104 protein-coding genes are annotated in these 92,405 nt (G+C 29.7%); 59 read left to right on the top strand and 45 right to left on the bottom strand.

The annotated features are described in order from the left end of the window. The coding region (locus tag EDC58_RS09935; protein ID WP_148045802.1) for a hypothetical protein at window positions 1-1,052 on the bottom strand (1,052 nt) is incomplete at its 3' end. A 784-nt stretch (window positions 1,053-1,836) separates the two neighbouring features. On the opposite strand from EDC58_RS09935, the gene EDC58_RS09930 reads away from it, so the two are divergent. Next, window positions 1,837-2,643, top strand: coding sequence for a nucleotide-binding protein (locus EDC58_RS09930; protein WP_170151148.1), 807 nt, complete (start codon window positions 1,837-1,839; stop codon window positions 2,641-2,643). A gap of 1 nt (window position 2,644) precedes the next feature. Next, the gene (locus tag EDC58_RS09925; protein WP_123353370.1) at window positions 2,645-2,932 is read left to right on the top strand and encodes a hypothetical protein; all 288 of its coding nucleotides are present in this window, start codon (window positions 2,645-2,647) and stop codon (window positions 2,930-2,932) included. Between the two features lie 283 nt (window positions 2,933-3,215). Here EDC58_RS09925 and EDC58_RS09920 read toward each other — a convergent pair whose 3' ends face one another. The 3 genes from EDC58_RS09920 to EDC58_RS09910 all read right to left on the bottom strand — a co-directional run bounded on the left by EDC58_RS09920 (window position 3,216) and on the right by EDC58_RS09910 (window position 5,618). Further along, entirely contained in the window at window positions 3,216-3,428 is a 213-nt protein-coding gene (locus EDC58_RS09920; RefSeq protein WP_123353369.1) for a hypothetical protein, read from the bottom strand. A gap of 150 nt (window positions 3,429-3,578) precedes the next feature. Beyond that, entirely contained in the window at window positions 3,579-5,225 is a 1,647-nt protein-coding gene (locus EDC58_RS09915) for a replication initiation protein (RefSeq protein ID WP_123353368.1), read from the bottom strand. Window positions 5,226-5,303: 78 nt separating this feature from the next. Continuing rightward, entirely contained in the window at window positions 5,304-5,618 is a 315-nt protein-coding gene (locus tag EDC58_RS09910) for a hypothetical protein (protein WP_123353367.1), read from the bottom strand. 1,091 nt (window positions 5,619-6,709) lie between these two features. Here EDC58_RS09910 and EDC58_RS09900 point away from each other — a divergent pair. The 31 genes from EDC58_RS09900 to EDC58_RS09750 all read left to right on the top strand — a co-directional run bounded on the left by EDC58_RS09900 (window position 6,710) and on the right by EDC58_RS09750 (window position 34,191). Beyond that, window positions 6,710-8,314 (top strand): DHH family phosphoesterase, encoded by a 1,605-nt coding sequence (locus EDC58_RS09900; RefSeq protein ID WP_123353365.1) that lies wholly within the window; start codon window positions 6,710-6,712, stop codon window positions 8,312-8,314. 10 nt (window positions 8,315-8,324) lie between these two features. Continuing rightward, on the top strand, window positions 8,325-9,530 hold the full coding sequence (locus EDC58_RS09895; protein ID WP_123353364.1) for an AAA family ATPase: 1,206 nt from the start codon (window positions 8,325-8,327) through the stop codon (window positions 9,528-9,530). A gap of 12 nt (window positions 9,531-9,542) precedes the next feature. Further along, window positions 9,543-12,161, top strand: coding sequence for a hypothetical protein (locus EDC58_RS09890; RefSeq protein WP_123353363.1), 2,619 nt, complete (start codon window positions 9,543-9,545; stop codon window positions 12,159-12,161). Window positions 12,162-12,175: 14 nt separating this feature from the next. After that, the gene (locus EDC58_RS09885; protein ID WP_123353362.1) at window positions 12,176-13,402 is read left to right on the top strand and encodes a hypothetical protein; all 1,227 of its coding nucleotides are present in this window, start codon (window positions 12,176-12,178) and stop codon (window positions 13,400-13,402) included. A 9-nt stretch (window positions 13,403-13,411) separates the two neighbouring features. Continuing rightward, window positions 13,412-13,837 carry a hypothetical protein gene (locus tag EDC58_RS09880; RefSeq protein ID WP_123353361.1) on the top strand — a complete coding sequence of 142 codons (426 nt, stop codon included), beginning with the start codon at window positions 13,412-13,414 and terminating at the stop codon, window positions 13,835-13,837. Between the two features lie 11 nt (window positions 13,838-13,848). Continuing rightward, window positions 13,849-14,454 carry a type II secretion system protein gene (locus tag EDC58_RS09875; RefSeq protein ID WP_123353360.1) on the top strand — a complete coding sequence of 202 codons (606 nt, stop codon included), beginning with the start codon at window positions 13,849-13,851 and terminating at the stop codon, window positions 14,452-14,454. An 8-nt stretch (window positions 14,455-14,462) separates the two neighbouring features. After that, window positions 14,463-15,029, top strand: coding sequence for a transglycosylase SLT domain-containing protein (locus EDC58_RS09870; RefSeq protein WP_170151146.1), 567 nt, complete (start codon window positions 14,463-14,465; stop codon window positions 15,027-15,029). A 107-nt stretch (window positions 15,030-15,136) separates the two neighbouring features. Further along, entirely contained in the window at window positions 15,137-15,598 is a 462-nt protein-coding gene (locus EDC58_RS09865) for a hypothetical protein (protein WP_123353358.1), read from the top strand. Between the two features lie 9 nt (window positions 15,599-15,607). After that, window positions 15,608-16,360: a hypothetical protein gene (locus tag EDC58_RS09860; RefSeq protein WP_123353357.1), complete on the top strand. Its 753-nt coding sequence runs from the start codon at window positions 15,608-15,610 to the stop codon at window positions 16,358-16,360. Continuing rightward, entirely contained in the window at window positions 16,350-18,692 is a 2,343-nt protein-coding gene (locus EDC58_RS09855) for an ATP-binding protein (RefSeq protein WP_123353356.1), read from the top strand. The genes EDC58_RS09860 and EDC58_RS09855 overlap by 11 nt, the downstream gene beginning before the upstream one ends. Then, the gene (locus EDC58_RS09850) at window positions 18,668-19,006 is read left to right on the top strand and encodes a hypothetical protein (RefSeq protein WP_123353355.1); all 339 of its coding nucleotides are present in this window, start codon (window positions 18,668-18,670) and stop codon (window positions 19,004-19,006) included. The genes EDC58_RS09855 and EDC58_RS09850 overlap by 25 nt, the downstream gene beginning before the upstream one ends. Next, a complete protein-coding gene (locus EDC58_RS09845; protein ID WP_123353354.1) occupies window positions 19,003-19,236 on the top strand; it encodes a hypothetical protein in 234 nt (77 codons plus the stop codon). The genes EDC58_RS09850 and EDC58_RS09845 overlap by 4 nt, the downstream gene beginning before the upstream one ends. Continuing rightward, window positions 19,205-19,543, top strand: a complete 339-nt coding sequence (locus EDC58_RS09840) for a hypothetical protein (protein WP_123353353.1) — start codon at window positions 19,205-19,207, stop codon at window positions 19,541-19,543. The genes EDC58_RS09845 and EDC58_RS09840 overlap by 32 nt, the downstream gene beginning before the upstream one ends. Before the next feature lies 1 nt (window position 19,544). Further along, window positions 19,545-20,567 carry a hypothetical protein gene (locus tag EDC58_RS09835; protein ID WP_123353352.1) on the top strand — a complete coding sequence of 341 codons (1,023 nt, stop codon included), beginning with the start codon at window positions 19,545-19,547 and terminating at the stop codon, window positions 20,565-20,567. Further along, window positions 20,564-20,995: a hypothetical protein gene (locus EDC58_RS09830; protein WP_123353351.1), complete on the top strand. Its 432-nt coding sequence runs from the start codon at window positions 20,564-20,566 to the stop codon at window positions 20,993-20,995. The genes EDC58_RS09835 and EDC58_RS09830 overlap by 4 nt, the downstream gene beginning before the upstream one ends. Further along, window positions 20,982-21,908, top strand: a complete 927-nt coding sequence (locus tag EDC58_RS09825) for a hypothetical protein (RefSeq protein ID WP_123353350.1) — start codon at window positions 20,982-20,984, stop codon at window positions 21,906-21,908. Before EDC58_RS09830 ends, EDC58_RS09825 begins: the two co-directional genes overlap by 14 nt. After that, window positions 21,909-22,742 carry a hypothetical protein gene (locus EDC58_RS09820; protein WP_123353349.1) on the top strand — a complete coding sequence of 278 codons (834 nt, stop codon included), beginning with the start codon at window positions 21,909-21,911 and terminating at the stop codon, window positions 22,740-22,742. An 85-nt stretch (window positions 22,743-22,827) separates the two neighbouring features. Next, window positions 22,828-23,991: a hypothetical protein gene (locus EDC58_RS09815; RefSeq protein WP_123353348.1), complete on the top strand. Its 1,164-nt coding sequence runs from the start codon at window positions 22,828-22,830 to the stop codon at window positions 23,989-23,991. After that, on the top strand, window positions 23,988-24,539 hold the full coding sequence (locus EDC58_RS09810) for a hypothetical protein (RefSeq protein WP_123353347.1): 552 nt from the start codon (window positions 23,988-23,990) through the stop codon (window positions 24,537-24,539). Before EDC58_RS09815 ends, EDC58_RS09810 begins: the two co-directional genes overlap by 4 nt. Before the next feature lies 1 nt (window position 24,540). Further along, the gene (locus EDC58_RS09805) at window positions 24,541-26,148 is read left to right on the top strand and encodes a hypothetical protein (RefSeq protein ID WP_123353346.1); all 1,608 of its coding nucleotides are present in this window, start codon (window positions 24,541-24,543) and stop codon (window positions 26,146-26,148) included. 23 nt (window positions 26,149-26,171) lie between these two features. Continuing rightward, the gene (locus EDC58_RS09800; RefSeq protein WP_123353345.1) at window positions 26,172-26,807 is read left to right on the top strand and encodes a hypothetical protein; all 636 of its coding nucleotides are present in this window, start codon (window positions 26,172-26,174) and stop codon (window positions 26,805-26,807) included. Window positions 26,808-26,880: 73 nt separating this feature from the next. Further along, window positions 26,881-27,711, top strand: a complete 831-nt coding sequence (locus tag EDC58_RS09795) for a hypothetical protein (protein WP_123353344.1) — start codon at window positions 26,881-26,883, stop codon at window positions 27,709-27,711. Window positions 27,712-27,720: 9 nt separating this feature from the next. After that, window positions 27,721-28,752 carry a hypothetical protein gene (locus EDC58_RS09790; RefSeq protein WP_123353343.1) on the top strand — a complete coding sequence of 344 codons (1,032 nt, stop codon included), beginning with the start codon at window positions 27,721-27,723 and terminating at the stop codon, window positions 28,750-28,752. A gap of 15 nt (window positions 28,753-28,767) precedes the next feature. Next, window positions 28,768-29,508 (top strand): hypothetical protein, encoded by a 741-nt coding sequence (locus tag EDC58_RS09785; protein ID WP_123353342.1) that lies wholly within the window; start codon window positions 28,768-28,770, stop codon window positions 29,506-29,508. Further along, on the top strand, window positions 29,505-30,038 hold the full coding sequence (locus EDC58_RS09780; protein WP_123353341.1) for a hypothetical protein: 534 nt from the start codon (window positions 29,505-29,507) through the stop codon (window positions 30,036-30,038). Before EDC58_RS09785 ends, EDC58_RS09780 begins: the two co-directional genes overlap by 4 nt. Beyond that, the gene (locus EDC58_RS09775; protein WP_123353340.1) at window positions 30,035-31,672 is read left to right on the top strand and encodes an ATPase, T2SS/T4P/T4SS family; all 1,638 of its coding nucleotides are present in this window, start codon (window positions 30,035-30,037) and stop codon (window positions 31,670-31,672) included. The genes EDC58_RS09780 and EDC58_RS09775 overlap by 4 nt, the downstream gene beginning before the upstream one ends. A 9-nt stretch (window positions 31,673-31,681) precedes the next feature. After that, a complete protein-coding gene (locus tag EDC58_RS09770) occupies window positions 31,682-32,110 on the top strand; it encodes a hypothetical protein (protein ID WP_123353339.1) in 429 nt (142 codons plus the stop codon). Then, window positions 32,107-32,823, top strand: coding sequence for a hypothetical protein (locus EDC58_RS09765; protein WP_123353338.1), 717 nt, complete (start codon window positions 32,107-32,109; stop codon window positions 32,821-32,823). The genes EDC58_RS09770 and EDC58_RS09765 overlap by 4 nt, the downstream gene beginning before the upstream one ends. 264 nt (window positions 32,824-33,087) lie before the next feature. Continuing rightward, entirely contained in the window at window positions 33,088-33,369 is a 282-nt protein-coding gene (locus tag EDC58_RS09760; RefSeq protein WP_123353337.1) for a hypothetical protein, read from the top strand. A 120-nt stretch (window positions 33,370-33,489) separates the two neighbouring features. Beyond that, window positions 33,490-33,744 (top strand): hypothetical protein, encoded by a 255-nt coding sequence (locus tag EDC58_RS09755; RefSeq protein ID WP_123353336.1) that lies wholly within the window; start codon window positions 33,490-33,492, stop codon window positions 33,742-33,744. A gap of 150 nt (window positions 33,745-33,894) precedes the next feature. Further along, complete coding sequence (locus tag EDC58_RS09750; protein WP_123353335.1) at window positions 33,895-34,191, top strand: hypothetical protein; 297 nt, start codon at window positions 33,895-33,897, stop codon at window positions 34,189-34,191. 173 nt (window positions 34,192-34,364) lie between these two features. Here EDC58_RS09750 and EDC58_RS09745 read toward each other — a convergent pair whose 3' ends face one another. Further along, the gene (locus EDC58_RS09745) at window positions 34,365-35,174 is read right to left on the bottom strand and encodes a zeta toxin family protein (RefSeq protein ID WP_123353334.1); all 810 of its coding nucleotides are present in this window, start codon (window positions 35,172-35,174) and stop codon (window positions 34,365-34,367) included. Between the two features lie 279 nt (window positions 35,175-35,453). Here EDC58_RS09745 and EDC58_RS09740 point away from each other — a divergent pair, with 279 nt between their 5' ends. The 16 genes from EDC58_RS09740 (at window position 35,454) to EDC58_RS09665 (ending at window position 52,249) form a co-directional block, all read left to right on the top strand. Continuing rightward, window positions 35,454-35,990 (top strand): hypothetical protein, encoded by a 537-nt coding sequence (locus EDC58_RS09740; RefSeq protein WP_123353333.1) that lies wholly within the window; start codon window positions 35,454-35,456, stop codon window positions 35,988-35,990. A gap of 130 nt (window positions 35,991-36,120) precedes the next feature. After that, window positions 36,121-39,465, top strand: coding sequence for a V-type ATP synthase subunit I domain-containing protein (locus EDC58_RS09735; protein WP_123353332.1), 3,345 nt, complete (start codon window positions 36,121-36,123; stop codon window positions 39,463-39,465). A 9-nt stretch (window positions 39,466-39,474) separates the two neighbouring features. After that, complete coding sequence (locus EDC58_RS09730; protein WP_123353331.1) at window positions 39,475-40,830, top strand: hypothetical protein; 1,356 nt, start codon at window positions 39,475-39,477, stop codon at window positions 40,828-40,830. Beyond that, complete coding sequence (locus EDC58_RS09725) at window positions 40,827-41,528, top strand: hypothetical protein (protein ID WP_123353330.1); 702 nt, start codon at window positions 40,827-40,829, stop codon at window positions 41,526-41,528. The genes EDC58_RS09730 and EDC58_RS09725 overlap by 4 nt, the downstream gene beginning before the upstream one ends. 9 nt (window positions 41,529-41,537) lie before the next feature. Further along, complete coding sequence (locus EDC58_RS09720; RefSeq protein ID WP_123353329.1) at window positions 41,538-43,766, top strand: type IV secretory system conjugative DNA transfer family protein; 2,229 nt, start codon at window positions 41,538-41,540, stop codon at window positions 43,764-43,766. Window positions 43,767-43,978: 212 nt separating this feature from the next. Then, window positions 43,979-44,962 (top strand): hypothetical protein, encoded by a 984-nt coding sequence (locus EDC58_RS09715; RefSeq protein WP_123353328.1) that lies wholly within the window; start codon window positions 43,979-43,981, stop codon window positions 44,960-44,962. Continuing rightward, window positions 44,913-45,170: a hypothetical protein gene (locus tag EDC58_RS09710; RefSeq protein WP_123353327.1), complete on the top strand. Its 258-nt coding sequence runs from the start codon at window positions 44,913-44,915 to the stop codon at window positions 45,168-45,170. The genes EDC58_RS09715 and EDC58_RS09710 overlap by 50 nt, the downstream gene beginning before the upstream one ends. An 11-nt stretch (window positions 45,171-45,181) precedes the next feature. Next, the gene (locus tag EDC58_RS09705; RefSeq protein ID WP_123353326.1) at window positions 45,182-45,583 is read left to right on the top strand and encodes a helix-turn-helix domain-containing protein; all 402 of its coding nucleotides are present in this window, start codon (window positions 45,182-45,184) and stop codon (window positions 45,581-45,583) included. An 8-nt stretch (window positions 45,584-45,591) separates the two neighbouring features. Then, complete coding sequence (locus EDC58_RS09700) at window positions 45,592-45,942, top strand: hypothetical protein (RefSeq protein ID WP_123353325.1); 351 nt, start codon at window positions 45,592-45,594, stop codon at window positions 45,940-45,942. Between the two features lie 12 nt (window positions 45,943-45,954). Continuing rightward, a complete protein-coding gene (locus EDC58_RS09695) occupies window positions 45,955-46,884 on the top strand; it encodes a hypothetical protein (RefSeq protein ID WP_123353324.1) in 930 nt (309 codons plus the stop codon). Window positions 46,885-46,898: 14 nt separating this feature from the next. Beyond that, window positions 46,899-47,612, top strand: coding sequence for a hypothetical protein (locus EDC58_RS09690; RefSeq protein WP_123353323.1), 714 nt, complete (start codon window positions 46,899-46,901; stop codon window positions 47,610-47,612). 9 nt (window positions 47,613-47,621) lie between these two features. Next, complete coding sequence (locus EDC58_RS09685) at window positions 47,622-48,296, top strand: hypothetical protein (protein ID WP_123353322.1); 675 nt, start codon at window positions 47,622-47,624, stop codon at window positions 48,294-48,296. Window positions 48,297-48,304: 8 nt separating this feature from the next. Further along, window positions 48,305-50,422, top strand: coding sequence for a DNA topoisomerase (locus EDC58_RS09680; RefSeq protein ID WP_123353321.1), 2,118 nt, complete (start codon window positions 48,305-48,307; stop codon window positions 50,420-50,422). A 14-nt stretch (window positions 50,423-50,436) separates the two neighbouring features. Then, complete coding sequence (locus EDC58_RS09675; RefSeq protein WP_123353320.1) at window positions 50,437-51,159, top strand: hypothetical protein; 723 nt, start codon at window positions 50,437-50,439, stop codon at window positions 51,157-51,159. A gap of 3 nt (window positions 51,160-51,162) precedes the next feature. Continuing rightward, on the top strand, window positions 51,163-51,435 hold the full coding sequence (locus tag EDC58_RS09670; protein WP_123353319.1) for a hypothetical protein: 273 nt from the start codon (window positions 51,163-51,165) through the stop codon (window positions 51,433-51,435). Continuing rightward, complete coding sequence (locus tag EDC58_RS09665; RefSeq protein ID WP_123353318.1) at window positions 51,425-52,249, top strand: hypothetical protein; 825 nt, start codon at window positions 51,425-51,427, stop codon at window positions 52,247-52,249. Before EDC58_RS09670 ends, EDC58_RS09665 begins: the two co-directional genes overlap by 11 nt. Here the strand turns inward: EDC58_RS09665 and EDC58_RS09660 are convergent. The 4 genes from EDC58_RS09660 to EDC58_RS09645 form a co-directional block, all read right to left on the bottom strand. Further along, window positions 52,233-53,153: a tyrosine-type recombinase/integrase gene (locus EDC58_RS09660; protein ID WP_123353317.1), complete on the bottom strand. Its 921-nt coding sequence runs from the start codon at window positions 53,151-53,153 to the stop codon at window positions 52,233-52,235. The two genes, EDC58_RS09665 and EDC58_RS09660, sit on opposite strands and share 17 nt — an antisense overlap. 13 nt (window positions 53,154-53,166) lie before the next feature. Beyond that, complete coding sequence (locus EDC58_RS09655) at window positions 53,167-53,400, bottom strand: hypothetical protein (protein ID WP_123353316.1); 234 nt, start codon at window positions 53,398-53,400, stop codon at window positions 53,167-53,169. Between the two features lie 122 nt (window positions 53,401-53,522). Continuing rightward, the gene (locus EDC58_RS09650) at window positions 53,523-54,143 is read right to left on the bottom strand and encodes a hypothetical protein (protein WP_123353315.1); all 621 of its coding nucleotides are present in this window, start codon (window positions 54,141-54,143) and stop codon (window positions 53,523-53,525) included. Between the two features lie 44 nt (window positions 54,144-54,187). After that, a complete protein-coding gene (locus tag EDC58_RS09645; RefSeq protein ID WP_123353314.1) occupies window positions 54,188-54,385 on the bottom strand; it encodes a hypothetical protein in 198 nt (65 codons plus the stop codon). 272 nt (window positions 54,386-54,657) lie between these two features. Between EDC58_RS09645 and EDC58_RS09640 the strand changes: the two genes are divergently transcribed. Genes EDC58_RS09640 through ssb form a run of 4 tightly spaced genes read left to right on the top strand, consistent with a single transcriptional unit; the run spans window position 54,658 to window position 56,248 of the window. Next, on the top strand, window positions 54,658-55,242 hold the full coding sequence (locus tag EDC58_RS09640; RefSeq protein ID WP_123353313.1) for a hypothetical protein: 585 nt from the start codon (window positions 54,658-54,660) through the stop codon (window positions 55,240-55,242). Between the two features lie 15 nt (window positions 55,243-55,257). Continuing rightward, window positions 55,258-55,644 carry a hypothetical protein gene (locus EDC58_RS09635; protein ID WP_123353312.1) on the top strand — a complete coding sequence of 129 codons (387 nt, stop codon included), beginning with the start codon at window positions 55,258-55,260 and terminating at the stop codon, window positions 55,642-55,644. After that, window positions 55,641-55,766: a hypothetical protein gene (locus tag EDC58_RS10330; protein WP_268877992.1), complete on the top strand. Its 126-nt coding sequence runs from the start codon at window positions 55,641-55,643 to the stop codon at window positions 55,764-55,766. Before EDC58_RS09635 ends, EDC58_RS10330 begins: the two co-directional genes overlap by 4 nt. Continuing rightward, window positions 55,766-56,248 (top strand): single-stranded DNA-binding protein, encoded by a 483-nt coding sequence (gene ssb / locus EDC58_RS09630; RefSeq protein WP_123353311.1) that lies wholly within the window; start codon window positions 55,766-55,768, stop codon window positions 56,246-56,248. Before EDC58_RS10330 ends, ssb begins: the two co-directional genes overlap by 1 nt. Window positions 56,249-56,328: 80 nt before the next feature. Here the strand turns inward: ssb and EDC58_RS10115 are convergent, their stop codons facing one another. Continuing rightward, window positions 56,329-56,481, bottom strand: a complete 153-nt coding sequence (locus tag EDC58_RS10115; RefSeq protein ID WP_170151145.1) for a hypothetical protein — start codon at window positions 56,479-56,481, stop codon at window positions 56,329-56,331. 167 nt (window positions 56,482-56,648) lie between these two features. Here EDC58_RS10115 and EDC58_RS09620 point away from each other — a divergent pair, with 167 nt between their 5' ends. Both EDC58_RS09620 and EDC58_RS09615 read left to right on the top strand, forming a co-directional pair. Beyond that, entirely contained in the window at window positions 56,649-57,266 is a 618-nt protein-coding gene (locus tag EDC58_RS09620; RefSeq protein ID WP_123353309.1) for a hypothetical protein, read from the top strand. Then, window positions 57,267-57,503, top strand: a complete 237-nt coding sequence (locus EDC58_RS09615) for a hypothetical protein (RefSeq protein ID WP_123353308.1) — start codon at window positions 57,267-57,269, stop codon at window positions 57,501-57,503. Here the strand turns inward: EDC58_RS09615 and EDC58_RS09610 are convergent. The 7 genes from EDC58_RS09610 to EDC58_RS09585 all read right to left on the bottom strand — a co-directional run bounded on the left by EDC58_RS09610 (window position 57,495) and on the right by EDC58_RS09585 (window position 64,212). Continuing rightward, complete coding sequence (locus EDC58_RS09610) at window positions 57,495-58,229, bottom strand: EAL domain-containing protein (protein ID WP_123353307.1); 735 nt, start codon at window positions 58,227-58,229, stop codon at window positions 57,495-57,497. The genes EDC58_RS09615 and EDC58_RS09610 overlap by 9 nt on opposite strands. Before the next feature lie 191 nt (window positions 58,230-58,420). Further along, the gene (locus tag EDC58_RS09605; RefSeq protein ID WP_123353306.1) at window positions 58,421-59,113 is read right to left on the bottom strand and encodes a hypothetical protein; all 693 of its coding nucleotides are present in this window, start codon (window positions 59,111-59,113) and stop codon (window positions 58,421-58,423) included. A gap of 108 nt (window positions 59,114-59,221) precedes the next feature. Then, window positions 59,222-62,584 carry a hypothetical protein gene (locus tag EDC58_RS09600; RefSeq protein WP_123353305.1) on the bottom strand — a complete coding sequence of 1,121 codons (3,363 nt, stop codon included), beginning with the start codon at window positions 62,582-62,584 and terminating at the stop codon, window positions 59,222-59,224. A 68-nt stretch (window positions 62,585-62,652) separates the two neighbouring features. Next, complete coding sequence (locus tag EDC58_RS10160) at window positions 62,653-62,808, bottom strand: hypothetical protein (protein WP_211325252.1); 156 nt, start codon at window positions 62,806-62,808, stop codon at window positions 62,653-62,655. Between the two features lie 193 nt (window positions 62,809-63,001). Further along, window positions 63,002-63,409 (bottom strand): hypothetical protein, encoded by a 408-nt coding sequence (locus EDC58_RS09595; protein WP_123353304.1) that lies wholly within the window; start codon window positions 63,407-63,409, stop codon window positions 63,002-63,004. A 48-nt stretch (window positions 63,410-63,457) separates the two neighbouring features. After that, window positions 63,458-63,811: a hypothetical protein gene (locus EDC58_RS09590; protein ID WP_123353303.1), complete on the bottom strand. Its 354-nt coding sequence runs from the start codon at window positions 63,809-63,811 to the stop codon at window positions 63,458-63,460. A 92-nt stretch (window positions 63,812-63,903) separates the two neighbouring features. After that, on the bottom strand, window positions 63,904-64,212 hold the full coding sequence (locus tag EDC58_RS09585) for a hypothetical protein (protein WP_123353302.1): 309 nt from the start codon (window positions 64,210-64,212) through the stop codon (window positions 63,904-63,906). Between the two features lie 123 nt (window positions 64,213-64,335). Here EDC58_RS09585 and EDC58_RS09580 point away from each other — a divergent pair, with 123 nt between their 5' ends. Further along, window positions 64,336-64,584, top strand: a complete 249-nt coding sequence (locus tag EDC58_RS09580; RefSeq protein ID WP_123353301.1) for a hypothetical protein — start codon at window positions 64,336-64,338, stop codon at window positions 64,582-64,584. Between the two features lie 11 nt (window positions 64,585-64,595). Continuing rightward, the gene (locus EDC58_RS09575) at window positions 64,596-65,174 is read left to right on the top strand and encodes a hypothetical protein (RefSeq protein WP_123353300.1); all 579 of its coding nucleotides are present in this window, start codon (window positions 64,596-64,598) and stop codon (window positions 65,172-65,174) included. A gap of 7 nt (window positions 65,175-65,181) precedes the next feature. Here the strand turns inward: EDC58_RS09575 and EDC58_RS09570 are convergent, their stop codons facing one another. Continuing rightward, window positions 65,182-65,652: a hypothetical protein gene (locus tag EDC58_RS09570; RefSeq protein ID WP_123353299.1), complete on the bottom strand. Its 471-nt coding sequence runs from the start codon at window positions 65,650-65,652 to the stop codon at window positions 65,182-65,184. Between the two features lie 146 nt (window positions 65,653-65,798). Here EDC58_RS09570 and EDC58_RS09565 point away from each other — a divergent pair, with 146 nt between their 5' ends. Continuing rightward, window positions 65,799-66,116 carry a hypothetical protein gene (locus tag EDC58_RS09565; RefSeq protein ID WP_123353298.1) on the top strand — a complete coding sequence of 106 codons (318 nt, stop codon included), beginning with the start codon at window positions 65,799-65,801 and terminating at the stop codon, window positions 66,114-66,116. A 1-nt stretch (window position 66,117) separates the two neighbouring features. Next, window positions 66,118-66,522 carry a hypothetical protein gene (locus tag EDC58_RS09560; RefSeq protein ID WP_123353297.1) on the top strand — a complete coding sequence of 135 codons (405 nt, stop codon included), beginning with the start codon at window positions 66,118-66,120 and terminating at the stop codon, window positions 66,520-66,522. A 5-nt stretch (window positions 66,523-66,527) separates the two neighbouring features. Here the strand turns inward: EDC58_RS09560 and EDC58_RS09555 are convergent, their stop codons facing one another. The 27 genes from EDC58_RS09555 to EDC58_RS09425 all read right to left on the bottom strand — a co-directional run bounded on the left by EDC58_RS09555 (window position 66,528) and on the right by EDC58_RS09425 (window position 92,273). Continuing rightward, window positions 66,528-67,652 carry a tyrosine-type recombinase/integrase gene (locus EDC58_RS09555; RefSeq protein ID WP_123353296.1) on the bottom strand — a complete coding sequence of 375 codons (1,125 nt, stop codon included), beginning with the start codon at window positions 67,650-67,652 and terminating at the stop codon, window positions 66,528-66,530. Between the two features lie 19 nt (window positions 67,653-67,671). Further along, entirely contained in the window at window positions 67,672-68,007 is a 336-nt protein-coding gene (locus EDC58_RS09550; RefSeq protein ID WP_123353295.1) for a hypothetical protein, read from the bottom strand. 2 nt (window positions 68,008-68,009) lie between these two features. Next, window positions 68,010-68,237: a hypothetical protein gene (locus EDC58_RS09545; protein WP_123353294.1), complete on the bottom strand. Its 228-nt coding sequence runs from the start codon at window positions 68,235-68,237 to the stop codon at window positions 68,010-68,012. Then, window positions 68,237-68,653, bottom strand: coding sequence for a hypothetical protein (locus tag EDC58_RS09540; protein ID WP_123353293.1), 417 nt, complete (start codon window positions 68,651-68,653; stop codon window positions 68,237-68,239). Before EDC58_RS09540 ends, EDC58_RS09545 begins: the two co-directional genes overlap by 1 nt. 3 nt (window positions 68,654-68,656) lie before the next feature. Further along, window positions 68,657-69,028, bottom strand: coding sequence for a hypothetical protein (locus EDC58_RS09535; RefSeq protein WP_123353292.1), 372 nt, complete (start codon window positions 69,026-69,028; stop codon window positions 68,657-68,659). A gap of 81 nt (window positions 69,029-69,109) precedes the next feature. Continuing rightward, window positions 69,110-69,514 carry a hypothetical protein gene (locus EDC58_RS09530; protein WP_123353291.1) on the bottom strand — a complete coding sequence of 135 codons (405 nt, stop codon included), beginning with the start codon at window positions 69,512-69,514 and terminating at the stop codon, window positions 69,110-69,112. A gap of 297 nt (window positions 69,515-69,811) precedes the next feature. Next, window positions 69,812-70,417 (bottom strand): hypothetical protein, encoded by a 606-nt coding sequence (locus EDC58_RS09525; protein ID WP_123353290.1) that lies wholly within the window; start codon window positions 70,415-70,417, stop codon window positions 69,812-69,814. Window position 70,418: 1 nt separating this feature from the next. Then, window positions 70,419-70,742, bottom strand: coding sequence for a hypothetical protein (locus EDC58_RS09520; protein ID WP_123353289.1), 324 nt, complete (start codon window positions 70,740-70,742; stop codon window positions 70,419-70,421). 10 nt (window positions 70,743-70,752) lie between these two features. Continuing rightward, complete coding sequence (locus EDC58_RS09515; protein WP_123353288.1) at window positions 70,753-71,289, bottom strand: metal-dependent hydrolase; 537 nt, start codon at window positions 71,287-71,289, stop codon at window positions 70,753-70,755. Between the two features lie 18 nt (window positions 71,290-71,307). After that, the gene (locus tag EDC58_RS09510; protein ID WP_123353287.1) at window positions 71,308-71,778 is read right to left on the bottom strand and encodes a hypothetical protein; all 471 of its coding nucleotides are present in this window, start codon (window positions 71,776-71,778) and stop codon (window positions 71,308-71,310) included. Between the two features lie 118 nt (window positions 71,779-71,896). Continuing rightward, on the bottom strand, window positions 71,897-74,662 hold the full coding sequence (locus EDC58_RS09505; RefSeq protein ID WP_123353286.1) for a hypothetical protein: 2,766 nt from the start codon (window positions 74,660-74,662) through the stop codon (window positions 71,897-71,899). Window positions 74,663-74,747: 85 nt separating this feature from the next. Continuing rightward, window positions 74,748-75,632, bottom strand: a complete 885-nt coding sequence (locus EDC58_RS09500) for a hypothetical protein (protein WP_123353285.1) — start codon at window positions 75,630-75,632, stop codon at window positions 74,748-74,750. A 21-nt stretch (window positions 75,633-75,653) separates the two neighbouring features. After that, entirely contained in the window at window positions 75,654-76,046 is a 393-nt protein-coding gene (locus EDC58_RS09495; protein WP_123353284.1) for a HEAT repeat domain-containing protein, read from the bottom strand. A gap of 73 nt (window positions 76,047-76,119) precedes the next feature. Then, the gene (locus EDC58_RS09490; protein ID WP_123353283.1) at window positions 76,120-77,073 is read right to left on the bottom strand and encodes an LPD29 domain-containing protein; all 954 of its coding nucleotides are present in this window, start codon (window positions 77,071-77,073) and stop codon (window positions 76,120-76,122) included. 52 nt (window positions 77,074-77,125) lie between these two features. Beyond that, entirely contained in the window at window positions 77,126-78,919 is a 1,794-nt protein-coding gene (locus tag EDC58_RS09485; protein ID WP_170151144.1) for a phosphoadenosine phosphosulfate reductase domain-containing protein, read from the bottom strand. A gap of 198 nt (window positions 78,920-79,117) precedes the next feature. After that, a complete protein-coding gene (locus tag EDC58_RS09480) occupies window positions 79,118-79,360 on the bottom strand; it encodes a hypothetical protein (protein ID WP_123353281.1) in 243 nt (80 codons plus the stop codon). 53 nt (window positions 79,361-79,413) lie between these two features. Next, window positions 79,414-79,893: a hypothetical protein gene (locus EDC58_RS09475; protein ID WP_123353280.1), complete on the bottom strand. Its 480-nt coding sequence runs from the start codon at window positions 79,891-79,893 to the stop codon at window positions 79,414-79,416. After that, the gene (locus EDC58_RS09470) at window positions 79,890-81,212 is read right to left on the bottom strand and encodes a KH domain-containing protein (protein WP_123353279.1); all 1,323 of its coding nucleotides are present in this window, start codon (window positions 81,210-81,212) and stop codon (window positions 79,890-79,892) included. The genes EDC58_RS09475 and EDC58_RS09470 overlap by 4 nt, the downstream gene beginning before the upstream one ends. 384 nt (window positions 81,213-81,596) lie before the next feature. After that, window positions 81,597-82,205, bottom strand: coding sequence for a hypothetical protein (locus EDC58_RS09465; protein ID WP_123353278.1), 609 nt, complete (start codon window positions 82,203-82,205; stop codon window positions 81,597-81,599). Next, complete coding sequence (locus tag EDC58_RS09460) at window positions 82,198-82,848, bottom strand: hypothetical protein (protein WP_123353277.1); 651 nt, start codon at window positions 82,846-82,848, stop codon at window positions 82,198-82,200. Before EDC58_RS09460 ends, EDC58_RS09465 begins: the two co-directional genes overlap by 8 nt. Beyond that, window positions 82,841-83,554 (bottom strand): hypothetical protein, encoded by a 714-nt coding sequence (locus tag EDC58_RS09455; RefSeq protein ID WP_123353276.1) that lies wholly within the window; start codon window positions 83,552-83,554, stop codon window positions 82,841-82,843. The genes EDC58_RS09460 and EDC58_RS09455 overlap by 8 nt, the downstream gene beginning before the upstream one ends. Window positions 83,555-83,650: 96 nt before the next feature. Next, window positions 83,651-85,009, bottom strand: a complete 1,359-nt coding sequence (locus EDC58_RS09450) for a hypothetical protein (protein ID WP_123353275.1) — start codon at window positions 85,007-85,009, stop codon at window positions 83,651-83,653. A 4-nt stretch (window positions 85,010-85,013) separates the two neighbouring features. Beyond that, window positions 85,014-88,226 (bottom strand): ligand-binding sensor domain-containing protein, encoded by a 3,213-nt coding sequence (locus EDC58_RS09445; protein WP_123353274.1) that lies wholly within the window; start codon window positions 88,224-88,226, stop codon window positions 85,014-85,016. 280 nt (window positions 88,227-88,506) lie between these two features. Then, a complete protein-coding gene (locus tag EDC58_RS09440; RefSeq protein ID WP_123353273.1) occupies window positions 88,507-89,328 on the bottom strand; it encodes a hypothetical protein in 822 nt (273 codons plus the stop codon). Continuing rightward, complete coding sequence (locus EDC58_RS09435; RefSeq protein ID WP_123353272.1) at window positions 89,328-90,188, bottom strand: thioredoxin domain-containing protein; 861 nt, start codon at window positions 90,186-90,188, stop codon at window positions 89,328-89,330. Before EDC58_RS09435 ends, EDC58_RS09440 begins: the two co-directional genes overlap by 1 nt. Beyond that, a complete protein-coding gene (locus tag EDC58_RS09430) occupies window positions 90,185-90,463 on the bottom strand; it encodes an HU family DNA-binding protein (RefSeq protein ID WP_139932284.1) in 279 nt (92 codons plus the stop codon). The genes EDC58_RS09435 and EDC58_RS09430 overlap by 4 nt, the downstream gene beginning before the upstream one ends. Window positions 90,464-90,605: 142 nt before the next feature. Then, a complete protein-coding gene (locus EDC58_RS09425) occupies window positions 90,606-92,273 on the bottom strand; it encodes a hypothetical protein (RefSeq protein WP_123353271.1) in 1,668 nt (555 codons plus the stop codon). Between the last annotated feature and the right edge of the window lie 132 nt (window positions 92,274-92,405).

The following is a 92,405-nucleotide window of genomic DNA, read 5'->3' as shown; positions in this document are numbered from 1 at the left end:
GTATTTACACCCCCGCTATCTTCTACGGAAGTGTTTGGTGTTGTTGGAAACTTATTATCAATACTGATTGACTCAATCGGTGCTTTTTCGATAGGTTGGATTGTATTTACACCCCCGCTATCTTCTACGGAAGTGTTTGGTGTTGTTGGAAACTTATTATCAATACTGATTGACTCAATCGGTGCTTTTTCGATAGGCAAAGGTACATATTCACCCTCTTTCGTATCAGGTAAAGGTTTTGAATCAATAATCGGACTTGAAACCGAATTTAATGCAGCTGTGTTTGCAAGCAATTCGTTTGCTTTTTCATTTATAATGGGTTTTAAGTTCTCCCAATTACCTGAAACCACTAAGTTTTTAATATCATCAATAGCTTTTTTAGCCGTTTCGGGAGCGTCTTTACCCGCTTTAACGATACGATTAAGTTGAGCTTCAAGTTCTTCAGGTGTAAGCTCACTCATATGCCTTTTAATATCCGCGGTGGCTTTTGCGATTTGTTTTGCGGCATATGCTTTCTGAGCCACTTCAACGTCAGCTGTTTTTACTGATTTTGTCTTTTTATCCACTTCCGCTACGTTTGTGGTGTGCGAAATAACATTAACAATCTTATCGGCTGTTTCAGGGTCTTTTGTTTCAACTACAAACGCCCCGTCTTCGATTTTTACAAAGTCAAGATTCTTTGATGTAATTTCTTTACACTCGTTTAGTGTAATTTTTCCGGTTCTTGCAAGTAACGCACAGCTTGGATGTTCGTTGTTGTATTTATCAACTGCGATAGCCATTGCCGCTTGTAATTTATTTAGTAACAATCTGTCGTGAGCCGTTGCGTTAATTGCAAGTTTTGACACTTCCAAATTCTCAGGGTGCGTTAATGGCAGCTTATAAAAATTGCTTTGAGCCACCATTCTATTTTGCAGTTCGTTGATATTTTGAGCAGTACTAACTACCGCTTTTAACTCTTCCGTCTTTTTTTGATTTGCCACTACACTTTCAATAGCCGTGACTGATAATAGTGTAGTGGCTAATAATGCCCCTACTATATAACCATTCATCTCTCTCCTCCTTTTGCTGAAAAGCTACCGCTAACGAAATTTTATTTTATTATCGTTACAAATTCAATATGACTTAACATAAATTTAACAAAAATTAAACTGAAATTACTAAAACAACCTTAGCGTAAAAGGGTAATGTGTATAGCATAATACACATTAGCCCCTTTTTTTCTTTAAAAAAATTTTTTGGAAAAATTAAAAATTTTGCTTTAAAAAAAGTTTTTTTTGTCTTTTAAACTTTAATAATTAAACCTTTTTAGGGAATTTTTAGGAGATTGAGAGCTTTGATAAGCTTTGATAAATGAAAAATATAATTTTTGTAATAAAAAGTATAATTTTTTTATAAATAAATATAATTCGTTTATAAAAAAGTATTAAATTATTAACATTTTTTTATATAAAAACAATAAAAAAATATAATTTTTTTATAAAAGAATGTTATTTTTTATTAAAAAATTTATAATTTAATATTTAAAAAATATAATTTGTTTATGTAAAAATATAATTTATTTATGTAAAAATATAATGTTTTATCAAATAAATATAATATTTTTATAAAAAAATATAATAGAAACATTAAAAAATTATATTTATTAATGCAAAAATATAATTCCTTTATAAAAAAATATAATTTTTTATTAAAAAATTTATAATTCAATATTAAAAAACTATAAATAAATTATAAAAAAATTATAAATAAATTATAAAAAAATATAATTTTTTTATTGACATTAAAGCAATTAAGATGTTATTATTTAACAAAAAAAAAGAAAAAGGAGCTAAAATGAATTTAGTTGTACTAAACACAAAAGGCGGAGTTGGAAAAACAACGATAGCAGTTCATATGCTTCCTTATCTATTTAGAGATAAGGGAGAAATGACTTTGTATCATATAGATAATAATAATAAGATAGACTACAAAACAAAGAATTTTAAAATAAAGCAGTTCAGAATTAATCAAACAAACGACGCAATCGACGAGGTTGAGTTGAATAGCCTCGTCGATGAAAACAAAATCAATATCATCGACGCAGGTGGGGGTGATGACACAAAAAGAGTTTTGAAAGCTCTTTCAGAAGCAATGGTGCCCGTAAAGTTCATCATCCCTATTGACCAAAATCTTCAAAGCAGAACAAACCTCTCTCAAACAATAGAGGAAATTTCTACAAGATTTCCAAATCCGGAAATCTATGTCGTTTTATCAAGAATTTTTAATAAAAATGAAATAAAAAAAGAATTTATTTCCATATATGGAAATGAGACTTTTGGTGTATCCGCTATTGATGCGGATACTTTGCAAAAAATAAAAGATTTCGGTTTTATGCCGTTTTGGAGTGTTCTTCAAATCTTTGACGCTCAAAAAACGGCATTGCTTGATAAATTCCTTTCAATAGAGGAACTTATCAAAGATAAAGATAAACTTATAAAAGAGTTTGTTGAAAAGCTCAAACAAGATAATAATGAAGAAATGACAGAAAAGTATAAAAAATTTAAACAAACTTTAAGAGAAGCGGAAGAAATATACAAATACTCAAAAAACCTCGATAAAATCAATAAGAATTTTGTTACTAAAATAAACGAAAGGGATTAATATGAAAAACGAAACTATGTGTTTTACTCTTTCAAAAGCGGAAAAAAGAATAATTATAAAAAAGATAAAGAAATCAAAACGCTCTCTTTTTGTTAGGGAGGCGATTCAAGAGTATTATAGAAAAATAAAACTCAATCCCGAGCTTTCAAATATTTTTCTTGAAGAAGAATCAGAAATTTTAGAAGAACCAAAAGAAACTACACAAACTACACAAGATACACAAGCTCCGGAAATAAATCCACTTGACCCATTAAAGAAAATTCAAGAACAACTTAGAGATGAAGACTAAGTTGTTCTTTTTCTCCTTTTTGCAAAAAAAATATAATTTTTTTATAATTCACTAATAAATAAATTATATTTTTAACTTACTTATTTATAAACAAATTATATTTTCTTATAGAAAAATTATACTTTTTATTACAAACATTATATTTTTACATAAACAAATTATATTTTTTAAATATTAAATTATAAATTTTTTAATAAAAAATAACATTCTTTTATAAAAAAATTATATTTTTTTATTGTTTTAAATTGTAAAAGAAGAATAAGGAGAGCTTAGAAGAAGTTATTTATTTATTTTTGTTTTTAATAAGCTCGTTTATACTTTCGTCAAGTTTATCAACAAAATAATCAATAAGCTCAGCAGATTTTAAATCTAAATCCTCCAAGCTCAATTCGTTTTTTTCAAGCATTTTTTTACAATTATCAATTTCAAGTGCTTGCAGTTCGGTTGCTATTTTTATTTGTTCTATATATTCTACAATTTTTTCTAATTCTTTCATATTTACCCCTTTCAATATACTTACTTTTTGCTTATTATATACTTAATGGGGATATTTGTCAAGGGTTTTAGATAGAGAAGTCAGGGAGAAAAAGGGGCTCCACCATTAACATAATAAAATTTCTCTACGTTGTATTTATAATTTTTTTATTTATAGTTCTCCTGAAATGACATACTTCTCAAACAATTCAAGATTTTTTGCATTCAAACGAAATACCTCATTATTATAATAAGCATTTGAAAAAGAAACTAAAACACTATCGTTATGAGTTAATTCTTTAGCTAATTCCTCATATTCTTTAGAGCTCTCATCATATTGCAGCATTTTATTCGCTATTTCAGCGGATTTTTTTTCTAACTCTTTTATAAAACTTTCAACTTTGTTTATATGCTTTTGATAAAAATCCCTTAATTTTTCCTCTTTAATAATTTCGTTTTCTTTTTTTACTTCCTCTATGTCTATTTCGTTTTTAAGAGAAGAGATAAATTTATCGAGTTCGTTTTTGTTTATTTTCATATAGAAATCTTTTTTGCCGGTAATTAACTCGGTTCCGATAAATGTTATTTGTTTCTCTTCCTTCTTAACATTTTCAATCTTTACGCAATAGTTAAATTTTTTCTTTTTAAAATGATAAATTTTTCCTATCGTTTTTTCTTTTATTTTTTCTACCTCAACGTCAATTTTCTCAATTGCTCCTATCTTCTTAGGATTTTCATATAAATATTTTCTGATGTTATTTACATCTTTATTGTCAAGTTCTATAACTTCATTATTTTCAGGATTATATAATTCTAAGAATGATAAGTTATTAACCCTTAAAACTAAATAAGGTTTGTAAAAAGGTAATTTATTACAAATTTGAATATTTCTAAGCTTTCTAAGAGAAGAGACAAATTCGGCAAATGTTATTTCTTCATTTTGCACTTTTTCTCTTATTATTTCAAGCGGGTTTGAAGTTTTTTGTAAAAGATTTTTACTTTGTTTATTTGCTTTTAATATAAATCTTACTTTTGTAATTCTTCTGTTCTCTTTGTGTTCTTCAAAAGAAACTATTTTAAATTCAAGTTCTTTTTTATTTATATTTTCAATTGCTTTTTTAATGTAAAATTTTTTAAAATCTTTATAAGGTGTTTTATTTCTAACGTTTAATATTTTATATAAAGAAGAAACATCAAACCATTTCGTCAAAATTTCTTCTTCTTTTTTAAATCTTTGCTGCGATAAAAATTTATCTAATAGAACTTCGTAAATTCTTTGAGCTTTTGGGGAGGAAAAGGTATTATAATTCTCCAAATTTATATTCGTATAGCTTGACATACTATCTATCTCCCTTACAATAAGAGGGGAGAGTGCATACTTGACATTATCTTTTGTAATTACAACTTCCGGGACTACTTGTCCAAGCCTAATTTCTTCAAATCCCGTAGTTTTATCTAAGATATCTTCTATTTTATAAATTCCTATTTCTCCGTCTTTTTCGATTGTATTTAATTCGATTGTCTTCATTTCGTAAAGGAGTTTTATAAGTTCTTTTTCGGGTCTTTTTCCAAGTTTTACTAACCTTTTCAACTCTTTAAGCGAAAAAGTAAAAAACAAAATATTGTTATTTAGATATTGTTCCCAAAAAGAAGGAAAATCGGCTGATTCTTTTATGATATCTTTTTTAATTTTTTTTATTTCTTTTAGTTGATGTTTTGCATTTTGAATGAAAATAAGGAAGCAACGTCGTTGTAAAGGCGTCATTTCCTTATTATATAAGTCATATATGACTTTGTTTGGTATATTTACAATATTCATCGTAACTCCTCTCCCAATTTTTTTAAAATTATATTTCTAACTTTTCTCCTCTATCGGTGAAATGTGAAAAAAAATAAATTATTCTTTTTTGAATTTTGTTATTAATTTTTCTAATTCTTTCTTAAATTCAGGGTTTTTCACCCTGATGACAAAAAACTCCTCAGTTTCATAAGGGTGTTTTTTTTCTTTTTCTTTTTTTATTCTGCTTAATGTCGTTTTGAAGTTTTTAAAGGTTGTATCCAACCCCTTTTCTGTTTTTAAAAAATCGTATATATTTTTTAACTCATAATACTTCTTTGCTTCCTCTATAAACGGAAACAATTCTCTTAAAATTCCCGTAACTTTTTTATTTTCATCTATTTGAAAATTTTTAAAAATTTCATTTAGTGTCATATAAACTCCTTTTTTTGATTTTACCAGCCGCTAATAAAAAAAGCGTATATTCCGAATAAGGTAAAAAATGTGATAGGGGTTTCTTTTTTTATAAAAAGATAAATATATGAAACAAAAACCCCGTATATAGCTCCATAAACAGCAGCCTTAAAAGGGTTTAGCCCCTTAGTGTAAAGAAAAATAGCTATTACATATACAATTATCCCGTGAAAAATTTCTTTTGAAAGTTTTATTTTTTCATTATTTAACAACATTTTACCCCTTTCTTTTTTTTGCCTATAAAATATTAACATAATTTTCTCAAATTGTGCTTATCATATGCTTATTTTTTACAAATTTATAGAAATTTACACATAAACTCCCAGATAAAGGAAACTATTGTTATAATTGCAAAAAAGGGATATGGTGTTTGCTAAATTGTTTTTTATCATTCTTTTTATTATCACTCCCTCTATTATATTCTTTACAAAAGGAGAGTATTATATCTCCGGAGTCTTTATAGGAATACTATCACTTATTTTTATAATCGAAAAAAACAAAGAAGCAAAAGACATTATTAACAAAATATTTTAATTCTTACCTCCATTTTCTATTTTTTAGCCGTTTAACTAACTTATTGTTCTATTTATAATAAAAAATATTGTTTTTTTAGTTCGGTATTTTTTATACCACCTTTGGTATTTTTTATACCACCTTTGGTATTTTTTATACCACCTTTGGTATTTTTTATACCACCTTTGGTATTTTTTAGGTATTTTTTATACCACCTTTGGTATTTTTTATACCACCTTTGGTATTTTTTATACCACCTTTGGTATTTTTTATACCACCTTTGGTATTTTTTATACCACCTTTGGTATTTTTTATACCACCTTTGGCTGATAGCCTACCTTTCAATTATTCTCGAGATTTAGGGAATATTTTGGATTTTAGCACAATAAAAAAAGCTCCTACAATATAAATACAATATTATTACAATATATTAATTACAATATTTACATCTCTCTACAATATATACAATATAGCGCCTCTCCTTTAAAAGAGAAAAGTTCAAAATATAATTTGAAAAAAACGTTCATAGGAGATGATAGATGAAAGATAAATTAAGAGAGATATTAAATTTTTTAAAATCTAAAAAAGGAGAAAATTTAACATATAAAAAATCTTCTCTTATAGAAGGAGCTAAAAAGATATTAAATGCGGCTAATACAGATAAAAAAATTGTAGTAGTTGGCGATTATGACGTGGACGGAATTTTCTCATCTTTTATTGCTTGGCATTTCTTATATGCTCTTTATCATAAAATGGGTAATTCTTCTAATGTGGAGTTGATTTTTTCAAATAGAGATTCGGGATTTGGTATTACGTATGAAGAGTATCAAAAATTATCTAATGAGTACGACCTTATTATCACTACCGATATGGGAAGTGACTTGCCGTTTTTATCTCAAGATATTGAAAATCTTGTAGTAATAGACCACCACCCTACAAAAAATAATTATGATTATATTATTAATCCAAATATCCAAAGAAGTAATATTTCCACTTCAGGGGGTAGGGTAGTATATGACATTATTGAAAAGTTATTACTTCCTAATGCCAAAAAGATATTTAATCTGCCTGAATTTTCACCGCCGCTTAACGCCTATGCGCAACTTGCTGCGGTGACTCTGATTTCGGATATGGCAAACTTAACACAAAATAATAGAGAATTTATTATTAATGCTCTAAACGATATGAAAGAAAGAGTTATAGTACCTATGTTTTCCTTACTCGAGGAGTTTAACTCACTTGAAATAAGCTATAAGATTGTAAGTCCTATAAATGCATATTCAAGAATGGAAAAAAATTTAGACGATATTAAACAATTTATTAACCCTGCTTCTTTTAAAGAGTTTAAAGAAGCACATAAAAAACTTCAAGACAATAATAAAGAGAAAATTAAACTTGTAAATTATTACTATCTTGATATTATCGGCAATAACAACAATAAGAACAAAATCGAAAATGAATATTTCTTGTTTTACTTTAACCCTGAAATGCCTACGGGACTTAACGGACTTATTGCAAATAAAATTAACTCATCTTTCCATAAGGTTTCAATTATTGCAAGTCAAAGAAATGATGAAATTGTAGGCTCGGCAAGAGGTTTTAATGTTAAGAATCTCTTTTATCTTTTTGGTATTCCTACGCTTGAATTTGGAGGACATAACGACGCTTGCGGTTTTAAATTAAAAAAAGACTTTTTAAACGATTTTATAAAAAAAATTGAGGAGCTTGCAAATACTTACCATTTTGAAAAACAAAAGTTTAAAGCAATTATTGATAAACCGCTTAGTATGAAAGAAGTTTTGGAATTGAATAAATTATACGCTCAAGAGTCTCAAGGGGTTGATTTTCAAGAGAAAATAACTTATCCGTTTAGTGCGGAGCTTGAAATTGTAGGCAAATTTAAAAATGATTATTTGCTTGTAAAAGTGGGGGATAAGGAGCACAACGACAATACTTTAATGTCTCTTGCCGAATATGAATACTTAAAAAATAAAAAAATTCTCTTAGGGACTCTTCGAACTGACGGAAAAATTCATATAATAACAGGAGTTAATAACGAAATTGAGCTTAAAAATAGTATTTCTCTCTTTGAAACTGAGAAAATAAAAATTGAAAAAGAGAATTCAAATTTATTAAATATGTAGGAGAATTAAATTGATATGGATAGTGACTCATAATAATTCTTTATATAAAGATTTAACACATCTATCAAAGAAGTTCTATGAAAAAACCGGAAAAAAGATAGCGGGTAAAAAACCGATATATATGCCCGAAAAAAAAGACGTTATTGCTAATGTTTTAAACGATGTTGTTTTTATTGCTCCTTATTATCCCGAAAAAATAGGATTTGACAATTACGGCTTTTTCTCGGTTGTTGATTTTGATGATTTTATTACGGATGAAAATATTGAATATCTTGGAGAAGAGCAGGTTTTAAAAGAAAGGTTGGGTTTAAGAATTTACAAACCTAAAGTTGCTTTTAAGAATATGGCAGGGGCTAAAAAACTTATTAACGATGCTCAAATGTTTAGAAAAATGGAGCAAATGGGACAGACAATAGGCGGCATCTTTTTATTTGGTGTTCCGGGAACAGGGAAGAGTTTTTTTGCCGAATGTTTTGCAGGTGAAACGGGAAGAAAGGTTGTAGATTTAGACTTGTCATATATTTCTTATACGGATAACCCTTCAAAAACCCTGCTTAAAGTTTTTGAAATTCTTTTGGAATCGGGGGATAAGTTTGTATTACTACTCGACGAAATTGAGAAAGTATTTGATACAAATAATTATCGCTCAATGCAAGTTCTTGGAAGACTCTTAACGCTTTTGAACGATATTGTTAAAGAGAATATTCAAGAGCTTGTATTTATAGCTACTGCTAACAATATTACAAAAATAAGGGACAATAATCCCGAATTTTTAAGAAAAGGGAGATTTAGAAAATTATATTTCTTAAACTTTCCGTCTATGCAAAGTGCAAAAGAGATGTTTTCTTTATATTTTTCTATGAATATAAGAAAATTTGAAAAGTATATGAGTATTTTACAGGTAAGCTTTATTAAGAACATAAAAATCGAAAATCTTATAAGAAAAATTGATGTTTTATTGCAGGAATATAAAGTTATAAACGATAACGATAAGTTTATATACACACCTGCTGAAATTAACGTTTTTACTGAGGAGTTATTTATTAATTATCTTATAAACAAAATAACAGACTTAGACGATTTAATTTCAATAAGCGCTAAGGAAATAACCCCTATACAATTTAGCGCAAGAGATTCTATTCAAAAAATGCTTTCTCAAAATAATATTTATTCGGATTCAGCTTTTGATATTAAAGCCTTTACTGAAATATCTTAAAGGAGATAAAAAATGAAAAAAATTGTATTGCTTTTTTTCTCTTTATTGTTTTTGAATGCCGCAACCACTGCTGCGACGAAGACTGATAATTTCTGCGGTAAAACAATTATAGAAAATAAGGAAAATGTTTTCTATTGTCCTCAAAAACCCGGATACAAAGCGATTTTGTCTTTGTTTTCTTACAATTCTCCAAGCTATGTCTGTTCGTATATGCAAGACGGAAAAGTTGTTAGGACTTGTACCTATACGTTAAAAAATTCATATTTAGTATTAAATGCGGCAGATAAGATATTTAATCCGGCAATTCAAAATTATCAATTAACTTTCGCTGTGAAACAATTTGTTAAAAATATGAAATATATGGATTTTTTCACAAAAGATGAGCTTGATAAAATGGATTTTGATACTTTTCTTGATAACTTAAAAAAAGTGCAAAAAAATCAATTCTCTTCAAATGCAGGTGTAGCTCAAGAAGATTTCGAAATGATAAAAAAATACTTAATAGAATCACATTTTAAACCCGGAGCGGAAAAAAGTGACAAATATACCTTTTCGCATTTTCTAATATCATTAATTACACTTGACCCCGAAGTAATTAAGGGGTATAACCCTGCTACGGGACAAATTGAAATTAATCCCGAATGGTATAAAAATACTACAAACTTTTATCTTTCTCAATCGTTCGGACAAAAATTTTCTCAGGTAATAGGAGCAATAGGGCAGGTTTTGCATACACTTAACCCGTTTGCAAATCATACAAAAGTTACGACTGACAACATCCAACTTGTCAATGGAAATTTGAGTCTTCATCTATCGAGTTGGAATAAGATTTTTGACTTAAAACTTTGGGGATTTTATTATGATTTTATGTCAAAAATGGATAAAGCTGTCAGATATGCAGTATTGCTCATTTTTGCTCTTTTAGGCGGATATGTGTTTGGGAAAATGCTTTTTATCAAGGGGGTAGATACATATCTTAATCGTGATGAGGTAAGCTATAAAAATCCTGATTTTATTTTGGGAGCCGGTGCGGTAATTATGTCAGTATCTATTTTCTTTTTATCACCTATTACGAAAAACAACAATGGTGAAGAAGTTTTTTATAAAAATGATACGGTCGCTAAGACTTTTATCAGAAAAGCTTTAGCAACGGGTGATAAAATAGCCACTATTACAAACGACTTTGCGACTGCTGCGTATTTAACTTATGCACTCCATAAAGAAAATATGGGTAACCCTATTGACGTATATTCTCAGTCATTGCAAGACTTGAGGAATTTGTATATTTTATGGAGAACTGAGCCGATGATGAAAGCTTGTCTTGCATATTACAATTATGCAGGCTCAATTGAAAAATTTTTGACTTTATCGGCTCAGTCTTTACAAATGAGCGACCCTAATATATATAAAAATTCACCTTATTATAAACTTACCGGAGCTGATGAAATAGATTACAAATCTTGTTTAAACCTTGCAAAAAATTTCGTGATAGAAAAAAATCTCATTATGACGGATATGTTAGCCCTTAATACAACGTTACAAAATTATGAAAAAAATATTCCGATTGTTATGAAATATTATACTTTATCACAAATTATGGTAAATAAAAGATATGGTTGGATTGCAATGGTTTCGTCTCCTATGAATTATTTCATTGCAAGCAATGCAGAGCTCTTCATTGATAACGGGATTACTCAAGAAATGGTGAATAAAATTGCCGAAAATGATGTGAAATCCCTCAATTTCAAATCTCCTTATGAAACGGGCGGGGTGCTTTCCGATACTAAACTTGCTACCGCAACGGGTATAGGTAAAGGACTTGGTTATATGGTAAATATAGGGACAAAATTTATATTACCTTTTTATGCGGAGTATTATAAAGCCACTTATAAAATTTTATCGGGAATGTTTCAAAATAGCGATAACAATAATAAAGAAAAAGAGACTATAATAAAAAAACTTGTAATTAAAGTTGGGGAACTCCTTAAAAAAGTGTTTCTTGTTACTAAAATTCTTGCATTTTTGGGTGGTAAGACTAAATATCTCCTCATTGCGGTAGCGGCTTATTTCATTTCATTTTGGTTGTGGAAACTTAGCTTTCAAATTATCTTGATTGTCGGTTTTACTTTAATGGTGTTGTTAGAAATTGTTTTTTATTTTAAAGACGTATTACTCTATTTTGTATTGTCAGTTTTTGTACCTATTTGGAGCGTGCAAAAAAATTCAAGACAAAGAATAGAAAAATATCTTGCAGAGGGTGTTATGCTTATGTTTAAACCTTTTATTCTTGTATTTGTAGTTTATTTAGCAATTTTGATAATGGGACTATTTATGGCACTTTATTATTTCATTTTAGGACTCACTTTCAATATAAATGAAACTCTTGTGCAATATCTTATTGTTGCAAGCAATAACGGACTAAAAGGACTCGGAGCAGGTATAAACGGCATATTATATGTCGATTCAATCAAGTCGGTAGGTGAAATACTCGGTATTCTTTTTCAATATGTAGTCGGTTTCCTTGTGATTATTAAAGGGACTGATTACATTCTTAAAAAATTCGGTTATGAAGAGCAAACATTGTTTAGTCAAGCCGTAACAAAAACCGAAAAATATGTTAATCCTATTTAAAAAAAGGGGTAAATATGAAACTAAGAAAAATTTTAATTTTTTTGCTTATTATAAGTATCGCTAATGCAGGAATGAGTTTGAGTTTCGGTTCGATAAGAGACCAAGTTAAAGAACAAATAAGCAAACAGATAAATAAGAATGCAACTTCAAAGCTTGCCGACCTCATCGGTGTAAAAAAAGATATCATCTCAAATATCATTAACGGAACAAAGCTCGGTAATTTACCGGGACTTACCGGGCTTGATAGTTTTATTAATTCCATAACAATGGGGTATGTAAATTTCAAATGTGTTAAACCTACTTTTAAAAAACCGAAATTTAACTTATGTGATATGGATTTTGATAAATTTAAGATAAAACTCGGACCCTGCGAAGCCAAAGCGACCAACCCTTTAAAAGACTTATACGATAAAATGTGTAATAAAAAGAAGAAAAAAAAGGCAACTTCTTCTACGATAAGTTTTTTAGATAGTATGAATGCAAAAATCTCAGATGTGAATCTAAGTAATATAATAACACCAAGCGGTATATCTCTTGCTAAAATTTACGGAGATGATAAAAATCCTTCGTTTTATGCTGTTTTAGCGAAAAAAAATCCTTCGAACCCTGCTGTTTCAAGCTGGTTAAATAACGATAGAAAAACCCTAATACTTCAAGATAAAACGGTAAAATTTACGGGAACTACCGATATAAGCAGAATTGAGTTACCTAAAAATAGAGGACTTTGGCTTAAGTCCGTATATGATAGCGCAAAAAAATTTTCCGAGATTGTGCCTGATTATCTCGGAATTTATGAGGAAGTTACCTCTCAATTGACGGAAAAATTTGTTAATATTTCAGGAAATACCTTATCTGAAATAAGGGCTATTGAGTCAAAAGAGTGGCAAAATGTTGTTAATAGCCCTGAAATTAAGAATATCTTCAATGTTGTTAATCAGGCGTATGATATGTATTATGCTAATAAGCTCTTAATTCTTAACGCTAAAAGCAAATTTTATCAATACGCCCCAACGCAAGATAGACTAAATTTACTACCCGTTAGCAAGAGAACGGATGTGAAATATAAGTCGATTGTTTATTCGGCACAAGTAACGGATTTAATGGCAAAAAAAGAGATTGAAAAGAAAAAAACTAATCAAAATATCAGTCTCGTTTTAAAAGCGGCTTATATTTCAAGTCTCGATTTTAGAGACGATATCGCCCAAAAAGAGATTGATACGCTTATAAATTCGGTGCAGTAAAGGGGAATTATGCAGTGTGTAGATTTTAGATTATTACTTATTTTTTTGTTTGCTTTTGTTGTTACCTTAATAATTTTTGGTTTAGAAGTCGGGAGAAAGAAAAATAATAAAATTATTTTAGAAGATGCGGCTCTTGTTTATTTTTTTAGAAAAATTCTTACTATGTTAAAGAATAAGCAGGAGCCTTATTCATTACTTGTAAATGTTAATCTCAGAAATGATTTGGGATTTCCTAATAAAGAGAATTGTAAGTTTGTTATTACAAATAAACTCTCTCAACCGATTTTGTTTTTTTTCGATGAAAGAGAAATTTCTCAAAAATCTATTGATGAGTTGAAAAAGAAATATCCTTATTACAAATTTTACAAGTTTGATTTTTCTCAAAAAGAAAAAACTAATTTTCTAATTTCAAACGTTTTAAAAGAACTTGAATAGAGGAGTAAAAAATGAGAAAAGCGTTTTCAATGATTGAAATAATTATAGCTCTAATAGTTGCTTCATTTGTTGCTTATATCGGCTTACAAAAATTTCTCGATAGCCAAAAGGAAAAATACGACAATGAATTCTTAAGCAAAATGAACGTATTTGTCAGTAGTGCTCTTTTAGACGCTACAACGGGTTACCCGAACGGAACGGGAGGGTATTGTAGTAATGATAATAGCTATACGGGACTCACCGCTCAAAGAGCTGTAAAATGTATCGGTTGGGAAAAAGCATATTCGGTTGGGGGAACGGACCCTAAAAGTTATATTTATAAGCTTGACGTACTTAATAGCATAAGTGCGGACGGGTGTTATATTTATCTAAGGGAGCCTTTATCAACCGATACGAACAATATTTTTTATATGTATGTTGATTGTAGCAATTATAAAGGCAATAAACAAATGATTGAAGATTTAATTTCGACAGATATTAAAAGAAATTTTTATCAATATCTACAAAATGTTGATAGAAAAGCCTCATCGGTTGATTATTCGGCTGATGCGACAAATGCGTTTGTAGATAGTGGAACGGATAGCGACGGAAAAGTTGGTTTTCAATTTAAGAACTAAGGAGTATGATGAAAAAGAGTATTCTTATATTTTTATCAATTTCGTTTTTGTTTGCTGAGAGTATAGGCGGAGGACTTGCTGAAAAGATAGAAAGAATTGCAAATTATTATAATATTGACCCAAAAGTTATCTATACGATTATTAAAATCGAAAGTAATTTTAACCCTTTTAGTATAAATGCGAATTTCAAATCAAAAGAGAAGAAAAAAGCCTTTATTAAGCTTTTAAAACAATACGGAGTTAAGTATTCCGTATGGGGTAAAGCCGTTTCCGTTTCTCCTAAAACAAAAAAAACCGCTAAGATGCTTATAGAAAATCTTAAATTAATGAAAGTTTCTTCTTATGACATAGGATTGATGCAGATAAATTCAAAGAATTTAACCGAAACTGAGGAAAAACTTGCGCTTAATCCCGAATATTCAATTATAAAAGGGACAAAAATTTTAAGAAAGTGCTTTGATTATAACAATTACAATATATATAAGACTCTTATTTGTTATAACGGCAGCACTGTTTATGCAAAAAAATTCTATCTTGCATATATTAAACTTTTCGGAACTCTTGCTAAAAAGTAAAAAACTTCTAAAATTTTCAAAAATTTTTCAAAATTTTCTTTTACCACCTCGTTGAACTCGGGGAAAAATTCGTATAATTTTCTTAAAATCAAGAAAAAGGAGTAAAAATGGTTTCATTTTTAAAAGAGAAATTTTCACAATCGTACAATAAAGCGATAATGTTGCTTATTATCTTTGGATTACCTGCTGTCGCGCAGGCGGAAGATTACACGGCAAATGCAACGGATAAGGGATTTGTCGCAAATATAATCGGAATACTTATGTTTCTTTTAAAAGGTATTTTAGCATTATTCATTCTCGGGTTGGCGTTGGCTTGGCTTATTCTTCCTATCGGTTTGATGTACGGAGTTAAGAAACATTACGAAAAAAAAGAAGATACGGACACAAGAGATATAAGTAAAGAAAAGATGATAGCTTATGTTGTAGCTGCTATTGGTGGAGTTATCGGAGGATTATTCTTCGCAGGACTTATCGGACAGATGATTTTCGATAAAAATTCAATTAAAGCAGGACTTGCGGCGTTGCTTGGTAAAGTATATGCTAACGCGGTATCTATTGCCGCACAATAAAGGCAACTTATGAAACTTAGAAAACTTCAAGCCTTAGGGGTTTTGGATACTCCTGAGGCTTCCAAAAAACAGAAAAATAAAGCGGATAAAAAAACGGAAAAGAAAAAAGAAAAAATTAAAGAGGAAGTTATTAAGAAAAAATCTCCTCTAAAAAAAATATTGATTATTATAGGTTTAATAATTGCGGCATTTGTTGGGTTTGTAGCCCTTGTTAAGTTTATAGGTGTTAATGAAATTCTTGCGGAGGCAAATAAACAAACTAAGATAAATAAACCTCTTAAAAAAGAAAAAGAGGTAAAGGTAGTTCAAGCACCTCAAACACCTCCCCCACCTAAAAATGATGAAAAAAACAAAAAATATGCCGCTGCCGGTGCAATTGAAAAGGTTGAAGTAAGTGATATTAATACAACTGATAACAATAAGAGTGCGGTAATTGACTTAAATAAATTACAAAATAATACTCAGAATGTGCAAACAAAGCCTCAAATTAAGTACGTTACAAAAACTAAATGTATTTTAAAACAGGATTTAGACAACCTTGTTTATTTTTATAAAATCGGTTCTATTTTAGAACCTATCTGGAAAAATCCTGAATGGAACGGGAAAGGTATCACTCTTCCGAAAGGTTTTTTTATTTTTCCTAAAAAAGAGGATATTCAAGGTAAATATATAAAAATAGATGAAAAACACAACATTTTTATTCCAAAAAAATATTTTATTTGTTCTGAGGTAAAAGTAAAGGAGAACGATAATGGGAATTAAGTCGTTTTTAAAAGATAGTGCTTTTCTTATTAAGGAGATAACACGAGATTGTATCTTAAAGAAAATCGGAGATAGCTATCTTAATTTCTCCGACTCTTTTACAATTGTCGATGCGGGTAAAAATTATGTTAAAACTCCGCAAAAAAAACTCTACGCAGTTGAAATTAAAGGTTTTGGAAATATCCAAAGAACATTGTCTATATTGCCGCAAATAGTAAAAGAATTTGCGTTTAAGCAGGGAAATATATATATTTTTTTAACTAAAAACAAGGTAAATTTTGAGGGAAGTTACGATTTTGTTTCAAAAAGCTCCGTTTATTTATTTTCCGAAAATAAAGCTCTTTTAGAAAGAATCGCAGGGTTTTTTGAAGCAAAATTATTATCTTCAAAAGCTATTATCAAAGCTCTCTTGGATATTTTTCAAGTTAATGTATATAAAAGCGATTTTGAAAGTTTTGGATTAAAAACCGAAAATATAATTTATGATAAAACTCCTGCGTATATAGACCCTATCGGTTGCGGTTTTAAAAAAATTTTTTTAGAAGGGGCATATAAGCAAGTTAAAGACTATAAACTTTATCAAATAGTCGGTAATACTACATCGTTAAATAATATTAACTTGCTTGATTTGTTTAAACTTGATTGGAAAGGTTATATCGCTATTACACTTATTATCAATAGAGACATTATTCAACGAAAAACAAAGTTCTTAGTAGGCGATGTTAAAAAATTTGAAAAAAATAAAGAAATAAAACAAGAGTTTATCAATTTTGAGGAAAGTCTAAGAAATAAAGAAGATAACTATTCAATTATTATGGCAAATATTGTCGCAGTAATTGACAATCCAAAAATTATAGCTGATATCTCGGGCTTTTTTAACTCTTCTATATATATAGAAAAAGAGATTTTTAAAAAAAGTCTTATTTATAAAACGCCTATTCTTAGCAGAGATATAGATTTTGATTTTTATATTGCGGTTGAGGACGCAGTGCCTCTAATTTCACAAGTGTTTAAAAATAAAGAGCTTAAAGTTAAGAATCCGAAAGTATTAAGGGGAAGAGATATCTCTCATAATTATGTTTCATTCTCTTTTGCCGAGAGTGCTACGCCGCACTTTTTTATCTTAGGTAAAACGAGGGCAGGGAAGTCATTTTTCTTACAAAAAATGACTTCCGGTATTATCCGCTATGATGTAAAAATAAACAGAGTGAATAACAAAGAATTCTATATGAGATATTTTGACAAAGGTAACTCGGCAATTAAGTTTGTCTCAAAACTTAAAGAGTCAAATGTCTCAAAAGAGGTAGTTTCTATTCAAAATCTTAAAGAGTTTAGGTTTTCATTTTTAGATATCTCTGCTAAAAACGGAGTGCCCGATTTTGAAGAGGTTGATTTTTCAATTATGATTATGAATATGTACCTTGAAGGGCACGATATAGCTCCTTTTAACGCTATTGAGATAGGGGAGCTTAAAGAAGCTATAAATAATGTTTTTTTTAATGGTTATCAAGGAGTTAATTTATATAAATTAATGGAAGATGAGGCGTATAGAAAAGTTATTAATAATTTATTTGAAGCTCATCCTGAGCTTAACAATGAATTTACTAAAAATACCGATATCCCTCTTGATAGTGATTTTGCTTTCCTTAATAAGCCGAGAATAATTGATTTAATCAATTATTTGTCAATTAAAAAACAATCTCAAACTATTGATGATATGCAAAGAAACTCCATTGAAAATACTTTATTGAAGTTAAAGGCTTTGAATTCTAATAAGTTATTTAACGGATATAGCTCATTTACTCTTGATGCGGCTAAAAAATTTTTCTATTTCGATATCGACGATTTAAAATCTCTTGGTGAAAAGGAATTTGTCCCGGCGTTTTGGTTTATTTTTCAAAAGCTATATAAGCAAGATAAACAAAGAGGTAAAGAGTTTAAGGCAAAAGGAAAATTACCTACTCCCGTTTATTACTATCTCGAGGAGGCTCATAGTTATCTTAAATACAAAAGTTTTGTATCGAATTTTTCGGAATTTGCAAGAGAAGCGGCAAAATATAATATTCACTTAGGATTTATTTCTCAATTTGCAGGTGACTTACCCGAAGATGTTTTTAGAAGCTTGGGAACTAAAATAGTATTACCGCCTGAGAATATAAAAGATGCCTTAAAAGATTTAAAAAATATGTGGGCGGAAAATCCTGAATATATCAAATTTTATGATGAATACGCTAAAAGGTTTTACGCTTTTGTTGAATATGAAAGAGGGCTTTTTACTCTTAATCAGAAAATTTCGGAGGAAGAGCAATGGCTATTCGATTCGGAAAAATAGTTTTTTTAGCTCTGTTATTTACGAATTCGTATGCGGCTATATGCTGCTGTAGCTCTAAAATCTTTGAGGTAGAGAGGGAAACACAAAAGAAAATCAATGATGTACTTAGTAAAACTATTCAAAATTCGTCTAATATTAATAAAAGTTATAAAAATATTTTAATCGCGAAAAAAGAAGAGATAAAACAACTTAGAAAAATAAATTCTCTTCTAAGCAAAAACGGGAGAGGGTTGTTATTGAAACTTAGCGAAATAAATTTTAACGTAAAAAAAAATCAAAAAATTGAATTTTTAAGATTGGAGGAAAACAAATGAACTTAGAAAAGATATTTCAAAAGTTAAAAGAGAAAAACGTTTATCTTAAATTTTTATCTTTGTCGGAGCAGATAAAAGAGTTATCAAGTAAAGAGATTATTTTGAATCCAAAAGTTATTGCAAAGGCAATAATGGAACTTAGAGCCGGAAAACCTGCTGAAAACGTAAGGAGAGTAAAAGAAATTAAAGGAGCGGATATTGAAATTCCAAAAGAAATGGTTATATCTTAGTATAGTATTTATTGCAGTTAAAACTCAAGCTTGCTGTTATTTTTCTTGTGACCCGCAAGTTTCAAAAGCTTTTAGCAAGATTGATAGCTATTTAAACACTACATATACAAATTTGGAAAAAGAATTAAAAACATATGAAAACAATGTAAATGATGACTTGAAACTCACATCTGATGAGGTTAATGAGTTAAATAAATTGCTTACAAGAGCAAAAATCTATCTTCTTAAAAACAAACAGATAACTTTTAATCTATCTAAGTATCAAAAAAGTATTGCGTTAAATATTTTAAAACAAAAGGATAACTAAAATGAGAAAGATAGTAATGTTATTTATTGCGGTTTTACCACTTTTAGCAACTAATCCTTATGAATATATTATGAAACAAAGACAAGAATCTAATGCGGCGGATTTTGCCGTAAAAAAAGAGGCTATAAAGCCAGAAAAGAGTAAAGAAGACACGTTTCTTGACAGCGTAATAGCTACCGATATTCAAGATTCTTTAAAAGCTCCGCAATATGTTTCATATGCTAAAAACGCAAAAATTCTCGCAGACAATAAAAAGACTTTAACTTTAAAACAAAAATCTCAACCTCAACCTAAAATTCAATCTAAACCGGTTTATTATTTTGTCGGTGGATATTGTAGAGTCGAACAAGATATAAAAATATTCGGCTCAGACGGATTTGGAGAGCTTAGATGTGATTTGAATTTTGGAAAAGAGGGATACAAAAAAGTTTCGGTATTTACAAAGTTTGTACCTGATTATAAAAGAGAAGTGCTCTTAGCGTTTCCTTTATATGTAAAAATAGGCAACGTAAGAGCTACCGCTCAGGGTTATTTTATGAATTCTAACAAGACTTCTTTAAATGTAGCCGATTATATTGATAGTGCAAGAATTAAAACACTTCTTAGTAAAAGTTTGCTTATTGCAAACGACATAGCCTACAAGCAAGCTACCGCTTATATGAAAGCGTTACAAAACGCACAACAAACTCAACAGGTAACATACTATAACACCGATAATAATACCGTACCTATTGTAACTACAAATTATCAAAAACCTAACCCGAGAGATTATTGGGGGGTAGGTTTGGTTGAGCTTACAAGTGCGTTAATAAGATTATTCGGAGAAGACTATTTAAACAATCTAAAGCCGTTATTTAAGGTGAATAAAAACACTCTTCTTTATACCGAAATGGTTATAAAAGAGGATAACGCTTCCGTTTATGCAAAATTTGGAGAGATAGAAAAAGATAGGATTAAAGCGGTAGAACAAGATAATAAATTATATCAACAACAATTATTTAACGGCGTGGGAGGTAACAAATGATTTTAGTACTTACCCTTAACTCTAATAACAAAAACGTTTTAAACGGCTCTTTTTTAAGAATAGGGATTGATTTTCTTGTTACAAATAAGAGTAAATTATCAAAAGACTTAAACAAATATATAAAAGATAAAAAAGACGAATTCTTAATTCTTAACAAATATATATCTGAGGGATTATATGCAAAAGACGAAATTAAGTTACAAGTGTCATATTATCTTAAAAACCCCTTAAACGGAGAACTGACATATATTAATTTTCTTTATCCGGTTAAGGATATCTTTAATAAAAAGAAGTTAAATGAGTTTATAAACAACGTAAAAGAGCTTGATAGTAGAGTAAAAGATGAAAATATCAAACTTCCAAAACTTGATGAAGTTAAAGAGCTTTTTAAAGAGGAATTAAAGGTTTTTAAAGATGTTAAACGTTAAAAACGAACCCTTATATCTTATATTCGGAATATTTGACGACCTTATTTTAAAAGAAGAGCTTATTAACAATAAGGAACTTATTGAATTTAAAAAATATTTCGATAATGATTACGATTTTGTCAAATATTTAATTACTCTTGATTTTATAGAAAAAGAACTTGATAAAAAAGGGTTTAATAACATATATTCAATACCTATGATATTTGATTTTATGATACAGGTATCAAATAAGTTAGTTAATTCAGAAGAGATAACGGAATATAAAAGTTTCGAGATGATAGCATATATAGATGATTATCTTAATATCCTCAGGAAAGTTAAGAAAAATATTATTGAGGGAAATTTAATAAATTCCCTTTACTTTTACAATCAAGCAATGAGTTTTTTAAGAAAAGGTGAAACGATAATAAGAATGTTTCTCAAAAAAGTAGATTTTACTTTTATAGATGAAATAAAAGATATGAACTCTGTCGAATTTAATAAAAATCCTTTTTTACTAAAAATTAACGAACTCGAATGTTTTGAAGGAATAAGTACTAAAAAAGCGGTAGAAGTACCGCTTAGTTATATAGTGTTTGAGATTAATTCTTCTATTGTCGAAGAGAATATTATTAATTTCTTTAAAAACTACAAATTTATCAGGTATGCAATGTTATATCCCGAAAAAATAAAAAATAACGATAAAGAAAATGAAATATTTACTTTTTTTGTAAATGAGTTAAGGGAAGAGCTTAGTAATTATGATTTTTATAAAGAAGATAAATACACTATGTTAATTGATTTTCAGAAAATCTTTAAGAAAAAGACTTTTGAGTTGTTAAAAAAGTATCCTCTTGATAGAAAACAGATTGAAAAACTTGAAGATATATTTTTTGATGAGGTTAAAAAAATAATCAGACAAAAGGTGAGTTAAATGAGAAAGGTATTAACTTTATTAATTACGGCGGTAACGATTTTCGCTTATGATTTAACGCAACAAAATCAAAATCAAGTGCAACAAAATAATCAGGTTGTGGATTCAAGTTATGGAATATCAATTCCGTATTTTTCTTCTCCTGCACCAAAATATGTACAGAGAAAACGATTTGAGCTTAATACCGATACTTTAAATAAATTGTATAAACAAATCTATAAAAAATATCAAAAAAGAAGCAGGATTTTAACAAATACTTTTGATATCTCAATTTTAATGAAACCGGCAACTAAATTTATCAAACCGGTCGATTTGATTTATGTTAATCCTCAATATATTACACAGCTTATTTTTCCAAAAGGCTTTAAGATAACTTCAGCCATTGCCGGCTTTCCTACAAATGTTTTTATATACGCGGGGAATGAATTGCATTTTAGGGTAAAAAGGGATTTTGTAAATGGTAATATGATTGTATATCTTACTGACGGGAGAAGAAACCTTAGCATTAATATCTTAGTTGAAAACTATATTCAAAAAGATTGTAAAAAAATAAAAGGAACTTTATATTGTATTGATAGCAAAAAATATAGGGAACCTTTATATAAATACGCTTATAGTAATTATTCTTTAGTCTATAAATTTATAGATAGAAAACCGCTTAATCCTTTAAAAGTTATATATCTTTATTCAAAACTTACCGGAAAACCGCTTAATATTAAAAAAGACGGAGATTATGTCACTTTCGTATATAAAGATATTACATATTTTATCTATAGGAATGATAAATTCGGTGATATTTTTTTTAAAGGTAAAAAATATATAGTTAAACCTTAAAAAAATAAAAAAAAATTCTTTACCACCTCGTTGAACTCGGGGAAAAATTTGTATAATTTTTTCAAAGTCGATAAAAGGAGTTTGTATGCAAAAAGAAAATTACAATAAGTATGACAAAAAAACGAAAAGTCCTAAATATAACTTCCAACAAGAACAAGAGTTTAATCAGGCTATGCAACAAGAAGAACAAAGCAATAATGATACAAATAAAAATGAAATTGATTTAATGGAGATTGAAAAAGAGTTCGCAGAAGAGTTAAGAAAGGCGAATGGGCTTTTAAATGACGAATTTGGTTATAGAAAAACAAGAGAAATACTACAAAAAGTTTTTGAAAGGGATAAATGCCCCGGATTTCTATTACTTCTTTCGCATTATCAACAAAAAAATGGAATTGATATTTCTGAGGAAAACAGAGTTTCTTTTCTCGTTAGAGAGGCAACAAGAATAGAAGACGTTGAAATGTTAGAATGTATTGCTAAACTTCTTGAAGCGATTGGAAATACGACTTTTGTTCTAAGAGGCAAAAAGATAAATACTCTATATCTCGTGCCCATTGAAACAATATATGAAATAGTCAATGAAAGTTTAAAATTATTAAAAAGTAATAATGAAAATGATGAGTTAATTGAGGTATTGGCGTATATCAGAGGACTAATCTTAAATATCAAAGCTGGAGAGGTATGTGTAGAGGATAGCGCGATTTGCACTATCCAAAGAATTGAAAATTATGCAAGAAAGATTTATCATAAGTGTTTTTTCTTAGATAATTATCAAATCCCTCAAACTACGCAAACTCAAATAGACGAGAACCAAAAAGCAGTTATTCCTGACGTTGAAGAGGCAGAAGAGACACAACAATTACAACAATTACAACCTGATTTGGTGGAGTTAGAAGAGATTAAAAAAGAGATTGAAGAGAAAATCGAGAATGCAAAAAAAGAGTTAGAGCAAAATATCGCACAAATCTCAACTAAAATCGAAAATATAAATATTCAACCGACGTCTCAAACGGCACCGCAACAACCGCAACAAACAACTCAACAAATTGATGTTCGTCTTATTGAAAATGCGGTTAAAGACGTAGTGGCGTCAGTTATTCAGCAAGCCGTTCAACAACTTGATAATAAAATTGCTCTCATTCAAGAAAATTTGGAAGAAGTTAAAAAGACTATTAAAGACTATATCGAAGAAGAGGAGGAACTATTATCAAAATATCAAAGAAATGACGATGACGGAGATGAAGAATGAGAAAAACTATATTCATCTTTTTAATCTCTTCTTTTCTTTTTGCAAGTGTTAAGTTCGAAGGAGAGGTAGAGCATATTTATAAGGTACCTATTAACGTTTATATAAAATACAAAAAAGGAGAGATTAATCTTTCTACACTAAAAAAATATTCGCAACCTATTTCTTTTGAGGAATTTGAAACGGAAATACAAAACTCATATGTCGTTAAAAAGGTAGTTTATAAATACGTAAAAGCTCACAAGCAGGTTAAAAGGGTACAGATTAAACAAATTGGACAAAGTCAAACGGCAGCTAAAAGTAATAAAAAGAACGAACTTATTGCAAACTTACAAAAACAGCCTCTCGAGATAATCATAAAATATACACTTGCAAACTTTAATAAATTACCGATAAATGATAAACAAGCAATTGCAAATATCATTCTTTATAAAGTTAAACAAAATCCTCAGCTTGACTATGTTTCTATTAAACAGGATTTACAAACAAACGGATTAACTAAAGAGTTTTTAGAGAATTTATTAAACTCTTTAAAAGAGATAAAGGATTAAAATGAAAAAGGTTATCTTATCCACCACTGCGGTATTAATTCTCTTTAGCGGTTGTGCTAAAGAGATAAATAATGAATATACGCAAGACTTAGGGTATAACGTTTATCATTCCGAAAAAATAAAAACACAAAATGAAAAGTTATTTAAGAATATGCAAAAAAAGGGTGATAACGCTTTTTTAGATTTATCAATCACACAAACTCTAAGCTCGGCACTTGCGAAAATAGGAGAGATTAATAAAAGGGTTTATATTCTTGAGGGTGAGGATATTACCTTAAAAAAATTGCCGTTATATGCTTCAAAACAAATAAGAATAAATAATTTTCAAAAACTTAAAAAGTATATCGAAGACACTACTCCTTATACGATAAAAATCGTAAAAAATAAATACTTGAAAAATGCTCCTAAGGTTGTAAAAGTCTTTGATAAAAAAGCGTTAAAATCATCTTTATCAAAGACTCCGTTTGCTCTGAGCGGTGATATTAAGTTAAAAGACGCTTTAAGTTTATTGTCTTCCGCTACCGGTTTTTCGGTTGTAACCGACGGAAATGTAGATATTGACAATGCGGGTATAAGTCTTTATTTCAAAGGTAGAAACGTAGCCGAATTTCTTAGTTATCTTCAAAATATGTTAAATGTGTTTATCGACGTGGATTATTCAAGCAAAATTATAAAACTATCAAAGTATAAAACTCAGACATTTCAACTTATTATGCCGTCTATTACCGAAGAGAGTACTTTTAATGTGTCAAACAATTTTAACACCGCTGAAAAAAAAGACAATAAAGAGCTTACGGATATTATCAACGCAATTAAGTCCGTCGTTGGTGGAAATGGGTCTGTTATATCCCATAACGGAGACCTTATCGTAAAAACGACTTATAAAAATATGCAAATAATCCAAAAAATTATTCAACAATATAATAAAAGCTTTGAAAAACAAGTTAAACTTAGATTCGAGATATATAAGTTTCTTTTGAGTAAAGATTACAATTACGGAATTGATTTGAATATTAACGCCGTAAAAAACAATCCTCAAACACTCGTGACAAATTATATAAATTCGGTTATTTATAAAAGAGGAAATATTTTAGTCGGCAGTGATAATAATTTTATTAATTTTTATAAGCAGTATTCTTTTACTAAAATGCTTACCAACGGAATACCACAGACTATTGCACTTACAAACAAGAAAAACTATGTTAAAAGTGTGACCGTTACTACAACAACCGGAACGGCAACTACATCGCAAGTATCGACGGAAGTCGATACATTAACGCAAGGACAGATTCTTGATATTGTTCCTAAAATATATGGAAATAAGGTTTTTTTAAGGACAATTTTCGAGACAACGACCCTCAACAATATGGATTCAGTGAAAGAGGGTGATACCACTCTTAACCTGCCCGATACTTCTCAGTCGCTGCTTACCGATTCGTCGGTATTTAATTTCGGCGATAGGAAGCTCATCGGGCTTTATCAAACATATGAAGACCTTAACTCCTTTAAGGGAGTTGTTCCTAATCAAAATTTCATTATCGGTGGAGCAAGAGGGGATAAATATGTCAGAGAGTTAATAGCGGTAGTTGTAACGGTTGAAAAGCCGTAAATTAAACTAAAAGGAGGAAAACAATGCAAGTAAAAAAACAAATCAAAACCGAAGGAATAGAAGGAGTAACAATGAAAAAACAAACAAAAGACAAAAAAATGAGAAAAGCAATTTCAATGGTTGAAGTTATTTTAGTTATTATTATTGGTGCATTCATTGCGGCAATGATAATCCCAAAACTTATCAGTAATAGTTCTATGAATACGTTTTTAAGTGAAATTCATAGTGATACGCAGTCTATTATTACAGCGGCAAACAAATGGAGAAAAAGCTCTCCAAACAGCGACGGAACGTGGAATAATCTTACAACCGATGCGATTTGTCCTTATCTGCCAACAACAATGAAATGCGAAAACGGAATTATTTATTCTTCACAATACAAAGGGCTTGTACATTTTAAAGTTGCACCTTATAAGGTTAATAATAACGGAGACTCAATTAAAATTTTCGTAGATGTAACGGGTTCAGTGCTAAACAGCGCATCATTAAGAAAAAAAGCTGAAACACAAGCAATGGATTCTATCGCAGGTTTCAGTAGTGACCCTACTACCATAGTAGAAGACGGAGTTGCTACCGATATCGGTAACCCGAATGCGGGATTTACCGACGGCGGAACTGCTGACGACGGAAAATTCGGAGTTGCGGGAATTATGCAATAATCCCCGCTTTTTTGCTTTTCTCTTTTGTAAAGCATAGGATATATGTTTTGCAAAAGAGAAAAAAGGAGTATGAATGAGAAAAATCATTTTAAGTATTGCGGCTTTTTTATCTATATCATTTGCGGCTGATACAACTCAAAATCAAAACGTTAGCGGCTTAGATGAATTGCAAAAAGCATTAAACAACATTAAAGGGCTTTTAGTCCAAAATAATCTTATAAGAGAAAATTCAGGAGAAATTCAAAAGAAAATAAAATCTTTAAAAAGCTCACTTGAGTATCTTAAAACTAAACAAAAGTACTCGACTGAAACATATCAGTTAAGTAATGAATATGCCCTTACTCTTTTAAAGCAAATATATTCTCTTTTAAGTCTTTTAGAAAAAAATGTAAAAAAAATATATATTGTCCCTATTGATAATTATTTGGTTGTAGGACATACAAAAAAGGGTGGTGTGTCACCTGATAAATTAAAAGAAGCAGTAAAGTTTTTACAGACTCAGAAAAAAGAATATGACTCAATTAAAAGAACAAAAAGTTATATTTGTCTTCTTAAAGATAATTTTGAGAAGTACCAAATCCCAAAAGAATATGTAAAAAAAATCGAAAATCAGCTTTTTACGTTTTTTAGTACCATTCAGATTCCGGGAGTCAAAAAAGAAAACAATATGAATAACGGATTTACCACAAATGCGCCTTTTTATCCGGCAGACCAGCAATTGCCACCTCCACCTCAGCCACCTATGATACCGGGAGCTGATAACAATAATACTACAACAATGGTATCCGAAATAGTTAAGCCTAAAATAAATTATATTACTATCTCTCAAGGCGAATACCTTGATTATGCAAATAACATTAAAGTAATTTCAATTCATAAAAGTTATGCTGTTATAGGATATTAAGGGGTTTTGATGTTTAAAAAACTATCGAAAAACGAATCAACGTCAATTTTATTGTCGCTTAGGGCAAGTATGGGGCTTGGGTTTCCTTTTCAAAAAGCAATCCAGCTCCAAGCGGAAAGTCAAGAGAGGAAAACGGGTAGAATTCTCAAAATGTGTGCTTATCTGATTTTAAAAAAAGAGCAACCTATTGCGGATGTTTTATATAAATTCGGCATTATAAACGCTATGGAAAAAACTCTTTTAGAGCACTCCAAATCTCCAAAAGAAACAATCGAAAACATTATTCAGATGAGAGAAATGAGCGGGTTGTTTTTTAAGAACTTTTTAGCTATCATCCTTAAACCTTTGCTTGCTGTAATTGTCGGTATGGGGCTTGTTTTATTTATATTTCCAAAAGTAAATTTACCCGTCCAAGCTCTTATGGAGCAAGCAAAAATGAACGGCATTAACGTTAAGCTTAATACCGGTTTTTGGTACATAGATAATTTTCAAATCGTGTCAAAAGTATTGATAATTTATTTAATTTTTTTAATTGTGTTTTTGGGAATATTGTTTTATATAAGAAAATATAAACCCTCAATTCTATTCAAAATCTTTCCATTAAGTGCATATGATGACATACCTGCTATTTTACTTTTCTTGAAATCTTTACACTCCTTAGGACTTCCAAGTCATAAAATTGCCGAGATTTTAGAAAAATCAAACGTCAATCCGGGTTGGCGTCCTTTGTTTAAGAAACTTAAAACCGCTCTTATTGACTCAAAACCTATTTGGAAAGAGTTTTTCCGTTTCGGTTTTCCAAAAGAGAGTGTTAATTTTATTAAATATACAGAAGAAGGGAAAATTTTTTGGGAAAATATTGATAAGATGATTAAATATGCAAAACAAAGAGCGGAAGACGGAAATAAAATGATGATGAAGATATGGAATCCGGTCAGTTATTATCTTGCTTATATCGTAATAGTATATTTCTTAGTAGGGCTTATTATGCTTACTATTGAAATGCAAAATATTGCAACACAATTGCAATCGCAAATGTAGAGGTAAAGGAATAGAATGATTGTGGAATATTTGGTTATACCTGAGAAAATAAAAACTGAAACATATGAGTTGAATCACGACGAATATAAACTTGAGTATTTTGTTAAAAAAGATAAAAATTTTATCTACCTTTTTCCAAAAGACCTTTTTATCGAAAATAAACTTTTAATAAATGCTTATGACCTTGCTGAAGCAATAAAAAGATATTTTAATAGTACTATTTTTATAATAGTAGAAGAAAAAGACAATAATATGAATTTTTTTATAGGTAATACCGAGATTTTAGAAAAAGATTATTTCGCCAAATTTACCTTTCCTATTGAGAGCTTAAATTTGGAGATTAAAAAGATAAAAAATTTCTTAGATATGCTAAAAATGGTGCTTCCAAATACTAAAACAATTATTTTTAACATAAATGTTAAAGATGAGATTGTAAAACTTATACCTCACGATGTTGCAATTTCATCTGAAGAAACACAGAACTTTTTTAAAAAAGTTCCGGTTTTTGAGTCTAAATTGAAAAAAAAACTTCCTTTAATCATTGGGGTAATACTCATTCTTTTAGCTTTTTATTTTTCCACACAAATAGCGGAGAGTACAAATTTCCAAAAAGAGTCTAAAATTAAACAGGAGGCTTATAAATTTAATTTACAAATCAGGAAGACATCAAACAAAAGTAAAAAATTAAAAAAAGAATTAATACAGATGAAAAATGCTTTAAATGGAAATTTGGAAATCTATAAAGGACAACAATGAAAATGAGTTTTTTGGAAAAAAACTATTATCTACATAAGATAAAAATAATTTTGTTGTTTTTTGTAATATCGTTATTTGTGGGGGTAACAAATTATTATCTAAACTTAAAAGAAAGCCCGGGAATTGATATTAATTATTATAAACAAAAACTTTCGCAACAAAAAAGAGAATATGATTATCTAAAAAAAGAGTATGACAAAATAAAACCCGTTTATGACAGAATGCAAAGAGGAAAGTTTAGAAACCCGGAAATATTTAAGATAGAGCAGTTAATAAACGGACTCTTAAAAGTTATGAAAAATCAGGGAATTATCAGTTATCTACCCGATTTTAATAATGTTTATTATTCAAATAAGTACCTCAATGTAATTATTCTGAAATACGATACTCAAAATAAAAAAGATGCATATATTATTAAAGCGGTGTTACCTTTTTTATTTAAAAAACTCAATATTAGCAAATACGGAATAAAAAATATTATCGTAAAAGACAACGTTTTTTATATTTCCATTTATAAGGAAGAAAAATGAAATTGCCAAATTTTCGCTTATCTTTTAAGAAAGTAGATAATAATACACAATCTACACAAAACGATAAATTGTTTTTATCTGAGATAGAAGAAATAGCAAAAGAGCTCTCGGAGCAAAATTCCGTTATAGGACAAGCTCTTGGAGAGCTTATTTCTCTTGAAAATAATTTCGACATTCAGGTACTAAAAAATATCCTCTCAAGATATGAACCTTTACACAAAGAGTTTATTAGAAGAAAATTTAAAGATAAGAAGTATCTTGAGGATATTGATTTTTTAAATGAAGAATATGAAATTGTCGATATCAAAACGGATGATGAATATATGATATTAAGAGATAAAGAGACAGGAAAGAAATATATAGCCCTTTTTTTTCCTAAAATTGTCTCTTTTAAGGAGGAATTTGAGGATTTTGTTTTTATATCGTCTTCACTTTATAATTACTATTTTTCTCACAATATTACCGAAACAAGCGGAGGGCTGGAAGTTTTTGAGTTTAAAGATATTTTAAACTTAATGGAGAAAGAGGGGATATCGGACTTACACATTGAAGCTCAGGATATTAACAGATATCAAATTACGGCAAGACTTTCAGCCGGTAAAGAGGCTGGAGTTGAGGTATTACAAAGAAATATAAAAACCGAAATAATAGAGTCTGCTTTAATGCAGGCAAAGCTTATGATGAATAAGGAGCTGATGGAAAGGGAGCCCGAAACAACGGGACTTATTAAAACCGATGTTAGTGATAAAAGAGGTAGAATCATTAAAAGGACTTTTAGGGTTAATATGGGGCTTGCGGCTTGCCCTCCTCATTTAGTTGATTCGGTTTCTATAAGAAGATTGAAAACAAGAGAAGAAATTGCCTCACTCGGTTTAAAAGGACTTGGGTATCTTCCTGAAGCTATTGAGCTTATAGAACAAATTACCTCACATCCAAAAGGACTTATTATCGTAGCGGGTGCGACAAACTCGGGTAAAACAACCCTACTAACCGCTATATTAAATGATTTGTATAAACAGAAAAAGAGAATTTTAAGTATTGAAAATCCTATCGAAATTGAGATGCCTTATCCTCAATATGACCTCAGCATAACGGAAAATGCAGATGAAAAACATAAACTTACAAGAGAAAAAGCGATGAGATTGATGTTAAGACACGACCCTGATATTGTATTGTTTTCGGAAATTAGAGACAAAGAAATATCAGACTTTGTCGAAATGGGGCTTAGAGGACACGTTACATATACCACAATTCACGCATCAACGGCAAGGGACGTATTGTTAAGATTATTTAACGCCGATAATAAAGAAGCAAGCGGAGGAGGAGCTTTAAAAATTCTTAATGCCCTTAAAGGCATTATAGTTCAATCGCTTATACCTCAAGTTTGCGAATACTGCGGAGGAGAGGGGTGCGAAGAATGTAATCATACAGGAAAGTCAAAAAGAAAGGTTGTTCCTATATATGAAATTGCCTATTTTAACAATTTAGAAACTTATAAAATCATTAGAGATAACGGAGCTCCTGATTTTCAAAAGCTATTTAATTTTAATTATCTTATAGAAGAGGGGATGATGAAATATCTTAGTGAGGAAGAAGTTAAAACTAAATTAAAAGAAAAAAAGATTATTTTATAAGGAGAAAATATGCTTAAGAGAGTTATTGAATATTTTAAGGAATTACCTATAAAAGAACTAAAACAGGATGAAAGGCTTGATTTTTTCGTTAAACTCTTAGCGGTGGCGACATATGCCGATAAAAAGATAAAAAACGTTGAGGTTTCGGAAACTCAGATAATTATAGAAGATTTTTTACAAAATCATTTTGATAATAAAGAAAAAATATTAAACCTTGAAGAACTAAATTTGCTTAAAAATTATATCCATAAAAGATATGTAAAAAGACTTGAAATTTATAAAAAAGACTCTCAAGAATTTATTGCGGATAGATTATATATTATCAATTCTCCAAAACGTAAAGAGGAAATTTTTCAATACTATTTACAAGAGATTATAAAAGCAGACCATATCCTTACGGAAGAGGAAAAAGAACTTGAAAAAGAGTTTAAAAAATGAAAATATTAATCTTTTATCCGGAAGAAAGCGGTAAGACTTTTTTTGCAAAAGAGTTCTTATTATCGGGAGAAGATGAATTTAAGATATTAAATGTTACTTCTTCTTTTGATACATATAAGCCTTTTAATGCTGAGTATATAAAAAATGACTTCTTAACTCTACTTGAGTTTCTTATTTTCTCTAAAAGGCATAAAAACGTTTTAGTCGAAATATCAAAAGAATACTATATATGGTTTAAAGAGCAGTTACAAAAATATGATATTGAATCTTTTTTTAATTATTTTGATTATGTTTGTGTAGTAATAGATAAAAAGATTAAACATCAACTTAAAAGTGAAGAAGTTTTTAGTTTTATAAAAGACAATAATCTCGAAAGTAAATTAAAATTAGTGTTAAATAGGGGAGAAAAACACCATTTTAAAAAAATTTTTGAGACTCTTAACAAATATGAGCTCAATCCGGAAATTATATATATTCCGGAATTTGACGAGGAAGCAATTGAAGGGGTGTATCTAAACGGATACACAATGATTCAATTCGCAAATAGCGATAAAAACTATGCAGAACTTGCAAGCGAAGCACTTGAAAAGGGCAAAACTGAAGAGGCAAGTAAATATGTTATTTTAGAAAGCTGGAAAATGATTGCAAAAAATATAAAAAAAATAAAAAAAACCTCACCCCCCTCTTTAAAAAGCAATGAAAAAAAATTATAATTTTCTTGGAGCGGAAAGAGGAGAGAGGAGTTGAACTCCGCTCCGATAAATTCATTATGTCTGTTTTTATTGACATTATGCACCTTTTTTTATTAGCGCACCTCTGTGTCATTTGTGTCATCAGTGCATTTTTTTTTTCATCGATATCCCACCTCGCCTTTTTCTCCTTTTTCTTTTCTTTTTTTCGTTTTTTTAGAAATTTGTCTATTTTTTCGATTAGGTAGAAAAAATATTATTAAAATAACAACAAAAAAAGGACGTAAAATGAAAATTAGTTTCGAAGAGCTTACCTACATCGCTTTAACATTTACTGCTATTACGTTTTTAATAATTGGAATATTTTCCGTTTTGGTTTTTAATACGAAAGTATTTTTATATATTGCAAATCCGTTTTTTATATTAGAGGTAGTAATTACATTATATTTCGTATCTAAGAAATTTATAAATAATTCTACTTATACATATAAGGCATATGAGATTTTTATAATGCTTATTTTAAGCGCTATAAATTATACAGCAATATTTAAAATGATAACTCTCTTTTAATTTCCCGATAAATTCCCGGTTAATTTCCCGATAAATTCCCGGGATTTTTTTTCTTTACCCCCTTTAAAAAGCTATGAAAAATTTGTATTATTTTTATATAAAACTTTAAAAGGAACATAAATGTCATCAATCAAGATAGCAAAAGATGAAAATGTTTTAGAAGAACTTTATAAGCTCAAAGCTGAGTTGTTTTATCTTTCTCAGAAAGTTAAAAATACTAAAAATCCTCAAATAATTAGTAAATTCAATGATTTAAAACATCAAATCCATTCCACTACAAAAGATATTTCATTTAAGGGTGTCAAAACTCAAAACTTCTATGAACTTCCTAAAATTTTTAGAAATAAAATCGAAGAAATAAAAAGCTTATTATGATTTTTTAATTATACATTTTTCTACATATAAGTATGTAGAATGTAGAGAAATTTTATTATGTTAATGGTGGAGCCCCTTTTTCTCCCTGACTTCTCTATCTAAAACCCTTGACAAATATCCCCATTAAGTATATAATAAGCAAATGAAAAAATGCAGTTATATGTTTATTGTAGGGCAAGTGCTGTAGATTTCGTAGTTACACATTTAAAAAGATTTTTAGATTATAAAGATATGACTATTCTTATAGAAGACATCACGCACGATATTTTTTTATATGTAATAGAAAGACAGCCTATAAATTTAAAACAAGCATTTACGAGAGTAAAATTTGCCCTTAAAAACCTCTCTCAAAAACCTATGTGGTATGGAAAATACCTTTATATGCCTATAAGAAAAGCAAACGGCAAAGATAAAATATTTATTGATATGGATTATCAAGAATTTTAAGAAAGGGGTAAAAAAATTGGGAGAGGGGTTACCCTCTTATCTCCAAGAAAGAAAGTTTTTTCTTGCAGATAAGAGGGACAATCCCCCGTCGGTGTAATGCATTTTCTTCAAGGAAGTTTTGTACTTTTGGAGCTTAATTATATCACAGAAATAAAAAACAAGTCAAGAAAATTTCAGATTTTTAGTAAATTTTTTTGAGAGTGTGAGTTTAAAACTCCAAAGTCTTCTTTTTTTCTTTTAGCCCATTCAAGAGCCGTTACCAAATCCCCAGCTTTTTCGGCAAGTTCAAAAACTTTGTCCCATTGAGGATTTTCTTCGTATCTTAAAATTAACTCATTTACTTTACCTACGAAGATATTTTGTTTGAATTCAGTATTATCAGTATGAACTAAATTGTTAATGTCGATTATTACTTCTCCACGTCTATTTAACACTTGAACGTTATCTGCGTAGTTAATGCATTCCGCCATTGCTTCCGGGAGTGATTTGTATCTTTGTTTTATATATTCGTAATCTACAAATCTTGGTGTTTCTCCTTTTAGTAGAGCTTGGTAATATCTTAGCAGTACTCCCGTAAGTGATTCGTTTAGTGAAACGTATAAATACTTAACGTATATTTTATATCCCGCTTTTTTAGCTTTACTAAGCTCAACGGCAACGTTTTGAGGGGTTGAGAGGGTACTATCAAGCATATAGTCGTATCCGTTTTCAATGCAGTAGTTTCTAAGCATTGAAGCAAGTAATCCGGCGGTTTTTTGTGTCTGTGCGGAATCCTCTTTTTTCCCGGTATAGTTAGGAAGAAGTTTTCTTATTTCATCAACGTCGATTATGACGGGGTTGAGGTGGGAGAACTCTTTAAAATGCAATGAAGTGCTTTTTCCTGCTCCCGGTAATCCACCTTTAAAAAGGGCTATTTTGTTTTTGGTGGTATTGTATTCGACAAAAAATTCCACTATGTCTTGAAAAAGTTTATTAGTATCCATAATTTTTCCTTTGTTTTTTTAATTGTATTTACAACTTTTCTATTCCGGCGGAGAAATTTAGAAAATAAAAATATAAGAAAATATAATTAATGTATAAAAAAATATAATTTTTTATTATAATTTTTATTACTGAATTATAAAAAAATATAATTTTCTTATAAAAAAATATAATTTTTTTATAAAAACTATTGACTTTTGCTTTATTTTTGATTTATAATCTGTTTTAGAAAAGTATTGTTTATAATTTTTTTATAATCTTTAACTATTAAGGAGTTAAAAATGTGTAATGAAGAAACTTTAGAAATCCTCGACAAACAAAACAAGGAAATTTTTAAAATTAACCAAAAAATCCTCCAAAAGCTCGATGAACTTGCAGAGGAAAACAAACAACTCAAAAGCGAACTTGAAGAGGTAAAAGAACAACAACAAAAAACAAAAGAGTTCGTAAAAGAGTTAGCCGAAGAAATGGTAATGCTGCTTGGTAAATTCATCAAAGAACAAAACAAAAAACTCGACGCCGAAGTTAAAAAAGCTCTTGATGAGCTACCGAAAAAAATTACAAGTGAAGAAAAATTCGAAGTGTTTAGAAATTGGTTTGAGAATACAATTGGAACTATTGTAGGTGACACTTCAACTGATGCGGCAAAATCAATAGTAGAATCATCAGCAAGAGGACACAGGCTCATTTTAGACAGCATCACCGAACTTAACAAAAAACTCGACAAAGTGGAGTATGAAGTTAAAAAAATCAGAGACCCTCTCCACGCAATGAGAGATAAAAACGGCGATTTTTCTCTATTTAACAGAGTTAGATAATTTTCTCCTCCCTTTCTCCTTAAAAACTTCTAAAATTTTTCAAAATTTTCCTTTACCACCTCATTGAACTTGGGAAAAAATTTGTAAAATATCCCTCAGAAAGACAAATATTTCATATAAGGGGGATATTATGGCAAGTTATTTTAAAGCACAAGAAATAAATAAAGTAGAAAAACAACAACTACCGGAATCAACCGTAGCGGTATATAGCAACATTACGCCTAAAAACAAAGAAGAGGCTAAAAAGTTGGAAGATGAAATTCTTTTTGCAATAAAAAGAGAACACCAACTTGATATGAATCGTTTAATAAGAGGAAAGGAGCTTCCTAAAAAGCTCCAAAAATATTTCCCGTCAGATTTTGGAGGTAGCGGGGTAGATTGTGATATTTACTTCCCGCTTGATAACTCCGATGGAAAAATTTTAACAAATGACGAAATAAAGTCAAGACTTTTAACACAATTTTCTCAAAAAAAAGACACAATTAAAAACACTCTTCTTGCAAATGCACTTGCTTATCTATCAGGAACGTTTAAAAGCAAAGAAGAAATTGAAAACTTTATATCATCAGTAGAACAAAATCCTCAAAAATTAGAAGAATTCCTACAAAACTTCATCGAAAACAGCGACAATGCCGTTTATACCGATTTTCTATTAAGGCTATATTCAAAAGCCCAGCAAATCGAAAAAGACTATAATAAAACATTCGGAAAAAAATACGATATTCCAAATAGAAAGTTTAACGAACTATACCAAAAAGAACTTGAAGATATATTCGGTACTTCAGCAATCACAAAAGACGCCATTGACGATATAAATGAATTTGTTAATCTTTTCAAAGACAGCACATATTCTATTAATCAAATCTTATATCAAATGAGAACAAACCCACAAAATTTCGATGAAAAAGCTCTAAAACTTGCAAGCAGTATAAATTCTATAAAAAAAGGGGGTGTAAAAGAGAGCTTTTTTGATTTACCTATTTCTTTCGCATTAGACTCTCTTGAAAGACTTAAAAGATACGAAGTCTTTAAAAAAGAAAAGGCATTTGCGGAAGAGCACGCTCTAAAAATGCTTGATAAAATCATAAACAAAGCCGACTTGGAACTAAATGAATCAATACTTGCATTCGTACCCGAAATCGAAAAATCAAAACACATAGACAGACAAGGACTCAAAAAGATAAAAAAAAGAATTCTATCGGCAATAGAGGAGTATGTAAAAGAAAACGACCTTGATATAAACCCTGAAGATATGTTCTCGGCAATCAGAACGGAACTTTTTAAAGCAAAAGACATACTAAAAAAAGAATTTACCTCTCCAAATCCGGAACTTGAAGCAAACCCGTTTGCTTGGTCTTTCATCTCAAGCAGAGAAACCGCGGCTCAAAATATCCTAAAAGAAGCAATCTCCTTAGCTTTATTAAAACAAATAGACTCGAAAAATAAAACATATATGTATCATCAAATATTTGATGAAGATACCATTAAAGATATCTTTAAGTCTATAATCGACTTAAAAAAAGAAAAACTCGTAGAAGAGGATATAATTGATTTTATGAACGTATATAACGCCTTTTCCCTTGCGGAAAAAAGAGATATTTCTCAAAAAGAACTAAAAAACCTCCTTGACTTAAAAATTTTTGAAAAAAACAGACTCTTACTAAACCCTCAAGATAAAAAAGCCTTTAAAGATATTGTAAAACATATCAACGAACAAAACGAACAATTCAACCTATCCGAAAGATATCCGAACTTTACTAAGACAGAAGTTAGGCAAAGAGTATTAATGAATAACTTTTTAGCCGAAGACGCAAACCTAAAAGAACAAATCGCTAAGAAGGCTGGGTTATATAAATTATTCGGTATGAGTAAAGCATTAAGCGAATATAAAATCTGCTCCGAAAAAGCTCAAAATCCGACAAACAGCCTCGAAACACCAGCCTCAATGATGAGAGACTGCTTTGAGAGACTCTCGGACAACCTATTAAAAGAAGCCGAAGAGTATGAAAATCAAGTATTTCAAGTAAATTCACTTGGGGCGCTTAACCCGTTTGTAGCTATGATGATTATAAGCTCGGTTGTAAAAAGACAATTCTCGGAAGATATGAGAAAACAAATCTATGAAGTTTTTATCAAATCAAACGACCTTGCTTCATTTGTATATGAGGGTAAAGATACAAAAGACAGAATTGCAAGAGAATCGGTTGTTAATGCCGATATTTTAGGAGTTGATTATACGCTTATCGAAAAAGGCTCCGAAGATAAATTTGTCGAAGAGTTACAGCTTAAAAAAATTCTACACGATGTTAAAGGAGCTATTGATAGGCAACAAACTTCACTTAACGCAAAAGTATATATGAAGTTTGAAGATATCGCAAACGAAACTCTCAAAAAAGAAGCTGTTGATATGTTTATCAAACAGACTGAGGAGAAAGTCGAAAATATTAAATACGAAATGCAAGAACTTGCAAGAATTTATAATCTGCTTAATTCGGCAAACTATGCAACAACCGCGCAGGAGAAAAGAAAACTTCTTAATGAAGCAAAAGAAAGATATAGAAATCTTGAAAACAAAGAACTAAACACTCAAGATAATGACATAATTAGAGAAATTGTTAAAAAATACAAAGAGCTTGAAAAAGAGCTAAAGGCGATTGAAAGCGGCAAAAAGGTTCTTGGTATAATGGATATCGCCTCAAAAGATTTAGATAAAATGGATTATAAAGAGGCGTTGGCTTTATTTAAAGTAAATAAAGCTATTTTAAAAGAGGTTAATCAAAAAATGCTTGATAACCTAAAAAGAGGGCTTGATAATACTCTTCTTGAAAGAGACAAAAAACAGCTCATCGAAAATTTGCAAGCTCTTAAACTAAAAATATTCACCGATGAGGAGTTTTTAAAAGACTCTTTAATCAAAGAAGTTAGAGAATACGACCCGCTTTTAGCTAAAAATCTCGACTCTTCGAAATCTTTAGTTGAGATTTTTAATGAAGCGAATTACAAGATTCAAGACAATTTTATGAAAGAGAAACTAAGAAAATATATCGACGCTGTTAAATATAGCGAAGTTAAAGGTAAAAATTATAAATACCTAAACAACTTCTTAATTGCAAACGAAGAAATTCTTAAAAACAATGAGGAAATTTTCGAACAAATTAAAAACGACGGCGACTTTTTCATAAGAGTACAAAACAGCTCAAACAATATGAAATCAATTACTTTTGCAAAAGGACTAAATGCCGAAATATTAAAAAACGTAACAAAAGCCGAAGAAGATATGAACTTAAACGAACTATCCGAGTACGTTTCTTTAATTAAAGACAAAGGAATTACGAATATTCCTAAGAGTTTTGTCGATTCAATAGCACAAATTTATGACAACGCAAAAGTTAAATATGAGATTTTAAAAGAAACACAAGTGGAACAATACAGATACAAAAACGAAAATACCAACTCTTTTACAAGAGGAATGTAAAGGGTATAAATGGGATATAAAGAATACCAAGAAGAAGTCAAGTTACGTAATAGGGATTTATCGTTTCAAAAATGGATTAACTTTTTTGCGTTTTTAATCGCTATTTTCTTTTTATATGTTATCTTTACCGGAGCAAATGAGGACTTTTTTAATTTTATCTTTCTTCCTCTAAATGTGGTTTTTCTTAAATACCCCGCCTTTTTTGCTTTTGCTGTTTATCTCATACTATTTACAAAAGGTTATTTGTTTGGTTGGAGTGATAAGTTTGCTATAGGAGAGTACATAAGACCTTTGCCTATTCCGTTTTTTTTAAAAGCTCCGTTATTAATTCCTTTTCAGTCTCATAAATATTCAAGGCTCGGTTTTTTTAAAGATTGGGCTTTTCAGGCTCCGAAAAAAAGCGACGAACTACCAAGACGGGGAAATCATAAGGTCTTTATTAAAGATAGTAAAATAGAGACATTTTTTGATATAGATAACGATGGCGGAACAGATAAGATTATATCTATGTTTAGATATGAACTTACAAAAGAGATGAAAGAGCTTTTAAAAAAAATAGAAAAGTTAAAAGAAAAAGGAGAGGATTATTCGAAAATTCAAGAAAAATTCGAACAATTAAAAAAAGACGAGCAATTTAAAAAGTATAAAGACCTATTTGACATTATTGAGGGGACTTTCAAGCAGTACGAAAAAGTCCTTGCTCACGAAGCAACCTCATCAAAAGCCAAATTGTCCGTTACCAAAAAACAAAAACCTACCGAATTGGTTTATAAATATTTGCAAACCCCCGTAATCAGAAAAAAAACGGAAAAAATTTTTTTTGATTTTTCAAAAACCCCCGACGTTTATGATTATAAAAGGGGAAGACTATATTTTTCGGCTAAACAGATAAAAGAAATTGTCTCAAACGTAACAATTGTTTATATGAAGTATGTTAAAACCCAACTTGAAAGAAATACCCGTATAAGAAAAAAATACGGAGGATATATCACACCTGAAAGACTTGAAAGATATTCTTTATATTTTAGATTTGTCTATTTTAGACAGCTTATGAAATTGTGGCTTAATTTACCGGCAGGCTGGTATTCGGTTAGGGTTGAGGATTATACTCTAAGAAGAATAATATCTACAATAGACAGAAACCTTGTGATTAATATCACAAAAGCAAACTCAGGAGAGTCAGAAATATTTGAAGACGATAAACCCGCAAGCGCTTTTCTTTTTACATATTACGCCTTTTTCCAAAAATCGGCAGTTAGATACGATTTAAGCTTAATAGAATATTTACTTACACCTGATAAGACTATCAATGAGGCGGATATTATTCAAAGTACTATTGAGGAAAAGGGTAAAAGTAAAAAATGAAAAAAATAGTATTATTGATTTTCGGAGTTTTTTTATTTGCAAATACTACAATAACCTCATTGAATAATTTTAAAATACAATTTGAAAAATACGATAAAGAGTATCAATCTATTATAAAAGAGTACGGATACGATAGCGTAAAACTTGCGGATTTGTCTCAAAGAGTCAATAAGACTTACCGGGATATGCAACCTACGATAAAACAACTTGAAAACAATATTCAACAGCTTAGTAATAACATAATTGACGAAATAGGAGATATTAACATAGCAAACGTTAGTTTGGAAGATTTAAAAGCCCCTTTAAAAGCGGATTTGAAATATTTTTTAGATAACGCTCAAAAACTTATAAGCAATTACTATATAGCTTTAGTTGATAAAAATGCTATAAGAAGAGTAATAGACGCAATAGATTCTATAATAAAAGCATATAAAAATATTCAAAGTTATTACGACACAATAAAAGAATTAAAAAAAGTATCACAACTTGGCAATATAGCCTCACAAACTGATGAATCAAGTAAAAACGACCTAAGTCTTCAACAAAATTTGGAACAAATAGTTATAAATTCCGTAAAAAACGTATTTGCTATTCAAGAAATAACAAAAAACGATTTGTTACAGCTTTACAATCAAAACTTTACATTACAACAGATAGGAAAACTTACAATATTGGTTTTAATAAGAGAATTGAACTAAAGGGAAAAGATGAGAAGAGTTGTAAGAGATGAAGCAAGAGGAAACACTCCTCATTTAATTATGGGGCTTAAAGAGGCAAGAAAACATATAAAAGATAAAGAAGAGTCTTTAAAAATAAGATTATTATTCAGCTCGGCTCTTACTTTCTTTCTCCCAACTTTAGGTACTTTATCGACTGCTTATACTCTTTTTAGATATTATCAGGACTTTTACGAGCCTTTTTTGTCAAATAAAGTAAAAAAGGCGTTTTATGACAGAATGTTTGCTCCGGTGGTATCCGAAAAACTATATACGATATTTGGTTATCGCATATATCAAGAGGATTTACAGGAGCATCTCTCAATCGTAAATGGAGGAGAAAAAAAATTAACCGAATTAATTAAAAAGGGGAAGTGGGCTAAAAAACAACCTCACTTACAGGTAGGTTTTGATATAGGAACACTTACAACCCACCTTGCTTTTATCGGGACAACGGGTGCGGGTAAAACGGAAACGATTTTATCTTTTGTGGGCGATATTCTCGCCTCAGGCGGCGGATTTTTATTCATTGACGGGAAAGCAGACCAAGCAATAGAACAGCAACTTTATACAATTTGTAAAAAACACGGATACGAAACTCAGTTTTTTGTTAATAACTATATCAATCCCGAAAACAGACCGCCTACTAACACATTCTCTCCTGCGCTGTCTCTTAAACTCATACAACTAAAAGAGTTTTTAAACAGCTTACTTCCGGGTGGAGGAGACGGAAATCAAGATTATTTTAAAAACAGAGGTAAAGTTGCGGCGGCTTATCCTATCGGATTTTTAAAAATCAGACAAAAATACCACAAAGAGCCTTTTACATTTTCCGACATTACAAACTATATGGAAGATATAGAATTTACATTTGTGTATGTTATGCTATATGCAATGACAACTGAGTTAAATGAGCTTATTAAACAAAAAGCTCAAGAAGACGACGAGCTTGGTAAATATCTTAAAAAAGCGAGAAAAGAAAAAATTGCAAAACTTAAAGATATTGAAGATGCCGATGTTTTAGTGGAATTTATGACAAGAAATCCTGACAAAAGAAAAAAAATCGAAAATATACTCGGGGTTGATATTGATTATATGGCTACAATTGTAGATTTAACAACCCAAATGGATTCGTATATTTCAGGTGTTTATTCAACTTGGAAACAATATACTCAATCAGTCGCGAAAGCGATTAAGGCATATTTAAAATATGAAAAAAATAAAAGATTTTTATATATTTATCCGAATTTTGCAAACATTAAAGATATACGGGAAGCTTACAATACACTAAAAAACGACACTGAAGCTTTAAATAAAGCTGTTTCGTTTGCAAAAAGCGAAACGGAACTTGATATGAATAAATTATTTATTGCTTTAGGGGTAACGGAAAGTAATGAAAACCTCGAAAAACTAAAACCTGACGATATGAGACAACATCAATACGCTCAGCAACAATGGGATAGGGTATTCCAGCTTTTCAATATGTATAAACATATCTTTAACGACTTATACCCGGACGTTGATTTAGCCGACATTATCAGAAACAATAAAGTTTTGTACGTAATGTTCCCGGTTTTAAATATGGCGGAAGACCAACTTATTATGATAGCGAAAATGTATGTTATTTTAATCAAACTTGCAACATCTTTGGGACTTGGTGGGGAAAATCAAGAAGCCTTACCGCTCCAGCTTAAAATATACCAAAACAAACTTAAACCTCTTCCTCTTTATATGGTTATTTTAGACGAATGGGGAAGTTACGCAACAGCAGGTATGGCAACGCAAAACGCTCAAGCTCGTTCGTTAAAAATCAGTATGGTGTATTCAACACAGGATAAAGCGTCGTTTTTACCTGAAAACGACGATAGAGAAATGAAAAGAATTTTAGGAAATATGAAAAAACTTGTTTTGCAAGTACAAGATGAGGAAATTTTTGAATATGTCGAAAAATATATAGATGAGGTTGAGGTGCTTGAGGAGAAAGAGATTATAAGAGAAATGGGTAAAGAAAAAAGCATTAAAGCCGACACGACTTCGCTTAAAATAGAAAAAAAACCGGCATTTCCGGTTAAAAAACTAAGCAGCTTCTCAAAAGGTTTATCACTTCTATTAAATGGGGATAATCCTATTATTATACAAAGTTATTATGTCGGTGAGAATCCTTCGCCTTTAAGAATTACCACTTATAAAGGTTTTGAGGAGGAGTGGGAAAATGTCTAAATTTGATATAATAATTTGCGGCTATTGAGTAATAGTCGTCCTTTTTCTTTTTTGTTTTCCGCAAAATTTCCGCAAAAAAGGGCGCTCACTTAAATAGTGGGCGTCCGACCCGCAAAAAATTTTAAAAATTTTTCAAAATTTTTCTTTACCACCTCGTTGAACTCGGGGAAAAATTCGTATAATTTAAACAAAATTGCTTTTAAGGGTTTTTTATGGATATTAAAGAAATCGAAAAAGATTATTTTGCCTTATCAAAAATAGAAAGTAAAATTAAAAAAGAGGAAAAAGAGCTAAAAGGAAAATACGAAGATAAATTTATTATTTTATCGGAGCAGTTAGAATCCTTAGAAGAATTCACTATTCCTCCTACAGATATTGCCGTTAAAGTAAATAACTACGTTATTGTAAATTCAAACGATATTTTTTTGTTATATCAAACTTCAAAATTTCCGGACACGGGGAAAATTAAAACTTTAAATATAGAAAAAGAAAAATACCCTCATTTATTTGTAAAAAACCCTCTATCAAAAACGGATATAGATAAATTAATCGAAGAGGAATTTAAAAGAATTAAAAGTGACTTTAACTTAAAAATTAAAGTTACGGAATTTAAAAAATTACCCGTAGAGGAAAAGATAGATTTTTTAAAGAAATATAATTCCTCATTGCCGTTGAAATTAAAAGATGACGGCTATAAATTTGAAATTAAAGAACAGATAAGTATAAGACGTATCAGCGCCGATAAAGTGATAAACGATTTTATAAGTAAAAACGACATCATAGGCTCTTTATATAAAGAACTTGAAAAAGAAAAAGACGATTTGAAAAAATGGGAAATAATAAGCGAATTAAAAGAAGAAATAAAAAATATAAAAGATAAAAATAAAAACATACTTGAACAAAATATATCCATTTTAAAAGATATTTCTACATACGTTAATGTAACTAAAAGATACGAAGCAACTACTAAAAAAGCCCCTAAGGAACTTGAACTTTTTAGCGAGGAAATTGACACATTCAAAGCCGCAAAAGAGTTTGGTTTATATAAAGACATTATAAAAATCATAGCAGTAACCGATAATCCTAACAAAATCAAAGCAAAATACGAGACACTTATAAGCGTGCAAAATCAAGAAAGGAGAAAAAATGAAATTGAAAGTAATTTTTTTAATGTTTTTAGGCAGTCTATTTCTTAGCGGTTGTGCCACGAAAAAACCGCCTCAGAAAATTATCTATTTCGATAAAAATTATCAACCTTTTGTATATGAAGACCAAATTTGGTTTAACAGATTTTTAAAAAATCAGTTTTTACAAACTGATAGGTTTATAAAAGACGTAGAGGCGGCAATAGGGCATAGACCTCAGCAAAATAATAGAACAAATCAATTTATCTATTACAAATAAAAGGTGGGTGTATGAATGTCTATACAATAAAACAGGCTGCGGATTTACTTTCTATTTCGGAAAAAACAATTTATAAGTGGATTAAGAAGCACCCAAAATGGTTTGTTTATAGTAATAAAGCGATTGATTACGTTCATTTTTTTATAAAAAAAGAGGTTGTCGAAGAACTGCTAAGAATAAGATATCAGGCAATTGACATAATATATGAACTCTACGATTCTATAAAAGAAAAGGAAAAATTGTCTTCATACCAAGAGGTTGATGAAGTTATAAAAAAAGAAGTGAAAAATTATTTTGGCTGGAGTGATAGCAAAAAAATTTATAAATTTATGAAAGAAACGTTTATGTCTGAAGAGATATTAAGAAATTATCCCGACTTTATAAACTATCTAAAACAAAAATATGAAATATAAGGGTTAAGATGAAAAAAGCCTTAACTATTATAACTGCGGCAGTGGTAGTTAATTTATATGCGGGTTGTCATTGTGCCTGCGTTGAGGGATGCGGCTTATGTACAGAAATATTTCAAACTTATGTCCCTAATATGAAACAAGTATATACTGAATTTCTACTTCAGGACAAGCAAACGGGGATATTATGGAATGAATTAATCTCTCTTAGGGAGCAAAACAAAAAACTTGAAGACGAATATAGAAAAGAGATTACTAAGCTAAATATTTTAACCCAAAAAATAAACTTAGAAGATAGAAAAATTAATTTTTTACTTAAAAAAATAAAAAACCTAAAAGCAATAAAAAATACAAAAAATTAAAAAGGAGATAAAATGCTTAAAAAATTATCTGTTTCACTTATTATCGCAACTTCTACATTGTTTGGAGCGGTAAATGCTCCAATTCTAAAAAAAGCTTATGAAGACGGAATTTACGATACTCTAAGCGTACTAAAAAACGAAAGTAAATACGCAATTAATCAAAAAATCACACTTAACGGCTATATGGTTTATATTAATACTAAAAATTTAACACTTCCTGATATCGTAAAGTATAAAGCTTTAGGGCTTAAACTTGCTTTCAATCCGATTGAAACAAAATCCGGGCTTTTGATTTTTGCGGTAAATGAAAGACGTCCTGATGCGTTTTTAAACGCACAAATTATCGCAAATCATTCCAATTTGCACCCGCTAATTAAAGAAGTAACAAATTACACGGTCACTTATAGCGGCGTACTTCAAAGATATTTCCAAAACAAAATGCCTGATAAGGTGTTTTTGATTGAGGAAAAAATCACAAATTGTCCCGTAAGACAAAGAATTATTAAAAGCGATACAACTAAAACCGAAATTAAAAAGGTTGTAGCAAGAGGTAAGTTTTATTTAGTTAATAGAGTCTTAACACCTGAGGCTCTTAGAGAATTTTGCAAAAACAATCCTAATAATTGTGACGCAAAACTTAATATCTCAAAGGGCGAAACCTGCCTGACCGAAAGAAAAATAAAAAGAACACTCGGTAGGGTTGATTTTTCAGATTTAAACAACAAAACATTCGAACAAGTAGCGGGTATTATCGCTCATTACGGAGCCGTAAAAGACGGAGAACTTTGGCTTGGTAAAAGAATTTATAAAAAAGGTGACAAAATCGGAAGATTTTATCTTTTAAACATAGTTAAAAACGATAAAGGAGTTGTTATCGTAACAATAAGCAAAAAACCTCAACCGCAAAGTGCAAACGATATTAAAAATATCACAACAAGGTAGGGAGCAGGTAAAAAATGAACTTTTCGATAGACGATTTAACTTCAATCGCCTTATATGGCGGATTGAGTTTGGTGTTAGTAATTTTTCCGGTACTTGCCATAAGCGGATATTTTTATTATCAATACAAGCAAGGAACGGACGCTAATAACGAACAAATGAAACTTGAGGGTGTTTTAGCAAGAAGTGTGATTTATTCGCTCTCTATTATTACCTTAACAAGTGCGTTTATTATTTTAATTATTATCGCGACACAATCCCCTTATATTGCAAAAGGAATTTATTATTTTTTTACAACAAAATGGACGCCTGAGCTGTTTAATGAGATAATTTCAAATTTTACAGACCCTACCGTTAAAAACGAAGCTATAACATTAACGACAATTATTCTGATTGAATATTTATTATTTATAATTTTCGAAGTTATATCTGTAGGGTTAGTTATCTTTGTATTTTCAGTGTCCTACGTTAAATGTAGAACATCGCTTGATAATTCAACATCTAATATAAATTTTGATTGTTTTTTTACAAGAGCATTTTATTCAACACTTTTTATCGTTATTTTATTTACTTTAATAGAAGCTTCTATGGGCTCCCTTTACACAATTGTGAAGACATCAAACGCAATGAATATAACAAACTTACCTATAACACTCAGTCAATTTGAATATATGACTAAGCTAAGAGAAATATTTAACGACGCAATTACCATATTACAACAACAAAAATAAGGAGTGATTATGAAAAAATTACTATTAATTTCAGCCGTAATGAGTGCTTTTTTATATGCAAAAAGCGATAAGCCTCTAAGTGCGGAAGCTGAAAAATTCTTTTATACTCAAGGTTATAAAGTCGGTTACAAAGACGGATATCAAAAAGGTTATAGAGATGCATTATTGTACGCAGAACGCAAAATCAAAGAGTATATGGCTAAAATAAAAGCGTATGAGGCTGGTAAGTATCTTATCTACAAACAAAAAATTACTTATCCGGAGGTTTATCAGGTTACGGATGATAACGGAAATGTTAGAATAGTGGTAAAAGGTTGTCAAATTGAGAAACCTTTAAGTCCTCAAGATATTGTATTTATCCCAACTCTGCCAAACGGCTATGAGGCAAACGCGCCTATGCCAAACCCGCCTAAATACGTTGAGGATTCTCCGGTAACGAACGCAATAGTAAATAATGAGCTTGAAGCAGTCCCGAAGCTCCCTAAACTGCCTGACGATGAGAAAAAAATTGTATTTTACGAATTCCCAAATACCGCCTTTTATAGAAAAGTATTAAATGAAGCAAATTTAGTCTATTCGATAGACCCTAAAACAAAGCGCCTTAAAGTACTTTTCGACTCACAAAAAGACGCCTTAAGATTCTTAAAACAACATAACTTTAAACTCGGAAAAGATTATTTCTAAGGGTGGGTATGAAAAAAATACTACTATTGTGCGAAAAACCCTCACAAAAAGCGATATTTAGCGAAATAATAGGCTCTCCTAAAAATTTAGGAAGAGCGATAGTCGGAAAATACGGAGAGTATGAAATAACTATTTTTGCCCTTGCGGGGCATATTTTCGGAATACCCGACTTAAAAGAGTTTGATAAGAAGTTTGAGGGAGCATATAAAAATCATATAGACTATCTCCCTTTCCTGCCTCCGGAAGATAATTTTTACCCAAGAAAACCGGACCCGGACAAACTTTCAATTTATAGAGACTTAAAAAATCTATTGTTCGGGTGTGATATTATCCTTGACGCAACCGACCCTGACGATGAGGGTAAAAGTATCAGTAAAGAGATACTTTTATATACAAAGACGATAAATAAACTCGGCGGTTTTGTCAGAACGGACAACTTATCTAAAGAGGCTCTTAAAAAAGAGCTTGAATGGGCGTTAGACAATCTGCACGATAAAAAAAGACTAAGTGAATATCATCTAATGGCTAATAGGGCACTTTTAAAAGGTGATTTAAACTACGGGGTAGGGATAAACGCTTCAAGGTATCTTATCGGTAAAATGGATAAAAAAGTATCGTTTGGGACAGCTCAAACCCGTTTAGTCGATTTAATTGTTAAAAGAACTATAGAATATCTCCAGCACGATAAAAAAACGTTTTTTAATATAAAGTTAAAAACCGATTTGGGTGAGTTTGTGGTAAAACTACCTGATGAGGTAAAATACGACCAAAACAAAGTTTATGAAATAGCGCAAAAAATAGATGAAAAACCTATAAAAATTAAAAAAGTTGAGATAAAACAAAAAGAAGAGCCTCCGCTTAAGTGGTATGACGGGAGTGACCTTGCAAAAGACGCATCAAAAATATTAAAAAAAGACCCGTTTTCACTGCTTGATGAAAAAAAAGGACTGCTTGAGCAAATGTATCTTAATAATATCCTCACATACCCGAGAACGGATAGTAAAAATATGATGCCCGAAAATAACTTTGCCGAACAACAAAAGATAGCGAGCTATTACGCTAAACTCTACGGAGTGGAAATCGACCCTGACTTGAAGAAAAAAGGGTTATGGTACCCCGAGGAGATGGCTGAAAAGTTAAAAATCAATCACACTCCCTGCACGGTTGCAAGAGCGGGAATTGATATAAGCAAACTCTCAAAAGATGAAAAAATTGTGTTTGATTTAGCGGCAAAAAGACTACTTAGTATATTTATGCCAAATCCCATAACTAAAACAATTACCATTAAAGGAGAAGTTGAGGGTGTTGAGGTAGAACTAAAAGAAATAAGCGACATTTCGTTGGGATATAAGGAAATTTACGGAGAAGAGAAAAGAAAAAGTAAAATCCAAAACCCTCAAAACCTTGAAAACAGCATAATAGTACCTGAAGAAACAATTATTATTAAAGACTATACCAAACCGCCGAGTTTATATACCACACGCTCAATCTTAGATGTTATGAAGAAAAAAAACATAGGTGCCGAATCGACTTATAAGTCACTTTTTAACAAAGTTACGGACAAAGAAAGACCATTTGTAGAAATAAGTAAAAATAAACTTTTTGCGACTAAGTTTGCGATTGAATTTATCAAACTTATCCCCCAAGAAGCGGTATATATTATTAATCAGTTTGAAGAGGAGATATTACAAGCTTTAACTGATAAAAAAATCACTTTACAGGAAGCTTTTATTAAGAGAAACGAAATTATTAAAAAAACATTTGAGCTTATTAAAAATTCAATAGACAAAAACGCAGAAGAACTCTCAAAGCTTGCTCAAGACTCAAGGAATATAGGTAAATGTCCTAAATGTAAAGGCAATGTTTTAGCCGGAAAAAACGCTTTTATATGCGAGAATAGAAAAATCGTAAAAACCGAAAACGGCTGGGAAAATCAAGGTAGCTGTGATTTTTATATTCCTTATAAGGTAGATACAGAAAAAATCTCTTACAAACTCACACCCTCAAATTTCAAGAAATTGCTTGAGGGGAAATCCGTCAAAATCGACGTTTTTTATAAACAAAAACAAAAAAGAGTTAAAACTAAAGTGGAACTTGAAAACGGAAAAATAAAATTCATTTTCTAAAAAAAAGGAGAAAAATGAAACTTAGTAATATGGAAAACTTTAACAAAAAAGTAATCAAATTTTTTACGACAAACGCGTGGATAACTACTATAATGATTGTCGTTACTTTCTTATACCTTAATTCAAAAATAGGGGATTTGCTGGATAAAAATCAAGAAACGTTAAGTTATGTTAAAAAGGATTTGGGAAAAGTTATATTTATCTCGAGTACGGGCAATATTGTAGCTCTTAAAAAACAACCGGTATTTTATTCGGATAAAAGAGTTGCTTTATACGTTAAAAATCTTATTCAAGAGCATTTAATTCAAGATTTAGTTTCGGTTTCTAAGGGGTTTAAGGTAAATTATACTTCTTATGAAGATATGATTAAAAAATATACGCCGTTTAAGACATTTTTGCCTTATCTTATAAACAAAAAAATTATTCAGAATTATGCTAAAAACATTTTTGAATTGATAAACGAGGACGAATACCCTGAATATGTTAGAGTATATGATTATAAAATCAACCTTTACAACGTCGATAAAAAAGGTAATTTTACCATTAATATAACTTATTATGCGATAGTAAATGCCTATTATAAAGAGCTTACAACTCTGAATAAATGGAGAAGTAAAAAAGTTAGCTTTAACGTAAAAGCCAAAGGGTTTTTTAACGTCGTTAGATACGGAAATATAGATAATCCTTTTGGGCTTAAATTTACGGAAATCAATATCCCTATTATCACTAAAAGGTAAAATATGCAAGATAAATTTAGAGAGTTTTTATATAAAACACAATATAAGAAAAAACTCTCTATAGGATATTTCTTTTTAACAAAAGAGGGAGTTATTTTTTTAATAATCGCTTATTTATCGTTTAAAGTTTTATTCTTTCCTTTTGCAATGCTAATAAGCTCTTGGCTTTTTTTAATTCTATATAGAAACTTTTCTTATATATATACTGATAAGAAAAACATCTTTTTAGTAAAAAAAATTATGAATTTTCTAAAAGGAAACAAAAATGGCGATTAAAACCTTAGACAAAACAAAAGGGCAAGAGATACAAGAAGATAAAAAATTAAAAGAAAAAGTTACCTTTTCCATTCAAGATATAGCAAAAGCAATTAAAAAAGAAGAAAAAACGAAAGAAAAGCCTAAACCTCAACCTCAACCTCAACAAAACATTAAAGAAGACAATAAAGAAAAAACTAAACAAACATCTCAACAAGAAGACAATCCTAAGGAGAATAAGGAAGTAAAAAAAGAAAACAACAAAAAAATTGAAGCGGAAAATAAGGAAATTGTAAAAAATAAAGAAAACACCCCTGAGGAAACGGAAAAAGAAAAAGAACTAACCCCAAAAGAGCAATTCGAAAAACTCCCGGAAGATGTTAAAAAGGAATTGAAACATTTTAGAAATTTTTTTGAAATTAACTTTAACAAGATAGAAGAAGACGATATCGAAAAAGTACTTGATGAATTCTTTACATACAAATCGGAAAAAGAGCTCAGAAAATCGGCTAAAAGCTTTATAAATGAGCTTCTTGAAGAACTTGAAGAGAGTGATTATTTTGAAAACTTGAAAAAGAAAAAAAAGAGAGATGAAATAATCACAATACAACAAAACTTTAACGAGCAAATACTTAAAGATATACCTCAAGTTTTTATAAACACTCATCAAATTCAAAAAACTCTTCTAAAAGAAGACAATATAATAAATGCGGTATTTGAAGTATATAAGAGCATTTTTAAAGAAGACGAAAAGAGAAGAGAGTTTTTTGAAAAACTAAAAATAGATAAACAAGTTTTTTTAGAAGATATTGTCGATATTAATTTTTTAAGATAAGTCGTTTTTTTCCTATTTCATTCGCTCTCGCATAATATTTGTGAGTCACTCCTATATTGTGGTGACCGAGCCATTCACTTATTGCGGCGATATCGTGCCCCTCTTGAAGTTTTAACATTCCGAAAGTCCGGCGGTATAAATGTAGTCCTTTTTTATTTTTATCAATTCCTAATTTCAACAGAAACTTATTATTTGTTACGTAGAGATTATTATATTTTAAAGGTTTGTTTTTTTTATTTACTATAAAATATTCATTTTCGAATATATTTTCTTTTTTTTTCAATCTCTCATATTTTTCTAAAAATTCTTCTATATTTTCTAATAATATAAAATTTTCTCTTTCTTTGCCCCCTTTTCCTTTAATCTTTAATTTTAAGAACCATTCGTCATCAATAGAGATGTTATTTTTTTTCATTTTTATAAGCTCTTCGGCTCTCATACCCGTTAAGGCGAGTATATAAATAGTTAAAAACGTAGAAAAAACGTTAAGGCTTTTAGTCTTTCTTAGTTTTTCCTTTAAGGCATTTAAGACTTTTTCATATTCGTTCTTAGTAAGGTGAGGTTTGATTTTATGGGGATTTTTAATATTTATTTTAAGTTTAGAAAAATCAAAATTAATATCGTAATTTTCGACAATATGTCTAATAAATAACTTGATAATATCATACTCGTTTTTTACAGAAGAATTTGAAATGCCTTTTTTTTGGAGTTTAAATATATACTCCTTAACTAAAAACGGCTCTAAGTCGTTTATGGTAATATCTTTAATATCTCTTTCTCCGGCATATTCATATAAAAATTCATTAAAATTGTGCAAAACTCTCTCATATCTTTTAATGGTGTTATGAGAGAGCCCTTTAATATGACACTCTTTGATAAAAGAATCGATTTGCTGTTCAAGCATTATTATCCTTTACTTAACTAATTGCAATTAAAACTATTGAAGATATTACACATAATAATGCAAAAAAGTTTAATCCCGCCCATATTTTTACTTTATTTTTATAATAATGATATCCCTTTTTATACCAATAAAGATTGTTTAAATAGTTATGATTTGCATAAATTAAAAACAAGGTGGATACAATGACCCACCCAAGTAATAAAGAGGCTTTCATAACCACATCAATATCATATCCAAATATTGTCATTTTCCCTCCTTTTTTAACAAGTAGAATAATTAATTTCTATAAACGTTTTTTCGTCGATTTTATCACTCATAAAAAGCTCCAAAGAGGAGCAATTAATAACGGCTGGAAAATAAAAATTCTCTTTAGAAAATATTAATACAAGACATAGGGTTAAAAAATTCTTCGGTAGCTTTTTTAGCTTTTAGAATAGCCTCTTGGGTAATTTTAAGACCCTTTTTGTATTTTTCAATCATCTCGATAGTAAAATTCAGGTTTTTAATAAACTCAATCCCAAAAAGTCTTTTAGTAATTTTTTTAAATTCAATTAAACCGGCTTTCTCAGGGAGAAAAGCCGTAGCAAACTCATAGGCAAGTCTGACGTCTTCAGGTTTTATCTCATAATCTTTTGAGACTTCCCTGATAATTCTTTCAACTTCTTTTTTGCTTGCTACATTTATATATTTAGTTTCTTCTCTTAACTCGAGATATGTTCTTAATAGAAATAGCCCTAAAACCAACGGAGCTATATTTACCGGTTTGTCTTCAAGTAAATATAAGCGTTTGTAATAATAGAATACTAACTCTCTATTATGAAAAGTAGGGGAGAGTTTTTTAAGTTTTTGGAAGATATTTATTACTTTAAGCGAATATTCGTCCATAATTTTAACATCCTCTTCTTTAACCTCGGCTATTTCCAAACCTCTGTTAATAAATACATACGCTGCAAACAGCAGCGCAAGTTCTTTTTTTGTTTGTTTTTTCATTTTGCGTCCTTTTTCTTTTTTGTTTTCTTTCCGCAAAAAATCGGTTAAAAGATAAGCATTAAGTCGTTTTTGTGATAAACTACATATTTAACAGGTAATCGATTCTTAATCGGTGTTATTTTCGGTTTTTCTCTTAATCGTTTAAAAATCACCTTATTGCCTTTATACTCTACATTATCGGCAACAGCGATTAATTCTTGAAAAATAGGTGACTTAATTGCTTTTTCTACAATTTCGTTCATTTTTCTCCTTTTAGTTCGGTTTTGTTAAAAATTAAGCTTTAGGTAACTTTTGAAACGTCTAAAAAATACTCTAACAGACAAATAATATCAAAAAATCATACAAAATTAAAGATAAGTATTACTTATCTTTAATTTTTTATAGGTAGTTTTACCCCTAAAACATAAAAAATGTTTTTTATATTATAAAAACTTATCTTTAATTTTTATAATCTATCTTGAATATATGACGATTATTATTTATAATCATATAAATAAAAGTTTAAGGGGTAAATATGGAAAAAAGAAACAATAAAGTCAAATTACTTCAAATAAACATAGATAGAAAAAATAAAGAGATAGATATAGGCTTAGGCATTGAAACATCAAATAGAAACAGAACGTTATTAAATTTAAGTTTTCTTTTATATCAAGAACTTTACTTCTTAGAAAAGCAAAAAGATGAAAATATATTAAAATTAAAGGAAGAGTACAAAGACGGAAGTTTTGCTGAAGCAAATCTATACTATGTTGATAACCCTGAGAAATTAAGTATTGAAATAAAAGGCAATCCGGAGCTTATTAAGTTATTTTTCATAACTTTTATAAAGAAAAATTACATTAACGATATTCTTAACAAAAACGTAATTATCGACGACGAAAGAACATCACAACTCTTTTCTCTTGTTTTAGAAAATAAAATTACTTTAGACGTTGATTCAGATATTTTTTCTGAAATAATCATTTTTGCCACTTTAGCATATCTTGCAGAAAAAAAGTTGAGGATTTTATCGGAAATAAAAGAAAAAGAAGTTATACTTAAGTTAAGTATAAACGGAACCGATGAGGAAAAAGTTTTTAAAATTCCATATCAATTTTAATTAAAAGGAGTAAAAATGAATATCAAAGAAATATTGCCAAGCACAAAAGAGGAAATTCGTGCGTATATAAACAAACTAATAAAAGACGGGAAAATTCCTGAAATAAACCCGCAATTCGTAACTGCGGAGGATATTCAAGAGCTTGATATAAATAATCCTGAAAATATCAAGAACTTTGTAAATAAAGTAAAAAAAAGAGAGTTAAAAGAAATAGCTCAGGGAAACAACGTAAGAATTTCATTTACCCTTAACGAAGTGGAAGACAAAGAAACAATCAAGAAGCTCAAAATGCTAAAGGGGCTTGCGGACGTTGGAAAAAAGAATGCAAATGACTTTTACAAAGCGCTATTCAAAAAAGTGGTTGAGGAAGAATTTAAAAAAGTCGTAGGGGAACTACAATGATAAGAATGTCCCCTAAAGAAGCTAAACGTCTTATTTCTACATATTACAGATATAATCCAAAAACTAAAAAAAACGAATTAATTATAAAACCTTATAGAAACAAAAAATTAAAGGAGAAATAATGTTTAACAAGGTAATTCTTATAGGAAACTTAACAAGAGACCCGGAGTTAAAATATACTCCAAGCGGTACGGCAATAACAAAATTCGGACTTGCAACGAACAGAAAATATAAAGACAACTTAACAGGTGAAGAGAAACAAGAAGTTATGTTTATTGATATTACGCTTTTTGGTAGAAGTGCCGAAATTGCCAATCAGTATCTCAAAAAGGGTAATAAAGTATTAATTGAGGGAAGACTTATACTTGAAAGTTGGGTGGATAGTACCGGACAAAAAAGAAACAAACATTCAATTGTCGCCGAAAAAGTGCAGTTTTTAAGTACAAAACAAGAAAATCAAAATTCTCAGCCCCAAACATCAACACAGCCTATAACTCAATCTCATCAACCTCAAATGCAACAAGACCAACCGCAGTCCGAACAAACAACCGGACAAACAAAATTGCCAAATATCGACATTGACGAAGATGAATTTCCATTTTAACGGAGATTAAAAATGTGTAGTAAGATAAAAGACATCGCAAAAATATTACTAAGCGGAATCGTAGGTATTTTATTCCTATATTATATAGGAATTTCTTTTAAGATTTTAAAATTTTTACCAATATATACCGCAATCTTTACCGCGGTAGGTTTTTCATTAATACTGATGACGATACTAATAATTCCGTTTGCAGTCGCCTTAAGCTTAGACGACTGCGTTTTCTCTTTCTCCATTTTCCTTGCTCCGTTATTATACTATAAAATTTTTATAGGGATAATAGAATCAAATATTTTAAAAACTCTTTATTTTAAGAGTTTGTTTGCTTTTTTTATTACTTCTACAATATATACGTTATTTATATTGTTATTTTTTTTCGTAATTGAAAACATAAAGGAAGAAAATGAAAAAAAATCTTTTCGTATCAGAGAGTTCGATAGGAACTCATTATGATGAAGAACTTAGAAGAATCACAAATTCGGATTTTTTATCTTTTACATTTTATCCCCAACCGGTAGGGGAAACGAAGAATATAATTGAAACTTGCGAAATGAAAATATCAACGCCGATAAAATTAAACAATCAAGACATCTCTATAAAACTAAAAAATATATATTATGATGATATAGTTTATTTTATAACTAAAAAGTATGAGAGCTCATACATTTTTATCGGATATGACCTTGATGAAATGGGTGAGCTTATGTCTTCGATATTGTTTTACAAACTCATTGCAAGCGGCTTTGACAAAGAAAAAATAATAAGAGTTCCGTTTTGTGAGCTCGGTTATCAATATGACAATTTTATCTTTAGCGAATTTATTGATAAGTGTCATTTGGAAAAGTATCTTGAGATAATACATAAAGAAAATAAACTTATTAAAAAAACCGGGTTTGGTTTTAGAAAAAATGAAACAATAGATATTTTGCTAAACAAAAAACCAGACTCGGTTGAAAATCTTAATCCAAACGGAACGAATACAATTACTTACATTACAAAATTTTTAAAAGGAGAAAAATAAATGAACGATGTAGTATTAATGAGCGGGTTTATGAGCATAATAAGTATTTCTACGCTTTTTTTTCTTTTTGCGTTAAGCTACGTAAGTTACGTAATTATTTCAAAAGCCCTAAAACGAAGAAGCTTAAAAAAGAAAATCTCCCTTATAAAAAAAGGGTATGAAATTGAAACTTTTGACAAAGACGGATATCCCGTCATAATTAAGAAAAAAGAGAGTGAAGAGCGATTTTTATTTTAATCTTCTTTTTTTCTTTTTATAAAGAAAAGGGGAGGGTTTTGAAAGTAAAAAACCCTGATAAAAATTAACTTTCTTTTCTTTGAAAAATTTATAATCTTCAAACTCTTCTATACCCTCAACAACAAAAGGGCAATCAAGCGTACAAATAGCATCAAGCAAACTCACAAAAAAAGAGTTGTCTTTCATCTTTACAAACGACCTATCAAGTTTGATTATATCTGGCTTCAAATTCATAATTGTATCGATATTACTCATACCCGTTCCAAAATCGTCAAGCGCAATTTTAAATTTGTATTTTTCTTTTAAGGCTTGAATTCTTTTAATTCCCTCCTCATCAATAAAATCCTCCGTTATTTCGATATAAATTCGGTTTGTTAAACCTTTGTTTTTTAATACTCTTAAAGCTTTTTCAAAAAATTTTATGAAATTAACGTTATGCAAATCTCCCAAATTCAAATTAATAAATACATTTGTATTTATTTGAGGAATAACAAAATAAAAAACTTTTCCGTAAAAAGCTTTAATAAGTCTTATATACTTAGAGTTATTTTGAGTTCTGAGATGTTTGAATATAAAAAGCGGGCTTATAACTTTTCCGTTTTTATTAATTCCTCTTGCAAGTATTTCAACACCAAAGGGTTTTCCGTCTTTTTGGAATATTTTTTGTTTGTAGGGTATAAGTCTAAAAACTTTTTGCATTTCTCTATTTTTCGTCCCCAAATTCATAAAAAGTCCTTTTTTTTCGGTTTTTTTATCCCATTTTGCACTATTGTATTAACAAATTTTCTACTTTTACGGAGAAATGACATAAAAAAGACAAAAATTTAACAAAAAAACACAAAGGAGAAAAAAGGGGGACGAAAAATAAAGAAAAAATAAAGGAAAAATAATGAAAATTTAAAGAAAAATAAAAGTTCTTATAAAGACGGACTATTATTGTTATCGTTATCGTTTGTTTGTTTGATTTCTTTTTTTATAGATTGTTCGATTTGGATATCGTTATTTTCCTCAATTCCGTATTTTTGGGCTATTTTTTTCTGAGCCCTTTGAATAATCTCAATTGCTTCGCTAAGCATTTCATCAATCCTTTGCAATTTATCTTCGATTCTCTCTAAAAGTTCTTCGATTTCTTTACTTAGCTCTTGGATTTTTTCTTGATTTTGTTCTTCTTCTTTTTCTTTCACATCGTCGTTTTTCGTATCTACAAAACTTTCTACACCTTCGATAATTTCGTCTTCGAATTCTTGTTTCTCGTTTTGCTCTTCTTCGGTTTTTTCTAAGGACTTTTTTTCAATAGATTTTTTTTGAGCGTCTTGATATATTTTAGTGGCTTCCTCAAGCTCTTTTTCTGCTTGAAGCAGAATTTCCTTTCCTTTTTTTACGTCTTTGTTAATCTCTTCATCGTCTTCGGTTAATTCATCAAGAAAACCGGTAACTTTAATAAGCTGACCGGTTTTTTGTTTTTCTTCTTCAATTTTTTGAAAAAGTGCTGACATATTAATTTGTTTTTTTTCCTCATTATTATCATCGTTATGATTAACATCAACATCTATATCAATTTTTAACTTTTTGCCGATGTTACTATCGGGGAAAATATTTTCTTTTTCCATTTCCTATCCTTTCCTTTCCTATAAGTTATTTCTCTAACTAAATTATAAAACAAACTTTTCTCTATTTTTAAGAAAAAGAAAGAAAAATATAAAAAAAAGAGGATTTTTTTATATTTCTTGAGAGATATGTGATGTAAGTTCTTGTTCTTGAGTGGTTTCTTTACTTTTTTTTGTTTTTGCTTCGAAAAGCGAATTTTGTGCTTCGTTTTTAAAAGCACCTGTACGCTCTCCACTCATAAAGAATTTATATGTCATTATTTTATCGTAACTTTTTTTCATCGTTTCATTTGTTGAGGTATTCGTAAAAACAATTTCTTCTGCTTCAAGCAACTTAATAAGTAGTTCATTTATATTTTCCTTATTATCAAGAATATCGTTATTAAAAAACTCAGTAAAAATTGCAACAGAGTCTTTGTTTTTAGGCGCTAAAGTTACATCGTATCCCGAATGGAACATAAAAATATCTGCTTTGTCATTATCAACGCTAAAGAGTCTTGACAAAAATTGAATAAACTCTTTACCTTTAGTCATCCTTCCGGTGGCTATAATGTGACTAAGAGCAGATAAATCAAGTCCTCTTGAAACGCTCTCATAGTTTGACACAACTATCGTATAGTATTTTTTGTTTATAGACGAGCGCAGTTGTGAATCAAGTGAAGTTCTTGAAACCGGTATAATCTCAATATTATATGGTTTTATCAACTCTTCTCTGATGCGCGAAAGGATATCTTTTACGTTTAACTCCTCACTGCTCGGGACATTAAAAATAATATTAACTTTTTTATCCATAGGGAAAGAATTAAATTGTTTTGCTCTTATAAGAGCCGTAAGAGTATCAAGTAAGTTAAACACTGCTCCTCCTGTTCTTGCAGAACTGATAACAAATCCTTTTTCTTTGTCTCTTTTTAAGACGTCTTCGATGTTCTTATAAATACCTTTAGAGCCAAGTACATCAAATAAGTCTTCTTCCGCTTTATTTGTAATTCTAAAGTTATACGGAATGTATTTTCCGTCTTCGTTTTGTCTTAGGAGTTCTTTCCATTCTCTTTTTATTGCAAGGTCAAGAGGATAAGTAAATATAACTTTGTGTTCGTCTATATATGGATAGCCCTCATCAAAAAGAATATTTTTAGTAGATAAAGTTTCTCCAAGAATGTTTTTAAATTCTTCAATATAGTCGGTTTCTTTTACTTTAAAACTTACTTCATCGTTACCAAGATTAATTGAGAAACCTCCGCTTTTGGTAATTTCATTCAACTTATTCATATAAATATCGAATATTTTTAAAATAGAATTAAAAACAATCATTTTATCGTCTTTAACGTCTTGCGGAATTAATTTTTCAACATTTTCCATACTTCCGTTATCGTCTATAAAAGTTTTGTATAAGTTATACATAGTATCTTTACCGGAAGTAGAACTTTTACTAAGAAGTGTTTTAATATCATTAACGCTATATTCAAATCCAAGTGCATCAAACACTTTTTTCAGCTCTTTAGTTTGTGTTTTTAACATCTTTATAAAAGAAGAAAAATTTGTAAGTGTATAGAAATAAATTTGGTTAATATAATTAACAGCAGAGTAATATCGAGCTGATTCATAAAAAAATCTAACGCTCATATCGTTATATTCAAATGCTTTTTCAGGTTTTATGCTGTCCGGAGATTGATAAGTAAATTGAAAATTATCTAAATCTAAGAAGTTCATTATCTCTTTTCTACCTTTTAACGTCTCTCTTGACATAATAGAAGAGGAATAAGGGAACATTTTTACAAGAGCCGTCATAGTTTTTGGGTTTAAGATAGACGGAATTAATTTAAAAATTCCGTTATTGTTAATTGAGGATAGTTTGAAAAATTTATTTTGGAATGAATTATCGGATATTTTTTCTTTATAAATTAAAGAAAATACTTTATCTAAATCTTTTGCAAACTCTTCTTTATCAATAGAAAATATCTTTCTTGTATCCATTTCAACTTTATTACTTTCACCTAAATTTGTAAGAGCCCTTAAAATCTCCGTAGCAATTTCGTTAAAGAACTTAAAAGAGTTAAAAACTTTATCTTTAGCTTTACTGCTAACAAAATGCTGATAAGCATTTTCAAAAATATCATCAACTTCCTTATAAGAAAGATAAGGAAGTATTTTTTTTAATTGATTAAGGTTTATTTCATACACCCCTACAAGTTTATTAAAGTTTGCAACGTTTTCTTGAATCATATCAATTGTAAGCTCACCCGAATACCCCATAAGATAAACGAGGTCTTTGCCGTATCCGGCAATAGGTGACCCCGTTGCGATTACGATATTTTTGCCGTCTCCCTGTCCGATTTTTCTAAAAATATTTGCAAGAAGTCCTGAGAGATTTTTATCCGATTCATCCACTATAACGTTTTTGAACTCATTAAGGATAGTTTCCGGGTAAAAATATTTTTTATTCATTGCCGTATTGTTTAATATCAGAGGACTCACCTCATCATTAAACTCATCCGCCTCAAGTTGGAATAATTTTTTAGTGAGATGTACCGAGAAAGTCACTTTTTGAGGTTGTATTGATTTCACATCTTCCAAATGAGGAAGCTCTTTATTTGGGGTTATTTTATCAAAGGATACGATATATTTTTCTTTTACTTCTTCACCTTTACTTTTGTAATTAATCTCAGGGAGAACTATTTTCTCATCAAGAGGGATAAGTCTTATTTTAAGTGGAAATTTGCTTTCAGAAAAAATATGATTAGAAGTTAAAGCGTCACTTAAGATACTAAGATTTTCGTTTCTTCTATTTGATTTTAAAGCTCTTTCCAAATCTGCTAAATAAAAGGCGGTAATTTCTTTGTTTAGTTCAAATACGTCAATTTTATCCTCATCAATAACGTTATTATTTTGCAAAAAACTTAGTAAAGACTGAGGATTAATCTCGATAAACGTTTCTACGTTATCATCAATTGTAACAATTTCTTCTTTATAAATTTTTCCTTGTTCGTTAAGAAAATCTTTAAGGGTGGTAATTACGTAAGGGTCTGTTATCGCAAAATATGAAATAAAATAGTTTAGAGCTTTGTGTTTAGGTAAGACAATTTTATCCTCGCCCGTGTAAAAAGTATAATTAAAATCAGGAATAATGATATTTTCGGTTTCGTCTTCTTTAAATAGAGATTTTACGTTTATTTGAATATCGTATTTATTCAAGATACTGCTTTTTGTAGATAAAACTATTTGTTCAGGTTTTGCTTCTTCATTAAAATTCACAGAATAAAGCAGGCTTTTTGAGATGAGGTCAATCCCTGTCTCTTTATTTGAGTTATTTTTTCTCTGATATTTTTCAAATTCCTCTAAGTAATTTTCATAGTCTTTTGCTATTTCAATAGCAATTCTTTTTTTAGTTTCAGGGTCGTTTGGTAAATATCCTTTTTCTACCATTTTTTCTAAAAACGCAATAGTAGTTATTAAATAATTTTTAGGGCAAGCCATTACAATACTCCTTAGTTTTTAGACAATTATAATGGCAACTTTTCTATTTTGAAGGAGAAAAAGAGAGATTAAAGAGAAGGTGCGTTAAAGTTGTTTTTTTCTTGTAAATTTTCTTTTATTTGATTCGCGATTTTTTCAAATTTATCCCCAAGAGCATATAAAGCAGTCAATAAAATGTTCTTATCTTTTCTATATTTCTGATAAAATTCTGTTAGATAAAACATTTCTGATTCTTGCTTAATTTGCCTATCTTTTTTTAAATTTGCAAAATCAGATAAAATCTCATTATGGTTATAGTTATTTTTCTTCAGAAAAAAATCAAACAAAGTAAAGAGTTTAAATGTTTTTCCAAATTCAACTTCAATCTTGTTGTCTATCCAAAAGTTATATGCTTTTTGTAATTGCTCTTATTATTTATTAAAGTGTCGGCATAGTAGAAAGACTTTGTTTTTTATCTCTGTTTCTGATTTCATTCACAATATATTCAAAATCTTTTCCAAGTGCCGAAACGGCAGAAAGTAAGATAATTTTATCATCCTTATATTTTTTATAAAAATCAGTTAAGTAAAAAAACGCCGGGTCTTCTTTTATTTGCTCGTTTTCTCTTAGTTTAAGATAATCAAATAATATCTCTTTTTCATCATTTGAGAGAGATATTGAGCCGGGATTTTGTTTTAGATAAGAAATTACATATTTTTCATTAATTCCTCGCTCTTTCGCTCTTGCAACTAAATTTTCAGCTAAAGTTATGACATCAAGTGCAATAGTTTCTCCTCCCCATTCAAGTTCATCAAGGATGTTATTTAGTTCTTTCTCTTTTTCCATATTTTTACTCCTTTGGTAAGATTTGCATTTATTATAATCTTAACTTTTCTATTTGAAAAATCTTTTACAAATTTTATACATTGCAAGGGTTTTTTGTAAAATATCTCTCCCCTCAATATTTAAAAACTTTTTCGGGCTTTTTATCTGTTCGCATTCCAATCTTTTAATAACTCTTTCGGCATAAGAATGGTCTATCTTAGAAAAAGTGTTTTTTAAGAAGTTAAAATTTTGACTTTTGTGTTTGTCTTTATAGCCGTATAGTTTTTTTATTTCCACTTTTTTTACATAAAAGTAAGAAGACACTTTTTGAAGTCTATATAAATAAGAGTAAATATCCTTTTCTTTATTGAGTAAATATATTTCCGTATTTATATCAAATCGGTTAATTTTATTAAGACTCATTTATAACCTTTAAGAGTATTATTAAATTTTCTTTCAGGGTTATTTATAACGAAAAGAGGGGAGAGGAGTCGATATTATTGTAGCAAAAATTTTTAATTTTTTAATTCATTTTTAAAAACCTCAACCGCGTTTATGAATTCTTCAAGCGGTTTTATTTTTTCTTCCTTTATGCAGTTTTTTAACTCTTCCAAAGCGTTTTTTAATGCTTCAAAATTATTTTCCTGTTCGTCTTTTTCGTTTAAAAACAGATAGGAGGCAATTCTTGCCCCCAAATACAGATTATGTTTTCCAAACGAAGAATGATATTTAACGCCATTTATATTTTTTGGTGTTTTCCAAATATAAAGAGTTCTTTCAGTAATGCCGACAAAATCGGCGGTTTTTTTTAAAGATATTTTCATTTTTGCTCCTTTTGTAAATTTTTCATATTATGATATATTTCTGATAAAAAATCAAGTAATATTTTCATAAATTTATTGACTTGGCGAATAATATACGTTATAATTTCTTAAAAAGGAACTAAAATGAAAAAAATTAAGTTAGAAAGCGGGAACTATGTGTTTTTCCCGCAAAAGCCTATAAATATAACAAAAGGTTTGGAATTATGGGAAATACATAAAATTTACGGGCTTTCAAAACAGATTCCCATAACTAAAAAGGATTTTGAGAGATTAAGAAAACAAAAAAGCGAGGTAGTATTTGTAAAAAAAGAGCCGTATATTTTTGGAGTTATAAAAGGGCAATACGCCCTTATAAAGATAGAAAGAATTTAAGGAGGATTAAAATGTTAAAAGAAGCAAAACAAATAAAAAATAAATATTCTGAATGTGAGAAAGTTTTAAGATATAACAAATTTTTAGAAAATTTCAGTAAATATTTAATACATTATGGGGGATATTATAAAAATAGAGAAAAAAAAGATAAAGTAAATATCGGTTTTTTATCTAAGTATTTAACTTTTTTGATGGAAAAATTTGATTTAAAAATTGAAGATTTTGAGGTTGTGTCAAACAACATTGAAAACATTAATTTCAACCAAGCTGTTGAATACGATTTACAATTTAATCTCTCAAACGAGTTAATAAGCATAATTCGTAATGAATTAACTGAATTAAATGTCAAAGAAAGCATTATCAACCAAATTGTCGATAACGTTAATGTTAATATTTATCCCGGACACGGAGCTTATATAAGCTCTACATTTTTAAACAAAGCTGGGATATTAAATCAAATCTTTAATGATGTCAATTTTAATATTTTCTTTACGACTTCAATAGACGAAATTAAAGAAAAAATTAAAAAATTTGTATGTTCCAAAAAATTTGGAACATATTTAAAAAATGTTGAACATTGGAGATGGTAAATAATTTTTATCTATAATTTTTTATATATTCCTCCAAATCTTTTTCTTTTTGTTTCCAAAAACCAAAAACCTCGTTAAATAATATGTATTTTTGAAATATGCTTAAACTATTTATTTTATCTTTTAATTTTTTTACAAAGATTTCTAAATCCGCATTTTCAGGTAGAAATTGAGTTATGTTCATAGGTTCGTATTTTTCACATTCTTCTATATGATAACCCCACAATTTTTTTAAAGCCCAAAAATCATTACTTGGTATCGTGGAATTAACACAGGCGATAAGAGCTTTAATTTCGTTTTTGTCAAAAATTTCTCTTAATTCTTTTTTTGTTTCTTCTTCTAAAAATTTATAATCGTCAAGTTTTTTAAGTAAATGCCTTCTCCAATTAGTTTCTTCGTATTCTTTTTGCCACTTTTGTAATGTTCTTACGGGTAATTTAAAATATTCCGCAAGTTCTTTTATCGTTTGGGCAAACATTTTTTCCTCCTTAAAGGACAATTTTCGTTATTTTAACAAATTAACGAATAATTTACAAATTTTTAGAAAAAATCTTCAAACACCCTTGACATAACGAATAATATTCGTTATAATTTAAGTAACAAAACAATGAAAAGGAGCAAAAAATGGCAAATTGGATTGTAGTAAAAGGGAAAAAAGTTGATTTAGAAAAAGCTACGCTATTAGGTGTTTATCAATTTGCAAACCCAAGTGATTTTAATTATGTAAGGGAGGAATTGTATAAAACAGCAAAAGGTAATTATCTCCTTGTTGGTGAAGGTGGAGCAAATTCGAAATATGCCGAACAGATTGCAACCAGAACATCGGCGGGGGGTGAGAAAAAATATTTTATTTCTAAAGAAGAAGCTATAAGGCTTCTTGAAAAATGGCATGAAGAAGAAAGTCTTTTAAAAGAATTTGGCGATGAACTTGAGGAGGCTTAAAATGTTAGAGTATAAAATTTCGGTGGTTGTAAATTCTACCAATTCAGAAGCAAAAAGATATTTGTTTGAATGCTGGGGAGATAACAGAATTTCTCCCCAAGTAGCGTATATGGCGGGATTGAAAAACAAAGATTACATTAATTACGTTTATTTTGATACTTTAAAAGAGCTTGAATCAATTTTAAAAGCATTAAAAGAAAGATTGTCTGTTCCAAAAGAAAAAGACGAAACGGGCGGACTTTATTTAAAAACCGAATATTCTCAAGAAGAAATCGAAAAGATTATAAACGATATTGAAAATATCGCTAAAAAAACAATCGAATGGTTTGAAAAAATTAAAAAAGAAAGAAAAAAACAGACTTTTATTTCAAAAGAAGGGAAGAAATTGTTAAAGACTTCTCGATAACAATACTATCTCATCGCATCAGCCGACTTTTTCATTTTTTCTTCATCCAAATGCGTATATCTCATCGTAGTTCTTATATTATCGTGTCCTAATCGTTCCTTTAAAAGCAAAACATCCTGCATTTTCTTATAAAACAGACTTGCGTGTGTATGCCTTAATAAGTGCATACCTTTTTTGGTTGTTAATATTCCCGCTTTTAAAAATAATTTTTTTAAAATATTTTCCATTGTTTGCGATGATATTTTTTTACACTTATTCGTAATTATTAAATATTCTTTTGCAAGTTCGCACGGCTCTTCCAAACTATTTAGAAAATCTTTTCTTTTCTCCAAATATTCCTCGTATGCTTTTTTAATCGTATATTTTCCTTTGGAATAGGGGATGGATACTACACGGCTTTTTTGGTTTTTGCTCTCTTCGATAAATACTTCCATAATATCATCTTTTTTATTAATATATATGTCTTTTAGCTTTAAATTTGCAATCTCGCTTATTCTTAATCCTCCGAATAAGGCAAACTGAATAGTAAGTCTATATAACGCTTTTAGATATTCGCTTGGTTTTTTAGTATTTCCCGTTTTAAATTCGTATTGTTCTATCGTTTCAAGCAATCTGTCTATCTCTTCTTCGCACAAATAGTCGGGCTTTTTGTCTTTTAAGCGATACAAATTGCTTTGCCATTTCGATACTTTTAATTTAAAGGAAAAATTGCTATCTCTTAATGATAGATTGTCTTCAATAAACTTTAAAAAATTTATAACTGCGTTTTTGTAATTTTCCATCGTTGATTTGCTTTTGTTTGCCGTTATTTGCGTTAAAAACTCAATTACCAAGAAAGTATCTATATCTTCCATTTTTTCGATTGCATTGTTTTCTATAAGCCACTGCGTAAATTTGTAATTTTTAATAAAATATTCGTATGCTGAAGATATATGTTTTGATTTTTTCATAATTTCGTGAAGTTCTTTAAAGTTTTTAGCGTATTCTATTTGTTTAATAAGCGTCTTTATTTGTTCTTCGTTTGCGTTTTTAAGCGATAGAATCATTGCTTTAAATTTGGTATATTGTTGTAGCCAAAAGAATAGGGTATCGTGTATATTGTCTTTAGCGTTAAGATTAAAGCGTGGCATTTATCGTCCTTTTTTTTATTTATTTTTTCATTATTTCAAACATAATATTTATTAAATTAAACAAAATATAAAAAATTAACAATAAACTTAAAAATCCAAAAAACAAAATGATTTCATCTATAAAAGTTAAAAGTATTCTTTCAAGAAATGCTATTTTAGGGTTTTTAATACTTTCATAGTAAAATATTATTTCCGTTAAGAAAACAAAAAGCAAGAAATATAACATATCTTTAAATTTTTGTTTTTCTCTCGATTCTTCATATTCCAATTTGTCTGAAAAAAACAAAATATAAATTATTTTCCCTGTAATAAACAATAAAAAGCTATTTATTAAAAATAATACTATTATTTTCATTGTTATCTTCTTGTATTTATAAAATTTATAAGTTCATTTTTTATTTTTTCATCACCTTTTCCGTCAAAAGTTATAAAAGTTTCGTTTTTATTTAGTTTTTCTTTTATTTTTTTTATTTCATATTCTGTTAAATATGGAGTTTTAATATAAAGCTCGTGTTCTTCAATACCATATTGATGAAATTCATCTATGATAACGGGTATTTTTCTTATATCATAAGCAATATACATTATTTACTCCTTATTAATTCATACCAAACTGCGTAATAATCCATTAATGTTCTTGCTCTTTTAGGTCTTGTTAAAAAACCTATTTTTGTAAGTTTTTTCATATATTTTTTAACTTTTTTTTCCGCCTCTTTATCATTTTTTATCTGTTCCGCTTCCTTAACAACTTCTGCCATATTAATATCAGTCAACATCGTGGTATAAATAGTCCCGTATGCTTTTGCAAAAGCGACTATTCTTCTTAATGTTTCAGCTTCTTGTTTATTTATTTTTATTCTTTCCTGCTTAAAATTTTCGCAAATATCCTCTGTTTCACTTAACAATCTCTTATTAAAAAGAGTGCATACGTTAAAAAATCTTCTGCCTTGCTTTTTATATGCGTAATAAATACAGGCTTTACAGGTTTTTTTCCATTTCATTTTTTATTGTTCCTTAAAAATATTAGACGGATACTCAAATTTATTATCACTCCAGCTGTTTTTTTTATTTTTTATAATATTTTCCAACCATTCTCCTATTGTTCCTCCCAATAATCCATAAAAACTTGCTTTAAACGGGTTTAATATTTCCGGGATATGAAGACTTAAAGGAAACCATAAATATAAAAAGTAAAAAAGTCCTATAATTCCAAATAGGGTAACTATTTTGCTATCAAGTTTGATTCTTTTACTTTTAATAAAAAATACGAAAAAAAACATATAAAGAGATAAACCAAAATATAATGCAAAATCTTTAACAAAAAACGGAATTAAAACATTATATGTTTGTAAAATTATCTCGTTAAAGCTGTTCATTCTTTTTCCTTAATTTTTTTATTTTCTTTATTATGTCAATATTATCAGTAATTATTTTACTATATTGAATTTTTATAAAAATCAAAACCATTTCAAAACAAACTCAGTAACACCAAGCTCTTCAATATCAATAAGAGTTTTTAATTGACTATTTTTAACTTCACTGCAATTTTGTATTGTTACTACAAAATTACCTTCATAACTACAACACGGCTGATTTAAAATTAATTTATTATCTACCAAACGAAAAGAATAATTATCAAGTCCTTTAAATTTAACGTTATATAAATATAAATGATTTCCGCTAACATAATCTACAATTTTTTCTCCTTGAACTTCAAAATTTCTATATTTTTTATACAATTTAGTTCTGTTTGAGATTTTCCAAGTTGGGTATTTTTCTCTTATAGCTTTTAAATCTTTTTGTAATTCCCAAAAAGTTTCTGTCATTTCTTTTAAATCATTAAATGTAAATACCGTTTCCATTATAGCTCCTTTTTTTATTATTATAACGCCCTAAACTTAAAACAACCTTATAACCTCGTAGAAAAGGTAACATTTTCTAAATGGATTTTATATTAATTATTGATTGTGGGCTCTATTGCTTTATATATTCTTTTAGCAAGAAAATATGTTGAATTTGCTAAAAGCCCTCTTCTTTTCCTCCTTTTTCTTTAAATTTTTTTTCAATCTTCTCTATTCTATATAATAAAAATTGGGCTGGAAAACAATCGCACTTTTTGAATTCCTTCTTGTTTTTAATAAGCTCTACTATTAATTTTTTTATTTTATAGTTGAACGGGTTGGTTTTTTTAATATTGTATATTGCTCTTTTGTTAAAAATTTCTCGATATCAAAATTATCAAACACCTGAGAAACTATATATTTTAATTTATCTTTAGTCAAAATTTCTTCTTTATAGTCTCGATATGTTTCGGTGAGATAAAAAAATCCTTTATCCTGTTCTATTTTTTCTCTTTCTTTTTCTAAGAAAGCAATATAATATCCCTCTGCTTTTTCAAAATCTTCAATAATCCCCTCTTCTTTAAGTTTTTCGAGAGTCATTTTAACCGCTATAATTGTCCCTATTTTAAAAGAGTCGGGACATCTATATTTATCAAGTCTGACAATGATATCGGCTGTTTCTTTACTATTATCATCATTTTCATATCTTATTGCAAGGACAGACTTCCATTTATCAGGCTGTCCGAAAATGAAACAACCGATATTTTTTGCCGGCAATGTTTCATCATTATCAAAATACACTTCCGGGAACTCTCTTTTTAAACAATTTCTCATCTCAAGCATAAAACTCCCGGCTGAGGCGTAAATTCCCTCCATAACTTCGACTTTTTTGTAATTTTTTACTTTAAATATATCAATATACATTTTACTTCTCCTTTAAAATTTCATAAGCACTCTGTTTTTGTATTTTATCCAAAATAAATACTTGCTTTTTTTTCTCCAAAAGGATATTTTTATATAAAACCTCAAGCTTTTTTGAAAGTTCAAGCTTTTTCTTAAGTCTTTTTTGTAATTCTTTTTCTTTTTTTATAAGATTTTGCAAGCTATTGCGTATCTTTTGATTATGATTTTGTATAACCGATGAGGTTGTGGCTTTTTGTGAGAATGAATTTGACTCAAAGTTATGTATAGGGCAAATGTAAGAAAACGAAAAAGAAAAAAACATAGCTATTATAATGATTTTTTTCATATATAGTCCTTTAAACAATTAAAGATATTTCGGTTGTAAGCAATACAAAAAGAATAAGTACTACGATGTTTTCTTCAATGCTCCCCGTTCTAAACCTTAAACTTTTGGGAGCTATACAAATAGTTTTGTTTGAGATAGGGTAAAAGAACTTTACACAGCTTTTCGTAAGCATATCCCCTATATCGTGCAAAATACACCCTACACCAATAAAAAATAAAAATATCTGCAAATAAAAAATATTAAAATTATAAAAACTATTGTAACAAAAATAACAATACGGCACTAAAAAGGCAAATAAGATAGGTATAAGAGCAAAAAATATCGTATGAGTAAAACCTCGATGTTTAACAAAAAAACTTATCAGAAAAGAAATAATGGGGATTTTTCTACCTATATAACTACCCGGTTCGTCTATATCAGGCAGAAGCGCACCTAAAATCACTCCTGCAATAGCATAATAAAACTGAGCTGAAGGATAAGGAAAAATTGCATTTATAAAAGGTAAAGATACACTTGTAGCAAGTATAATATGTCCTCTAAAAGTCATCTCTCCCCTCCTCTAATACTAATACCAAACACCAAAATGTAAAATTTTACCTTTTCTTTTGACCTTAACAATATCATCATAAAATTTTATATCATCTCTGCTGGGTTTAATACCAAGATAATTCACCACCCCCTTATTTCTCAAGGGCTCTATTAATTCCTCGATTAAAAAATGTCTGTTAATTGCCACATCAGGCAATTTTTTAGGGACTAAATAGTCCTTATTAAAATATTCATTCAAAACCGGACGGGGTATCATAATATCTTTGATATCATCATAATAAATTGTATTTTCAAGATTTGTTATGAAATCTTTGTATTGCGCTAATTCATCAATTTGTTTGATTGAGAGCAAGTGTTTATACCCTGCTCTTAGTAGCTGTTCTATTACCTGTGTCGTGCCTTGTAACTTAAGGCTTTTTGGTGTTTGTCTAACTATTTGTAAAAGTTCAGGAAGATAAACTGAATCTTTCTTAAACAACAAAGTCATAGCCGTCCTTTTTCTTTTCTTTTTTTCGTTTTTCCGTTTGTTTTCCGCTAAATATTATTATAGAAATTTTTTATAGCAATTTCAACACTCCCCGATAAATATCGAGGAGTTGAAGAAATTAAAGACTATTTATCGGGTTTGGAGCTTGCGTATTTTCTTTTTCGTTTATTGCTACTTGCAAAATGTCAATATCTTCGTCTTCACCCGGTTGAGGTATGTTATCGTCGTTATCAAGTTCAATGTCAATATCGGCATCAGTTACCTCATATTGAGTTGGCAACTCTTCAACCTCAGCAGGAATATCATTTTGAGGTTTTTCCGAAACATTTATATTAACCTCAGTAGGCGCAATGTCTCCTAACTGAACTTTTACTTTATTTCCAAGAGCTTTGTCTCCGAAAATTCCTTGCGTATTCGCATACGCCGCTTTGTTTTGTTCGATAAGTTTTTTTGTTTCTTCGTTTTTCTTTTGCAAGATAAACATATTATTGTTTGTAAATTCATCGAGTCTTTGCATTATAGTGTTATAAACTTCTTTGTTAAGCGTATAATTTGTAATGCCGAATTCTGTTTTCGCTTCAACAGGATTATCAACCCCGGTTATAAACCCGTTTGCACTTAAATACGGATTGATAATCAATTGATTGTTTTCTGTTTTTGTGTAATAAAGTTTTCCTTTAACATTACCATTGAGAATGAAACTCATATTTTTAGCAACAGACTCAATATCGAGATATTGTTTTTTCTCTTCATCAATTCCGTCCATTTCTGCAATTTTTAGTTTGTCATTTTCAAGTGTAGTAATAATTGCATCTTTTAAAACAAAAAATCTTGACTTAAACGTACCAAAAAGTTTTCTTTCGTTTTTAGTTAAGCTCTCTTTTAGTTCTTCAAAATCTTTACCGCTTTTTAACGCATTCACTACATTTTTACTCTTTAATGCAAAAGCGATAGTATTGTTAGTATAAATGCTATTTGTTTTTGCGTATGTTTCGTATGCTTTTAAAAACTCACTTAGTACCTTTACAGGTGTTTTAGCTGGCGCATTTCCAGCATTTTCTATAATCTTTTTAGCCTCTTCGATATTCCCGTCATTTAATGCTTTTTGTAGCGTTCTTAAGATAGGTTTCTCAATAGCTTTGATAAACTTCTTGTATTCACTTGAAACATTCTCAAGCGGCTTAATTCCGTCGCGTGTTCTTACCTGAAACTTGATAATGTTATTTAACTCAATAGCATAGTCTTTTGCTTTTTTCGGGTCTTCAAGATTTGCGATACCCAAAAGCACATTTCCAAGTTTTGCGTATGTTTTAAGGTATTGTGAGTAAGCTGTTCCGGACTTAATATCAACAATTTTATCGCCTGCCATATAGACATTACCGATTATCGCACTTTTTGTTTTAAGATAAAAGTCGTTACTATATGACGGAATGGTTGGCAATTTAGCGACAATTACATAACTATCTATTTTTTTATCTTTTAATTCCTCAGGAATATCAATTCCGTATTTTTCAAGTGTCGCATATGAGTTGTATCTAAGGCGTCTTTTCCCGTCGTCCCCGGGTTTTGTAAGAAGTACTTCATCACTATATAGCGCATCTTTTTTATTCTCTATAAATTGTTTAAAAGTTTTTTTCATATAAAAATCAAAGAGCACTTGAAACGCTTTTAGAGCATTATGGTCATCACCTCCAAGACTTACAACGTCTGCCTCTCTAATTGTAGGCAACACAACTTTTTCAACGTAAAGTGAGTTATCCTCTTTTGTTAGCTCTTCAATAGCTGCCCTTAAAATATTTTCAGCCTCTTGAGCTTCCTCAAGAGTAGGACAATCTTCATCTTGTGCTTTTCTATGATATTTCTCGATTGTAGCGAATGCTTCTCTTACCTCTTTTGTCAGTTCCGCAAATCCAAGGTCACTATGAATCTCTCCGTTTCCAATACTATTAAGTGTCTTATTGTCAAATAAAACAATTTGCCCATTTGCGTTGTAAGCAACTTTGATATAGTTCGCTTTTCTGACACTCAAGTCCATAAGTTCTTGCAATGCTTCCGCAAGAGATTTTAGAAAAAATCTGTCTTGTTCGCTATAATCTTTAAGAATATTGTCAATTTCTTCCTGAGTTTTACCTTTCATTTTTTCAAGCGTAAATGCAACTTTTAGGACATCATTTAGTTTTAGCCCCGTTAATACGAAGTAATTAAACTTCTCTTTAATCTCTGCAAGAGTTTTAACGTTTGTTTGAAACTTCTCGTTAAATGCCGCAATAAACTCGTCAGGGTTACTTTCTGCGGCTTTAATAACCGCTTGAATAAATTGAAAGGCTTTTGCAAGCGTATCAAGCTCAACCGCTCCGTTTTCTCCAATAAGATTATGTTTTTTTAACTCCGCTACAAATGCGTGAGTATCAACGTGTTTTCTTAAGTCTGCAAAAACGTTTGCGGTATTTATGGCAAACTCTTCAACTTTCTCTTTTTCGATTTTTGGTTGAATAATTTGTAGGTTTGCATCAACTTCTTGTTTAATAGTTGTAGTAATTCTGCCGTTTTTGTCAAGCTCAACTTCGTATGTCTTTACCGGTTTATTGATTCTTTTGTCGATTACTGAAATATAGCCATTCTCACCAATGGTGAAAAAAGCCATATCATTAATAGAGATTGTGTCAAGAACTTTTAACACTTCTCCCCCGATAGGCTCTTCTGCTTTATTAATAAGTTCTCTAAGTTCCGGAATTGTATCTTCAATTTTCTGTGTAAAAACTGCCTCAGCCGGGTTAAACAGCTCTCTACCGATATAATTCGGATTACCGATACGAGTTTTATCTTTGTTTGAATAAGATAAAATTACTCTACCAAATGGTTTTCTTTCTGTTACTTCACTCATTTTTTGACTCCTTTTTTTGATTTTCTACAATTATAAAGACAACTTTTCTACTTAAAAGGAGAAAAAATAAAAAAAAGAGAAAAATTTAGATAGTCGGAGAATTTGAAGGAGAGTTATCTACACTATTTGGGTTTAAAGTGTCAATAAGTGATTTTTTTATATTATCTTTTATATCGGATTTTTGTATAATCATTTCTAAATCGTCAAACGATAAAATCCCTTTTTTATAGTCTTGATATGTTTCGGTGAGATAAAAAAATCCTTTATCGTTATTAATAAGTTCTGTTTTAAGAGATAGTTTTCGAATATAACGATTAATATTACCAAGTTTCTCTTCAATTTTTTCCCAATCACCCCATTCCGTATCAATCTCAGGCAAACTTTCAATGTAAGGAGTGTCAATTACTCTAAACCTTAGATTATTAAAAGCCTTATAATAAGTATAAATAAGATTGTTATCTTTTCTGCTATCTATTTCTTCCGCATAAACCTCATCCATATAACCTATTTCTGAAGAATTCCAATTTTTTCCGTCCCACCAAAAATAATAATTTTCCATTACATCATTAAAATCTTCCGGTGCATTTAAAATCCCGTTACTTAAATCTAAAACAATAACATCGCCAAGTCCTTCCAAATCCTCTTGAGCGATTATATCTTCGCAATAATAGCCCGGCTTATACTGAGGCAAATAAGGTAATTCTCTTAAAAAATCTTTAATCTCTTCGGCTTTTTCTTCATTTTGTTCCTCAATTTTTTCAATTACGGAAAAAAGATTTTTTTCATCAAAATATAATTTCTTTACATCAATATCAAACTTTTCTTTAAATTTCTCTAAATCTTCTTTATCAAAATAAACACAATTTGGTAGATATACTGCTTTTTTAGTTTCCATTTTATCTAAAACGACATAGTTATTATCTGAATTATAATAATTTAAAAGCTCACCAAAGGTTATTTTTTCTTTCATTTTTACTCCTTTCACTTCTATTTAGCTATTTAAAATTCTAAGCATACTTTTAGCCTCCTCCCTAACTTTTTTATCAGGGTCGTTTGTAAGATGTTTTATAACAAACTCTGGCGTATTTAAATTATACAAAACTAACTCTCTAACTTCGCTATCAGGGTCTTTTGCAAGTTTTGCGAGTATATAACTTGGTGTATTCGGATTGATTGCTACCGATTTTTTTACCTCAACGTCAGGGTCTTTTGCAAGTTTTGCAAGTAAAGTCACAGGAACGTTGTAGCTGCTTGCAACGGCTTTTCTAATTTCAACACAATTGCTATTTGCATATCTTTCAAGCTCTTTTTGATTTGCAAAATTTTTTACAAATTTTAAATTAATGTTTGGAATTACTTCCAATCCGTTATAAGTACATAACATTTTTTACTCCTATTTAGTTACTGCGACAATTATAAAACAAACTTTTCTATTGCAAAGGAGAAAAAGGGGGAGTTTAGAGAGAAAGTGAAATTCCGTTTGAGTTTTCAAGTTTGTTTTTTTGATAACTTTCAACTTTTTCGATGAGGTCGTCTCTTAGTTTTTGATTATCCCAAAATACATCGTTTATAAGTCTTTTAACTTCTAAATCAATCATTTCTCCTTTTCTAAGAAAACCAAATGCTTTAGTTAAATAAAAATAGTTTATATCCTCCTCAATTTTTTTCTTTTCTTGTTTTAAGTTATATTCTGCAACGAGATAAGTATCATCAAGTTCTATATATTCCTGATTTCCGGTAGGGTTTTTTAATCTGTAATGAAAATCATTTAAAAACTCAAAGAGTTTTTCCCTTGCGTGAGTATAATTATCCACTTTAAAAATCAATCTTTTATGTTCAGGGTCGGTATAGAAACTGATTTGAAGGTCACCAAATTTAATTCCATTTGCGGTAAGAAAAGCGTTTAAATCGTTTAAGAAATTAACCCTCATTGCATTTGGATTATTAAGCCTTATTTCATCTTCCGAAACTTTCTCACCTACCGGGATATTTTCAAGTGGAATAAGCTGTTCTACTTTAAGAGGGTATCCGTCTTCAAAAATATACGGCTCTTTAAGAGAGCCTATGGAGATTGCTAAATAAAATGTAGGAACACTTCCATAATCAACATCTTCGTATTCCGTTTTTAATCCCCCTATTCTTGCAACAATTTCTTTTATTTGTTCCAAAATAAGAGCCTGCTTAGGAAACGAATTAAAATAACGAGGCATAATATAATAATGATTGATACTTTTTTTTGGATAAAACTCACCAACGAGCATATCGCCAAAGTTTATTTTTTTACTACTTTTTATAACTATATCAACACCGGAAGATTTTGGCTTTTGTTTAACAGAGAATTTTATAAACGGAAAGGTTTTTTTAAGTTCTTTTCTTATTTCAGCAATTTTTTCTTTTGGTAGATAAGGCATTTTGTCGCTCCTTTTTTTAAAAATTATAGGAATAACTTTTCTATTTCATAGGTCAGCTAAAAAGAGAAAGTTGAGAAATTTTTGGATATTCTTGCTCCTCATTTTTCTCGGCATATAATTCGTCAAAGTATTTTTCTATCTTCTCAAGATATATTTTGTAGTTATTAATTCCCTCTCTGTTAAGTTCCATAAACTCAATTTTTTCCTCAATTGTTAAAAAAGGATTCTCTTCAACCGCCTCTACAGAGTCAGCAACCTTCATAAATTCAAGAGCATTATAAAATCTCTCGAGAGAATCAGGTCTTATTTTGTCTTCTACAAATTTTACATATCCCTTGCGGTGTAGGTATTCAAAAACCCAAAAACTTATTTCATCCCTAAACCATTCTTCAGCAATTTTATACTCAAATGACGAATCACTAAAATACACACCTTTTTCTCTTAACTCTTCAAATATAAACTTTCTTGCGGTAGCATATGAATGGATTAAATCTCCAAAATAAACTTTATCCATTAAATCTATTTCTTTAATATCTATTTTATTAATCTTTACAAATTCTTTCATAATAAGAATTTCATCTCTTATATCAGAAAAACTTGCTTCATCTGCCTTATAAGGGCAGTAATAATGAGTATATAAATACAAAAATTGTTTATAAAAGCGAACCTCTTTTGAGAGATTTGTATAGTTAATATCAATTTCTAAAATTTCCTTAGCTTTTTTATAAGCAGTTAAATTATAGTCTCCCTCAAAAAACCAAATCTCTTGAATATATTTAATATCTTCTTCATCCAAATAAACTTTAAGAGGAAATTTTTTATCTAAATTTTTTACTTCTTTTAAAGTGGTCAATAATTTTTCGTAAAACATAATTCTTGTTTCAAGAGAATAACCTCCGGGAGAAATCATACCTTGACGATGATTTTTTATTTTGTATAAATTTACCTTAAAATTACGATGATTATATATGTCCCTAAGAGGGGGCAAATGAGGACTTTTACTCCATATCGTTTGATAACTCATAATAAAATCTCTAAATTCCAATAGAGGTTGATATTGAGGATATTTTTCAACTAAATTCATTAAGGTTTGGTCTTTTTTTACCAAAGGGCACAACCAACAACCAAAGCGCGCATCAGGATACAAATCTTTATTGCTTGTGGCGGATTTGTAAAGATTATAGATGTCTGTAAAATTAATCCATTCCTGTGGGTCTGTTTGGAAAGAATTTTGAGAAAAAAGAAAAATTCCCTCCCAAACGTCTTCAAGTTTTAAATCTTCAATAGGAGCAAAAAGATATTTATTGTCATTAACTTTCTTTATATATTTATTTTCTTCCGAACTATTCTTCTCAAGTCTTTTTTTTCTATCATTTGACTCCTCTTTCCTTGCTCCTATAATCGTTAATTTTTTCTCTTCCATATCCTCAAGTTTCTCCTGAGGCAATATCTTTAATCTATCCGTGCACCATCGGAAGTCTCGTCTCGGGAGCGTTTGCCCTTTTCCGAGTATTAAGTTAAAAAACTTGTGTTTTCGTTCAGGTTTGATTTTATTGAGTTTTATATTCCAGCCCTGCTTTTGTATATATTCTTCAATTTTTTTAAGGGTTTCTATGACATATATCTCATATTGCGGCAACTCCATTAAGGTATCGGAGAAATTAATGCTTATTTTCTTATTCTCTAAAAACTGAAGCGGAAATTCTTTTATAGCCTCAAAAAACAAAATAAGTGTTAAAGTGCTATCCTTGCCACCACTAAAAGCAACAGAAATAGCATAATCTTTTTGCAAAAAATCAGCTACTACGTTTTTGATATTTTGTATTATATCCCTATAATCAGTCAAACGCATTTCCTTTTTTTAAAAATTATAGGGATAACTTTTCTATTTTAGAGGAGAAAAATTAAAAAGGGAAAGTCAAGAAGTTTTTATCTCTCGCCCTGATGACCGGGCGCACAAGTCGCCCGGGGCGGCGCGAAGTCGCTACGCAACTTATCTGCCCAAGACGCAACTTACTCCAAGCTCCGCGCCGCTTTATTTAATTTAAAAGCATTTAGAGCAATAAAGCTTACCATAATCCTTGCCGTTAAAGAAAAAGTCGGCAAGGCGTTTTGAGAAGTGGGTTTCTTCTATCCAAAGTTGATTTTTTCCAACCTCAACCCCGTCTCTTTTTTCTTTAAACTCGGTTAAAGAGAGTCCGTGTTTTCTTAAAAAAGAGACAACCTCACGGCAAGTCTCTTTGTGGTGAGAAATCGTTTTTGTTACTTTGTTAAGCGAAAAAATCATTTTTTAGCTCCTTTTTCTTTTTTTTTGTTAAAAAAGTTTTACTGAAAAGCATTTTAACAAGCAGTGACAAATCCCTCGTGTTTAAAAATAGCTTTTTTCTCAATACTGCCGTCTTCTTTCTTAACCTCTTCTACAACTCTTTTGGTAAAGGCAAATAAAGGAGTTCCAATATTTTCAAGCTCTTCTACTAAAGGCTTCATTAGCCACAAGGCACCGCCTATCATAAAAGCAATATTGAGTTTTTTAAATTCATTCTCATCTAAATACAATTTATCTTCTTTTATTTCTCCTGTTATCATACTTTTTACCTCATCTCTCACAGGAGAGTTTTCATCAAGGCAAAATTCGATAACCAAATCATATATTTCTCTTGCTCTTTTTTGAACTTCCTCACATTGTGGAAGTTCATTAAAAGTTAAAAGAGCTTTTAATTTCTCTTGATAAGCAGAAGGTAAATCAATTACCCCCGCTTTTTTTTGTTCTTCTGTTGCATTATGTTGCGTAAGGTTTAGAATTACACTATATTCACTCATTTTACCTCCTTTACTAACTTAATAAATTTTACTCCTATTTCTTTTGCAATCTCTTTTATTCTGCTGCCACCCTTTCCTATCAATGTTCCCGTTGCGTAATTAGTTTTATTTACAAATTCAGGATTATTAATATCATTTATGACAATGTAAAATCTTAAATCAAATTTTTTACTTAGTTGTGCTTCATATTGTTTAATATTTAGAATATTTAATTCCTTTAATACTTCAAGTTCTCTCCATTTATTATCGCATACAAAATAATTTTGATTTTTTTTAAGATTAAGTTCTTTTAAAATATTTTCGATAATTGTATTTTTTAATTTGTTATCAATTCTTTTAAGTGCATCCTTTAAGAGAAAAACATCATCTTCAAAACATTCTAAAATTTCTCCGTAGCTATTAGAAAATAAATCATCTGTAACAAAATAGTTTCCTCCATTTTGTATTAAAAAACTTTTGGCTTTTAAACACTTTTCAAATTTTTCATTTTTCTCAATTTTAATACCTTCTTTTCTTAAAGCTCTATAAGCTTCAAAGGCTTTTATTGTGTTTTTTTCTTCTTTTTTTCTAAGTAAATATTGTATATATTTTTTATAATCCTCCTGTGCGCTTTTTTTTATTAAAGAGAGTGCATATTTATATAATTTTTTATCTTTTTTTAATTCTTCAGGCTTAATACTTAAAGCCCTTTTTCTCCCTAAAGGAGTTAAAAATTGCATAATTTCTTCGAGGGTAAATAAAGGATAAAAATCTTCTATTTTTAATAGCCCTTTATCCTCTTTAACAACTTTATCATCTACTACACTTCTTAAACAATCCCCTCCCCTCCACTCATCTCCGCAATAGTTATCTACCGGATGATATTTAATAATATACTCAAAAGTATTAAGGTTAATTGTAAAAGAAACAGGATAATCCGCAATGTTTTTTGCAATTTTATTTTTTACTTCATCAGTAAGTCCTTTTCTTATTTTTTTAAGGGCATATTCTTTTAATTTTTCTTTGTTTTTTTTGCTTAAAAGATAAAAGTCGCCGTCTTTTTCTAAAAGATTATCCCCCTCTTTTTCAATTAGGGATAATACAAATTTAATCCCGTAGAAATTGTTATATTCACCGATCATTATCATTTTTGTGTTATCTACCCACTCAACAATTATTTCTTTTACATTAACATTTTCAATTTTTTCTTTTGAAATAGGGTAATAGTTTGTAGAAACTACCCTAACATCTGTTATTTTTTCTTTTTCTATTTTTTTAAACTCTGAAACAATCTCTAATAATTTATTATCTATTTTTTTTTCTTTTCTTAAAAGATACATATTCTATCCCCTTTTAATCAGCTTAATTAAAGACTTTTCAAAGTCCTTAATTAAGCCCACTCTACTCTATTTTATTGTATTTTCAGCCATCTCTCATCCTTATCAAGAGTTTTAATAAGAGTATTATAAACAATTTTAATAACTATGTCAAGCAAAAAAGAAGCAAAACAGAAGTAAAATGGAAAAATTTGTATTTATTTTAAACCTGACACAACATAAAATAACACTGGGATAAATTTACACAGAAAATTATTAACTTATCGAAGAACATAAAATTTTTAATATATTGCGGCTACTTGCCCCCTTCACCGCATTGCGTTCCCTCTTGTCGCACTCTTGTGTGTTTTCTTATTTACACACTCAAACGCTTGCCCGACTCACTTACTAACAATCATTTAGCATTTTTAATGAAGGACGCAATAGATACTTTTGTAAGCGTCTTCTATTCTGAAAATCCTCCAATGCCTCAAAAAAGTTTTTTCTTTCTTTAAATTCAAGCTCATAGTCGATTATCTTTGTTTTTGTTTTCATAAAGTCTTTTTCCGGCTCGGGTTTTTTAAGTTTTTTATTTTTTATTTTATAAGTATAAAAAGGTCTTGGAGCAAAGAAGTATTTAGCATAAAAACTGCTTGGTGTTAATGAATTTTCGCTTAAGAAGTTATGATATTCTTTGTTTCTGTGCTTTATATCGTTTTCAAGCTCTTTCTTAACTTCTAAGTTATTGTCAAATATTTTGTCGGCAAAATTGTACATTGCCTGAGCAATTGAGGCTTTAATAATTCTTTTATTACACAGATACAACAATAACGTATCTTTATCAAGCGGATAAACCTTTTCTTTTAAGGGCGTGCTAAACTCGTCAAACACTCTTAGAGGCGGATGCGGAAAAAAAGCATAAGGGGTGCCCCTCAGATAATCGTTATCGACTCTCGGATATATTATAAGCCCTTGTTTATAAGCTTCTTGGAGTCTTTTTATTGCATTCTCAATCATCTTTACCTTCTTCTTTAACATCTACATCAACTAAAAATACCGCCTCGCCGTGCACTTCTCCTCTCGTCACCTCTGTGGAATATACGTGACTTCCTATGGAACTTGTTTTTGAGACAACTTGGCGATTGTCTGAGAAGTTTATAATTGCGTTTGCTCCTTTTCTTGCCGCTTCTTCTTTTAAATCCTCAATATCAACGGCAGAAATAACCCCGTAATTTTCAATAACTTTTTTATTTGGCGGAATAGAAGCATATACTTGAATTGATTCTAATAGTCTTTCGTATTCCTGAGAGTTTTCAAAAAATTCTCTAATTTTTTCTTTTAATAAAGCCTCATTTTTCGATGCTCTTTTCGCATTTTTAATGGCTGTAAGTCTATATAACGCAATTAATCCCGGGATGATAGCGACATAGATAAAAAATGAATCGGCATTAAGAACATAATCAAGAACGATTAACAAAATAGTAATAAGTAAATAGAATCTGAATTTTTCTTTTTGTTTATTTACGTCAAGTTCTTCAGTAAGCTTTTTTATAACAACTTTATCGTTATTTGCAAATTCTTTAACAATCTGATTGTTAATTTTTGCGTATTCTGATAAAGTTTTTTCTATAAGCTCAGGTGTAATTGTAATTTTACTCATTTTCTTCCTCCTTTACATTTACATAATATAAGATTTCTTTATCCTTAAGCATATAAACATTACTCATCTGATATTCATAGAATATATAAAGGTTAATGTATAAGAATAACGAAAACGTTATAAGTGTAACACTTATATTAATAAGTATTTCGAGTGCGTTAATTAATCCCGTATTTAACACAAACAAAAAAGTCGCTATCAGATAAACTGAAAAAATAGTAAAAATAAAATAACTTAGATATTTAATAGGTAACTTAAATTTATAAAAAAGAGCGCCAATAATTATAATAGATAAAAACAACATAAGTCCATAAAAATTAAAGCTCGTAAGCATTACGAATATGTAAAACATATTAAAGAAATATACTAAAGGGTATTTCTTTCTAAAATAAGTAAAAAAACTAACTTTGTTAAGATAAAAAGTTTTTTCTTCTTCGTTTTTTATTTTTATCCTTTCAGTCGTAAATAAAAGGCTATCTATTTTTCTATAAAGAATAATAAATAAAACAACTTTAATACCAAACACTACTTTATCTAAGAACGGAATAAAATTAAAAAGATTATCCGGTAATGCAATAAAGATAATAATTAAAGAAAATATTGCATAACGAAAATATAAATCTTCCGTTTCTTCTTTTATTTTCTTTTCTAAAACAACTTTTCTTTTTTCCCAAGAGCCGTCTAAATTTTGAAATTTTAAAATCATTATCAACCTTTATGTTTTCTTTTATAAGTTTAATATTTTTTCATAGCTTTTTAAAGGGGGTAAAGAAAAAAAATCCCGGGAATTTATCGGGGGGTGTTACATATTGTTTGTTAAGTTATTTGAATTTTGATTTTCGTGTTTAATTTTTATTTTAGGAAAAATAAAATTTTCTACCTCTTTATCGTTTAAAGAGCGTATTGTTTCTTCTAAGAATTTTTTATTAATTTTTCCGTTTTTGTATTCTTTATATAAATTCGTTAAATAAAATAATTCAGTTGTTAAAAACGAATTATTTTTTACCTTTATATTTCCGTCTTCATACGCAAGAATAATATCGGGTTTATAATTAAAATATTCAGGCAGTTTATATTTTTGTAATTCGTATAAAAACTCATTTAGATACTCAATTCTTGCACCATTATTATATTTTTGTAACCTTGTTAATAAATCTTTAGGATTGAGTATAAATATGTTAGGCTCAGGACTTAGTCCGTCCATACTGCTAATCTTAATTAAAGAAAACATACCAAGATATTCGTCAAGCTCTTTTTCATCATTAAACTCGGACAATATATACTTTTCTTCTCCCGTTTCTCTCCAATTCTCAAAACTTTTTTTATCTTTAAAGACTTTGAAATATAATCCTTCTTGATTATAAACAACCATTCCGTTACTAAGATATTCAATAGTTTTATCGGAACGAATATAGTCAGTATCTTTAACTTCAATACTTTCTTTGTCGATATCAAAAAACAATACATTCAAATCCCTATATTTTTTTAAAACATCTATAATAATACCGGGTACATTTTTAAGGTTTAGTTCAGCTTGATTTTCATATTCAAGCAAATAACCATACTTTTTATATACAAAATCACTCCAGCCATCGTATAGTTTTTGAAAAAATTTTCTAAAATCAATAGCTAAAAGCTCATTTGTATCCTCATCTTCTATGGCAAGTTCAAGCGGTTCAACTCTTGCGGCATTTATTGCGTCTTCAAGTATATATGACAGCTTCCTGTTAAACAAATTATAAAAAGGGTATTCAAACAAATAATCTTTTAGGTATTCTTCATTATCAAAAGTTACATATTCTTTACTCAACATTTTGTTAATTTCTTCTTCATTAAAGATATTATCGCTATATATCTTTATAAGAGGCGCATCCCTTAACGCCTTGAAAATCTCTTTATTTACCTCTTTCGTATAATAAAAATAAGAACCGAATTTTTCCTCCAAAAGGGTTATTACTTCATCTAATGAATTATGTACCGCATCCGCAAACAAACTTTCAAATGTCTCTCCGTCTATAACAGATGATAAAATCTCATCGTTAGCGATAAATATTTCATAGGCTCTCTCGTCAGTATCATCAAAAGAGATGCCAAGCTCATTTATGTTCTCAGGTATCTCTTCGCAGTTTCTAATTATCTCGAGTAATTTATCTTTATTCATTTTATTACCTCCTACAAACTTTTAAAATCTCCGCAAAATCGGATTTTTCATAAATTTTAGCATATTCATCGGGGTTGGAATCAATCAGTTTCTTAATTTCCATAAAATCTTTGTAGAAGTTCTTTTTAATAATGTCCGCAGTATCACCTTTACCGATAAGATACTTTTGCGTATATACGGGGATATTCGGAATTATTTCTTCATACATAATCGATTCATAAACATCGTTTAACGGCAAATCACCTGACGGAGTATATATACCCGCATCAACGAATAAAAATGGAAAACTTTCCAAAATTTGTTGCGAAATATCGTAAGTGTTTGCCGTTTCGATTAAAAGCTGGAATTTTTCGTTTTTATATAAGCTAAGCAGAAAACCTATTGCCAGCATTGCCCTTGTTTTTCCTGCCCTCATCTCCCAAAACAGCATTTCGAGTTTTTTATTTGGAGACAATTCCAAATAGTTAAACGCTTCTTTTGCCTGATGAGGTTTTAATCCAAACGCTTTTAAAAACAAATCGGTCATAAATATTTTTTTCTTCTCTTCAAAATTCTTAGCGGTTATGAGTTTAGCATAATTTTTCAAAATTAACGCAAGCTTTGCGTAACCCGTAAAAATAGCTCTTTTTGCTTTATATCTCTCAGTTAAGGCATCGGTTACGGCTAAAATAAAATCTTCATAATCTTCGTCTTTGAATTCATATTTTTGCTTAAGAGCTTTTTTTAACTCATTAAAGAAAGCCCCCCTTTCGTTCTCGAAGAAGGTAATTTCTCTATTTTCGTAACTTTGAACGATAAATTTATACACTTTCTTTTTAACTTCTTCGTTATTAATAGGAAATGTTTTATCCATTTCTTTTTTCAATTGTCTTTTAAAGTCAGGAAAAACAATTCTTTCTTGGAAAAACTCAATAAGTTTATATTTATCCGCAAATTCAAGTAACTGAGTTACGTTTTTGTTTTTTAACGCAATAATTTCATCTATAAACTTCGTTTTTACTTCTTGAAACTCCGCTTCTTCATCAAATCCCTCAAACGTTCCTATTTTAAAATTAAATCTTAAAATAGAATCAATTACGTCATTTTTCATATATTCTTCAAATCTACTAATTACTTTTTCAAGTTTTTCGTTTGAAATTTCAACCTCATCTACAAAGTCGTCAAAGTTAAATAAATTGTATTCCTGTAACTTTTTAAAAAAATCATTTACGTTACAAGATAATTTTGCAAGGTCAAATCCAAACTTATCGGTTAATACATATACCTCATTGTTATAAGAAATTCCCTCTTCAAGGGATATGCTTTTTTCGTTCTTAAAAACAAGCTTATCCGCTTTTTGAAGAAGTTTTTTAAATTCGATTTCTTCGTCAATAGTTACATTAACTTTGTTATCTTCGGCAATTTCTTTGACGATTTTGAATAAGAGGTCTTTAGAATACTGCTCGGAAATATCAATTACGTCAGGGTAATAATAAAGTTTCATCATACCTAAGTTTTTATTTGTCACTAAGTCTTTTTCTCCCTCATACTTATCCCCAAGCTTATAGTGACGGAAATTGTCTTCCATATGAGGAAGTTTATAATTAATTTTCTCTGCGACAAGCTGAATGAGCTTAAACGTTTCAGGCATAACGTTTTTATAAAAATTAAGAAGTGTTAAATCTTGCACGACTTCAAAAAAAGATAGTTTTTTTTCATCTTTATCATCTTTTACAAAAAATCTTGAATCTTGAAATACTTTGCCTTTAATAGCTCTATTTATAGGTGAAAAAAACTCTTTGATTAAATCAATGCTTATACTTTCCCTTAATCGTTCTATATTTTTATAAAGCTCTTCATTATCTTGAATCGCTTTTTGTAATAAATTTTTAAACGAATCAAAGTTTCTTTCGGCTCTGTAATATGTAAGAATTTCGTCTAACTTCGAATCTACAAGATAGTTGTCTTGCAAAAATTCGTCAATTATCTTTTTTATACTTTCGTAACTATCGACTTTGTAATACTTAGCCCCGCTAAATAGTTGATTATTTGAAGGTTTTACCCCAAAAATAAACAAAAAATTTTCAGGTGCATTTGAATCATTATAGCCTGTAAGCTCTTTTGGTATTTCAAAAATAATACCTTTAAGGATATTTTTTAGAAATTTAGCCATTTTTGTAGGAAATAATCCCATTACGAAAGCGTTATCAGGCAATGATTGAATAGAATCTTTTGCCACCTCATCGTCTTTAGTATAAGGTGGGTTTAGATAATAAATAAGATTTTTTGGAATATGACTTTTTTTACTTTCTAACACATCTTTAATGACGTTTTTATGGATAGAAAAATTGACACCCGTAATAACCTTATAATCCGGGTCGTTATTTTGAATATCCCTCAACTCGGTTCCTAAAAGGGCTGAATTGATACCTTTGTTTTTAAAAATATCAAGTATTTTTCCGCTCCCCGCTTGAGGGTCAAAAATTCCGATTTTTTCAATTTTAAGAGGGGTTAATTTTGCTTTTTTAATTTCCTGAATTACATTTTCGCTTTGTAGCTCTTTTAGGGGTTTTTGTAAAAAGAACTTCAAATCCTCTATGAGGTTAAAAAATTTTTCTTCTTTTTTTATTTCTTCCGCTACTTTTACATAATCCTCAGCAAAATTACTCATATTCAAATCGTTTTCATTTAAAAGGTATTTAATAGCATCCTTAATTTGTCCGATAGGAACAAATTGCAATTTGGTTGTAATTTTTCCCATAAAATCTTTGTCTTTTTGAATAAGGGTTTCAATTTTAGTTATATTATCCTCTAAAAATATTCTTTTTTTTATTTCATCTTCAATAAGAGAGCCTAAAAAGTCGAAAAATCTTTCGGGAGTTTCATACGCTTTTAATTCCGTCTTAGCCTTTGTATTTGAAAAATCTGCTTTAAAGTCTTTAATTTCAATCTCGTCGATTGTGTGATATTGACTCTCACTTGTAATCGAGGATAGGTATAATACTCCTTCAGGATGTTCTTCTAAAACTTTTTTAGCCTCTTCTATATCGCGCGGTAATACTAACGCTAACGTAGCCGGTGTAATAAAATTTGCGCTAACCCCGTCCATTGTAATTTTTGTTTTTAATTTTCCGTCTTCAATTTGTAATATCTTATCAAGCTTAGTTTCGCCCTCTTCTGTTTTTAAATAAAATCTAAAACCTTTCGAATCATTTGGGTCGATTATAAGTTTTGCCATTACAATACTCCTTAGTTTTTAGACAATTATAATGGCAACTTTTCTATTTTGGAGGAAATTTAGAGGAAAAAGTGCGGTTGAGTTTTAGAAAAACAAAATAAACAAAAAGAGAGTGTAAAGAAGATATAAAAGTAAGAAAGGTAAGAGAAAGTTAAGAATTTTTAATTTCATTTGTTTTTTACCCCTTTCGATACTTTCAATGCGCTTACTTTTTACTTATTATATACTTAATGGAGATGTTTGTCAAGGGGTTTTATCCTTAAAACTTTATGGGTAAAAGTTAATCGTTTTGAAGTTTTAAGTTTTCTTTTAGAGGATTATTATAAGCTTTTTTTAACAACTGATTTTCTTGTTGCAGCTGTCTAATTTCATTTTGTAAAACAATAATTTCTTTCCTGAGCTTTTCAAGCTCTTGAAATGCTTTTTTATATTTTTCTTGTAGCTGAGTATATTCTTGTTCTCTTTGCTTATTTATCTGTTCCATTTCGTATAGTTTTTCTTTTAATGTATGATTTTCTTTTAAAATCTTTTTTTCGAAGTTTATTTTTTTAAGATTAACGTGCGGAGCGAGCTTTGGAGTGTTTTGAAGTTTTGGCATATTAAGCATTTCCGATACGTCTTTTTGTAGTTGATATAAAAATTTCTTATCTATTTTCCTTCTGACAGACCTTGCTTCTTTATCTAAGCCTAAAAAAACTATATGGGCGTGGTGATTAATTACTTTATTCCCGTCTTCATCAATATAGCCCTCGTCTCTGTGTAGGGCTATTTGAATGACGTCTGTGTTTAATTTATCTTCAAAATATTTTGCAACCTTTTTAACGTCTTCAATTGTGTGATGTTTATCCAGCACCACAACCGCACTAAGCAGTTTTTTTGTTTTTGGATGTAATTTTCTTTTAAATTTTTCTTCATAGAGCTTTTTTCTCTCTTTTATTAATATTTTATATCTCTCTTTAGCCTCTTGAGAAGAGGCAGGTATAACAACGTTCTCATCTTTTGGAAAAATGGACGAATCAACCTTTTTATCCCCGTCCCTTGCGTTATGCGTTAATTCTAAGGTTGAAGTAGGTAAAATGGTAACGGCGGCTAAACGTTTCATTATTTGCCGCCTTTTAAAAGCTCGTTGGGGTTTTGGATAGGTTGGAAGTTTGAATCATACATACTTGGTGTTCCGGGTGCTTTTAACACCTCAACCGCCTTTTGGGCTTTTTCAAGTTTTATTTCCTCTTTTTTTATTACTCCCGGGTTATATTTTACGTTTTTCCAAACATCACTGCCTGAGAGTATTTTTTTAAATCTTTCAGCTTTTTCAGTATCGGTTTTACCCGCTAAAATATAGTAACTCATAGCTTTTGCGTCTTTATGAAACGGAAGAGGATATAAAATTACGTGAATACGATACTTCTTAGCAAGTTTGTCGCCAAACTCTTTTTCAAATTTTCTACAAAACGGACATTCCGGGTCTGTTACGATGTAAATATCTTTTTTCCCTTCTCCGTATGTAAAAGATATGCCGTTTTTAATAGTTTGGATTTCCTGTTTTGTGTAGTGATGAGGTAGTTTGACTATACCTCCTCTTAACACTTTCCCGTTTTTTAAGACAATATCCCCAAAAATTAAACGGCTTTTATCTTTTGTTTCATAAAACACAAAAGCCGCCGTATTGTTTTGTTCTTTTGGGATAATTTCAAATTTAATATATCCGTATTCGGTAGGTTTTGCAATTAATTCAACCTTACCTAATTCCAAAATGGCGGAAAGCTTATTGTATTGCTCCTTAAAAGGCTTTAAAAGCTCTAAAGCTTTTTTATCTTTTAAGATAACATCTTTTTTATCCGTATATGACTTGTTAAGTGAATTTAACACAACTATTGACGTTGCCGGATTTGCGATTACTATCGCATTTGAAACGGAAGATAATAAAATAACCGCAATAGGAACGATTATACTTTTTTTCATTTCTTCCCTTTATTAACTTCTTTCTTAAATTTTTCTCCTGCTTTAAATTTAGGCACAAAACGAGCAGGTACTTTGTAAGTTTTACCCTCCAATTTTAACTCTCTCGGATTCATTTTTATTCGATAAAATTTTCCAAATCCAAGAATATTTACTTCGTTTCCTTCTGCGACTTCTTTTATCACTATGTTTTTAAACTCTTTTAAAACTCGGGAAATTTCTTTTTCAGGCTTGTTTGTATTCTTAGCGATAGCTTTAATAATTTCCGTATATTTCATTCTCTCTCCTTTTTATGAAATTTACGAAACTATTATATAGAAAAATAGTGCTAAGCAACGTAATTGTAGAATGGATTTTGTAGGAAAATTGTAAAAAATTTGAGAAAATTAAGGGGAGAGAGGAGTTTTTAGTTAAGTTATCTTATGGAAGATATGCAATACCTGCCCCGTAATAGAAATGTCCTGCCGGAGCTTTTGGAACGTTGTAGTAAATGTTTTTCGTACAATCGTTTCCGATGTATCTGCCGTAGTAGGCTAAATGTGTTTGATAATCATTATAAGGTCTCGTAATAGAGTATCCATAAACTTTGTATGATGGTCCTTCTAAGTATGAAGTGTATAATGTTGTTTTAGCTCCTTGCAATTGAAAATGGCACATATATAATCCATTTGGGGTAAAAAAATTAACATAAAATTTTGGCGCTTTTAAAGCACTTGCGAAAGCACCATCAAAAACTGATACATACCAATATTGTGTTAATGTTCTACTTATTACTATAGCTGGGTATTTTTTAGTTGTTGTAAATGTAAAAACGTTATTTCCATTAATGTAATCTTTTATATATACTGAAGGAGTTGGAAATAATGATGTTCCTAAGTAATAATAACCTTTTGGTAAAAATTTTCTTATTTCATAAGAAACATCATATTGTCCATAATATTTATACCAACCATTATATAACTTTGTAATTATTTTAGCTGTTCCACCATATGTAATATATACTCGCAATCCATAAGCTCTTTTTGCATCTGTTATCACCCCCGGCAGTGCTCCCGGATATACTTTCATACCAATATTACCCGAAGAGCTTTGAGAATAGCATTTCCCGTCTAAACATACTTTACTGCCGGGTAACAATACGAATTTTAAAGTACTCCAATTAACGTATTTAACAACTCCGTTTGAAAATTTAAACCAAGCATTTAACAGCTCTGCTTTTCCCGTCTTTTTTTTTATCGCCTCAACGGCGAGGTCATCCATTTTCGGGTCACCATAATTACAAGCAAGTGCGATAGGGTTTGTTGGTGAGCTTAGTGGCTCATCAGCTTCCGATGTGGTATTCAGTTTGCTCCATTCTTTTCCGTCATAGATGTAAGTGTCAAGTGTTCCGTCGCTGTTTTTAACGTATGCCTTAGTTCCGATACTTGCCGGGATATTTTTTAGGTCATCTACGCTATCAACCACAATAGCACCGCTATTTTGGTCGGCTGAACCGATTGTCGTCCAACTCGTACCTTGCTTGATATATAGAATTAATCCGCCCTGCCCGTCAGGCTGATACCATTTTGTCGCAGTTGAAGGTGGTGTTCCGATACCTACATATACACCCGGATATGTTTTTAACTTATTTACTTTATTCATAAAAGTAACCGTCGTTGCGTCAAGCGGAATTGTTACCGAATTTGACGTAGCAGTTGCCGTTGGCGGCATAAACGGGTCGTGTAAAAACATATCAATCACCTCTTGAGGCTCTTGAGATGATGAAAAAATATTACTAATTACGATACTATTGTTTTTTACTTCCATTTTGAGAGGGTCACCCTCATAATTCTTCCACACCGAATCGGAAATTCCAAAATACCTATCAACCTCACTTAATGTCGGTGTGGTGTCAGCCGTTTGTAAAATATAGTCTTGCACTCTTTTGCTTAAGTCCGCAATTCTTTTAACCAAATTATCAACTTTTTGCTGTCTAACGACCTGTAAGGTCGTTGAATATACATCTCCTGCGTGTGCTTGCATAGGTGCAAGTCCCGTCATAACAACCGCAGCCGTTGCGATACTTAAAATCGTTTTTTTAACTCTCATCTCTCCTCCTTTGTTATTTAATTGAAATTGTTCCAACCGGTGCTTTTTCGATAGGTTGGATTGTATTTACACCCCCGCTATCTTCTACGGAAGTGTTTGGTGTTGTTGGAAACTTATTATCAATACTGATTG

The organism is Caminibacter pacificus (assembly GCF_003752135.1).
In the GTDB taxonomy this organism is placed as follows: Bacteria; Campylobacterota; Campylobacteria; order Campylobacterales; family Nautiliaceae; genus Caminibacter; species Caminibacter pacificus.
The sequence above is the reverse complement of the archived record's forward strand: the minus strand, read 5'-3'. Positions and strand labels throughout refer to the sequence as shown.

Coding starts and splice junctions, on each gene's coding strand:
- EDC58_RS09930 (WP_170151148.1), top strand. CDS start 1,837: ATGAATTTAGTTGTACTAAACACAAAAGGCGGAGTTGGAAAAACAACG.
- EDC58_RS09925 (WP_123353370.1), top strand. CDS start 2,645: ATGAAAAACGAAACTATGTGTTTTACTCTTTCAAAAGCGGAAAAAAGA.
- EDC58_RS09920 (WP_123353369.1), bottom strand. CDS start 3,428: ATGAAAGAATTAGAAAAAATTGTAGAATATATAGAACAAATAAAAATA.
- EDC58_RS09915 (WP_123353368.1), bottom strand. CDS start 5,225: ATGAATATTGTAAATATACCAAACAAAGTCATATATGACTTATATAAT.
- EDC58_RS09910 (WP_123353367.1), bottom strand. CDS start 5,618: ATGACACTAAATGAAATTTTTAAAAATTTTCAAATAGATGAAAATAAA.
- EDC58_RS09900 (WP_123353365.1), top strand. CDS start 6,710: ATGAAAGATAAATTAAGAGAGATATTAAATTTTTTAAAATCTAAAAAA.
- EDC58_RS09890 (WP_123353363.1), top strand. CDS start 9,543: ATGAAAAAAATTGTATTGCTTTTTTTCTCTTTATTGTTTTTGAATGCC.
- EDC58_RS09885 (WP_123353362.1), top strand. CDS start 12,176: ATGAAACTAAGAAAAATTTTAATTTTTTTGCTTATTATAAGTATCGCT.
- EDC58_RS09880 (WP_123353361.1), top strand. CDS start 13,412: ATGCAGTGTGTAGATTTTAGATTATTACTTATTTTTTTGTTTGCTTTT.
- EDC58_RS09875 (WP_123353360.1), top strand. CDS start 13,849: ATGAGAAAAGCGTTTTCAATGATTGAAATAATTATAGCTCTAATAGTT.
- EDC58_RS09870 (WP_170151146.1), top strand. CDS start 14,463: ATGAAAAAGAGTATTCTTATATTTTTATCAATTTCGTTTTTGTTTGCT.
- EDC58_RS09865 (WP_123353358.1), top strand. CDS start 15,137: ATGGTTTCATTTTTAAAAGAGAAATTTTCACAATCGTACAATAAAGCG.
- EDC58_RS09860 (WP_123353357.1), top strand. CDS start 15,608: ATGAAACTTAGAAAACTTCAAGCCTTAGGGGTTTTGGATACTCCTGAG.
- EDC58_RS09855 (WP_123353356.1), top strand. CDS start 16,350: ATGGGAATTAAGTCGTTTTTAAAAGATAGTGCTTTTCTTATTAAGGAG.
- EDC58_RS09850 (WP_123353355.1), top strand. CDS start 18,668: ATGGCTATTCGATTCGGAAAAATAGTTTTTTTAGCTCTGTTATTTACG.
- EDC58_RS09845 (WP_123353354.1), top strand. CDS start 19,003: ATGAACTTAGAAAAGATATTTCAAAAGTTAAAAGAGAAAAACGTTTAT.
- EDC58_RS09835 (WP_123353352.1), top strand. CDS start 19,545: ATGAGAAAGATAGTAATGTTATTTATTGCGGTTTTACCACTTTTAGCA.
- EDC58_RS09830 (WP_123353351.1), top strand. CDS start 20,564: ATGATTTTAGTACTTACCCTTAACTCTAATAACAAAAACGTTTTAAAC.
- EDC58_RS09825 (WP_123353350.1), top strand. CDS start 20,982: ATGTTAAACGTTAAAAACGAACCCTTATATCTTATATTCGGAATATTT.
- EDC58_RS09820 (WP_123353349.1), top strand. CDS start 21,909: ATGAGAAAGGTATTAACTTTATTAATTACGGCGGTAACGATTTTCGCT.
- EDC58_RS09815 (WP_123353348.1), top strand. CDS start 22,828: ATGCAAAAAGAAAATTACAATAAGTATGACAAAAAAACGAAAAGTCCT.
- EDC58_RS09810 (WP_123353347.1), top strand. CDS start 23,988: ATGAGAAAAACTATATTCATCTTTTTAATCTCTTCTTTTCTTTTTGCA.
- EDC58_RS09805 (WP_123353346.1), top strand. CDS start 24,541: ATGAAAAAGGTTATCTTATCCACCACTGCGGTATTAATTCTCTTTAGC.
- EDC58_RS09800 (WP_123353345.1), top strand. CDS start 26,172: ATGCAAGTAAAAAAACAAATCAAAACCGAAGGAATAGAAGGAGTAACA.
- EDC58_RS09795 (WP_123353344.1), top strand. CDS start 26,881: ATGAGAAAAATCATTTTAAGTATTGCGGCTTTTTTATCTATATCATTT.
- EDC58_RS09790 (WP_123353343.1), top strand. CDS start 27,721: ATGTTTAAAAAACTATCGAAAAACGAATCAACGTCAATTTTATTGTCG.
- EDC58_RS09785 (WP_123353342.1), top strand. CDS start 28,768: ATGATTGTGGAATATTTGGTTATACCTGAGAAAATAAAAACTGAAACA.
- EDC58_RS09780 (WP_123353341.1), top strand. CDS start 29,505: ATGAAAATGAGTTTTTTGGAAAAAAACTATTATCTACATAAGATAAAA.
- EDC58_RS09775 (WP_123353340.1), top strand. CDS start 30,035: ATGAAATTGCCAAATTTTCGCTTATCTTTTAAGAAAGTAGATAATAAT.
- EDC58_RS09770 (WP_123353339.1), top strand. CDS start 31,682: ATGCTTAAGAGAGTTATTGAATATTTTAAGGAATTACCTATAAAAGAA.
- EDC58_RS09765 (WP_123353338.1), top strand. CDS start 32,107: ATGAAAATATTAATCTTTTATCCGGAAGAAAGCGGTAAGACTTTTTTT.
- EDC58_RS09760 (WP_123353337.1), top strand. CDS start 33,088: ATGAAAATTAGTTTCGAAGAGCTTACCTACATCGCTTTAACATTTACT.
- EDC58_RS09755 (WP_123353336.1), top strand. CDS start 33,490: ATGTCATCAATCAAGATAGCAAAAGATGAAAATGTTTTAGAAGAACTT.
- EDC58_RS09750 (WP_123353335.1), top strand. CDS start 33,895: ATGCAGTTATATGTTTATTGTAGGGCAAGTGCTGTAGATTTCGTAGTT.
- EDC58_RS09745 (WP_123353334.1), bottom strand. CDS start 35,174: ATGGATACTAATAAACTTTTTCAAGACATAGTGGAATTTTTTGTCGAA.
- EDC58_RS09740 (WP_123353333.1), top strand. CDS start 35,454: ATGTGTAATGAAGAAACTTTAGAAATCCTCGACAAACAAAACAAGGAA.
- EDC58_RS09735 (WP_123353332.1), top strand. CDS start 36,121: ATGGCAAGTTATTTTAAAGCACAAGAAATAAATAAAGTAGAAAAACAA.
- EDC58_RS09730 (WP_123353331.1), top strand. CDS start 39,475: ATGGGATATAAAGAATACCAAGAAGAAGTCAAGTTACGTAATAGGGAT.
- EDC58_RS09725 (WP_123353330.1), top strand. CDS start 40,827: ATGAAAAAAATAGTATTATTGATTTTCGGAGTTTTTTTATTTGCAAAT.
- EDC58_RS09720 (WP_123353329.1), top strand. CDS start 41,538: ATGAGAAGAGTTGTAAGAGATGAAGCAAGAGGAAACACTCCTCATTTA.
- EDC58_RS09715 (WP_123353328.1), top strand. CDS start 43,979: ATGGATATTAAAGAAATCGAAAAAGATTATTTTGCCTTATCAAAAATA.
- EDC58_RS09710 (WP_123353327.1), top strand. CDS start 44,913: ATGAAATTGAAAGTAATTTTTTTAATGTTTTTAGGCAGTCTATTTCTT.
- EDC58_RS09705 (WP_123353326.1), top strand. CDS start 45,182: ATGAATGTCTATACAATAAAACAGGCTGCGGATTTACTTTCTATTTCG.
- EDC58_RS09700 (WP_123353325.1), top strand. CDS start 45,592: ATGAAAAAAGCCTTAACTATTATAACTGCGGCAGTGGTAGTTAATTTA.
- EDC58_RS09695 (WP_123353324.1), top strand. CDS start 45,955: ATGCTTAAAAAATTATCTGTTTCACTTATTATCGCAACTTCTACATTG.
- EDC58_RS09690 (WP_123353323.1), top strand. CDS start 46,899: ATGAACTTTTCGATAGACGATTTAACTTCAATCGCCTTATATGGCGGA.
- EDC58_RS09685 (WP_123353322.1), top strand. CDS start 47,622: ATGAAAAAATTACTATTAATTTCAGCCGTAATGAGTGCTTTTTTATAT.
- EDC58_RS09680 (WP_123353321.1), top strand. CDS start 48,305: ATGAAAAAAATACTACTATTGTGCGAAAAACCCTCACAAAAAGCGATA.
- EDC58_RS09675 (WP_123353320.1), top strand. CDS start 50,437: ATGAAACTTAGTAATATGGAAAACTTTAACAAAAAAGTAATCAAATTT.
- EDC58_RS09670 (WP_123353319.1), top strand. CDS start 51,163: ATGCAAGATAAATTTAGAGAGTTTTTATATAAAACACAATATAAGAAA.
- EDC58_RS09665 (WP_123353318.1), top strand. CDS start 51,425: ATGGCGATTAAAACCTTAGACAAAACAAAAGGGCAAGAGATACAAGAA.
- EDC58_RS09660 (WP_123353317.1), bottom strand. CDS start 53,153: ATGCTTGAACAGCAAATCGATTCTTTTATCAAAGAGTGTCATATTAAA.
- EDC58_RS09655 (WP_123353316.1), bottom strand. CDS start 53,400: ATGACAATATTTGGATATGATATTGATGTGGTTATGAAAGCCTCTTTA.
- EDC58_RS09650 (WP_123353315.1), bottom strand. CDS start 54,143: ATGAAAAAACAAACAAAAAAAGAACTTGCGCTGCTGTTTGCAGCGTAT.
- EDC58_RS09645 (WP_123353314.1), bottom strand. CDS start 54,385: ATGAACGAAATTGTAGAAAAAGCAATTAAGTCACCTATTTTTCAAGAA.
- EDC58_RS09640 (WP_123353313.1), top strand. CDS start 54,658: ATGGAAAAAAGAAACAATAAAGTCAAATTACTTCAAATAAACATAGAT.
- EDC58_RS09635 (WP_123353312.1), top strand. CDS start 55,258: ATGAATATCAAAGAAATATTGCCAAGCACAAAAGAGGAAATTCGTGCG.
- EDC58_RS10330 (WP_268877992.1), top strand. CDS start 55,641: ATGATAAGAATGTCCCCTAAAGAAGCTAAACGTCTTATTTCTACATAT.
- ssb (WP_123353311.1), top strand. CDS start 55,766: ATGTTTAACAAGGTAATTCTTATAGGAAACTTAACAAGAGACCCGGAG.
- EDC58_RS10115 (WP_170151145.1), bottom strand. CDS start 56,481: ATGGAGAAAGAGAAAACGCAGTCGTCTAAGCTTAAGGCGACTGCAAAC.
- EDC58_RS09620 (WP_123353309.1), top strand. CDS start 56,649: ATGAAAAAAAATCTTTTCGTATCAGAGAGTTCGATAGGAACTCATTAT.
- EDC58_RS09615 (WP_123353308.1), top strand. CDS start 57,267: ATGAACGATGTAGTATTAATGAGCGGGTTTATGAGCATAATAAGTATT.
- EDC58_RS09610 (WP_123353307.1), bottom strand. CDS start 58,229: ATGAATTTGGGGACGAAAAATAGAGAAATGCAAAAAGTTTTTAGACTT.
- EDC58_RS09605 (WP_123353306.1), bottom strand. CDS start 59,113: ATGGAAAAAGAAAATATTTTCCCCGATAGTAACATCGGCAAAAAGTTA.
- EDC58_RS09600 (WP_123353305.1), bottom strand. CDS start 62,584: ATGGCTTGCCCTAAAAATTATTTAATAACTACTATTGCGTTTTTAGAA.
- EDC58_RS10160 (WP_211325252.1), bottom strand. CDS start 62,808: ATGTTTTATCTAACAGAATTTTATCAGAAATATAGAAAAGATAAGAAC.
- EDC58_RS09595 (WP_123353304.1), bottom strand. CDS start 63,409: ATGGAAAAAGAGAAAGAACTAAATAACATCCTTGATGAACTTGAATGG.
- EDC58_RS09590 (WP_123353303.1), bottom strand. CDS start 63,811: ATGAGTCTTAATAAAATTAACCGATTTGATATAAATACGGAAATATAT.
- EDC58_RS09585 (WP_123353302.1), bottom strand. CDS start 64,212: ATGAAAATATCTTTAAAAAAAACCGCCGATTTTGTCGGCATTACTGAA.
- EDC58_RS09580 (WP_123353301.1), top strand. CDS start 64,336: ATGAAAAAAATTAAGTTAGAAAGCGGGAACTATGTGTTTTTCCCGCAA.
- EDC58_RS09575 (WP_123353300.1), top strand. CDS start 64,596: ATGTTAAAAGAAGCAAAACAAATAAAAAATAAATATTCTGAATGTGAG.
- EDC58_RS09570 (WP_123353299.1), bottom strand. CDS start 65,652: ATGTTTGCCCAAACGATAAAAGAACTTGCGGAATATTTTAAATTACCC.
- EDC58_RS09565 (WP_123353298.1), top strand. CDS start 65,799: ATGGCAAATTGGATTGTAGTAAAAGGGAAAAAAGTTGATTTAGAAAAA.
- EDC58_RS09560 (WP_123353297.1), top strand. CDS start 66,118: ATGTTAGAGTATAAAATTTCGGTGGTTGTAAATTCTACCAATTCAGAA.
- EDC58_RS09555 (WP_123353296.1), bottom strand. CDS start 67,652: ATGCCACGCTTTAATCTTAACGCTAAAGACAATATACACGATACCCTA.
- EDC58_RS09550 (WP_123353295.1), bottom strand. CDS start 68,007: ATGAAAATAATAGTATTATTTTTAATAAATAGCTTTTTATTGTTTATT.
- EDC58_RS09545 (WP_123353294.1), bottom strand. CDS start 68,237: ATGTATATTGCTTATGATATAAGAAAAATACCCGTTATCATAGATGAA.
- EDC58_RS09540 (WP_123353293.1), bottom strand. CDS start 68,653: ATGAAATGGAAAAAAACCTGTAAAGCCTGTATTTATTACGCATATAAA.
- EDC58_RS09535 (WP_123353292.1), bottom strand. CDS start 69,028: ATGAACAGCTTTAACGAGATAATTTTACAAACATATAATGTTTTAATT.
- EDC58_RS09530 (WP_123353291.1), bottom strand. CDS start 69,514: ATGGAAACGGTATTTACATTTAATGATTTAAAAGAAATGACAGAAACT.
- EDC58_RS09525 (WP_123353290.1), bottom strand. CDS start 70,417: ATGTATATTGATATATTTAAAGTAAAAAATTACAAAAAAGTCGAAGTT.
- EDC58_RS09520 (WP_123353289.1), bottom strand. CDS start 70,742: ATGAAAAAAATCATTATAATAGCTATGTTTTTTTCTTTTTCGTTTTCT.
- EDC58_RS09515 (WP_123353288.1), bottom strand. CDS start 71,289: ATGACTTTTAGAGGACATATTATACTTGCTACAAGTGTATCTTTACCT.
- EDC58_RS09510 (WP_123353287.1), bottom strand. CDS start 71,778: ATGACTTTGTTGTTTAAGAAAGATTCAGTTTATCTTCCTGAACTTTTA.
- EDC58_RS09505 (WP_123353286.1), bottom strand. CDS start 74,662: ATGAGTGAAGTAACAGAAAGAAAACCATTTGGTAGAGTAATTTTATCT.
- EDC58_RS09500 (WP_123353285.1), bottom strand. CDS start 75,632: ATGAAAGAAAAAATAACCTTTGGTGAGCTTTTAAATTATTATAATTCA.
- EDC58_RS09495 (WP_123353284.1), bottom strand. CDS start 76,046: ATGTTATGTACTTATAACGGATTGGAAGTAATTCCAAACATTAATTTA.
- EDC58_RS09490 (WP_123353283.1), bottom strand. CDS start 77,073: ATGCCTTATCTACCAAAAGAAAAAATTGCTGAAATAAGAAAAGAACTT.
- EDC58_RS09480 (WP_123353281.1), bottom strand. CDS start 79,360: ATGATTTTTTCGCTTAACAAAGTAACAAAAACGATTTCTCACCACAAA.
- EDC58_RS09475 (WP_123353280.1), bottom strand. CDS start 79,893: ATGAGTGAATATAGTGTAATTCTAAACCTTACGCAACATAATGCAACA.
- EDC58_RS09470 (WP_123353279.1), bottom strand. CDS start 81,212: ATGTATCTTTTAAGAAAAGAAAAAAAAATAGATAATAAATTATTAGAG.
- EDC58_RS09465 (WP_123353278.1), bottom strand. CDS start 82,205: ATGATTGAGAATGCAATAAAAAGACTCCAAGAAGCTTATAAACAAGGG.
- EDC58_RS09460 (WP_123353277.1), bottom strand. CDS start 82,848: ATGAGTAAAATTACAATTACACCTGAGCTTATAGAAAAAACTTTATCA.
- EDC58_RS09455 (WP_123353276.1), bottom strand. CDS start 83,554: ATGATTTTAAAATTTCAAAATTTAGACGGCTCTTGGGAAAAAAGAAAA.
- EDC58_RS09450 (WP_123353275.1), bottom strand. CDS start 85,009: ATGAATAAAGATAAATTACTCGAGATAATTAGAAACTGCGAAGAGATA.
- EDC58_RS09445 (WP_123353274.1), bottom strand. CDS start 88,226: ATGGCAAAACTTATAATCGACCCAAATGATTCGAAAGGTTTTAGATTT.
- EDC58_RS09440 (WP_123353273.1), bottom strand. CDS start 89,328: ATGAAACGTTTAGCCGCCGTTACCATTTTACCTACTTCAACCTTAGAA.
- EDC58_RS09435 (WP_123353272.1), bottom strand. CDS start 90,188: ATGAAAAAAAGTATAATCGTTCCTATTGCGGTTATTTTATTATCTTCC.
- EDC58_RS09430 (WP_139932284.1), bottom strand. CDS start 90,463: ATGAAATATACGGAAATTATTAAAGCTATCGCTAAGAATACAAACAAG.
- EDC58_RS09425 (WP_123353271.1), bottom strand. CDS start 92,273: ATGAGAGTTAAAAAAACGATTTTAAGTATCGCAACGGCTGCGGTTGTT.